Below are 92,135 nucleotides of genomic sequence, written 5' to 3'. Positions count from 1 at the left end.
ACAATGATGTCGAAGATTTCGGGTATGAAGGTTTCAACAAGGTTATTGAAACCTTTGAGAACCACAACGATACCATCATCAACTATTTTGAGGAAAGGCTTACCAATGCATCGGCAGAATCGTTCAATGCTAAAATCAAGGCTTTTAGAACACAGTTCAGAGGTGTAGGGGATATCAGGTTCTTCATGTACAGGCTGGCAACACTTTATTCCTAACATACGGTGTTACCAACCGGAAAAATCCGCTGACCCCCTATATTTGGGCTCATTTAAGAAAATAGACCATTAAATAAAAGTCCTGTAAATCTTTCGACTTACAGGACTTTGCGGAGAGAGAGGGATTCGAACCCCCGGTACCTCTCGGTACGGCGGTTTTCAAGACCGCTGTAATCGACCACTCTACCATCTCTCCAATGCTTTCATCATTGTTGGCAGGTCGATGTGCCTTAAAAGCGATTGCAAAGGTATTAAGTTTTTTTGGTTCCGCCAAACTTTTGTAGTTTTTTTTTCAAATTATTTCCGTTTTCCTTATCCTTATGCAGGAAAAGTGGTAACTTTGCAGTATGATTTACCCTGATAATTTCGAATTTAAGATAGGTTTTCATGAGATTCGCGACATGCTTCGTTCGCGTTGTCTCTCACCATTGGGCATCGTGCGCATCAACAACATGGCGTTTATGACCGATGCAGACGCCATCAATGCTTCTATGGAGCAGATTAGAGAGATGAAGCGTATACGTTCAGGCGAAGAGGATTTCCCTCTAAATGCATTTTTCGATATTCGCGAAAGCATGAAGCGGCTCCGCATGACGGGCACATTCCTCGAAGAGACAGAGCTCTTTGAGCTGATGCGCACCCTTGCCACGATGAATGACGTCGTGGCTTTTCTCAAGCGCTATACCGACGACGAGCACACCGCCTTCATCTTCCCTGCCCTTGCGGCACTCACCGAGGGCGTGATACCCATGCCCCAGATAGTGAAGGACATCGACCGCATATTAGACAAGTTCGGACATATCAAGGACAACGCCTCTCCCAAGTTAGCCGAAATCCGTCGTGAACTGGCCCGAACCAAGGGTTCCATCTCGCGCATACTGGGAGGAATACTCCGCTCGGCACAGAGCGAAGGACTTGTAGACAAGGACGTAGCCCCCACCCTACGCGACGGCCGACTGGTATTGCCCGTGGCGCCAGGACTGAAGCGCAAGATAGGTGGTATCGTACACGACGAGTCGGCAAGCGGACGCACCGTGTATGTGGAGCCTGCCGAGGTGGTAGAGGCCAACAACCATATACGAGAGCTCGAGAGCGACGAGCGACATGAGATTATCCGCATACTCAAGCAGATGGCCGACGACATACGCCCCCATACCGAGGAGATACTGTTCTCCCAGGACTTTCTGGCCGACATCGACTTCGTACACGCCAAGGCTTCTCTCTCCGAGAGTATGCAGTGCGCCGAACCTCAGGTGACTGCCACCCCTATCATCGACTGGACCCGAGCCCGCCACCCCTTGCTCGAGCAGCGCCTCAAGCAGAACTCTGCCACTCCCTCCGCGCTCGTACCTCTTAATATAGAGCTCACCACCGACAACCGCATACTCATCATCTCGGGCCCCAATGCCGGCGGAAAGTCCGTCTGCCTCAAGACCACCGGACTCTTGCAGTATATGGTGCAGTGTGGTCTGGGCATCCCCGTAGACGAACGCTCGCGCGTGGGTATGTTCAAGGACATCATGATAGACATCGGCGATGAGCAGAGTCTCGAGAACGACCTGTCCACCTACTCCTCCCACCTGCTCAATATGAAGAACATGCTGAAGCAGGCCAATCCATCCACACTGATACTCATCGACGAGTTTGGCACCGGAACCGAGCCCAACATCGGCGGAGCCATAGCCGAGAGTGTGCTGGGGCAATTTCTTGCCCACGGAGCCTGGGGCGTCATCACCACGCACTACCAGAACCTCAAGCACTTCGCCGACGAGCACGAGGGCGTGGCCAACGGTGCCATGCTCTACGACCGCCACGAGATGAAGCCTCTGTTCCAACTCTCCATAGGTCGCCCCGGCAGCTCGTTTGCCATCGAGATTGCGCGCAAGATAGGACTCCCCGAAGAGGTAATACGCCAAGCCAGCGACATCGTGGGCTCCGACTACATCCAGAGCGACAAATATCTGCAGGACATCGTTCGCGACAAGCGTTACTGGGAAAACAAGCGCACCAATATCCATCAGCGCGAGAAGGAGCTGGAGCGCCAGATAGAACGCTATGAACATGATATCGAGCAGATTGGCGTACAGCGCAAGGAGATACTGCGCCGAGCCAAGCAGGAGGCTGAAGAAATATTGAGCGAGAGCAACCGACGTATCGAAAACACCATACGCGAGATACGCGAGAGCCAGGCTGAACGCGAAAACACCAAGCGCATCCGCGAGGAACTGGAGCAGTTCAAGCAGGAGGTAAGCGACCTCGACACCCAAGCCAACGACGAGATGATAGCCCGCAAGATGGCACAGATTCAACAGCGCAAGGAGCGACGCCAGCAGCACAAGGAGCAGCGCGCCAACGAACAGCAGCAACAGCAGAAGCGCCAGGAGCAAGCCCGGCAGCAGGCCCAAGCCAGCCAGCAGCCACTGGCAGCCGGCGACAGCGTGTGCATCAAGGGTGCATCGTCGGTAGGCACCATCGAGCGCATCGACGGCAAGATGGCCAGCGTCATCTTTGGCGACATGCGCACTCGTATGCGCGTAGACAGACTGCAGCGTGCCAACGCCCCACAGAGCGCCGCCACCACCGAAGCCCCCAAGACCCATGCCGACGAACGTATGGAGAACCTGCGCAGCTACAACATATCCCACCTCACCCAGCAGACCATCGACAGTCACCGCCAGAACTTCCACCAGGACCTCGACGTGCGAGGCATGCGTGGCGACGAAGCGCTCAATGCCGTGCAGCACTTCATCGACGATGCCATCCTCATGGGTATGCAACGCGTGCGCATCCTCCATGGCAAGGGCAACGGCATCTTGCGCCAGCTCATCCGTCAGTACCTCGGAGCTATCCCCAATGTCACCCACTATGCCGACGAGCATGTGCAGTTTGGCGGAGCCGGCATCACCGTAGTCGATTTCTGACCGACATTTGGCTGCCAAGAGCGTACCTCCGAGCCCCATAAAGCATGGCTTTTTAGTTAAAATCGAAAAAAATGTACCATTTCATGCTTGATTTAGCACGAAAAGTAGTACCTTTGCATCCGCTAAATGGGCAAGTCTCTTACGGCCAGCTCCCTGTGAATCCCCCAGGATGGGAACATAGCAAGGGTAATAGGTTGTAGCGGCGCGATAAGAATCGCTTGCCCACCCGCCTCTTTAGCTCAGTTGGCCAGAGCACGTGATTTGTAATCTCGGGGTCGTTGGTTCGAATCCGACAAGAGGCTCAAGACAGGGAACACAAACCCACTTCGACCGAGAAGTCCACACCATGGGCTTCTCGGTTTTTTCGTTTATGGGCACGGAGCTTATCGCCGCGCCGCCGTTCGAGGCCTATATCGCCTGCGCCACTATCTTCCTATTCAGGCTCGCCATCTTCGGCCACCATGCCCGGTGCCTCTTCATCCAAGTCATACTTCCTTACGCTGTGGTCGTTGAGCCATATCCTGTTGAGAGTATACGCCAGCGACTCCAGTGTCTGTTCTCTCACCGCTGGCTTCAACTGACACTCCCACACGGTGATACAATGCCATCCCATCGAGGCGAGACGGCGCTGCTCTTCTATGTCGCGGGTGCGGTTGCGCGCTATCTTCGCCTTCCAGAATTCGGTATTGCTCTTGGGTACCACATAATAGCGGCAGCCCTCATGGCCATGCCAGAAGCAGCCGTTGACAAAGATGACCGAGCGATACTTGCGCAGCACGATGTCGGGGTGTCCGGGCAGCCACGGATGGTTGAGCCTGTAGCGGAAGCCACGGCCAAAGAGGAATTTCCTCACCACCATTTCTGGTTTGGTGCCCTTCCCCCGTATCTGTGCCATACAGTGATGGCGCTGCTCCTTTGTCAGTTTGTCTGCCATTGCCCCTGATTCACTTTCCCACTCTTTTACAAGCCCTTGCCGCCAAGTTCGCTTTCTGAGTATCTCATCTTGTCTCGCCCTCCACAGCCCTCGCTTTCAGCCGTTCTATCACCAGTTCGTCGGCGGGCAACCACCTCACCGAGTCGAGTTCACCCAGCCCGAGCCACTTTGACGCCTCGTGCTCCAGCAGCGTCAACTCACCACTCATCACTGTGCAGAGATAGCAGTGCATGGTCAGATGAAACTTCGGGTAATCATATTCGACCGTTGTGAGCCGTTCGCCGACGCTTATACTCGTTGCCAGTTCCTCCCTAATTTCTCTACACAGAGCCGCTTCAGGCGTCTCGCCCGGCTCCATCTTCCCGCCGGGAAACTCCCACCAGTCTTTCCATTCACCATAACCACGCTGCGTGGCAAAGACCCTGTCGCCATCACAGATAATGGCTGCCACCACCTCAACATGTTTCCTCTTATCCATACGCTGCATTATCCTATAGCTTTATATTGACTCGCAAAGGCGTAAGTCGATTCAGACATAGGCGTGGCGAGATGCCACACTATCTGCATGGGTTTAGAACCCTCGATGCTCTCCATTGTGACCTGACCAAGATAGGTAAATCCCATTCTGCAACCATAATCCGGATGTTCCACCTGTTGCCTTACAAACAGGAGCATGTTATTCTCGCCATTACGGTATGCCTCTGCCTCGCGACTACCCTCACGCACACGATTCTGGGTTTCCCAATGGAAAAACTCACGGTTTTGGGCATAATCTTTATATGCAGTCATAGAACCCTCTTCGCGCTTTTTGATAATATCCACATACATCGCCTCGAGTTTTATATCTTTCAGGCGCTCCATGCCTTCCCGCGAAGGCGACTTGCGGTCTATCGTTGACAGTCCGAGTGCCGCCTGTATCTGCGCTTTAGTGTATACCCCATGCAGATGCAGTGGATTCCATTCGTTATACACTGAATTGTCAACTTTTTCCGGTGCAGAGCATCTGTTACGCAGATAAGAGACGACCTCCTTGAATTCCTGAACAAACAGTTTATCGGAAGCCAGGTCGTCAAACATTGTGCCGATACCGTCATAATTACCCGCCTTGTCATACAAGTCATAGTAGAGCATCACTGCGCAACGCTTTTCCTGTTCAGAGAATTCCTCTGTATTACATTTGAATCCACAATCGGCAAAGCGCAACAGCTGAGTGAAGTATGAGAACGAATCTGTAGCAAGCCATTTCTTGGTCACTGCATACTTAATCTGCCCTGCGTGCACAGACACCGATTCCTGCACACCCGCCAATTGGCACAATTCGCCCCACGTCAGGGCACCATACACCTTATGAAATGGCACATGGCTGTAAGCCAGAAAGCCCTTGAGCGAGAAGTTACCCTTGCAGGTCTTGTGGTAGGCCAATATTTCCTTGACGACACGACTGCGGTTCAGACTGCGCAAGTAGCCATCAATATTAGCGATGATTTCCTCTTTGGCCTTTTCTTCCAGAATAATCTTGCAACCTATAGGAGCATTGGAGAATCCACCTTCAATCTCATCCTTTATATTCCGCGAGCGCCGGCCGATCAGGGCCTCAAAGCGCTCTTTATAACTGAACTCGGCACGCGAATGACCCACAAAGTCAAGGACCGTAAGATGGTCCTTGCCACTATGCAGACGAAGCCCGCGACCAAACTGTTGGATAAATACGGTAGCACTCTCGGTAGGACGCAGAAAGAGGATGGTGTCAATCTCAGGTATATCGACGCCCTCATTGAAGAGGTCAACCACAAAGAGGTAATTGATGCGACCTTGTTGAAGTTGCTTCCTCACAAGTTTGCGATGATAGTCATTGTCATCACTTGTAAGCACATTCGTTTTCAATCCTGCCAACGTAAACTTGGCATTCATGAACTTGGCATGGTTCTTATCCACACAGAAACATAGCGCCCGCACCTTGTTCAAGCGGCTGTTCCCGATATACTGCTGCATTTTCTTCAAGATAAGACCGGTGCGATAATCGTTCTGCGTATAAATGCGTGAAAGTTCGGCAACATCATAACCATGTCCACTCCATTTCACCTCCGAGAGGTCTATATTGTCAGGAATTCCATAATAATAGAAAGGTGCGAGCAGACCTGCATTGAGAGCGGCAGGCAGACGAATTTCCGCCGAGATGTGACCATCAAAGTATATGGTGATATCTTCCTGGTCGTTGGTTCGTTCGGGGGTCGCAGTCAAGCCAAGTAATATCTTGGGAGTGAAGTTGGTCATCAATTTGACGTATGTCGGAGCTATAATATGGTGCACCTCGTCGACTACCATATAGTCATAATAGTCTTTTGTGAGTTGCAGACTGTCCAAACGATTACGCAAGGTGTCCTTGCTCGCAAAGACATGCTGGTAGCTGGACGGTTCGTTGTTGCCATCCCACACACTGCCGAAGTTGGGATCTTCGAGCACAACGCGGAAAGTCTGCATAGCCTGTCGCAGTATCTCCTGCCGATGAGCGAGGAAAAGGAAATGACAATCGGGATGCTCCGCACGATAGCGTTTGAAGTCGAAGGCTGCTATCACCGTCTTTCCTGTACCCGTAGCAGCCACCACGAGATTGCGGTAATGCCCATGTACATGGCGTTCGACATCCAGTTTCTCCAGAATTTCCTGCTGATAGTCCTTCGCGCGCATCAGGTCAAGAGCCGAGAAGTCGAGCAAAGGAGCATCCCAGTCAGCCCCTAAGGCTCTTTTCAGTCTTTCGTCGCTTACACCAGGTACGAAATCTTCAAATGTATCATCACGCCAATAACTTTCAAATGAACTGCGCACCTCTTCTACTACCTGAGGCAACTCAAACTGGGTGGCTTTGAAGTTCCATTCTTTACCGTCTTTCAAGGCGTAATGAGAGAGATTGCTCGAACCTATATAGGCAGTATGAAAGCCAGAATTTCGGAGGAATATATAAGACTTGGCATGAAGGCGGTCCTGCGTTCCATCATACGAAATCTTTATCTCGGTGTTACACAAAGTGGCCAAACGGGCTATGGCATCGTAATCTGTAGCGCCCGTATATGTCGTCGTGATGATACGCAGCCGTTTCCCTGCACTGGTGAACTTCCTCAGACTGTTCCAAAGCAGGTTTAGACCACTTGTCTTGATAAAGGAAACCACCCAACATATCTCATCGGCACAGAGAATTTCGCGATTCAACTCACTCTCCATATCTACACGACCTCTGCCACCACCGAAGAAGAGGGCGCTACGGCTTATAGAAGTAATAGGCGTAATGGCCTTGAGATGCTTCTCGATATCAGGATATTCGCAGTTAGTCCGGTCTACGACGGCTGTAAGTATATTCTTCTGAGCATCAATCAGGTCAAGTTCGGAGTCATCTACATTGAACTCTCTACCCAAGGTTTTGATAACCGAATTGACGAAGTCGGTATATCTGTCCGTCCCAAGGTCTTCGGGGCATCCTATAAACGCGATTTCAATAAGGTGCTGCAAATACTTGCTGAGTATATTGACAGCATCATCTTTGCCTATCGGCTTCTTGCCAATATAGAAACGGTGGGAATCTACCTCGTTCAGTTTCTGCTGAAAGAGGCGATTGATAATCTGGTCATAGACTCCAGTTGGGATATTCGTGTGTGGCATAGTTGTATGATAAAGATGATAGTGGCGTGATATGTATCGTGCGTCATTAGCCTTCGTAGCTTGGTGGCGCACCTTGGGGTATTGTGCTTCAAAGTTATAGCCTTTTTTGATAAAAAACGAAGAAGTGGGATGAAAAATGTAGTTTGGTGCATTATACTTATGACTGCAAAATGTCATTTCGGCCATTAGGCGATCAACGTGAGCCGCTCGAGACTGAGGGACAAAGCGGAGGGAATGACGGGGAATATCGCGGAGATGGCGATAAAGGGGAAATCGGGGTTTGATTTAATCGTTTCGCGGCGTGATATGATTATTTCGCGGTTGTATTTTTCTGTTTCAGAGTTTGAAGTCTACTTGTAGAGGCACTCGGAGAAGATGGGTGAAATGACGGCTGACACCACTGCCACGCCCTCTTCAACAGCCGTTCAGCCGTCTACAACAGCCGCCCTGCCCACTACATCATCCGCCTTGCCCACTGCAACATTCGCCTTGCCCACTACAACACTCGTCCTACCCACTACATCATTCGCCTTGCCCACTACAACATTCGTCCCGCCCTCGTCTACATCAACACGTCCCACGTCTACATCAGTCCTGCCCTCGTCAGCATCCGCCCTACCCCAATCCGCATCCGTCCAGCACTCGCCAGCCATCACCCCGCCCCTGTACACGACGCCCATAAACGGGAGCGCCGCAAGGGTGGTCTGCCGATTGGTGTCGGTCAGAGCCTCCCTTGCGGCGCGCTGAAAGACGGGATGGATGGTGGCGGCAAGCCTACAACTTGATGCCATACTTGACGATACCCTCGCCGAGCATGCCAGGGGGCATAAACTGCTTGAGAGCATCGGTCACGGTGTTGAGCATGCGCTGCCTGATGTAGTCGGCCCTAATGTAGAGCGACACGCGGCGCTGCGAGAGATAGTCGCCATCGATGGGCCGCACGTTCTGGCGCTGCTTGTCGCTGAGCAGGGGCAAGTGCATCTCGGGCACGATGGTGAACCCGCCGTTCTCGTCGACGATGTGCACCAGCGTGTCTATACTGCCAGCCTCGTAGATGTGGTTGCCCTTGGTGCGGGCTTTACAGAACGAGAACGCACTGTCGCGGAGACACTGCGCATCGCGCATCACCCACATGTTCTCGTGCTCCAGATTGGACGGCTTGAAAATGGGCAGCTTGCGCCAGCAGCTCTCTGCCAGATAGACATAGAACCGCTCGGTGTAGAGGGGTATCTCGAGCACTCCATCGCGCACGTTGCCCGAGATGGCGATGCCGGCGTCGAGCTGACCACGCAGCAGGGCGTCGACCATGTGGTCGGCCTTGAGTTCCTGGATAGACAGCTGGACCGAGGGAAACATCTCGCGATAATGGCGGATAAACCGGGGCAGGATATAGGGCGCTATGGTGGGGCCCACGGCGAGGGCAAACTCTCCGCCTATGCGCCCCTTGTCCTCAGCCACTATCTCGGCAATGCGGTCTATCTCTGCCAGAGCGTTCTCTGCCTGGCGCACGATCTTCTCTCCTGCCGCCGTGGGCACCACGCTGCGATTGGTGCGCTCAAAGATGCGCGTGTCGAGTTCTTCCTCCAACTTCTGCAGCATGGCGCTGAGCGTGGGCTGAGAGACATGGCACGACTCAGCCGCCTTCGCAAAGTTGCGAAAGCGGTTGACGGCGATAATGTATCTTAACTGTTGCAAGTTCATAGGCTCAGATAAACAGATTGACATTGGCACGTTCGGCGCGCTCCATATAGGTGGCCACTCCGCCCACGGTGACATGGTCGAGCAGCTCTTCGCGCTTCACGCCCATCACATCCATCGACATCTGGCAGGCTATGAACTCCACGCCGTTGTCGATGGCCTGCTGCCGCAGCGACTCGAGCGAGTCTACGCCCTTGCGGGTCATGATGTGGCGCATCATTCTGGCGCCGATGCCCATCATGTTCATCTTGGAGAGGGCGAGACGGGTGGAGTCGGAAGGCAGCATCCAACTGAACATACGCCCGAAGAGGTCTTTGCTGACCTTGGGTTTGTGCGCCTTCTTGATGGCGTTGAGCCCCCAGAAGGTGAAGAAGATGCTCACCTTCTGGCCCGTGGCTGCGGCTCCGTTGGCAAGGACAAAGGTGGCCAGCGTCTTGTCGAGGTCGTCGCTGAAGAGGATGAGGGTCTTGCCCTGACCGGTGGGCAGAGAGCGGGCAGACTCTACGGCGCAGGCGGTAGACTTCTCTATCAGCGCGGTATAGACTCCGCCCTCGGCACGTCGGCCCAGGAAGCGGTGGCCCGTGGTGTGGCACCATGCCTCGGCATCGCGGGGGAACGCAGCATCGGTGGCCGTCACCTCGAGTCTGTCGCCGGGGGCGAGGGTGTCGATGGCCTGCTTGAGGCGGAGGATGGGGCCGGGGCACTGGATGCCGCAGGCGTCGATGCGCACCACCGCCTTCTCGGCAGAGGCTGTCTCGGTGGACGATGCGCTATCTCCGGCGGCAGCGAAGCCCACGGGAGGGGCTATACGGGCGGTGGCGGCACGATAGGTCTTGAGTCCGCCTATCAGATTGCGCACCTCGGTGTAGCCATTGTCCTTGAGTATGTTGGACGCGAGATACCCGCGCAGCCCTATGCCACAGAAGAGCCACACCGGACGGCCGGTTGGGATTTCGTCCATACGCTCTCTGAGGTCGTCGAGCGGTATATTGACGGCACCGTCGATGGTGCCCAGCGCATACTCGTCGGACGTACGCACATCGACGAGGGTCACGCCCGTGAGGGCGGCATCGCGCAACTCGCGCCAGTAGAGTGGCGACATCTTGCCACTGAGAATGTTGCCAGCCACATAGCCCGTGATGGCCACGGGGTCTTTGGCCGACGAGAAGGGCGGCGCATAGGCGTGCTCCAGACGGGTAAGGTCGGCGACGGTAGCTCCCTGCTTGATGGCGAGGGCATACTGGTCTATACGCTTGTCGACGCCGTCGTAGCCCACTATCTGCGCACCATAGAGTCTGCCGTCGGTGGGCGAGAAGGTAATCTTGATGTCCATCTGCAGACTGCCGGGATAGTAGCCGGCATGGGCACCACTGTGGATGGTGGCAGAGAGGTAAGGGATGTCCATCATCTTGAGCCGCTTGGCAGGCAGTCCGGTCGAGGCTACGGTCAGGTCAAACACCTTGGCTATCGAGGTGCCTATGGAGCCTTCATACTTCACCTTGTTGCCCATCACCATATTGTCGGCCACGATGCGCGCCTGTCGGTTGGCGGGTCCGGCGAGGAAGTTGAGCCAGGGCTTGCCCGTAAGGGGATGGGGAAACTCGATGGCGTCGCCCACGGCATAGACATCGGGGACCGAGGTCTGCAGATAGTCATCGACCCAGATGCCACGCATCTCGCCCAGACGTATGCCGGCAGCCTGGGCCAGTCGGGTCTCGGCTCTCACGCCGATGCTGATCAGCACCATGTCGGTCTGGAGGCTGACGCCCGACTTGAAGTGTACGGTGAGCGAGCCGTCGTGGCGCGAAAAGGCGTCTACAGCCTGCTCCAGATAGAGCTGCACGCCCTGCTGCTGCAGATGCTCGTGGACGAGCGACGCCATCGAATAGTCGATGGGCGCCATCACCTGGTTGGCCATCTCGACCACCGCCACCTGGGCTCCAGCGTGCATGAGGTTTTCGGCCATCTCGAGTCCTATGAACCCTCCGCCCACGATGACGGCACGCTTCACATCGTGGTCGGTCATATAGGACTTGATGCGGTCGGTGTCGGCCACATTGCGCAGCGTGAAGATGCCCTCGCTGTCGATGCCCGGCAGCGGCGGCACCACTGGCGAGGCACCGGGAGAAAGCAGGAGTTTGTCGTAAGACTCGACATACTGGCTGCCGTCGGCGGTGCGCACGGTCACCTGGCGGCTGGAGGGGTCGATGGCGATGACCTCGCTCAGTGTGCGCACATCTATATTGAACCTGCGGCCGAACGACTCGGGCGTCTGCACAAACAGACGGTCACGGTCGGCGATGACACCGCCTATGTAATAAGGCAGTCCACAGTTGGCATAAGAGATATGGGCTCCTTTCTCGATGAGGATAATCTCTGCTTTCTCGGTCAGGCGACGTATACGCGCGGCGGCGGTGGCTCCTCCGGCCACTCCACCTATTATAATATATCTCGGGGGTTGGGTCGTCATAGCGGTAAGGGTTGGCGGGTGAATAGTCTATTGATACTTGGCGATGGTGGCTTTGAGGTCGGCGAGCGACATGGCTCCGCTCTGTCTCCACTTCATCTCTCCGCTCTGGAAGAGCATCAGCGTGGGTACCGACTGGATGCGCATCTGCATGGCGGTAGACTCGTTCTTGTCGATGTCGACCTTGATGACGCGGATGCTGTCGCCGAGTTCCTTCTTGAGTTGTTCCAACACTGGGTGCATCATCTTGCATGGTCCGCACCAGGTAGCGTAGAAGTCAACCAGCGTGAGCTGGCTGCCTTTGATAATGTCTGTTAAGTTCTCCATATCTTTATTGTTATTCGTTATTGTCAGATGGTGCAAAGATAGTGCAAACCGAACGCCATAAGCTCGCTTAATGGCTGAGGTGTAGCCTATCTTCTGCAAAGATAGATATATAATTATAGACAAACAAATGAATTTATCTATATTGTCATAGACAATAACTATAATGCTAACAATAATGATTGTAGAATGGGTGGGGAAACGCGTGGGGCTGGACAAAAAAAATCCACACCCAGCTTGACGCGTCGTGACGGTACAAGCTGGGTGTGGAGCGGCCTACTTCTGCTTGAGCAGTGTACCCGTGGGACACATGAAGCGGCAATAGGGACGGGGCACAAAGACGGAGATGAGCAGGATGACTACTGCAAAGACTATCACCACGACTCCGGCCGAACTGAGGACAAAGGCGGAGAATGGCTCATAGTCCATCCACTCGAAGCCTACGCCCAGGAGCATGAGCAGCATGAGCACGCTCCACAGGACGACCTTGAAGAGGGTCAGGCGGTGGGCTGCCTTCTTGCTGAGGGTGAGCTTGCGGGCTGGGACCTTGAATGCCAGTTCCTGCGCAGCACCGAGAGGACACAGGTGGGTGCAGTAATAGGCTCGGCGGCCGAAGAGGGGATAGACAAAGGCTGCCACCACAAGGAGCATCGGAACGACGAGCGACCAGGAGGTGAGTCCGTTGGACATGAGGTTGACCAGCATCGTGTAGCTCACAAAGGTTCCGGTCCAGAGTCCCAACACTACGATGTCGAGCACCAACTGGACGAGTCTCATCTTCTTGTTGCGTACCACGAGGGGCACCGTCATTCCGAGGACGATAACCAGGAGCGCTACAATGGTCTTGAGCGACCACGACAGGGCACCGTCGGCTGCGGAAGCATTGTGGGCGGAGGCATAGGCCACACCTCTGCGCACATTGGAGATAAGCGACTGAGACGAGAAGGTGGCTCCGCTCACGCCATCGACTTTGGCTGACAGCGCCTCATTGACGGTCTTGCCCTTATAGGCATCGAGCAGACCGACTGCCTCGCCAAAGAAGTCGGGGCTCTCGACATTGGGCAAGGCGACAATCTTCACCACCACATTGTCCAGGACATAGATGTCGAGCGGCGTGGTTCCGGCATAGCCCTGCACATCCTGGGCGAGCATGGCGGTATGCACCACCAGCGTGTCGCCCGCCATAGTGAGCGTATCAGTAGGCGCTGTGGTTGCCTTGTTTTCTAACTCATACCCCAAGAGCCGATGGTCGCGTCGTACGGACACCACGGCTATCACCGCCATACAGGCGATGAAGGTCAAAATGCGACGTAGTATTTTCATTTTACTTGTTATTTTTACAACGATAATGCGCAGCCAGCCGGGGGGCATCTCGGGCAGCGTATGGGTTTACGGGGTGGCCACCAACTGATACGCCAGCCGCTCATCGCCCATCTCGGTATGGATGATACCACAGTAGATGAAGGCGTATTTGGCTATGAGATGGCGCATGATATGGTTATCGCGGTGGGTATCAATGCGGAGGTCGGTCTGCGCAGCCTGGCAGTGACGCATCACGGCATCAAAGATGCCATGGACATGAGGTCTGCCGGCGATACGATGAATGACGTGATAAGGGGCGTCATTGAGCCACGCGCCGTGATAGATGTGGCGATAGGTGGGGTCAGGGCCAGGACGGAAGACAAAGTAGCCCACGGCGTCGCCATCATCTCCAGTGACGAGCCAGGCATCGCCACGGGCAATGTCTTGACAGATAACGTCACGGGAGGGATAACCGTTGACCCACTGATGGGTATTGCCACTCTCCTGCATGATGGCACATGCCCCGTGGATGATGGGCATGATGTCATCGGTATCTGCAGGAGTGGCAGGTCTTATTTCCAACATATTTATTATGGTAAACGTATGAGCCGCGACCACACCATCAGGAGTCGCGACGATGGTTTCTACGCCCGTCGGCAGGTCTGTTCTTCCTGCTGCCGTTAGGACGCTGGCCGGAATGGTTGAAGTTGGGATTGAACGATGCTTTCTCGTTCGGTTTCTTCTTCCTGGACTTCTGGGGATAATCCGGGCGACTTCCGATGGCCTTGTCGTCATAGACGGCATGACGGTTGGCGAAACCCGTGCCGCTGTACAACTTGCCGATGAGGTCTGCACGCCCAATACGACGCAGTTCGCGCTCAATATTGGCACGTTCGTCTTTTTTATACCAAAAGAAGAACTGGCGCTGGGCCAGTTTCTCACGCTGGGTACGGGCGCAGAAGACTGGTTCAAGCGTATATGGGTCATAGCCAGTATACCATGCTTCGGTGCTGACTGTCATGGGAGTGGGCGTGAAGTCCTGAACCTGCTCCAAGTGGAAGTCGAGGTCTTTGGTGATGACGGCAAGCTCAGCCATATCTTCTTCCTGGCAACCTGGATGGCTGCTTATGAAGTAAGGGATTATCTGTTGCTTCAGATTTTCTTCCTTGTTGATGCGGTCAAAGATACGTTTGAACTCATAGAAGAGCTGGAACGACGGCTTGCGCATCTGATAGAGCACCTTGTCGGAAGTGTGCTCGGGCGCGACCTTGAGTCTACCGCTCACATGGCGACAGATGAGCTCACGGGTATAATCGCGGGCAGCCTTGTCAGACTTCTCGTCGCCCGAGCGGTGCAGCAGCAGGTCGTAGCGCACACCGCTGCCGATGAAGCTCTTCTTGATACCGGGCAGGGCATCGACCGCATGATAGATGTCGAGCAACTTGGAATGGTCGGTATTCAGGTTGGGGCAGATACGAGGATGGATGCACGACGGACGCTTGCACTTGGCACAGGCGTTTTGGTTTTTGCCATGCATGCCATACATGTTGGCCGACGGGCCGCCGAGGTCTGAGAGATAGCCCTTGAACCCTGGCATCTCCATGACCTGCTTTACCTCACGCAGAATGCTCTCCTTGCTACGACAGGTGATAAACTTGCCCTGATGGGCAGAGATGGTACAGAAGGCGCAACCACCGAAACAACCACGGTGGATGTTGACAGAAAACTTAATCATCTCGTAGGCAGGAATAACCTTATCCTTATACTTGGGATGAGGCATTCGGGTGTAGGGCAAGTCAAACGAAGCGTCGAGTTCTTCGGTCGTCATCGGCGGATAAGGTGGATTGACCACCGCACAGTACTTGCCTACCGCCTGTATAAGCCGCTGGGCGTGCATCTTGTTTGACTCTTCCTCGATATGGCGGAAGTTCTCAGCCTGAGCCTTCTTGTTCTGCAGACACTCTTCATGACTGTGGAGCACAATATCGTCGTCGCCTACCCCACCGGGGATATCGCCCTCACGACAGAGATAGACAGTCTGGGGGATGGAGCGCAACTGGTCAAACGGGGTACCACCTTCGAGCTGGCGGCATATCTCCACAATAGGACGCTCGCCCATGCCATAGACGATAAGGTCGGCGCCCGAGTCGCAGAGGATGCATCGGCGCAGACTGTCTTGCCAGTAGTCATAGTGGGTGAGGCGTCGCAGCGAAGCCTCAATGCCACCCAGCACCACGGGTACATCGGGATAGAGCTGTTTGAGTATCTTGGTATACACTATCGAGGGATAGTCGGGGCGCATACCATGACGCCCGCCGGGAGTATAGGCATCGTCGCTACGCAGGCGACGGTTTGCCGTATAGCGGTTGACCATAGAGTCCATGGCACCGGGCGAGATGGCGAAGAAGAGACGCGGACGACCCAGCTTCTTGAAATCACGGTAATCACCATGCCAGTCGGGCTGGGGAACGAGGGCCACGCGATAGCCCTGCGACTCGAGCACACGACCGATGACAGCAGCGCCAAACGAGGGGTGGTCGACGTAGGCATCACCCGAGAAAAGGATTACGTCCAACTCATCCCAACCACGCAGTTCACATTCCTTCTTGGTAGTTGGGAGAAAATCAGTAAGTCGGTATTCTTTCAATGCGGCTTGTTTTAGGATTCAGTTTCTGTTTGCTGGTCTTGCTTGCTGACCCAGTCGATATAGAGCAGAGTGAGCTGGTGCAGACCGAAAGCCTTCATATTGTTATGGTATATCACATCAAGACACAGGTCGAGCAGCGCCTTGTCCTTGCCGGCCTCAGATTCGAGCAGGGCACGCAAGGTGAACTTGAGTTTGTCGAGCACGGTTTCGTCGATGATACCCGTACTGTCGATGAGGTTCTTGAGCAGCGCATATTTACGGATGGTCTGCAGATGCTCTTCGCTCACTTCTATACTTCTTGTTCCCGTGGGGTTTGCTTGAATTTTATACATCATAATAAGGAGTCTTATAGGGTTGATTATTGTTTCTGTAGGAATTGCATTATCCCCTGCATCAGCAGGTTTCGCGTGGCTGACGACTGTATGCACTCGAAGGGGAAGCCCATGACAAACGACTTGTAGGCCGCCCCATCGTAAGCCACAGCAGCCGAGGTGCCGTCGGCATACTGCATAGCGCAGTAGGCCTGACCTTGGGGGTGGAGTATTTCGACATGGGTGGCAGCGTAGTGATGACGGTTGAGACGGCGACCGATGTCAAACGTCATACCCAGTCCGTTGATGGCAGGCTGGGCTGTGACGCTGTCGGCGGGATGATACTCCAACTGCAGTACCGATGACAGGAACTGCTGTTCAGCGTCGTTTTGCATATCCGAGCCTATGTACGAGCCGCTTACAAGCAGCCTTCCTCCCTGTTGGGTGTAGGCTCTGAACATCTCTTGCCATGCCGGGGTGAATGTCTTGTAGTACTGCACAGCATAGGGGGTATAGCGCTGCATGCCGAGGATAAGGTCTACACAGGAGTAGTCGGCGAGCGCCACCTTGCGGCCGTCGATGGAAGCACGGTCACAACTCACCACATTATATTTATGCCCCGAGGCTATCGCCGAGGTATGGGTAGCGACATAGGAGAAATCATTGCCTGCCACGAAGAGGCCAGCCATCTCTTCGCCGCCATATCCCAGTCCGGTGGGACTCTCGACACCCATACGGTTCACGTTGAAGCAGGTCTGCCGTCCGTTCCACGCCGTGAGTCCATAAGAGACACCAGGGTCGGCATCGAGATCAAAGCCCTGTCTGCGGCCGTCGTCGACGACCTGGGGTGCCGACAGGCGGTCAAAGCCGTTGACTACGAGCACTGTCTTGGCTTCTGCCGACTTGTAGAGGGCCGACACGATGGGCGAAGCAAAGCTCTCACCGCCGTCGTTGATAGCTGTCACCTTGAAGTCGTATTGGGTACCAGGTTGGGGCGTCATGGTGTAGGTGGTGCTGCTTACCACCGTGCCATTGTCAAACCCTCCCCCACCGCTGCGGGTATATACCACATAGGCAGAGGGCATCGCCGTGCTCTCCCGTGGGTCTGTCTGCGCCTCCCATGTCAGCGTGATTTTTCCCTGCCGGTCTATCGATGTGCGCAGGCTCCTTGGCGCCAGAGGCTGTACGGTATAGCGTGTGCCGTGCTGGGCGGCAGTATATTTCAGTATGGCCTTGTATATCGAGCGGGCAAGGGTAAACTTGAAATTGGGGTCCTGGGCGTAAGCCATATCAGGGAAGTTCTGGTGGGAGAGCGTCTCGAGTATGGCCGAGGGTATCTCGGGATTGCGGGTTTCAGAGTAGTTGCGGTCCCAGAGATAGCGCACCACCCAGCGTCCGTATTTGGCTTTGAGGTCGGCAGAGATACCGTCAAGCAGATTTTTGGCAAAGGTCTTCGACACACTGCGGGGTATACCGGCATTGAGCACACCCTCGTTGTTGCCTGTGGTGCAGATAGCCAGCGACCCCACGAGGTCTTTGCCGTTGTAGCTGTAGCCAGCATCACTGTGCACGGCGAGCGACAGTTCTATCGGCACATTCTTGCCCACCTTGTAGGGCATATACACCGAGCCTCCAGCCAGCCAGTTGGTGGTGAGCGGACGCACGTTGATGTCGTCGGCATAGTCGTCGGCACCGTCCTTGGTGCTATAGATGGCATAGGGCACTCCCGACCACTGGGCACAATAGCGGGCAGCCTCCATAGCGCGGGGCATGCCGCTCGTGGTGCCGTTGCGTTCGATATTGCCCATACCGCCGCCAAAGCGCACGGCATCGGCAGTGACCACACCCTTGCGCGAGGCATGGTTGGTCACGACCACACGGTTGTACTCGTTACAGCCTTTGTCAAAATCGAAGGTACCCAGATAGACCCATGTGCCGCCACCCATCTGCTGGTTGACGCGGAAACGTGTCTCCTGCCCCTTATGACAGACGATATACTCGGCATCGTCCACGCTCTTCTCTACCGTCTGGTAGCTCACATAGACTGCATATCTACCCGCCTCGGGGATGTCGGGCGTATAGGATATGATGCTTATCTTAGACTTGCTCTTCGTGGTTTTCACCTGTCGGGCTGTACCCTGGATGAAGGGATTTTCGTGGTCGGAGTAGAGGCCGTCATGGAAACTGAACCCCGGTTTCTCCGTGTCCTTCCACTGACGGCTGCCCGTGCCCACCTCTTCATATTTGGCTCCCAGCGACGAGCGGTTGTTGTCGACGATTACCTCATTGGGCTGCCAGTCGCGCTCTCGGGGAGTAAACACGTTGGCGCCCGCATTCTCAAGCATTGGTATGAGATAGGGCACCACGATGGTGGGAGTAAACAGGTCTTCGGTCGTAGCAAAGAGACTGGGTCTCTGCCAGCGCCACCGCCCCTTCTTCTGGTCGTAGAAACGGCCATGGCTGGCATAGACCGTGAGATGACGGTTGCCCAGACCGCGGCTGATGTCAAAGGGACGCGACACATTGCGCACCCAGGCATTGCCCTTATAATCGATATTGCCCCACGCTCTGACAATAGAGTTGGGGTCTGCCATATCACCATCCACCATCAGGTCGATGGTAACGCCATTGACGGCTATACGTATCTTATATGTATCGTAAGGTGAGGGAAGAATACGGCTCACCTTACGATAGATTTTGGAGACCATCTTGGCCGTAAAATCCTGTGCCGCAAAGGCATCGTTGGCGGTGATGGTCACTATGCGCTGGCGGTTGTCTATCCTGTAGCTCTTCATGCGCGCCTGGGCATATCCTGTGGCAGCATCGAACTTATAGTTGAGGAAATAGTCCTTCAACCGACGCTCGGTGGCAGCGTCCAGCGAGTTGTCCTGTGCATATACACTGACGGCGCAGCATAACGCCAGCGCCACCATGACCAACCATCTGTGAAAGTTAACTGTCAATCTATCTCTCCTATACTAAACTGTTCTGGTTTCTTGCCTTTTACGTCTTTGAAATATAGCTTTATCTCACGCATATCAGCGTCTATATCTCCCGAGGGCATGATGCTGCGCGTACAGCGTATCTCTTTATGCTCGAAATCGAGCGCATATAGCAGTATGGGAATACCTGCCTTGAGGGCAATATAGTAGAAGCCCTTCTTCCAGTCGGGGTTGAGCGAGCGCGTACCTTCGGGAGTGATGCAGAGGCAGAAGTCTTTGCGCCCCTTCGCAGCCTGCGCCAGCGTATCGGTCATGCTCGTATTGCGGTCGCGATATACGGGTATGCCGCCCAAGCGTCTGAACAGCGGACCCAGAGGCCAGAAGAACCACTCTTTCTTCATCAGAAAGTTGGTCGTACGACGCTCTGCCAGACCGAAGAGCTGACCGATGACAAAATCCCAGTTACTGGTGTGGGGAGCCAGACATATAATATATTTGGAGGGATGTTCGACAGTAATTATTGTCTTCCATCCCATCCTTTTATACAGTATCCAGCGTGCTAATTGCTGTAACATTGTCTCCTTATTGTAGCGCGTTGAGCTGGTCGACTATCTCAGCCACTTGCTTGTTGAACTCATCAATGATAAACTTATAGTACTTCTTCGGCTTGATGCCCGGTTCAGGGAAAGACACACGACGAGTGAAGTCAGAATGTATCTCCAGAATAGACGCGAAGATAGGGTCAATCACTTCCTTGTTTTTCTCAGGGCCGTAAAGAGAAGCTGCTACTCCTTCGGCGAAAAGAGCTGTGCATACATTGTGTATCGCACGCTTTAAGTCTCGTTTACTACTCATTGTTGTTGTAATATTTGAGCCAAAGATAATGCAAATCGCAGAGAAAACAAAATATTCGGTCACTTTTTTTCATTTTTCTGTCTTTATCGCCACCATTGCCGTCGTTGAGCCAGATTAAGAAAAAGACAGCCCGAGGTCATTTTCTTGCTCTTTTGCTTTAATATCTAATGGAAAATGAGTAACTTTGCAACGATTTTTGAGGACGCCATTCTTTTTGGCATTATCATAAGGACAACCGGGCGCCTCACAGAAATTGAATAAGGTAACTATTCTAACAAATAAACGTAAAATGAAAAAAAGTCTTTTGCAGAGAGAACGCGCTGCTTACCAGCCTAAACTGCCAAAAGGTCTTCAGGGTGCCGTTAAGGTACAGGAAGGCGAGCCTACCCAGAGCGTAGGCGATCAGGAAGAAATCAAGAAACTGTTCCCCAACACTTATGGCATGCCCCTCGTGGAGTTTGTTCCCGGCGATGAGGCAATGAGCCAGAAAATCAATGTAGGTGTAATCCTTTCTGGCGGCCAGGCTCCTGGCGGCCACAACGTCATCAGCGGTATCTTCGACGCTGTCAAGAAGCTCAACCCCGAGAACAAGCTCTACGGCTTCCTCATGGGTCCCGGCGGTCTCGTTGACCACAACTACAAGGAACTGACAGCCGAAATCATCGACGACTACCGCAATACCGGTGGCTTTGACATGATCGGTTCGGGCCGTACTAAGCTGGAGAAGGAAGACCAGTTTGAGAAGGGTCTCGAGATTATCCGCGAGCTCGGCATCAACGCCATCGTAATCATCGGTGGTGACGACTCCAACACCAACGCCTGCGTTCTGGCCGAATACTATGCCGCCAAGAACTACGGTGTACAGGTTATCGGTGCGCCCAAGACCATCGACGGCGACTTGAAGAACGACCAGATTGAGACTTCTTTCGGTTTCGATACCGCTACCAAGACTTACTCAGAGGTTATCGGCAACATTGAGCGTGATGCCAACTCTGCCCGTAAGTACTGGCACTTCATCAAGCTGATGGGACGCTCGGCTTCACACATCGCACTCGAGTGCGCACTGCAGACACAGCCCAATATCTGCCTCATCTCAGAGGAAATAGAGCAGAAGGACATGACCCTCAACCAGATTGTAGAAGGCATCGCCCAGTCTGTAGCCGACCGTGCTGCTGCTGGCAACAACTTCGGTGTTGTCCTCATCCCCGAGGGCCTCATCGAGTTCATCCCCTCTATCGGCCGTCTCATCGACGAGCTCAACGACCTGCTCGCTGCCCACGGTGAGGAGTACAAGAACCTCGAGGCCAATGAGCAGAAGAAGTATATCCTCGCCCATCTCTCTGCCGAGAATGCCGAGACCTTCAAGACACTGCCCGGCGACGTAGCCCGCCAGCTCTCACTCGACCGCGACCCCCACGGAAACGTACAGGTATCGCTCATCGAGACCGAGAAGCTCATCTCTGACATGGTAGCCGACAAGTTGGCTGAGTGGAAGAACGAGGGCAAGTTTGTTGGCAAGTTTGCAGCTATCCACCACTTCTTTGGTTATGAAGGACGCTGCGCTGCTCCATCAAACTTCGACGCAGACTATTGCTATGCACTCGGCGTAAGCGCCGTTCAGCTGATTGCCAACGGCAAGACTGGCTACATGGCCATCGTCAAGAACACTACCGCTCCCACCGATGAGTGGAAGGCAGGAGGTGTGCCAATCACCATGATGATGAACATGGAGCGCCGCAACGGCGAGATGAAGCCCGTAATCCGCAAGGCTCTCGTAGAGCTCGACGGTGCGCCCTTCAAGAAGTTCGCCGAGAAGCGCGACGAGTGGGCCAAGGAGACCTGCTATGTCTATCCCGGTCCTATCCAGTACTGGGGTCCCGCTTCAGTTTGCGACCGCACCACACGCACACTGTCGCTCGAACAGCTTGGTAAATAATTAGAATGATATTCATGCACCGGATTGTCCTGAAGCAGCCACTGCGCTGAACCAGGGATATCCGGTGCATTTTTTACATGGATAAGAGAAAGACTACCCGCAACATCACTCCCCCCAAGTCACACCACAGCAAGACCAAGCGTGGTGCCACTCGGTGTGGTGCCCATCGTTGGCATCACCGCATGCCGCGTTGGACATTCTGGGTTGGTGGTCTCGCGGTAACCGTTCTCTATTGTTGGGCTTTCTACTACTTCTTCGTCGGCCCTACTGGCTTCAGATGGCGTGCCCTCTATGGCGAGTCCAGATATCCTAAGGGTTTCGAGATACACGGCATCGACATATCCCACTACCAGGGCAACATAGACTGGGACAAGCTGCAAGGAGGCATGATTTCAGGCTGCCCGCTGAGATTTGTCATCATCAAGTCGACCGAGGGAGCCAGCCGCATGGACGAAAACTTCAAGAGTAACTTCCACAATGCACTCGAATATGGTTTTATTCGTGGTGCCTACCACTTCTGGAGCAACAAATCGTCGGCCCGCCAGCAGGCTTATTACTTTCTTGAGAAGGTTAAGCTCGAAGAGGGAGACCTTCCACCCGTGCTGGATATAGAGCACGCGCCCAAGGACAAGTCGATAGAGGAGTTCCAGCGCGACATACTCACGTGGCTGCATATCGTGGAAGACCGTTATCATGTCAAGCCCATCCTTTACACCTATTACAAGTTCAAGGAGAAGTATCTCAGCGCTCCTGTCTTTGACGACTATCCTTACTGGATAGCCCACTACTATGTGCCCAAGATAGAATACAAGGGTGCATGGAAATTCTGGCAACACACCGATGCAGGCCGTCTGCCTGGCATCAAGGGTCCAGTAGACTTCAATGTCTACAACGGTTCTTACTATGACCTCAAGAAACTCACAATAGGCAGTCACGAAGATACCTATTGATGAGCGCCATCCCCTATCCGCTTCCGGCGCATTACACCGCAGCGCCATCCCCACATCTTTATCATCTACATCCCTGCCGTCCGTGACCGTCATGGCCGCATGCCACTATGTCGGCGCCGTGACCATCACCAGCGGCGTCGAGGGTATCCCCATCAGCGTAGAGGGTATCCCCACCAGCGTAGAGGGCACCTTCAGCACATAGGAGGATAACGCCGACTCTGCCGCGACCATCTTCACGATGATTTCAAAGTTGGAATTTAGAAATTCCAAGTATGAAATGATGGTTGCAAGACTTGAATTACACGTTTCCCACCACGCATTGTGTTTAGAAAGCATCACGGCAGACTTTTGGCGATGCTGCTACGGGCTGACAGTGGTGGCACATATACCGACGACCGCCGCACAGAGACCAGTGGTCATCCGTGCGGCGGTCGTCTTATCGGTCGCTCTGCTGCCGGAACATCCGGTGCGGAGCATCTTAGTCTACTTGCAGAACATGAGGCACGCCCAGTCGCCATTGCTCTTCTGCGCGGTGAGCGTGAGACCCAAGGTGGCAGCCTTGTCGCAGAGCATGGCGGTATCGGAGGGATAAAATCCGCTCAATATGAGCGCCCCACCCTCCTTCATCACGCCGACAAAGGCGGGCATGTCTGCCAGGAGTATGTTGCGATTGATGTTGGCCAGAACCACATCGAACTTCTCGTTGAGCGTGGCTGTGACCGACGCGTCGCCCAGCAACACCCGCATATCCACACCATTGAGCTGCGCATTGTGGCGGCTGTTGTCCACACTCCATTCGTCGATGTCGTAGCCCACGCAGTGCGTGGCGCCACACTTGGCGGCGGCTATCGAGAGGATGCCGGTGCCACAGCCGCAGTCGAGCACACTCTTGCCCTCGAGCTGCATATCGAGCAGCGAGGCGATTATCATCTGCGTGGTCTCGTGGGTACCTGTGCCAAAAGCCTGACGTGCATCGATGCCTATCATCACGGCGCCGGCATCGTGCTGGGGCACCTCGCCCTTGGCATCGTAGACCACAACGCGGTGGTCGATGTCGATAGGCTCAAAGCCCTGCTCTTCCCACACAGCGTTCCAGTCCTGGTCTTCCACCTTATTAATATTATATACAATGCTTACTCCGTCGAGCGGAAAGGAAGCTATACCATCGTCAAGCAACTGGCGGTCGAAGAGCTGTTCCTGCACATAACCGTCAACGCCACGCTCGGTGTCTTCAAAGGATTCAAAACCCGCTTCGCCGGCCACGTCCATGAGCAGGTCGCGGGCAATCTGCATCATGTCGTCCATGCAAGCAATCTCGAAATGGGCTGCCAAATACTTCATATATATACTCCTATTGATTAAACTTTTATAATTGCGTTACAAATTTATAAATTAATAGGGAAAAACCTACCATCCTTTAGGGTTTTTCCTTAATTTTGCAGTGACAATGGTACTAATTTTGCAGTGTAAGATACTGAATAGCTATTAAAAGTAATAAGAGATATGAAACAATTGTATATTCTTGCAGTGCTTCTCTGTGCTCTACCGCTCTCGGCGATGGCACAGGATGACCTCTATTTCACCCCGAAGAAGAAGGCGCAGGCTTCGGCCGACACCGAGCCCGCATACTATGTGGGCAGCAACCGTGATGTGGATGAATATAACCGTCGTGGCAAATACTGGAGCCACTATCAGAAATTGGGCAATGACAGTCTGGGCAACGACATCATCCAGTTTCAGCAGGGCAATGGTGTCTATCCCGACTCGGCGTATGTAGACACTACCTTTGTGGCCAAATACCGCAACAACGCTGTCGACGACGACTTTGCCTACAGCCGCCGCATGAGCCGATGGGACGGCTACTACGACCCATGGCTCTACAGCTACCGCTATAGTTATGGATATTCGCCCTACTATTGGCGTTGGGCGTGGTATGACCCATGGTATGGCGACCCGTTCTACGACCCCTGGTATCCCAGATATTATGGCTACTATGGCTGGTACAATCCCTACTACTATGCAGGTTGGGGATGGCCAGGCTACTACCATGGCTGGGGATGGCCGGGCTACTGGGGCGGCGTCTATGTCACCCACAGTGGCAGCCGTGGCGGTTATGCCGGCTACCGCTCTTGGGGTGGGACGCAGCGTCAGGGTTCGGGCCGCAGCATGGCTTACGGACAGAACGGCACGCGCTCATTTGGCGGTCGCAACAGTCGTACCTACGACAACCGCACCTTCGGCAACCGCAACAACCCTACCCGCCAGGACAACTATAACTTCGGCGGGCGTCCCAGCACGCCCTCGATGCCCTCTGGCTCGTTTGGCGGCGGATTTGGAGGCTCGCGCGGTGGCGGCTTCGGCGGCGGACACACCGGTGGTGGTGGCGGCGGACGCTTTGGTGGCGGACACCGATAACACAAACCCCAACACACAGTTGAAAACTATAACAAACAGATAAGATTATGAACACCAAGAATTTGTTTTTTGCCCTGTTGGCTTCGATGACTGCCCTGACAGCCACCGCCCAGGAGACATATCAAGATACCAAGCTCATCGGCAACGACCTCAACGGTACCGCCCGCTACGTAGGTATGGGTGGCGCTATGGAGGCGCTGGGTGCCGACATCTCGACGATGACCAGCAACCCTGCCGGTACAGGCTTCTTCAGCCGTACCCAGGTGAGTGTCACCGGCGGACTGGTATGGCAGAACGGCGTGGAGAGCCACAGCGTGAGCGGCGGTCACAAGACCAATGCCAGCTTTGACCAGATAGGTATCGTGGCTCCGCTCAAGATTAACGGCAAGCCCTGCATCAACGTGGGCTTCAACTACCACAAAAGCCGCAACTTCGACCAGATACTTACTGCCAGCGGTGCGCTCTCTATGGCTTCACAGAACAAGCTCTCGGCCATCAAGTACGACAAGGTGGGCGAATGGGGTTGGAACGCCATTGATGCCAACTACAAGAAGATACTCGAGAAGACCGACGACCAGGGCAATAAATACATGGACTACTACAACGGCCAGGCTTTTGACTTCGGCCAGTACCAGCATGGTTACATCGGCGTCTACGACTTCAACATCAGTGGCGCTGTGAGCAACAGCTTCTACCTCGGAGTCACCGCGGGCTTACATGATGTGAACTATCGCTCCAGCAGTACCTACTTTGAGCAGTTGGAGCAGAACACCAACGGTGCCTCTGCCGAACGGCTGAAGATAGACGGTACTGGCGTCGATGTCAAGGTGGGTGCCATCTTCCTGCCCATTGACGGCTCGCCTTTCCGCGTGGGTCTGTACATCAACAGCCCTGTCTTCTATGACCTGAAACTGAGGGGCGACGCCGGCAGCGGCTTTGTACAGTACAGCGGAAACCTGTCGGATAACAACAGCAGCGCTTACATCCGCAACTACTGCACCTACGAGTACAAGATATATACTCCGTGGAAGTTTGGTGTGAGTCTGGGCCACACCGTGGGCAGCTACCTCGCCTTGGGTGCCACCTATGAGTATTCTGACTATGGCAGCATAGACAACCGCGTGATAGACGGCACATACTACGACCCATGGTACGGCGACGCCTATGACACCAGCAGCAGCGACGACGTGATGAACGCCCATACCGAGCGCACGCTCAAGGGTGTGCATACCCTCAAGTTGGGTGCCGAGTTCAAGCCACTGCCTACACTGGCTCTGCGCGCAGGCTACAACTGGGTTTCTGCCGTCTTCGACGAGAACGGCTTCCGCGACGGTTCGCTCGAGTCTCCCGGTTCGGGCTACGCTACCTCTACCGACTACACCAACTGGAAAGCCACCAACCGCTTCACCCTGGGTCTGGGTTTCCAAGCCAGCAAGAACATCAACCTCGACCTGGCTTACCAATACAGCCATACCAATGGCGACTTCTACCCCTTCATGAGCTACTACGGTGACACCAACCCCGAAAACAACTGCATCGTAAGAGCCACCAAGGTGAGCCACGACCGCAACCAGGTGATGGCAACGCTGAGCTACCGCTTCTAAGCTGTCGGTCACGAAAACCAGCCAATCCGCCACGACAAGGGCATCTGTCTCTGTCATGGCGGATTTGTCGTTTGTGCCCGACAGAGACGCAATCGACACGCCCATAGCGCCACAGTATGGTGCTGAAGAGGGAAAAGTGAAGGAAGATAAAGGCTTTTTTACAATTTGTTCCTTGATTATTTTGATATCCTCGACAATCATCGTATTTTTGTAGTAGAAAACAGAGGAACAAAACCAAATAATGAAAAAACTACTGATTGTAATGGTGGCAGCCCTATGGCTGCTCGCTCCTACCAGCATGTATGCCGACGGGGGCAAACGTGAGTTCAGAGGCGCTTGGATGCAGTTTGTCAACGGTATGTATCTGGGTAAATCGACAGCAGAAATACAGCAGATGCTCACCCATCAGCTCGATGAGCTGGAAAAGGATGGCGCCAACGCCATCATCTTCCAGGTGCGCGGCGAATGTGACGCCCTCTACGAGAGTAAGATTGAGCCGTGGAGCCGTTACCTCACCGGAGTGCAGGGCAAGGCACCATCTCCCTACTGGGACCCAATGGCATGGATGATACAGCAGTGTCACCGCCGCGGAATGGAGTTTCATGCGTGGATAAACCCCTATCGCGCCCGCATGAAGAGCCCTACCCGTCTGGCCGACAACCACATCCTCAAGACTCACCCTGAGCGTGCGTTCGAGTATGGCGGTCTCTATGTGCTCAACCCGGGACTCAAGGAGAACCGCGACTATATCCTCTCGGTGGTCGACGACATCGTGAGCCGCTATGACATCGACGGCATACACATCGACGACTATTTCTACCCCTACCCCGAAGGCGGTCGCCCCATCCCCGATGACCGTGAGTATGCCCTATATAATAATGGTATAGCTGACCGTGGCGACTGGCGCCGCTACAATGTCAATCTCTTTGTCAAGGAGATGGGCGAGCACGTGCACAAGCTCAAGCCTTGGGTCAAGTTTGGCGTGTCGCCCTTTGGTATCTACCGCAACAAGAAGAGTTCGCCCATAGGTAGCGACACCAACGGTCTGCAGAACTACGACCAACTCTATGCCGACGTGCTGCTGTGGGTCAACAACGGATGGATAGACTACTGCGTGCCACAGCTCTATTGGCACATCGGTCATCCATTGGCAGACTATGAAAAGCTCATCAAATGGTGGGCTAAACACATGGCCAACCGTCCGCTCTACATCGGCGAGAGCATCGAGAACACCGTGCAGAACAGCGACCCTGCCAACCCCAACACCCATCAGATGGCTGCCAAGTTCAGTCTGCACCGCCAGTTGCGCAACGTGAGCGGCACCGTGCTCTGGTATGCCAAGGTGGCTGCCGAAGACATGGGCAGCTACGGCACCATGCTGCGCAACGTATACTGGAAGTCAAAGGCTCTGCCTCCATATATGCCTTTCCTGGACAACAAGGCACCCAAGAAGCCAGCCAAGATGGGTGACGCGTGGACAGAAGACGGACTGATGCTCTACTGGTCGGCCCCCAAAGCGAAGAAATGGGGCGACGAGGCGCGCCGCTATGTCATTTACCGCTTCGCCAAGGGCGAGAAAGTAAACCTTGCAGACGCTTCCAAAATCGTAGAGATAACCTATGACACCTATTACCGGCTGCCCTACGACGGCGGTACAAAGAAATATAAATATGTGGTGACTGCCCTCGACCGCGTAGGCAATGAGAGCAAGGGCGCCAAGCGCAAGGTGAAGTTGTAAACAGCATCCCCAAGATAACAGAAAATCCGCATAGTGAGTCTATGCGGATTTTTTGTTATGCCGAAGGGGTCGCCATCGGTCGGATGACTGTCACGGGCTTAGCCTTTCAGCCAGTTGCTGACGATAGTGGCGCCTTGGGGCGTGAGCACACTCTCTGGATGGAACTGGATGCCATGGACGTCGTAGTCGCGATGGCGTAGTGCCATGACAAAGCCCTCATCGCTCTCGGCAGTGACCTCCAGACAGGCAGGCAGAGACGACCTCTCGACCACCCAAGAGTGGTAACGGCCCATGGTAATGCGCGGAGGAAGGTCGCGGAAGATGTAGTCGCGCTGCAGATTGGTACCCTCGGTCGCCACGCCGTGAAAGACCTCGGCAAGATTGGTAAGCCAGGCGCCAAAGACCTCGCCGATGGCCTGATGGCCAAGGCACACGCCGAGGATAGGTTTGGTGGCGGCGTAGGTGCGGATGACATCGAGCAGCAGCCCAGCCTCTGACGGGATGCCTGGACCGGGCGAAAGCAAGAGCTTGTCATGGTCGGCAAGGTCGGGCAAGTCAAACTGGTCGTTGCGGAAGACGGTGACCTGTGCGCCAAGACTACGCACGAGGTGAACGAGATTATAGGTGAAGGAGTCGTAATTGTCTATCACAGCCACCGACACCTGCGGGGTGTGGCTATTGTCTGTCTGTTTCATCATGATTCAGCCTCTTTGATGGCACGCGTGAGCGCACCGAGTTTGTTATTACATTCCTGGAGCTCGTATTCATCATTGCTCTTTGCCACGACGCCACTGCCAGCCTGGAACCAGAGCTCTCCATTGCGACTGACGAAGGTGCGGATGACGATGGCTTGATTGAGGTCGCCGTCGAGACCGATGAAGCCGATGCAGCCACCATAGGCACCACGATTGTGGGGCTCGAGCTCGCTGATAATCTGCATCGCTCTCACCTTTGGAGCCCCCGACAGCGTGCCGGCAGGGAAGGTGTCGAAGAAGGCACGTATCTTGGCGCCCGGGGAGTGGGGCTGCAGAAGTCTGCCGCTGACCCGGCTCACCAGGTGGATGACATGGCTGTAGAACTGCATATCCTTGAAGAAATCGACCTTGACATCCTGACAGTTGCGGCTGAGGTCGTTGCGCGCCAAGTCGACCAGCATCACGTGCTCGGAATTCTCCTTGGCATCGTTACGCAAGAACTCGGCATGCCGACGATCCTCTGCAGGGTCGCCGGTACGACGGGTGGTGCCGGCAATGGGGTCGATATAGGCGTGATCGCCATCAATGCGGCAGTGGGTCTCAGGACTGGAACCGAAAATGCGGTAACCGCCGAAGTCGAAATAGAAGAGATAGGGCGAGGGATTGATGCTGCGCAGTGCACGGTAAAGGCGGAAGTCGTCGCCGCTATAACGCTGGCAGAAACGACGAGAGACCACAATCTGGAAGACATCGCCACGCAGACAGTGGGCTACACAGCGACGGATATTGGCACGATGGGCTTCGTCGGAGAGAGTACTGAAGACGGGTCCTTCGGTGTGGAAATCGTAGCACTGGCCAGGGCGGCGCAACTGCTGCTCTATGTCGGTGAGCACCTTACCGCCAGCAGCCACAGAGTCGCCTTCGTGAACGAGGGTAACCAGTCGGATGCGGTTGGAATAATGGTCAAAGACTATCAGGTCGCGATACATGACATAGAGCATATCGGGGGCGTCGTTGGCGGGCTGTGTGTCGTCGACCACATCGATATTCTCAAAGTAGCGCACGGCATTGAAAGAGGTGAAGCCATAGACGCCGCAATACTCCCTACCCTCGCCTTCGACATGGAAGGCTGCGAGGAAATCACCCAGCGCCTGGGCCACCTGCTCTTTGGCTACGCCCTTGCGGTCGAGGTCGAGGGGCTGGCGGAGAACAGTACCGTCGGGCAAGGAGGTGATGGCGACGCCATGGGACACTGCAAACGATGCCATAGGATGGATAGCTATAAACGAGCGGGCTGTATCGTGGCTGTGGTAATCGCTGCTCTCCATGAGTGCAGACTGTGGATAGAGTCCGCGCAGACTCAGGTAAACACCCACGGGAGTATAGAGGTCGGCAAGAATGGTGCTCGACACGGTCTGGTAATTATAAGTATGACTCATAATGACTGTTCGGATAATGGGTTAGAAATCTCCGTACTCGCCTGCCATATCCTTATGGGCGAGATATGTTTCTACATCTTTGTCGCCACGACCCGAGACGGTGAGAACGACCACATCCTCGGGACGAAAGCGGAGATGACTGAGCGCAGCCACGGCATGGGCGCTCTCGATGGCAGGGATGATGCCCTCGGTACGGGTAAGTTCGTAGCCGGCGCGGATAGCTTCGTCGTCGTTGATGGCTATCACCTGCTCGCGGCCACGCTCGGCAAGGTCGGCGTGCATGGGTCCGATGCCAGGATAGTCGAGTCCGGCGCTGATGGTGAACGCCTCCTTAATCTGGCCGTCGTCGGTCTGCATCACGAGCGTACGGGCACCGTGGATAATACCCTCGGTACCAGCCTGGATGGTGGCGGCGGTGTAATCGGTGTCTACCCCATGACCACCGGCTTCGGCGAGGACAATGCTCACACGCTCGTCGTCGATGTAGTGATAGATGGTGCCGGCGGCGTTGCTGCCTCCACCCACACAGGCAATGAGGAAGTCGGGATAGTCACGCCCCGTCTTCTCCTGGAGCTGCCACTTGATTTCTTCGGAGATGACGCTCTGCATCTTGGCGACGATATCGGGATAAGGATGAGGTCCCATTGTCGACCCGACGAGGTAATAGGTGTCGCGCGGATGGCTGCACCAGTCGCGGATGGCCTCGCTGCAGGCGTCACTGAGGGTCATGTTGCCGGTGGTGACGGGATGCACCGTGGCACCGAGCATACGCATACGCTCCACGTTGGTATGCTGGCGCTCCACATCGGTCTTGCCCATGAAGATTTCACACTGCATACCCATCAGCGCACACACCGTGGCTGTGGCGACGCCATGCTGGCCGGCACCGGTTTCGGCGATGATGCGCGTCTTGCCCATGTGGCGGGCAAGGAGTATCTGACCGATGGTGTTGTTGATTTTGTGAGCTCCGGTATGGTTGAGGTCTTCGCGCTTGAGGTAAAGGCGGCAACCATAGCGGCGACTCATACGGTCGGCATAATAGAGGGGAGAAGGACGCCCCACATAGTCGCGCAGCAGTTGATGGTACTCGCGCTTGAATTCATCGCTGCCGAGGATGTCGAGATAAGCATCCTGCAGGTCGTGCACACACTTGTATAATATTTCGGGAACATAGGCTCCGCCGTAACGACCGAAAAATCCGTTTTTGTCTACTGTGTATTTCATTGGGCTAATGCTTCATTAAGTTTGTCTATGGCCTTGTCGGCATCGCGTGTCTCGTTGAGCAGAGTGACAAACTTGCTACCGATAATGGTTCCGGCGGCGTAGGCTTGGGCACTCTCCAGCGTCTGCCGGTTGGATATTCCAAATCCTATCATGCGCGGATTGTGCAGTTGCATGGCATCTATGCGGCGGAAGTAGTCGACCTTGGCGTCGCCAAAACTCTGTTGGGCGCCGGTGATGCCTGCGCTCGACACCATATAGATGAACCCGTCGGTGTGGCGGTCGATGAGGCGTATACGCTCGGCCGATGTCTCGGGCGTAATCATCATGATGACGCGCACATCGTAACGGTCGGCGATGGGTTTGACCACATTGAGATAATCATCAAACGGCAGGTCGGGAATTATGCACCCCGACACGCCCGTAGCCACGCAGCGCTGGAAGAAGGCTTCATATCCATAGTGCATCACCACGTTGAGATAGCCCATCAGTACCAAAGGGATGCGAACCTGGTCCTTGATGCTGTCTATCTGGCTGAATATCTTGTCGAGCGTAATGCCATTGCGCAGAGCCACGGTGCCTGCCGCCTGAATGACGGGACCGTCGGCAAGCGGGTCGCTGAAGGGGATGCCCACCTCGACCATATCGATGCCACGGCGCTGCAGCGTGAGCAGCACCTGGGGCACCATGTCGACCGTAGGGGCACCCGCGCAGAAGTAGAGCGAGTGGAGTTTACGGTCTGTGTTATCCTGAAACAATCTGTTTATCTTATTCATTTCGTATAGCGTTGATAAAGTTGCGGAGCAAGTGGATGTCCTTGATGCCGGGCTGGGTTTCAAACCTGCTGTTGAGGTCGATGCCGACAAACTGGGGATGGTGGAAGGCGCGTACCCTGTCTACATCGTCGGGCCCGATGCCGCCACCGAGCAGGAAGGGGATGTCGCCGTCGTAGCGGTCGAGCAGCGTCCAGTCGAAGCGGTTGCCGCTGCCTCCTACGCTGTCGCTGCGCGTGTCGAAGAGCAGCATGTCAACCGCGCCGTCATACTCGCGCCAGCGGTCTATGTCACGGGCGTCGGCCACGGGGATGGCCTTGATGATGCGCAGTCCCGGACGGATGTCGGGGTCGATGGTGCGCCGCAGGTTGTCACAGGTGATGCGCGACTCGTCGCCATGCAACTGCACATAGTCGAGGCCGTAGTTGTAGACACGGGTCACGATGTTCTGGGGCATATCGTCGACGAATACACCCACACGGGGCACGTGGGCAGGCTTCTGCATGGGAGCCGCGCCATCGTCGAGGTGGCGTTGCAGCTGGTCGAGCCGCTCACGGCTGTAGTCGGGCATGCTTCCGGCGCGAGAGCGCACCATCTGCACGTAGCGTGGAGACTGGGGATAGAACACCATGCCTATCATGTCGGCACCCAAGTGCTCGACGGCTGTGATATTCTCGGCATCGGTCATGCCGCATACTTTGATAATCATAGTCTGTATAGTTTTAATGGTTGTTGTTGCTGAGGTTGTTCAATTGGCCGACCATACGGGCGAGGGCGTCGCCAGGACTGGGCTCGCGCATAAAGGTCTCGCCGATGAGGAAGCCGCGGTAGCCCGACTCGCGCAGACGCGCAATGACATCGGGCGAAGAGATGCCGCTCTCACTCACCTTGCAGGCATCATGGGGCAGACGCTCTGCCAGATGGAAGCTGGTGTCGACATCGGTGGTGAAGGTGCCGAGGTGGCGGTTGTTGATGCCATACATGTCGGGCTCGAGGGCAGCATAGTCGAGTTCGCTCTCGGCGTGCATCTCGAGCAGCACCTCCAGACCCAGCTGGTGGGCAAGCGACATCAGGCGGCGGCACTCATCGATGGTCAGCACCGAGGCGATGAGCAGCACAGCCGACGCGCCACAATAGCGGGCCTGGAAGAGCTGGTACTCGTCGACCACGAAGTTCTTGTAGAGTATGGGGAGGCTGACGCCCATGAAGCGCGCCTGCTGGATATGCTCGTCGTAGCCGCCAAAGTAGCTGCGGTCGGTAAGGATGCTGACGGCCGAAGCACCACCCTGCTCATAGGCAGGCACCACCTCGCTCACGCGGGCGTCGCGGTGTATCCAGCCACGCGAGGGCGAACGGCGCTTGAACTCGGCGATGATGCCGGTAGTCGACTCCATGAGCGCCCGACGCATCGAGGGCACGGTGATGTGGAGCATCTTCTCGGTCAGCGTGGCCAGCGTGGTGATGGGCAGCAACTGGTGGAACTGCGCTATCTCCTCGCGCTTGTTGGCGACTATCTCTTCCAGTATATCTCTCATGTCGACTATGAATTGATGGTTACAAAACGACGGAAGGCATTGAGGGCAGCACCGCTGTCGATACTCTCACGGGCAATCTCGATACACTCGTCGATAGACTTCAGCCCGCGCTCCATGACCTGGATGCCAAAGGCGGCGTTGGCGACCACGATGTTCTTCTGGGCGGGCAGACAGGTATTGTTGAGCACGCTGTCGAAGATGGCGGCAGCCTCTTCCTCGGTGGCTCCGGCCTGAAGCTCTTCGGGCAGAGCCACCTGCATGCCCAGGTCGGCAGGCGAGAAGACACGCTCATACTGGTTGGTCGACACCTTGAAGTCGCCGGTGAGCGAGATTTCGTCGTAGCCGTCGATACTGTTGATGATGCCATAGTCGATGCCCAAGCGCTGATAGACCTGGGCGTAGAGGCGCATCTGGTCGAGGTTGGCTACGCCCAGCAGTTGGGCCTTGGGGTGAGAGGGGTTGACCAGCGGCCCCAACAGGTTGAAGACGGTAGGAAACTGGAGCGCCTTGCGGATGGGGGCCACGTGCTTCATGACCTTGGCGAAGAGCTGGGCATGGAGATAGACGATGCCTGCCTCGTGGAGCGAACGGTTGAGGGTGTCGAGGTCGCTGGTAAAGCGCACACCGTGAAGGGCTATCACGTTGGAGGCTCCGCTCACACTGGTGGCGGCATAATTGCCATGCTTGGCGACCTTGTAGCCGGCGCCGGCGATGACGAAGCATGCCGTGGTAGAGATGTTGAATGTATTCTTGCGGTCGCCGCCAGTGCCCACTACGTCGATATAGCGGTCGCAGTCCAACGGGGCCTGCACGCCGGTCTCCAATATGCCGTCGCGGAAGCCCAACAGCTCGTCAACGGTCACTCCGCGCATCTGAATGGCGGTAAGGAGGGCCGTAATCTGCTCGGCGGGATAGGCGTCGCGGGTGATGCCTGTCAGGATGTCCTTGGTCTCTTCGCGGCTGAGCCGTTCCTGGCGGAGCACACGCGTCAAATAATCTTTCATCTCCATAGTCTTGTCTTTTATAGTGTTGGTTCTAAATTTCGGGGTTACGAAAAAAGGCCTGTCGTAAGTTACGGCAGGCCTTTCTCTTATATCTACGGGATATCTATACGGCTGAGCGACTCACGACTTTATCAATCTTGAGTTACGCCACCACCATGCTATAGATACCATATTCTTCATTGTCTTTACTATTTACGCTGCAAATATAACGATAATCTACGAGCCTGCAAACTTTTTGAAAGAAAAATTTGTGATTTACCGCAATTTTATTACAGAGGCCCTCAGCCGACCTCTTATACCTATTATAATATACGCGCGCGTGGCTGTATCGGTGGCGGTCATCTCCAGACCGACCGTGGCCCTACAGGTGACAGTTTTGAGCAAAAGAAAATGTCACGCGGATGTAATAAAGACCGAAAAGATGCGTTATACAAATATAAAGACTATTAGAAATGCCTATGAACTATTTTACTCCTAACGAGGTGAAGCCCTCGGAAAAAACTTTGCAACTTATCAGACAGATAGCCCGGCTCTGCCAGCGCGCCCACATGAAAGATGGGAAATATAATGTGTGTATGAACTGATTAAACCTTGATGATAGAATAAGATGAACAAAGAGATACTGATATCACCCTCATTGCTGTCGGCCGACTTTACACAGCTGGGCGAAGATTCGGAGATGATAAACCGCAGCGCAGCCGACTGGCTGCACATGGATGTGATGGACGGCGTGTTTGTGCCCAACATCTCATTTGGACTGCCCGTTATCAAGGCAGTACACACGGTATGCCAGAAGCCGCTGGATGTACACATGATGACCGTGCATCCCGAGAACTATATACGCCAGGTCGCCGATGCCGGCGGAGCGCTGATGACCGTACACGCCGAGGCCTGCACCCATCTGCACCGCACCATCCAGGAGATACACAGCGCCGGCATGAAAGCCGGAGTGGCTCTCAACCCCGCCACGCCGCTGGCTATGGTCGAGGAGGTGCTCTCCGATGTAGACCTGGTGCTGATTATGAGCGTCAACCCGGGCTTCTCGGGCCAGTCGTTTATCACCAGCTCGACCGACAAGGTAAGGAGACTGAGACAGATGATAGACCGGCTGGAACACAGACCGCTGATAGAGGTAGACGGTGGCGTAAACGGAAAAACGGCACCGATGCTCGTCGCAGCCGGTGCCGATGTATTGGTAAGTGGCAGCTATGTCTTCGGTGCAGAAGACCCCGAGGCTACCATACGGAGTCTGAAGTCAAGAGACTGAACGCCCGCTGGACGGTCAGTCCAACTGTAGAGTGATGCCGTTGGACTTGGCCATGCGCCGCAGGTTGAGCACGGCGTAACGCATACGACCAAGAGCGGTATTGATGCTTACGCTGGTAGCCTCGGCGATTTCCTTGAACGACATTTCCTGAAAGAACCGCATGAAGATAACCTCTCGCTGCGACGGCGGCAGGAGGTTCATCATGCGCCGAACGTCGCTATACACCTGCTCGTTGACATAGCGGCTCTCCACATTGGGCACTATCACATGGCGCCCGTCAATCTGAGAAAGGTCCTCATTGTCGACCGTGCTCACCACACTCTCTATGCGCTGGTCGCGATAATAGTCCATGATGACATTGTGGGCTATGCGCATAATCCATGCGGAGAACTTGCCGCAGGAGGTATACTGGCCCGACTGGAGACGCATAATGACTTTGACAAACGTGTCTTGAAACACATCTTCTGCCATCTCGCTGTCGTGGACAACGAACAATATGTAGGAATAAAGCCTCTGCTGATTGCGTGAGAGCAATAAATCGAAGGCATTATTATCACCTTTTATGTATGCTATGGCCAACTCTTCATCGGTCATCTTGCTATATACATCCATTATTTCTTTCTTTACTATTGGAGTAAATGTAGGCGATAGGCTTGCGATTTATTGTGTAAATACTGTTAATAATTGCTGCAAAGATAGTATTTTTCTTTATAAATGACAAATTTTAAGTAAGAAAAGTGCTGATTTGCTTCCCTGATATTGCAAAAGAGGTTGGTGCAGGATGCGACCAACCTCGGGGTGATTTCAAAATAAATGGTTGAAATCAAAATAATAATGGCAAAAATAGGATATATATTTGACTTCCCCAAATGTTTTAACAGAAATCTTTCAAATTATTTGTTATTTAGTCGCAAACCATCTATACGACTTGCGCGACTATCTGTAGTACACCCGCCAGCAACTCTGCCGGCACGTATCAAAAGGCACGAACACTCGTATCAATTGTTACGAGCGCTCGTAACATAAGGTACGTACGCTCGTAACATACGATACGAACCAGCAGAGTGTATCAGGGCATGACTAAAGATGGTATAAATCAAGGACAAACGTAATTATCACAATCTCTGCCGATAACATGAAAATGGCAAGACTTGGCTTTTACTGGTTTGCTTTACATCAATATCATCCGCTTACTGGTTGGCTTCACAGTACTCCAACCCTTTACCATTCTGCTTTACATTGCCTCTACCCTATTGATGACTGTTCCTACCTTTTTACTGGCAAGTTTCACCACCAAGTCTCCCGCGGCATTAGCGAAGAAACAAGGCGTGGCAAGGGATATACAAAAAACGCACCCTGATGTGTCTGGCATAGAGGGAACGATGGTTCGCGCTCTGTGGCAGACGCACAAGGTGCGTCACACTTAACTTATGAGGGTACCCGTTGGTCCTCTATTGCCGCTATCTGCGGTCGAGGGTCTTGGCTTGGTTTACTTTTCTGCCTTAGGCTTCTCTTCCTTGGCCTTCACAGCCTTGGGCTTGGCGGCAGCCTTAGGTTTGGCAGCAGCTTTGGCCTTGGGAGCAGCCTTCTTGGCGGTCTTGGCCTCAACCTGCTCACGCAGCTTCTCGCTGGCAGCCTCAATCTTTTCAATCTTTGCCTGCAGACGTACTATCTCCTTATCCTTGAGCTCTATCTCGTCGCCCTGGTTGCGAATAGTGGTAAGCAGCGACTCGAGTTCCTCATTGTCGATGTCCTCAGGATAAAGGTTGTTGACACGGTTGATGAAGTCGCCGAGGATGTTCATATAGTTGGTGAACGCATCGAAGGCGCTGGCATAGATACCTCTATCCACTGCCACTCCCGAAGGTTTGGTGGAGATGAAGTAGAAGTTATTGGTAGCCTGCAGATAGTCCCAGTCCTGGTTGATACGTGGGTCGTTGGCGATGCGCACGCGGTCGGCTACGCTGTAGAGCTTGTTGAAAGCCTCGCGCTGCATGGGGTTACCCAGCCAGCAAGACACATCGCGCTCCTCGTCCATCCAAGAGAGAGTATCAGGAACATCGAGCTGGCCCACAGACTTCATCTTGGCGCACACCTCTGAAGGAGTGGAGAAGGTGATGCCCTGTGCCTTGGCGCAGGCGGGCAATGCCTTGAAGAACTCGAGGATGTTGCTCGACAGAGGCTGGGCCACGCCGATGGCAGAGAGGTTCATGAAGATGCCATAGAACTGCTCTTCCTCGGGACACTCGGCTATCTTGCGGATATAGTTGTCGGCGAAGAGTGGGTAGCCCTCCCAGTCGCTGTTGTTGAAACGCAGAGAGATGTCGTCGCTAAGGTTGACGTCGCGCAAGAGCAACTTGAGCTTGGGGTTGAGGGCACAGTGGTAGATGTAGTGGGGAGATTTCCATCCCAACACATGCTTGGCACCCTCGGTGAGCATGCCCTTGAAGCCCATGTTGGCTGCCTGCATACCGATGTCATCGCTATAGATGAGGCCGGAATTGCGCAGCACCTTGGGAGACTGGTTGAAGTACTCCTTGATTTTCTCCACCTGCTTCTTGACATCGGTGATGAAGCTCTCCTCATTGGCCAGTGATGAGAGGCCATGAGAATAAGGCTCGGCGAGGAACTCCACGCAGCCGGTGTCATTGAGCTCCTGCAGCTTGGCCAGCACCTGGGGCGCGTGCATCTCCAGCTGCTCGATACCTACGCCCGAGAGCGAGAAGGCTACCTTGAAGGCCTTGCCATGCTCCTTAATCATTTCGCCAAGGGCATTGAGGGCGGGCATGTAGCTACGCTCGGCGATATCGGTGATATCGCGCTCGTTCTCGTAGTCATCATAGTAATAATGGTCGGTACCGATATCAAAGAAGCGGTATCTCTTAAGATGCGTAATCTGATGTATTTCGAAATATAAACAAATTGTCTTCATAATCGTTGTTTGTTAGTTGTTAGTTATTGCCATTGAGCGTGCGCTCATATAGTTCTCGTATCCATGCGCCTACCTTCTCCCAAGTAATCTGGTCGACCTCGTTCTTGCCTTCGGTCTGCAGATAATGGAAGATGCTCTCGTTGTGGCAGATGGAGTAGATGGCGTCGGCCATGGCGTGGATGTCCCAGTAGTCTACCTTGATACAGTTGTTGAGTATCTCGGCACAACCGCTCTGCTTACTGATGATAGAAGGAGTGCCACACTGCATCGCCTCGAGCGGAGAGATACCGAAAGGCTCGCTCACTGAAGGCATCACGTAGACATCAGAGTCCTTGAGACACTCATAGACCTGCTTGCCGCGCATGAAGCCAGGGAAGTGGAAACGGTCGGCAATGCCGCGCTCGGCGGCGAGGTAAATCATCTGGTCCATCATATCGCCCGAACCGGCCATGCAGAAACGCACGTTGCGGGTGCGGTGGAGCACGAGGTTGGCGGCTTCAACAAAATACTCAGGTCCCTTCTGCATGGTGATGCGGCCAAGGAATGTCACTACCTTCTCCTTTCCGGTGTGGTCGGGACGAGGAATATCGGCCAGCTCCTGACGCAGGGGATACACAGCGTTGTGCACGGTGAAGCACTTGCGGGGGTCCTGATGATACTGGTTGATGACGGTCTGGCGGGTAAGCTCAGATACGCACATGATGCAGTCGGCGTTGTCCATACCGTCTTTCTCTATCGAGAAGACTGTAGGGTTGACCTTGCCACGGCTACGGTCAAAGTCGGTGGCATGGACATGGATGCACAGTGGCTTGCCCGAAACCTTCTTGGCATGGATGCCGGCGGGATAGGTAAGCCAGTCGTGGGCATGGATGATGTCGTAATCGAACGTGCGGGCAACGACTCCAGCGATAATCGAATAGTTATTGATTTCCTGATGGAGATTGGAGGGATATCCACCGGCAAACTCCATCGCACCGAGGTCATTGACGTGCATATAATTGAAATCAGAATAGATGTGGTCGCGCAGGCGGAAGTAGAGGTCGGGGTCCATAATGTTACCCACCTTGTTCTTCACATAGTCGTAATCGACATCGCGCCAGGCGATAGGCACACAGTTCATCGCCACGATATTGGCGGCGCTGCGGTCTTCATCGCCCCAGGGTTTGGGCAGACAGAGTATCGTCTCTATATCACCCTGGGCATGCAGACCTTGAGATATACCATAGTTGGCGGTAGCCAGTCCACCATATACATGAGGAGGATACTCCCAACCAAACATTAAAACTTTCATTTGCGGTCCTCCTATTATTTATATGAATACTTTTCCAGCAACTCCATTGCCCTGAGAATCTCTGCCACGTTCATGGCAAACGAGATAGCGCCTCTGCCCTGGAATGGCGGGTTGCCATCGAAGAGCTCGGGGATAGTACCGATGCAATGGTTGGACATTTCGTCTTCGTAGCCCACCATCTGGCGCTCGATGAAGCTCAGACGGGTGCGCCTGTAGAGGCGCAGACAAGCCTCCATATAGAAGCCGCCGAGCCAAGGCCATGCCGTACCCTGGTGGTAAGCATAGTCGCGCTGTGACTGAGGACCTACATACATGGGGTTGTAGCCACCACTCTTGGGCGAAAGCGTACGCAGACCCTTGGGCGTGAGCAGTTCACGGGTACAGATGTCAAGTACGCTCTTCTTCTGCTCCTGATTGAGGGGCGAATAGTCAAAAGCTACGGGGAAAATCATGTTAGGACGCACACTCCAATCGACCATATAGCCATCAACATAGTCGTAGAGATAGCCATACTCATTGAGGAATGTATCGAGGAATGCCTGCTTGGCATTGGCTGCAACAGCCTGGAGGTGTTCGCGCACGGCATTGCCCTCATCGAGAAGAGAGGCACCGAAGAGCAGCGCATTGTACCACAGGGCGTTGAACTCGACGATGTAGCCTGTACGGGGAACAACGAGACGGCCGTTGGCCACGGAGTTCATCCAGGTGATGGCCTCGCCATGCGAACTCTGCGCATAGAGCAAGCCGTTGTCGTGGAGCTTGAGGTTAGGATGGCCGTCGCTCTCGATATACTTGAGGATATCGATGACAAGGGCGCCATACTTCTTGGCACACTTCTCGCGGCCACACTCCTTGGCGTACTGCTGGATAGCCCAGATAGCCCAGAGGGGCACATCGGGCTGCTCAATCTCATAGATATGCTTGGTGATGGGCTTGCCTTCCATAAACTCGCGCAGCGCCACCTCGGCAGTCTTCATCACCAGGTCGAAGTACTCGTCTTCCTCGATGGAGAGAGTGAGACCGGGCAGTGCTATGAACGTATCGCGGGCGCGGCTCTTGAACCAAGGATAGCCGGCCAGGATATATCGGTCGTCGTTCTTCTCATGGATATGGAACTGGTGGGCGGCATTGACGAGACAGTGGAAGAAGTTGTCGCGTGGGGTGCGCTCTTCGACTTCGGCATCGAACAACCGCTTCAGACCGGAGGTCTTGCTCTGCGATGTGGAAGCGGCAAAGACGATGCTCTCGCCCTTCTTGATGTTCATCTCGAAATATCCGGGCACGTAGAGGTCCTCATTGGAAGCGTAGCCACGCTCCTGCTCCTTGGGATATTCGACTCCGCGGTACCAGTCGGGAACGAAGTGAAACTCGTTCTTCTTGGAGAACTGCATATAGAGGTCGGGGTAGCCGGCATACATACAGGTCTTGATGCCATTGTCTACCTGAAAATACTCGCGCGAAGCCACCGAATTCTCATGGGTAAACTGGCGCACACTGCGGAAAGCCAGGAACGGACGGAAACGCAGCGTGGTGGCAGAGTGGGCATCTACCAGCGTGTAGCGGATAAGGATGCGGTCCTCATAATGCTGGAACACCACTTCGCGCTTAAGGATTACGCCACCGACGCGATACAGCGTGGTGGGTACTTTGTCACAATCAAACTCACGAATATACTTATGACCCTTGGGACTGAAGTTGTTGCCCTGATACTTATGGAGGCCCAGGTTGAACTCGGCTCCATGCTGTATCACTGTCACGTCGAGCGACGAAAGCAGTACATGGTTCTCGTCGTCGAGCTCGGGAACGGGCACGACAAGCAGTCCATGATACTTGCGAGTGTTACACTCTACCACGGTGGAACACGAGTAGGCTCCCGAGCGGTTGGTGCGTAGCAACTCCTTTGGCAACGACTCTTCGAGGTTAGTCATAAGAGTTTTCTCAAACTTAAGATAACTCATAAACTTATGTCAAGATTTAATTAATAGTTGTTCGTTTTTAGAAGCAAGCGACGAGCGCTCGCTTATGCTCATTCAAAAATACTACATTCCATGCAGATAAGCAAATTTTTCATAAACTATTTGCAAAAAAACAATAAATTCGGCAGTATTATAGATAACCGCCCGAGAGTTGATGTCATTTCCGCCGATGAAATATACCAACAAAGGCATGCCACCTATTATATATAGGGCATGCCTTTGCGTTATTCTGAGTGTGGGAGTTATCGCCTACTCGGGGATGAGAAAGTTGATGACCTCCTGCTCTACCCTCACCTTGAGGGGAGCCATGGGACTGTTCATCAGACGGCCATCGACGCTAACCAGCGACTGGGATATCTCGTCGAAAGTTACCTCGCGCGTGCGGTAGGGATGAACGCTGCGCGAGTTGAGGAACTTGCCGCGCAGGAAGAGATACCATCCCTCAAAGAGTTGGGTAATCTCGGGATGATAGACCACCGACACATCGAGCAGGCCATTGTAGGGCACGGCGTTGGGAGTCTGTCCGTAGCCAAGGGCATTGCCCACACACACCGTCATCACCTTGCGTTCTATCTTGTCATCATTGATACGCAGACGCATCTTGTACTCCAGACGCTGGAATATCATGAGGATAAAGGAGAAGATGAATGACAGGGTGCGCGAACCCAAGAGTTGGCGCGTCTGACTGCGCATATTCATGATGGCGGCAATAAGTCCCACGTTGACGCAGTTGAGGAAGTAGCGGTGACAAGCCTCGCCATGCCGGTTGCGATAGTTGATGCGGCCAACGTCAATCCGGCGCACGCGGCGCTGACAGAGCCAGTCGACAGTCTGCTCAACCTCGCCCTCACGGAAACCCCAGTAATGGGCAAAGTCATTCATCGTACCATTGGGGATAACACCGAGAGAGACGCGCTGGCGCACCTCGGCGTCAAACTGCATCAGGCTGTTGACGGCATCGTTGAGGGCAGAGTCGCCACCGGCGATGATGATAGTGCGGTAACCGTTGTTGACCATCATCTTGACCAATCTGTCCACGCTACCAGCACTCTCGCTGTGCACATAGTCATAGTCTATGTGATGGGCACGCAACACTCGCTCGATGACATCCCATCGCGACTTGTTGCGGAAAGTGTGTTTGGGGCAATAGATGACTCCCCATTTGTTTTCGTTGACTGCCATTTCTCTACATTATTTATATTAGGGCTGTATATGTGCTATGTCCATAATCTGTGCCACCTTGCTGTCCATGGGGTCAAGGGCATCTATCCAGTGGATGGTAAAGCCGCGGCGCTCCATACCTCTGAACCATGTCATCTGCCGCTTGGCAAACTGGTGGATGGCTATCTCCAGCTGGCGGAACATCTCCTCGTAACTGGTTTTGCCGATGACATACTCGGTGACGAACTTGTATTCCAGACCATAGTAGATAAGATTCTCGGGGGCGATTCCACGGTCGAGCAACTGGCGTATCTCGTCGACCATACCCTCTTCGAGACGCTGCTTGAGGCGCTGCGTTATCTTGCGGCGACGCTCCTCGCGATTGATGTCCACTCCGATGATGACCGAGTCTATGGGTGGCAGCGTGCGGTTGTCTGTGGGGTGCTCGAGATTATAGGTCTCTATCTCTATGGCGCGTATGGCGCGCTGCGCGGTGTCCACATCAGTCCGGTTGTGCATCACCGAATGGTTGCGATGCTTCAGGTCTTCAAGCATTTCGGTGAGTTCGGCGAGCGACTTGTCTGCCAGCTCATCACGCAATGCCTGGTTTTGTGGCACGGGCGACAGGGCGTAACCCTTGAGCACACTCTCAATATAGAGACCCGTACCTCCGCAGAGAATAGGACGCACCCCGCGCGCCACTATATTATTATAAATAAGGTGGAAGTCCTGCTGATACTGGAAGAGGTTATACTTGGTACCGGGTTCACAAATATCTATCAGGTGGTAAGGTATCACGCGGTCGCCCTGACGGTAGTCGTCGAGGTCTTTGCCCGTGCCGATGGTCATGCCACGATACACCTGACGCGAGTCGGCACTGATAATCTCGGCATCGATACGCGCGGCAAGGGCGGCAGCCAGACTGGTTTTGCCCGACGCCGTAGGACCCAATATGGTAATCATCTTCTGCATTTGCTTCTTTCTGCGACAGCTTCGCCCTGCTTACACTACACCTCTCATCAAGGCCAAAGGGCTGTCTATCTGCTACAAAGGTAATGCAAACCAATAAAAATACAAAATAAATCGCCCTGATTTTTACCACCGAGATGCCCCTGGGCTCACACAAGGGTATAAAAAAAGCCGTCCAGCAATGCTGGACGGCCTGTACTTATGTCTACGATTATCAATTAACCGTTAACCTTCTTCATGTGAGCGATGAGCTCGAGCACCTTGTTAGAGTAACCGATCTCGTTGTCATACCAAGATACAACCTTTACGAATGTATCGGTAAGAGCGATACCAGCCTTGGCGTCGAAGATAGAAGTACGAGTATCACCGAGGAAGTCAGAAGATACTACAGCGTCCTCTGTGTAACCCAGAACACCCTTCAGTTCACCCTCAGAAGCCTCCTTCATTGCAGCGCAAATCTCTGCGTATGTAGCGGGCTTAGCGAGGTTTACAGTCAGGTCAACTACTGATACGTCGAGAGTAGGAACACGCATAGACATACCGGTCAGCTTGCCGTTGAGCTCAGGAATAACCTTACCTACAGCCTTAGCAGCACCTGTAGAAGAGGGGATGATGTTGCCAGAAGCAGCACGACCACCGCGCCAATCCTTCATAGAAGGACCGTCAACAGTCTTCTGTGTAGCAGTTGTAGAGTGTACAGTTGTCATCAGACCATCGGTGATGCCGAACTTGTCGTTCAGAACCTTAGCGATAGGAGCGAGACAGTTAGTTGTACAAGAAGCGTTAGATACGAACTGAGTACCCTTAACGTACTTGTCGAAGTTTACACCGCATACGAACATTGGAGTAGCGTCCTTTGAAGGAGCTGACATAACAACGTACTTAGCACCAGCCTGGATGTGAGCCTGAGCCTTCTCCTGAGTCAGGAAGAGACCAGTTGACTCAACTACGTACTCAGCCTCAACCTCGTTCCACTTCAGGTCAGCGGGGTTGCGCTCAGCGGTAACGCGAATCTTCTGACCGTTTACGATCAGAAGGCTGTTCTCAACATCAGCCTCGATTGTGCCCTTGAACGCACCGTGCATAGTGTCATACTTGAGCATGTAAGCCAAGTAGTCTACGGGGCAGAGGTCATTGATACCTACAACCTGGATGTCATCGCGAGTCTGAGCTGCGCGGAATACGAAACGACCGATACGGCCAAATCCGTTAATACCAATTTTAGTCATTTTACTTTTACTTAATTAAAAGGGTTATGTAAATATTTTATTGCTCTGATGCAAATTTTCTTTATTACAGGCGCAAAGGTACAAATTATTTCCTATATTTGCAGTCGAAACGAGTATTAAATAAATTAAAAAAAGCATCTTGCCCGAGATTTTCATAAGGCTGGGAACCGTGGAGGGCAATACTGACAACTCGACTTTGCAAAATTCAAGTGTTATCATACACATTATTAATAATAAGAGCAACATTATGAGTAAATTTATCAACGAATTCAAGGAGTTTGCCGTCAAGGGAAATGCCGTAGATATGGCTGTCGGTGTTATCATCGGCGGCGCATTCGGCAAAATCGTATCTTCGCTCGTCAATGATATCATTATGCCTCCAATAGGTTGGCTTATAGGCGGCGTAAACTTCTCCGACCTCAAGGTGACGCTGCCCACCATGGACTTGGGCATAGAGCAGCTCGAGCCAGCCACCATCAACTATGGCAACTTCATCCAAACCACCTTCGACTTTGTCATCATCGCACTGTGTATATTCATGATAGTCAAGGGCATCAACCACCTGGCACGCAAGAAGGCCGAAGAGCCTGCAAAGCCAGCCACTCCGCCAGCGCCATCTGCCGAAGAGAAACTGCTTACCGAAATCCGCGACTTGCTCAAGGACAAGAAATAGACACTAATCCACCAACAGGCATAGGCAGCTCATGTACTGATGGAGCCGCCATTTACCTATAATTCATTTAACCTTTTACATGTCATGAAAAAAATGATTTTGCTGGCTGCCGCGATGGCTGCCACACTGCCGGGCATAGCCCAGACAGACACTATCCAGTACCGCACGTTCCAGGGATACCTCAATCCGCACGAGCGAGGTACCATCCACATTCCCGACATACTCGGTTACCGTACCATCAAGGCCGACCTGCACCTGCACACGCATCAGAGCGACGGTGGAGTGGCTCCCTACTTCCGAGTTTGGGAAGCCTATCAGGAGGGATTGGACGCTATAGCGCTCACAGACCATCAGCCCATGCCGCGATACAATAAGAACCCAGACGGCAACATTTCCCATCTGCAGGCGGTGAAGGACGCCGAGGACAGAGGCATCACGCTGATACGCGGCGCCGAGCTCACGAGCATGGCGTGGAGGGCCAACTTCAAGGACGTGGGGCACATCAACCTCCTGTTTACCACCGACAACAACCGCTACTTCCCCCGCACCGACGACGTGACCGCACACCAGGCCGACAGTGTGCTGGCAGTGGCTCAGGCCGACAGCGTGTGGGTGACCGCCAACCACCCGGGATGGCCCGACAAGGACAGCGAGTTCTCGCAGTGGCTCATCGGACAAATCAAGAAGGGACGCGTACATGGCGTAGAAATCTTCAACGACTTCGAGTTCTACCCGCGCGCCATCGATTATGTCTACGACTACAACCTGACGCCCATCGGCGCCACCGACTGCCACTGGCCCATCGCCTGGCGTTTCGACCTGAAGCGCGCCCATCGCCCCATGACGCTCATCTTTGCCCGCGACAACAGCGTGGCTGCCATCCGCGAAGCGCTCTTCGCCCGCCGCTCGGTGGCCTACTCCGACAATACGCTCGCCGGCCGCAAGGAGTATGTCGAGCCACTGCTGCGCGCATCGGTGACCGCCGAGAAGACCGGACGCACGCGCAAGGGCAAGATAGAGGTGGCGCTGAAGAACGTAAGCGACATCCCCTACCGCTTTGCCGACCCCGCCACCAACCGGTTGATGGTAGCCGCCCCGCTCACCACCACCTACGTATGGATGGACGACGCCGAGATGAAGCATACATGGCTGGTGCGCAACATCTACATACGCCCCGACAAGCATCTGGAGATACAACCCCTGTCGCTACAAAGATAACCACGCGCCTCAAATGATGGGGCAGCCCACTCCCTCGCGCCATCCAGTTGAAGCTATCCACAAAAAACAAATGGCGAACAGTCAGCCTATTGACACTGACTGTTCGCCATCCACTTGTCGCTTATAATATCGAAGGGCGCCTTAATGTCGCTTACACTCCAGGCAGCGATAATGGTAATGGTCGGTAGCTCGGCTGCAGATATAGCAGGTAGTGCCGCCCGAATTGTGATAAGGGGCCATACTCGAACCAGCTGCGTACTGATGGGCAACAGGGTCGTAGCCCGTGCCACCACACTTGGGACAGGTACCACGGCGGTTGCTGCTGCGCCCGTTGTCGCGCGATGACGAACGACTGCCTCCGCTGCCCCCACCACGCCCGTCGGTCACGGTGACACGCCCGTTCTGGTCGTACCCTACCCCACTGCCATCTGGATAGACCGTACTGGTAAAGGTACTATACCCCTGACCATGACAATTCTGACACACCTTGCTTCCGGCACAACTCTTACAGGGATACCACATGCCACCATAGGCACGGCCGTAAGTTCCACCGAGCCCATGACAGATACCACATACCTTGGTGCCATGACACCACAAACAGGGAGTAGATGTAATAGAGATAATAGAGCCATCGGCCTGACGGGTGTTCTGCCTAAAGCCACCGCCAGGCAGTTCCTCGCGCCAGCTGTTGTTACCAGGCTGATAGGTGGTAGAGTAGCCATTGTTACTCTGGTTAGAAGCAACATTGTTAGACGGTTGGCTCTCCGGGTTGCCACCACCTATATAGTGTAGCTTCATGCCATTATCCCAGTTCTTGCTAAGCCAAGCCGTCACGCCGTTACAATCTATGTTATATGACTGCTGCGGAGTACGCCCTTTCAGTTTGCCATAAGCCAGGAGATACTGTCCACCGCCATATTCGACCAAATGCAAGCGATAACCCTTGTTCCAAATCTTTTTCACCTCGCTGCCCACATCGCCGTCGGTAGCCCAAGTATAGCCCTGAGTCTCTATATTGGTGCCACGGGTTACTACCCACCACCATTTGCCCGAGCTGTAAGTGGCCTGGGTAAGAAAGTAGCCCGCGCTACGCTTCTGGTCATACCAGGTCTTGAGTTCGCTCAGCGTGGCATGCTTATAGCTCTGATCGGTGTAACCCTGGTACTTAGACATTACCACAAACCACTTACTCTGATTACAAGTGATGGCAGTAATATAGTAGCCAGCGTCCCACTTTTCCTTGATCCAGTCACGGGGGAAATCACCCGAATACTTGTAAGACTGATTGCTGAATTTGGAGTCCTTGCTCATGGCCACCGACCATCCGTTCTCGGTATAGGCCACTGCGGTGATATAGCGGTCATTGTTCCAGTGCTGCTTAATCTTGTCACAGTCCAACTCATTGCCCACACCACTGGAGAACCAGTACTGCTGGCCATACTCAGGGTTCTGCTCCATGAGCATGAACGTACGGTTCTGCGCCCGCATCGCCATCAGGGGCAACAGGAGCAGTATCGCTGTAAGGATAATGGTCTTTTGCATTTGTCTGTCAACAGGTCTTTGAAGGTTTGTAGATAAAGGAAGCCCTGCCCATAAGCAGTAGGGCTTCCCTATAGCGATACGTGAGTGGTGAGCTTACTCCCACTCGATGGTCGAAGGTGGTTTGGACGAGATGTCGTAGCAGACGCGGTTGACACCTCTCACCTTGTTGATAATCTCGTTGCTCACGCGAGCCATGAAGTCGTAAGGCAGATGAGCCCAGTCGGCAGTCATGGCGTCGGTAGAGGTCACTGCGCGCAGAGCCACAGGGTGCTCATAGGTGCGCTCGTCGCCCATCACTCCCACGCTGCGCACGGTAGAGAGCAGCACGGTGCCTGCCTGCCAAATCTGGTCGTAGAGCGACACCTCGATTTCGCCGTCGGTCATCTGGGCGGGCACTCCGGCAGCCAGCACCTTGCGTGCCTCCTCGCCGGAGAGACGAACCTTGTACTCGCGCAGACCGCGGATGTAGATATCATCGGCGTCCTGCAGGATGCGCACCTTCTCGCGGGTGATATCGCCAAGGATGCGCACAGCCAGACCCGGTCCAGGGAAGGGATGACGGGTGATGAGATGCTCGGGCATACCCAACTGGCGGCCCACACGGCGCACCTCGTCCTTGAACAGCCACTGCAGAGGCTCGCAGAGCTGCAGATGCATCTCCTTGGGCAGTCCACCCACATTGTGGTGGCTCTTGATGACCTTGCCGGTAATATTGAGACTCTCGATACGGTCGGGATAGATGGTTCCCTGAGCCAGCCACTTGGCGCCTTCTATCTTCTTGGCCTCGGCATTGAAGACCTCGACGAAATCACGGCCTATAATCTTGCGCTTCTGCTCGGGGTCGGTCACGCCGGCAAGGTCGGCAAAGAACTTGTCGCTGGCGTCGACGCCCACCACGTTGAGACCGAGACACTTGTAGTCATTCATCACATCGATGAACTCGTTCTTGCGCAGCATGCCGTGGTCTACGAAGATACAGGTGAGGTTGTGACCGATGGCGCGGTGCAACAGCATGGCTGCCACCGACGAGTCGACACCGCCGGAGAGACCCAGGATGACGCGGTCTTCGCCCAGCTGGCGCTTGAGCTCAGCCACGGTGGTATCTACAAACGAGGCGGCGCTCCAGTCCTGACGTGAGCCGCAGATGTCTACCACGAAGTTGCGCAGCAACTGCGTTCCCTGTACCGAGTGGAACACCTCGGGATGGAACTGCACAGCCCAGACAGGCTGCTTGGTGCTGGCATAGGCAGCATACTTGACATCGGCGGTCGAGGCTATCACCTCAAAGCCTTCGGGGATGGCAGTGATGGTGTCGCCATGGCTCATCCATACCTGTGAGTTCTGCTCAAAGCCCTTGAAGAGGGCATTGTGGGTATCTACTGTCTGCAGATGGGCGCGGCCATACTCACGCGAGTCGGCCTTCTCTACCTTACCACCCAGAGTATGGGAGATGAACTGGGCTCCGTAGCAGATGCCAAGCACGGGCAGACGACCTATGAACTGGCTCAGGTCAACCTGGAAAGCCTCGGGGTCGTGCACCGAATAGGGCGAACCGCTCAGGATGACACCGATGACAGAGGGGTCGTCCTTAGGGAACTTGTTGTAAGGCAGTATCTCGCAGAAGGTGTCGAGCTCACGCACACGGCGGCCGATAAGCTGCGTGGTCTGTGAACCGAAATCGAGAATTACTATCTTCTGTTGCATTGTACTGAATATTATTGTGGTTTATAGTGTCTTAAGAAACTCTTCGGCCTGGGCTATGGTTTCCATCTTGCCCACATCCATCAGCCTGAGGTCGCGCTTCACGTATCCGTGTATGGAGCAACGCTCACAATAGCGCAGATAGAAATCGATGATGCCAAACCTGTCGGGCATCTCGTCGAAATGGGGGAAGAGGTGCGGACTGAAGACATGGATGCCCGAGAAAGCGTAGGGCTCGCAGGCATCGACCTGCAGGTGGGCATAGGGCGAGCGCACCTCGTGGGTGTCTATATTGGTCCACCCCATGAGCCGGCAATCGCGGGCAGCGTCGAAGAGCAGATAGCGCTTGGTCTGCCGGGGGCTTACCAGCAGCGTGGCATCGCCCTGGGCGCTGTCGTAGAAACGGCGCAAGTCGACATTGCTCAGTATGTCTACGTTGTGAATAAGAATGGGGGAAGTGGTGTCGAAGAGAGATGCGGCATGCTTGATGCCACCGCCGGTTTCGAGCAGCTGGCTGCGCTCGTCGCTGATGCGCACGTCGATACCGAAGCCCTGCTGGGCGGCGAGATAGTCTACAATCTGGTCGGCGAAATGGTGCACATTGACGACCACGCGGGTGAACCCGGCCTCCTTGAGCCTCAGGATGACACGCTTGATGAGCGGCTCGCCTCCCACCTCGACCAGCGCCTTGGGCATGGTGTCGGTCAATGGTTTGAGGCGCGTACCCAGTCCGGCGGCAAAAATCATTGCTTGCATCATGGTGCAAAGTTACGCCAAAATCTGGGAAAAGAAGAAGAAAGATAGAATTATTTGCCCCGCCACCACCATTTTTCCGACCGCCGGGCAGGAGCGGCGCAGCGCCGAAGGCTGCATGGTTATCAGCACCAAGCAGCGGCGGCTACAGGGTCACCTCGTCGATACGCAAGGTAATCTTGCCGGCAGGCACGCTCACATCGACCGTGTCGCCGGCCTGGTGGTTGAGCAGGGCTTGGGCGATAGGCGACTTGAGCGAAATTTTGCCTTCTCTCATGTTGGCTTCGTGGGGACTAACGATGGCGTAGGTCATGTGGGCACCGTTGGCCACATTGGTAAGCGTGACCACGCTGAGCAGTCCGATACCCGTGTGGCGGATGGCAGACCGGTCGATGACGCGGGCATTCTCGAGGACGCGACGCTTGAAACGGATGCGGCCGAGCAGACGACCCTGCTCGCGCTTGGCGGCATGATACTCAAAGTTTTCACTCAGGTCGCCCTTGTCGCGCGCCTCAGCGATGGCCTCGCGCACCTCTGGCAGTTTGACAAGTTCGAGTTCGCGCAGTTCGGCTACCAGTTTGTCGTAGCCCTCTTGTGACATATATTCCATTTCTACTACTTTTAGTCCTATTAAAATGGCGAAGAGGCACAAGCGTGTGCCTCCTGCCAACCGAATGCAAAGTTATACAAAATTGGGATATAAAGCAAAGGCGGGGCAGTTTTTTTTCTGCCATGGGGCCGTCACCACGACGCATGGCGCAGCAGGGCAGAGAGGGCTGCCGGCTATAGTCGGCACTGCCCCAGTCTACCCTATCCCGTCGGGCATCTGGCGAAAGTCTGCCGAGGTGGCGTCCATGTATATTGCGTGGTGTGATTTCAGTATTTCACGCCTTGCATTATGGGTTGCAAACCCCGAACTGGATAATTCACGCCCCGAACTCAAGTTGTAGATGAAGGCGGGCAGAAAGGGCATAATCAAAAAACGCCCCGCTGTGGCAGCGAGGCGTATGGGGATAATCGGCAAGGGAGGAGGGAGGGTCGCCTACTTGCGGGCGAGAATCTGGGTGATGCCCTGCTCACGGTGGCAGATGCGCACCTCGATGCCAAACTTGTCGTGCAGATGCTCTGCCAGATGCTGGGCGCTGTAGACGCTGCGGTGCTGGCCTCCGGTGCATCCGAAACTGAACATGAGGTCGGTAAAGCCGCGCTGCAGATAGCGCTCTACATGGGCATCGGCAAGCCGATACACGCTGTCGAGGAAGGTAAGTATCTCGCCGTCGTCCTCGAGAAAACGGATGACGGGCTCGTCGAGGCCTGTAAGTTTCTTGTAAGGCTCATAACGGCCGGGGTTGTGGGTGCTGCGACAGTCGAAGACATATCCGCCGCCATTGCCGCTATCGTCGGCGGGTATGCCCTTGCGATAAGAGAAGCTGAAGACACGCACCACGAGCGGGCCCTTGCCGTCGTACTTGGAGAAGGTGGCGGGGCCGTCCTGCGGGTGGGCTGCGTAGACATTGGTGTCGGCGGTGCGGAAGCCGTCGGCACGGTTGGCTGCCGCCTGCTCTATCCGCGTGAAGGCAGGAAGGAGGGTGAGCCGCTCGAGCATATCCATCATGTAGGGATAGGGGAAGAGGTGGCGCACACGCAGCAGCTCGCGCAGATTGTCGATGGCTGGGGGGATGCTGTCGATGAAGTGGCGCTTGCGCTCAAAATAGCCGCGGAAGCCATAGGCTCCCAGCACCTGGAGGGTGCGGAAGAGCACGAAGAGGGAGAGCCGCTCGGCAAAGTGGCGCACAGACGGCACCTCGGTATACTGGCTCAGCGACTGGTAATACTCATAGACCAGCTCGCGGCGGAGCTTGGCGGGATAGCGCGCCGATGCCTGCCAAAGGAAGGAGGCGAGGTCATAATAGTAGGGACCACGACGGCCACCCTGGTAGTCGATGAAATGAGGATTGCCATCGTCATCGAGCATCACGTTGCGTGCCTGAAAGTCTCGGTAGAGGAAACTCTCGGACGGCTCGGAGGTAAGGTCGCGGGCGAACATACGAAAGCAGGCTTCGAGTTTGAGCTCATGAAAGTCGAGCTCGGTGGCTTTGAGGAAGCAGTACTTGAAGTAATTGAGGTCGAAGAGCACACTCTCTTCATTGAACTCGGGCTGCGGATAGCACACCGACCAATCAAGGCCGCGCGCACCGCGCAACTGGATGTTGGGGAGTTGGCGGATGGTGCGCACAAGGAGCTGGCGCTCGGCCTGGGTGTAGCGTCCGCCAGCCTCGCGACCGCCCCTAAGGGCGTCAAAAAGGGAGGTGGAGCCCAGGTCGGTCTGCAAATAGCGCAGCTCGTCGTCGGCCACAGCCAGGATGGCAGGCACGGGCAGCTGGCGGTTGCAGAAATGGCGGGTAAGGCTGATGAAGGCATGGTTCTCGTCGCGGCTGGTGCCCACAACGCCTATCACCGTGAGCCCGTCGGCATCGGTAAAACGATAGTAGACACGATTGCTGCCGGCGCCAGCCAACTGCTCTACATGGGCGGGATCGGATCCGCGCCACTGGCGGTATAAGGAGATGAGTTGTTGCATACTATATATAATAAGGTGTGACCATACGGGGTGTGGCGATACCGTCGGGAGGCGTAAGGCGCGCTGCGAACCTCATGGCAACACTGGACGGCTCAACAAAATTAACAAAAAAATCAGACACAATGCCCCGGCCATCCGTATATTTTTACCTGGTGCAGGAAAAAAAGGCTAACGGGAAGGCCGGGGCATGCAAAGATGATGGGGAAAGAGGTCTCTCACACCTTATGCGGCATGAGAACTGAGGTTGATGCAAGTTGCTGCATCTCTGCGTTGACAACGGGGCATATCAACCAAAAGCGTGAGACGCTATCCACGGTGGTGGAAGGTCTCACGCTTTATTGTTTGCAGAATATCGGTGGTGGATGGTTAGTTGTTGACCGACCCACCTACGATATCAAGAAGTTCGCTGGTAATGGCAGCCTGTCGGCTCTTGTTGTACTGCAGGCGCAACTGGCGGAGCAGCTCGTCGGCATTGTCGGTAGCCGTCTGCATGGCCACCATGCGGGCGGCATGCTCGGAGGCGATACTGTCGAGCAAGGCGGTATAGACCATCAGATTGAGCAACTTGGGAACCAGCGCCTGGAGAACATACTCCAGATTGGGCTCGACCAGGAAGTTGTCGTTGAGGGGCTTTGCCTCGGTCACTACATGCTGACGCTGCTTGTCGCGCTTACGCAGATACTCCTGCGCCTTGGCTGTGGCCACATTGGAGGTAAGGTCGCGGTCGTTCATCACACCAATCTTCTCGGTAGAGAGGTCGATGGGCAGGAACGTACGGCGTGTAAGAATCTGCGAACCGGCGCTCTTGAAATGGTGATAGACCAATTCGACCTTGTCAATCTCGTGGGCAGCATACTTGCGGGTAAGCTCCTGCGAGATGAGGGCACAGTCGCGGGCGTTGGGCTTGTCGGCAAGAGCCACGAAGTCGCCTGCCGAGGTCCACCCTCTCTTCTGCACGCGCTCAGCCACCTTTCGGCCTATGGGATAGACCACGATATCGGTGATGCCCTGGTCGTGATACTCGGCAACTATCTGCTCCATCACCTTGAGCACGTTGGCATTGAAGCCACCGCAGAGAGAGCTGTTGCTCGAATAGACCACGAGGGCCACGCGCTTCACCTCGTTGTGTCGCTGCTCGAAGAGGCTTGTGGCCTCGGGGGTGGAAACGAGGAACGACTTGAGGATATGCTCCAGAAGGTTTTCGTAGGGAAGCATATTCTGGATGGCAACCTGAGCATGGTGAAGTTTGGACGACGCAACCATCTTCATGGCACTCGTAATCTTACGGGTGCTATTGACACTGGCTATGCGGGTCTTTATCTCTTTCAGTGAAGCCATACGCTATTATGCTTTATACAACGAGGCGACGCCTGCCATCACTTCTTCAATGGTGTGGGTGATGGTATCGTCAATCTTACCTTCGGCAAGGGTATCGATAATATCCTGATGCTGAGAGCGCAGCTGGTCGAGGAACTGGTCCTGACACTGGCGGACACTCTCTACGGGTACGTCGTGGAGCAGACCATGCACACCACAGTAGAGCATAGCCACCTGCTCGCCCACGGGCATCGGTGAATACTGGGGCTGGATGAGCAACTGGTTGTTCTTGCGTCCACGGTCGATGGTCATGGCGGTCACAGCGTCCATATCGCTCGAGAACTTGGAGAATGCCTCGAGCTCACGATACTGCGCCATATCTATCTTCAGCGTACCGGCTACCTTCTTCATACTCTTGATCTGTGCCGAACCACCCACACGGGATACAGAGATACCCACATTGATGGCAGGACGGAAACCCTGGTTGAAGAGGTCGGTCTCGAGATATATCTGTCCGTCGGTGATGGAAATCACGTTGGTAGGAATATATGCCGAAACGTCGCCGGCCTGGGTCTCGATGATAGGCAGGGCGGTAAGTGAACCTCCACCACGCACATGGCCCTTCATACACTCGGGCAGGTCGTTCATCTTCTCGGCAACCTCCTGCTGGTTGTTGATGCGGGCTGCACGCTCGAGCAGTCGAGAGTGCAGATAGAACACATCACCAGGGTAAGCCTCGCGGCCGGAAGGACGGCGGAGGATGAGTGATACCTCACGATAGGCAACGGCCTGCTTGGAGAGGTCGTCATAGACTACCAAAGCCGAATGGCCACGGTCGCGGAAGTACTCGCCGATGGCGGCTCCGGCAAAGGGAGCATAGTACTGCATGGCGGCAGGGTCGGCGGCGGTAGCGCTGACGATGATGGTATAAGGCAACGCGCCATGTTCCTTGAGGTTCTGCACCAATGCGGCTACTGTAGAGGCCTTCTGACCGATGGCTACATAGATGCAATAGACGGGTTTGCCAGCCTCGTAGAAGCTACGCTGGTTGATAATGGTATCGACAGCGATGGCGGTCTTTCCAGTCTGACGGTCGCCGATGATAAGCTCACGCTGGCCACGGCCGATAGGTATCATCGAGTCGACAGCCTTGAGTCCGGTCTGAAGCGGTTCCTTTACAGGCTGGCGGTAGATAACACCGGGAGCCTTGCGGTCAAGCGGCATCTCAAACGACTCGGTGAGATCGATCTCTCCAAGACCGTCAATAGGCTGGCCCAAAGGATTGACTACACGTCCAAGGAAGTTGTCGTTGACACGGATGGATGCAATACGGTGGGTACGCTTGACTGTCTGTCCCTCCTTGATACCGGCGGTAGGACCGAGAAGCACACAACCGACATTGTCTTCCTCGAGGTTCATCACGATAGCCATAGTACCGTTTTCAAACTCAAGCAACTCGTTGGCCTCAGCATTACGCAGACCGTAGATACGGGCCACACCATCACCGACGGTAAGCACGGTGCCTACCTCTTCGAACTGCTGGTTGCTGGTAACCTCGTTGAGTTGGCGGAGCAGAACCTCAGACACCTCACTTGGTTTTATTTTATCTGACATGTTGATTTGTTTTAATGAGCTGTCTGCCGGCATGGACGCCGGGACAGACAACCTGTTAATTTAGATAATTACTTTAACTCTGCGAGAATCTTCCTGAGTCCTGTCTTCACACTGGCATCCATGCGATAGGTGTCATATTCGAGTATGAACCCACCGATGATGTCGGGGTCGACCTCAGTATTGAATTCCACAGTTCCACGAGTCTTGCTTTCCACCATCTGCCGCATCTTGTCCTCGATAGCGGGAGTCACGGCAGTAGCGGTGATAAGCCTGCCACAGGTGATATTCTTCTGCTCACGATAAAGTGTAACATAAGAGGCAGCCATAAACTGCAGAGCGTTGTCGCGGCCCTCTCTCAGCACAAGTTTGAGGAAGCGGCGGGTAAGCTCGGTGGGCTCGGTGCCGGCTGCCGTGACGAGCAGCAGTTCCTTCTTCTCAGGCTGGAGCATGGGGGTGGCAATAGCCGTGCGAAGCTGGGGAACCTCGATATAGCTACGACCAAGGCACATCATGTCCTGGCACACGCTATCCTCGATTTTCAGCGCTGTGGCACTCTTGAGAAGCGCACGGGCATATCTCACAGATATCACTCCTAAATCCATAGCTTTATCAGTTTACTTTATTTTGAGGAATATCGTCCAACAGGCGGTCTATCAGTTCCATCTGTTTGGCATTGTCAGACAATTCTTCACGCAGCAGCTTCTCGGCTATCTTTACAGAGAGCTCGGCGACCTGTGTACGTATGCCGCGCATGGCTCCCTGGCGTTCGCTTTCTATCTGCAGACGAGCCTCAGAGAGTAGACGAGCACCCTCTTCGCGGGCCTGACCCTGAGCCTTCTCGACGATGGCGTCACGGGCAGCACCGGCTTCCTGAAGGATAGTGGCTTGCTTAGCGCGAGCTTCCTGCAGGAGGGCATCGCCTTCTTGTCTGACATTTTCCAGACGCTCGGTGGCCTCGTGGGCCTTGCGCAGGCTGTCGTCGATAAATTGCTTACGGCCTTCGACCGAACCAACTATCGCCGGCAGCGCATACTTGGCAAGGAATACGAGCACCACCAGAAACGCCAGTGCCATCCAGAACAGCAGTCCTAAATCAGGCGTCAGTATTGATGGCAAATTCATTATACTCTGTCCTTTCTATTAGTGGATAAGAAACGCACAGGCTGCAATGGCGAAAAGCGCACAACCCTCTACGAAAGCAGAAGTAAGAATCATGTTGGTCATAATCTTACCTGAAGCCTCGGGCTGACGTGCGATAGCGTCCATAGCCTGACCGCCAATCTTACCGATACCAATTCCTGCACCAATAACTGAAATACCAGCACCAATACCGCAGCCCAGCTGTGCCAGACCCTCGGCCAATAAAGTTGAAATAATCATAGTTGTAATGTTTATTAGTTGTTAATTGTTTTGTTAATATTCTCTTGTTCTATACATTATTATATATTCATGTTCTATTCGGCCTCTTCTTCCTTGTGGGCGAGCCCTATGAAGACAGCGCTCAGCAGAGTGAAGACGTAGGCCTGTACGAAGGCGACCAGAAGCTCCAGACAGTTCATGAAGAGGAGCATCAGGACGCTGAAGATGTTAAGTCCGATACCGAAGCCCACGCCCATTGTCCATCCCAGGAATATCACGCAGGTGAAGCTGAGTATCACGGCGTGACCTGCCATCATGTTGGCGAAGAGACGAATCATCAGGGCAAACGGCTTGGTAAAGACGCCGAAAATCTCGATGATAGGCATCAATGGAATGGCCTTCAGGAAGATTGGCACATTGGGCCACAATATGTCTTTCCAATACTCCTTGTTGCCAAAGAGGTTGATGGCCAGCATCGTGCATACCGCCAGGAAGAGGGTGATATTGATATTGCCTGTCACGTTGACACCGCCGGGGAAGAAGGGCACCAGTCCCACGAGGTTACAGGTCAGGATGAAGAAGAAGGCGCTGAGCAGATATGGCGCAAAGCGCTTGTACTCCTTTTCTCCTATCGACGACTTCACCACATCATCATGTATGGTCATCACGATGAGCTCCATCGCCCCTACAAATCCCTTCGGCGCCTCGCTGAGGGTATCATGACGACGATACCAACGAGCGCAACAGGTGAAAATCACTATCAGGACAACCACGGCTATCCATATCTGCAGCACCACCTTGGTAATGCTCAAATCCAGAGGGCGCTCGGTGGTCCCGTCGGGCATCTTCTCATAAATCTTGCCATGATGGGTGGCATCAAAGAAGAATGGCGCGGGCAGCGAGTGCTCGGTGCCAACAAACCACTCACCCGTGGCGCCGCTTCTGACGATGATGGGCAATGGAATACTGAGCGAACGCCCCTCGTAACTGGCTATGTGCCATTCATACGCATCAGAGAGGTGCTCCAATACGGTCTCGGGGATATCCAGCTTTTCTTCCTTGCACCCCTCATTGGCCATAGTTGCCAGGGGGAGCATGACAAGCGCCAGCAGGAGGATGATTGTTCTAATCTGTTTCATATTCATCATATAAAATGTAATCTACGGTTTCTTTTCCGCATCTGTGTTATGCTTATGCGTAAAGAACAGCGTGTGGTGTAGAACAGCGCTGAGATAGAATGCGGCAAAGATGAGGACAAAGGTGAGCATATCGCCCTTGCCGGTCTTGCCGACGAGGAGGAAGTAGACAAACATCACGACCAGCGCCAGCATGAAGCGGCCACCCGAAATGGCCAGAAACACGGAGGGCAGACTGTCGGGAGCCTCGGTAGCCACCTTGCGCCACGCCGTGACCGCCCCTATCTCGACAAAGAGTGCATAGACGGCACTCACGATGAGAGGCAGCGTCACCGAGGGATAGCTCATGGCGAGTACCAGGGTCAGGAAGAACAATACTGCCATGAGTGTCACTCCCTGGCGTATGTACTTCCAGTAGCGGATGTCTATCTCGTTCTTTTGAGTTTCCATTTGTATTCTATTTCAGTATTATACTTCTACGCACAGACTAATCTCATTCTTCTGAACTTCTACAAAACCGCCCATAATGTTCAGTTGTGCCTTCTCGCCGCCTTTGGGGAGATAGGTCACCACGCCAGACTCAAGCGAAGAGATTAGCGGAGCATGGTCCACCAGTATCTCAAACGCGCCGAGGGTTCCGGGCACGGTAACGCTCTCCACCTCGCCGGTGAAAACCACTTTTTCAGGAGAAATTACCTTAAGTGTCAGCATATAGATACTTGTTATTAATCACATCTTATACATTAGCCGCAGCCAGGAGTTTCTTGGCCTTCTCCTTGGCATCCTCGATAGTTCCCACATTGAGGAACGCCTGCTCGGGCAGGTCATCTACCTCGCCATTAAGGATGGCATTGAAACCCTTGATGGTCTCTTCGATGGGCACCATCACGCCTGGCAGACCGGTAAACTGCTCTGCCACAGCGAAGGGCTGTGAGAGGAAGCGCTGTACACGACGGGCTCGGTTAACGGTGAGCTTGTCTTCGTCGGAAAGCTCGTCCATACCGAGGATGGCGATGATATCCTGCAACTCGTTATAACGCTGAAGCAACTGCTTTACACGCTGTGCGCAGTCATAGTGTTCCTTGCCCACAATCAGCGGGTCGAGGATACGCGAGGTACTGCCCAGCGGGTCAACGGCGGGATAGATACCCAGCTCGGCTATCTTACGCGACAGCTCGGTTGTAGCATCGAGGTGAGAGAAAGTAGTGGCTGGAGCGGGGTCGGTCAAGTCATCGGCAGGCACATAGACGGCCTGTACAGAGGTGATAGAACCGTTCTTGGTCGATGTAATGCGTTCCTGCATCGCACCCATTTCGCTTGCCAGCGTAGGCTGATAGCCCACTGCCGAAGGCATACGGCCCAAGAGAGCCGAAACCTCAGAACCTGCCTGAGTAAAGCGGAAGATGTTGTCGATGAAGAACATGATGTCGGCAGCTTCGCCGTCCTTGCCACCATGGTCGCGGAACTCTTCGGCCACAGTAAGACCCGAGAGTGCCACAGAGGCACGTGCCCCAGGCGGCTCGTTCATCTGTCCATAGACAAGGGTAGCCTGACTCTTTGCCAGCTCTTCCTTGTCAACCAGCGAGAGGTCCCATTTGCCCTCTTCCATGGCCTTGTTGAAGGCTTCTCCATACTTGATTACACCACTTTCGAGCATATCGCGCAGCAGGTCATTACCCTCACGCGTACGCTCTCCCACTCCGGCAAACACAGAGTATCCGTTGTGTCCTTTGGCGATGTTGTTGATAAGCTCCATGATAAGCACTGTCTTACCTACACCGGCACCTCCGAAGAGTCCGATTTTACCACCCTTCATGTAGGGTTCGAGCAGGTCGATAACCTTGATACCGGTAGCCAGCATCTCTTTGTGGGTAGACAGTTCGTCAAACTTCGGAGCCTCGCGGTGTATAGGATAAGCGCCCTGCATATCGAGCTTCTCCATACCGTCGATAGGCTTACCGATAACATTCATCATACGGCCCTTGATCTGATCGCCGGCAGGCATGGTGATAGGACTTCCCGTAGCCACGACATCCAAGCCGCGCTGCAGTCCGTCGGTATTGTCCATAGCCACACAGCGTACAGTATCTTCACCGATATGTTGCTGGACCTCGATGATGAGGTCTTCACCATTGGGGCGTTTCACTGTGAGCGCCTCATAAATCTTTGGGAGCACCTTCTCCGGATCCTCGCCGTGGGTATCGAAGTATACGTCGATAACCGGGCCGATAATCTGCGAGATGCGTCCATTTATCTGTGACATAAGCTGATTGTGTTAATATGTTCTACATTATTATATTATATACTCAATTCGTCGAGCACCTTGATGAGCGACTTGTCGAAAGGCTTGTCAGAGCGGATGGCTTCCGACAGCGGCACATAGACAATCTCATTGTTGCGCACGCCAACCATCACGTTGCGCTGACCCTGCATGATAGCCTGGATGGCGCCCACACCGGTACGCGAAGCGAGGATACGGTCGTGGGCAGAGGGGCGACCGCCACGCTGTAGATGGCCGAGGATGGAAACGCGCACATCATACTGGGGGAACTCGTTGCGCACACGCTCGGCATAGTAGAGGGCGCCACACTTGGGACTCTCAGAGACGATGACGATGCACGAACGCTTTGACTTGCGGATACCACGCTCCATGAACTGTGCCAACTGGTCTACGTCGGTAGAGTCTTCAGGGATGATGGCAGCCTCGGCTCCCGAGGCGATGGCGCTGTTCTGTGCTAGGAAGCCGGCATCGCGTCCCATAACCTCGATGAAGAAGATGCGCTCATGGCTTTGCGCTGTGTCGCGGATGCGGTCCACGCACTCTACGATGGTGTTCATCGTGGTGTCGTAACCTATAGTCGAGTCGGTGCCGTAGAGGTCGTTGTCGATGGTACCGGGCAGACCCACACAGCACACATCGTATGCGCGTGCAAAATCCATAGCGCCGGTGAGCGAACCGTTACCGCCTATCACCACCAGGGCGTCGATGCCCTCTTTCTGCAGGGTCTCATAGGCCTTGGCTTTGCCTTCGGGAGTCATGAATTCCTTGGAGCGGGCAGTTTTGAGTATCGTACCGCCCGACATGATGATACCACTCACGTTCTCGGTAGTGAAGTCAACCACCTCGTCATTGATGAGTCCATCATAACCACGATAGATACCTTTGATATTAAAACCGTTACAGATACCCGAACGGGTTACCGCTCTGATGGCGGCGTTCATTCCGGGGGCGTCGCCTCCGGATGTAAGGATTCCGATTGTTTTAATTTTTGCCATAATCTATATTGTTGTTTCTATTTCGTTCTACATCACTATCATGACCGCCAGACCCAAGGCTGCGCCTACGAAGGCTTTCCAGCCTACATTGGAGATATACCACCCCACCCTGGCGTTCTCGGTCTTGAGGAATGCCACTCCGCTCAGCGACCCCACACAGAGGATGTTGCCCCCCACGGCGGTCGAATAGGCTATCATGCTCCAATAGTCTGAGTTGAGCCCGTTGCTCTTGCCGATGGTGAAGAAGGTAAGTGCCGAGGTGAAGCTGTCGAGCACCGTACTCAGCGCCGCAGCCAGCGTGCCAGCCACCCAGGTGGCTCCCACGTAGTTGTCGAGCTGTGCCACGAGCCAGCCCACGGCTCCCGTCTCCTGCACCACGCCCACTGCCAGCATGATACCCATGATGTAGAGCATCATCTGTATCACTCCATACTGCAGCACACGAGGCACACGACGCTGCATCATCTCGTCAGTGTCAATCAGACGCCTGTTGAAGATTTCATTGACTACCCACAGCACCGCCAGCACGCAGAAGGCGCCGAGAAAAGGGCTCAGTTTGGTGATACGGTGGAAGGTGGGGATAAACCACAGACCGCCGATACCCACAAAGAGCATCAGCAGCCGCTGCCATATATTCAGACGGGTGTCGTCGCCACGATAGGGCATCGTCACCCATTCGGTATCAGTCGTTTCGGGCAGGCTTCTGCCTATCCACCAGGTGGGCAGCAGCCAAGCCGTGAGGCAGGGCAACGCCATCGCCGACGAATAGGCGGTGGGGGTGACGTGGCCCATGTTCCAGAGGAAGAGGCCCGTGGGGTCGCCGATTACGGTGAGTGCTCCGCCACAGTTGGCTGCCAGCACTATGGCCGCGCCGAAATAGAGGCGCATGCGCAACTGGGGCACCACCCTGCGCATCACCGTCAGCATCATCACCGTGGTGGTGAGGTTGTCCAGGTTGGCCGATATGATGAAGGTGGTTATCGACAGTGCCCACAACAGTCGGCGGCTGCGACGGGTCTTCAGCAACTGGGAGACGAAGTCGAAGCAACCATTATTGTGGAGTATCTCTACAATGGTCATCGTGGCCAGCAGAAAGAGCACTATCTCTGCTCCGCGGCCAACGTATTTGAGAAAGACATCCTGGGCGATATACTCCTTGACAACACTGCTTGTGGGAACGGCGCCACTCAAGAAATCGAAATAATCATTAGGGTGCTGACTCATCACGAAGTCGGTGCCGTAGCAGATGTACAATATCCAACCCACCGTTCCTGCAAATACAGCAACAGCAGCCTTATTGACTTTTGTCAGGAGCTCCGTGGCAATTAGCACATAGGCGATTAGCAATATGACAACTATTACGAGTGTCATTTCTCAGATCATTTCCACTGCAAAGATAACCATTTATAATCAAGAAACGCCCTGAGTAGCGGCATTTTTTGGTAGAGGTTAACTTTTTTTTCATTAAGACACACACTTTTTGTGACAAATGGTAAGTTCGCCCCTGTCTCCATGCCCGGCAGAGCCGCTGTCAGAGCCGTCGCAGCCAGCGTTTGAGCGTGAAATAGAGTTCTTCCTGAAGACAGAAGAGACGCCACGAGGGGCGCAGGGGCATATAGCCCAGTTTCCACTTGTTGCGGGGCTCCAGTGTGGTGGTATCGATGGTCTTCCACACGCGCTTCATCTCTGCCCGAGCAGCCCTACGGTCATGGGGAGTCATATGCTGGCGGTGGATGAAATAGAAGCGCCAGCAGTCGACGAGCACCAACCAGCGCTGGTTCTCATAGCGGCGCAGCACGTCGTCGCCTACGGCCAGGTCTATCAGCTGTCGGCGCATGCTCTCGTTGGCGCGCAGATAGTCAAAGTGACGGAGGCCTGCCTTGTGGGTCACCGACGCCTCGTGCTGACGGTAGTAGTAGAGCCCGCCACAGGGTCTCACCTCGCGCGAGATGTAGTAGTGCAGCCGGGTGGTATTGTCGTCGCTATAGGCGCGGCAACTGTCGTCGTAGGGATAGCGGTCGTAGAGGGCGCGGCGCGCCATATAGACTCCGTGGATGGCCCACGACAGACTCTCACTGAAGGCTTCGTAGCCGCTCATCACCTCAAACTGCGGCAGGGGGATGCGCTGCTGATGGTGGTCGTCAAACCACTGCACCACATCAAAGAGTACGCAGTCGGTATGCGCATGGCGGCTGAACACATCGACAGCCTGTCTCAGGGCGTCACGGTCGTACCAGTCGTCGGCATCGAGGAAGCAGATATAGTCGCCCTGCGCCAACTTCAGCGCCTGGTTGCGGGCATAGGCCTGGCCGTGGTTTTCGTCGAGATGCAGGGTGCGGATAGTGTCATAGCGGGCGGCATAGTCAGCCAGCACCTCGGGCGTGGCGTCGGTCGAAGCGTCATCGGCCACTATCACCTCTACCCCATCGAGTGTCTGCGCCATGAGCGAGTCAAGGCACTGGGGCAGAAAGGCGGCGCCGTTGTACACAGCCACGATTACGGAGCATACAGGTCTGACCATCACTGCCGTCCTCCCTGATTGTGGTCCTGACGGTTGCGGCGGCGCAAGAGCCAGAGCGAGACGACAAGACTGGCGAGGGCCAGCGCTATGGCTGCCACCCAGTAGACCCAACCCGTGGCGAGAGTCACCACGGCATAGGCGGCAATGACTGCCGGCAGCTGCATAGCCACACATACAGCCACCCGACCATCGGGACGGTAGCCGTAGCGCCAACGGTTGTAGACCATCAGCAGCACGGTGTCGAGCACAGCACCGATGAACAGCGCCACACCGGTACCGGTGAGCCCCCAGCAGCCAAAGCAGACATACATCAAGGGTAGTATCATCACCACATAGACGCCCTCCATAAACATGAACGACCGCGAATCGCCTCGTCCCAAGGGGATATAGGCGACAGGCAGTTTGACTGCGCGCAGGAAGAGGGCCATCACCGAGAACTGCATCATGCCAATCACGGGCAGGAACTTGCCACTGAAGAGCAGGGGGAGCAGCACGGGCAGGGCGAACATCATCGCCACGAGCAGGGGCGCCATGATGAGCAGCGACACCTCTATCTGGCGGTTCACGCAGCTGTTGAGGGTAGCCCCCGTGCCACCGACGGCAGAGAGGCGGGGATAGTAGTCGGTCTCCATGGCCGAGAACACCATGCCGCCATAGGTCATCGTCATCATGTAGCCTGCATTGTAGAGGCCCACGGTGTTGAGCGAGCCCGCCACATTGAGGAATGAGCGGATGGCAAACTCCATGCCGCTGCCCATCATGCCGGTTACGACAAACGCAAGTCCCAGTTTAAGCATGCCGTTGCCACGACTGAGAAAGCGGCGGCTGAAGGAGAGACGCAGGGGGAAGAGACGGCATGAACGCCAGAGGGTCAGCACAGCCTGTATGAGGGCTGCAAGGAAGAGCGAGGGCACGATGGCGGTCTCGCCATAGAGGTAATAGAGGGGGATGGTGACCACCAGCACGGCAAAGACATTGTAGACCGAGATGCGAGCCAACGAGCCCAACTGTCTGACGGCCTTGAGCACTGCCATCTCGCCTCCGGTGAGTGCCATGAGTGCCACCGTGGGCGAGAGCAGCAGGTAGTGGAGGGTGTGGGCGCCCCAGTTGAAGGAGAAACTGTCGATAAACGGAGCTGCCATCACGCACACGAGCATACCCAGCAGCGCCACCATCACGCTCCAGGAGCGTATCAGGCACACGCTCTCTTCCAACCTGCATCGGTCGGTGCTCTCATAAGCCTCGGCGATGGTCTTCACACCGCTCGTGGGCACACCCATGTTGGTAGAGTCGCCCACCAGCTTGAGGGTGGAGTTGAAGAGGGCGATAAGGCCCATGCCCCCAGGGCCGAGGATTACCGCCACGAGCTTGTTGCGTATCATCGCCACCAGGATATTGAGTCCCTGGATGGTGCCAAACACGCTGGTGTATTTGAGGATATGCTTGTAGGATGTATGTTCCATATATCTGTCGGGAGCAGCCATGCCCGCCCCATTTCTCCACGGGCTCTTGGCCTGGCTGTGCGGGGCGCAAAGGGCGCAGGCTGAGCCTCGAGGCGGCTGACTTGTTTGTACTTGTATGACTATATCATATAAACGCAGAATATGCCGATTTATTATGAAGACGTCGTACTTAATGTGGGCACCAAGGCATCGCTGCGGCGAGAGTGAGCCACGACAGACGCCCATCGCGCCACTCTGCCCACCCCGTCAGGGGTTGCCCTCTGGCTGGTGCTCACCGTCACCATCATGCGGTCGATGACGGCATAAAACCAGGAGATGGCGAAAATCCTGATTTCGTGGTTTGATTTCAGTATTTCACACTCTGATTTGCACATTGCAAAGTTTGATTTTACCATTTCACGCTTCGCATCCAACTTTTATGCCATCTCGGCGCAGATGGGCACGGGCGCCATCGGGACGGCGCCAGACAGGAGGATATCAGGCATGAACGGGGAGACAGGGTTGATAACGAGGTCAGTCGTCGGCAGAGGCTGCGGCGATATTGCGGATGATGCCGGCATACTTGGCGCGCTTCACGGCGCTGCCCTTGAAGAGCCGGCGATAGTCGTCTTCGGTCAGCTGCTGCCAGTCTGCGGTGGTCATCGCCATCAACTCTTGTGAGGGCTGGAACTCGGGCACATCAGTGGGCTGCGCGAAACGGTTCCAGGGGCAGGCTTGCTGGCAGCGGTCGCAGCCATAGAAGCAGTTGCCGAGCGCACGGGATGCCTCGTCGGAGAGGGGACCACGGTTTTCGATGGTCTGATAACTGAGACAGCGACAAGCGTCCATCGTGGACTCGCCGTCGTCGTCGAGATGGATGGCGTGGGTAGGACAAGCCTGCAGACAACGGTCGCAGGTGCCACAACGTGAGGCCATGGGCTCGTCGTAGTCGAGGGGAATGTCGAGGAATATCTCTCCGAGGAAGAACTGGCTGCCGGCGTGGGGGATGATGAGCTGTTGGTTGCGGCCTATCCACCCTATCCCACTCTGCTGCGCCCAATACTGCTCGAGCACAGGGGCTGTGTCGACAAAGCACCGGTAGCCCCCGGTGATGCCAAGACGGGCTACGAGGAGCTGCATGCGCTGGCGCATCACGTCGTGATAGTCTTTGCCAAGCGCGTAGGCAGCCAGATGAAGCTCGTCGCGAGGCACCTCGACAGCGGGGGCATAGGGCAGCGCCAGACTCACAATGCTCTGCACGCCAGGGACAAGCAGCCGTGGGTCGAGGCGCAGGTCGACATGACGGTACATATACTCCATATCGGCGAAAGTGCGACTGCTCACGCGGCGAAGGAAGCGGCGGGCGTAGCCATCGTCGACGGGGCGCGCCTGGGCTATGCCACAAGCAAAAAAGCCGAGACTGCGGGCCTCGGCTTTTAACTTATTTGAAAACTCGGAATTCATATCCTTGTTCTTTTAGCCATCTCAGAGCTTCGGGCAAGGCATAATGCAACTTGTCGATGCTCTTGAGCGAATCGTGAAAGGTAATGATAGACCCGTTGCGGGTATATCGCTTGACATTGTTGAGCACGTCCTCGGCTGTTATCCACTTGGAATAGTCGCGGGTGACGACATCCCACATGATGATGCGATACTTGCGGTTTACCCACCAATAGACCGTGGGCCGCATCCAGCCGTGGGGCGGTCTGAAGAGATGGGCGTGGATGAGCTCGTTGGCCTTGATGACATTGAGGGCATAGGTAATGCTCATGTGCTTGAACGAACCCAGGTGGTTGAAGGTGTGGTTGCCCACCTGGTGGCCCTCCTCGACGATGCGGTTGTACAGGTCATGGTGTCGCAACACGTTCTCGCCCACCATAAAGAAGGTGGCGCGCACTCCGAACTCCCTCAGCGTGTCGAGAATAAAGGGTGTGGTCTCGGGGAGAGGGCCGTCGTCGAACGTGAGATAGACGGCCTTCTCGTGAGAGTTCATTCTCCACACGGCTTTAGGGTAAAGCCAGCGTAGAAACGTAGAGGGTTGCTCGATAAACATGACTATCCTTCGGCATTAGGGTCAACACCACCACGGTTGCGGTAGATGGTGTAGAGCACGTTGAGCTGACGGAGCTGCTCCTTGGCGAGCTTACTGTCCACGAGTTCGGTCACATCGACTATCTGCTGCATGATATAGAGCTGGGTGAGACACTCGTTGTAGTACTGGTGGAAATTGGCGTCGTTGAGGGTAACATACCACGACATGTACTGGGTGGCGTCGCGCCAGAGGTCGTTGATAATCTTCTTGGCCTTCGCCTTGGCACCGAGGAGGGCATACGCCCTGGCGATGTCGCCGCCTCCGCCGATATAGCGCAGGGGCAGGTTGTAGGTGGGAAGACACTTCTCGGCCTTGGCAAGCACCTTGGCTGCCTTGTCGGTCTTGCCCTCGGTGATAAGCTTGAGCGCAAGGGTTGCCATAAGCTGTCGATGGGTGTAGCACATGCGGCGAACTGTCTCGTCGAGATAGATGCCGGGCTTCTCGAGACCGCCAAACTTGTAGCGGTTCATTACATTATTATATGTAGTCTCGGTGTCGAAGTTGTTGCCGTCCTTGGTGGTGAATGGAGAGATACGGTAAGCCAAGCCCTCCTGGATGAAGTTGTCGCCAAGGTTCATGTAGTTGTCTTCGCCCACGGTCATGGCGACATAGATAGGACGTGTCCACTGGCTGTTGGCCACCATCTCGAGCATCATGAGGTCGTTCTTGTAGAGCGCGCGCTTGCCCTTGAGCGAGATGACCATCCGGTCGGGGATAGAGTCAGAGACCATCATCATGCCGCTACGGCGCACGGCGTCCTTGTCGATGGTGACATAGACGGTGTCGGTGGGGATGACGTGGGTGGTGGGGTCGTTGCTCAGAACCCAATGCTGCATGATGTTCTTCAGTTCGAAGGGGTTCTCGCCGAAGGTCTTGACTGCCTCTTCCTTGTCCTGCTCATAGAACTTAAGCACCTGCTCCTTGAGCTCGGGACGCACTTCGACATAGTCGTTGGTACCGATACAGTACTGGAGACGGTTCCAGGTGATGGGGAGTGAAGGAGAGGTGTAGGCGGGACGGCGCATCTGGTCGATATACCAGTCGGTAGCAAGATAACTGAGGTTGCAGACGCGCGCATCGGTACGCACGCCCTCTACATCCTGATTGTACCAGAGTGGGAAGGTATCGTTGTCACCATTGGTAAAGATGATGGGGTTGCCCTTGTCCTGCAGGGTGTTGAGGTAGTTCTGTCCGAAGTCGCGGCAGGTGTATCGGCCACTGCGGTCGTGGTCGTCCCAGGTCTGGCTGGCCATCTGCACGGGGATGAGCAGACACACGGCACCTACAACGCTGCTGATGATGACGCTCTCCTTCTTGAAGCGGCGCGCAATCATGTCGATGATGGCAGCGACGCCCATACCACACCAGATGGCGAAGGCATAGAACGAGCCGGCATAAGCATAGTCGCGCTCTCGGGGCTGTCCGGGAGTCTGGTTGAGATAGATGACGATGGCGAGACCGGTCATGAAGAACAGGAATGCCACTACCCAGAACTGGCGCTCGCCCCGGCGTCCGCGGAAGAGCTGCCAGAAGAGTCCGATGATACCGATAAGGAGGGGCAGACAGTAGAATACGTTGTGCCCCTTATTGTTCTTCAGGTCGTCGGGCAGGTTGTCCTGATTGCCGAGACGCCAGTTGTCAAACCATTTGAAACCAGTAATCCAGTTACCCTTCTCCAGAGCGCCGTGGCCCTGAATATCGTTCTGACGACCGGCAAAGTTCCACATGAAATAACGCCAATACATGAAGTTGCACTGGTAAGAAAAGAAGAACTTGAGGTTATCCCACTGCGAGGGGACCTTAACCTGCACGGGTTGGCCACAGCGGTCGTAGTTGACGATATCGCCCTGAACGCCACCCATCCAGTCTTCATACTCCTGGGCATGGGCACGGTCGTGCATACGTGGGAAAACCATATTCTGGGCATAGACATAGCGGTCTTTGGTATTGACAATGAAGTAAGAGTCCTTCTCGTCTTCACTGCTCTTCTCCTTACGGCTGTAGATGGGCGCGCCCGTCTTCATACGAGGCACACACATGCCGTCTTTCTCATCGAGGGCCACCTCAGAGGTGTAAGCCTGGCCGTAGAGCAGCGGGCTGTCGCCATACTGGTCGCGGCTGAGATAGCTGCCGAGGGTGAAGATGTCCTCGGGAGAGTTCTGGTCCATAGGAGGATTGGCTGCCGAGCGGATGACGATGAGCGCGTAGCTCGAGTAGCCTATCATGAGCATCAGCATGCAGAGCAGCGCGGTGTTCTTGATACGCGATGACACGAGATGCACGGCCTTGCCGGCACTGCCCTTACGCTTGTAGTTGAGCACAAACCACAGGATGGCGAGCACGATGGCTCCGGTCACGGCTGCCTTGATGCCGAAACCGTAGAAGGGGATGCCCAACAATGCCACAGAGAGCAGGAATGCCACATTCTGGAGCTTGGGGTGACGGTTGGTATAGGTCTCGTAGATGGCCCATATCACGGTGCCCACAAGGAGTATCAGATAGATAATCTCGCCGGTATTGAACGGACAGCCAAGCACGTTGACAAACAGCAACTCAAACCATCCGCCCACGGTGATGATGCCAGGCACGACACCGTAAAGCACTGCTGCCACCAGGACAAACGAGATGGCGAGGGCAATAAGCGAACCCTTGAGCTCGACATTGGGGAACTTGCGGTAGGTGAACACCAGCACGATGGCGGGAATACACAGCAGGTTGAGCAGGTGTACGCCGATGCTCAAGCCGGTCATATAGGTTATCAGTACAAGCCAACGGTCGGAGTGGGGCTCATCGGCGTGGTCTTCCCACTTGAGGATAAGCCAGAACACAATGGCGGTGAAGGCGGAAGAATAAGCGTAGACCTCGCCCTCGACTGCAGAGAACCAGAAGGTATCACTGAAGGTATAGATAAGCGCACCTACCAGACCAGATGCCTCGATGGCTATCATGCGGCTGGTGGTCATATTGCTCCAGTCCTTGATTATCAGCCTGCGCGTAAGGTGGGTGATACTCCAGAAAAGGAAGAGAATAGTGGTGGCGCTGAGCAGCGCACTCATGGTGTTGACCATGCGGGCCACCATAGACGGGTCGCTTACAAACTGGGTGAAGAGGTTGGCGGTGAGCATGAAGAATGGTGCCCCAGGTGGATGGCCTATCTCCATCTTGTAGCCGGTGGTGATAAACTCCGGACAGTCCCAGAACGAGGCAGTCGGCTCAATGGTAGAACAATAGACTACAGCTGCCACAAGGAATGTAAACCAGCCGAGAATGTTGTCCACAATTTTGTACTGTTTCATTGTTATTATGTAATTATTAATAATTTCGGGCCTATATATACTTGCAAAGTTACTGCTTTTCGTGCAAGAAAGTGCAGTAATGATAAAGAAAATGAAAAGGATGTGTTCTTTTTAATCAGTTTTTACATTTCCGCGTGACAGACATGGTCACAGATAGGTCAAATATTGAGGAAATGCTCTTCGATTCTCTCATGGGGCATCGAAACGGTATCGTGGTAGTGGAGAGTGTGGTTGACACACGCCACATGGCGGGCATTGTCAATCACGGTGGCAATGTCGTGGCTCACGATGACGATGGCGCAGGAGCTGTTGAGTTCGGCAAGGGTCTGGTACATCTGCTCCTGAAAGCGCTTGTCGATGTAGGTGTTGGGCTCGTCAAGGATAAGCACCTCGGGGTTGGAGACGACAGCACGCGCAAGCAACACGCGCTGAAGCTGGCCACCAGAGAGCTGGCCTACATGATGACTGGCCAAGTCGCCGAGTTCAAGGCGGGAGAGGGTGTCGTCAATCTGGCGACGCTGATGGGCATCGAGGCGTCGCTGCCACCAATGGTGGGTCTTCAGACCAGAGGCTACAATGTCGTAGACGGAAATGGGGAAATGACGGTCTATCTGACTGTACTGGGGGAGATAGCCTATGCCGAGGTGGTCGACAGCCTCGCCGTCGCGGAAGAAAGTCACGCGTCCGGCATCGGGTTTCTTGAGTCCGAGGATGACACGCATGAGCGTGGTCTTGCCGCCGCCGTTGGGACCGATGACAGCCAGATAGTCGTGAGGGTAAATCTGGAGAGAGACATGCTCCAATACAGACTTGCCGTCATAACTGGCGCTGATGTTGTCGAGGGTGATAATGGGACTCATGGTTGTGGATGTGATAGCTGTGGATGATTGGGGCGAGCGGCTACTTCAACCGCTTGGCGGTGAGGAGCATCTCGTCTTCCCAGTTATAACTGAGGGGATTGATGGTGATGACCGTAGCGCCGGTCTCACGGGCTACGATGCGCGTATTGCGGTTGGCAAACTCCTTCTGGAGAAAGAGGCACTTCACCTGGTTGTCCTTGGCTACCTTGATGGTGGCCATCAACTGCGACACAGAGGGTTCGCGTCCTTCCTCTTCAATGGGTATCTGGCGCAGACGGTAGTCTCGGGCGAAATAAGTGAGTGATGGGTGGTAGACAAGGAAGGCTGTGGACTTGTCGCGGGTAATCTGCTCGCGGATATGGGTATCGAGGATGTTGATACGGCTGACGAGGTTCTCAAGGTTGGCCTTGAAGTAGAGGCTGTCCTTGGTGTCTACCGCCGCGAGGGCACGGTAGATGTTGCGGGCGATGATCACAGCGTTCTGGGTGCTCATCCAGGTGTGAGGGTCGGGATGTCCGTGCATGGTCGTGGCCATCTCTATCCCCTGGGAAGAGTCGATGACGATGGTATGGGGCGCGTTCTTCTCAAGTTTCTTCATCCAGGCACGCTCAAAGCCTATCTGCCCTACCTTAATATACATGTCGCTCTTGGAGAGGTCTATCATCTGGCGCGCGGTGGGCTCGTAGGTCTCGGGGTTGCTGCCCTTGGGCACCATCGACTTGACGACAAACCTGTCGCCGGCTATCTGCTCGGTGAAATAGCGCAAAGGCTCGATACTGACAATGATGGAGCGCGTGTCTTCAGCACTTTTCATGCTGCAAGAACCCAATAGCACTACGCCCGCAAGGAATAAAAGAGATGTAGGGATTCGCATAATATGTCATATTACTAATGAAGCGCCTGCGGCAAGGGCTATGTAGCGTATCAACTTGCCCAGGGTGATGCTGGTAAATGTAATGCAGAGATTGGCCTTCATCAATCCCAATGCCACGCTGATGGCGCTGCCCAATACAGGCAGAAACGAGAAGACGCCAAGCCATGCGCCGTGGCCGGAAAGGAACCTCTGCGCCCGTTCCACCTTCTCCTTCTTGATGTGGAGGTACTTCTCTATCCACTCCATCTTACCCATACGGCCTACGCCGTAATTGAACATGGAGCCAGCTACATTGCCTATCGTGGCATAGATAATCAGATAGACCGGATTAAGGCCTGCCGCCAGCAAGCCCAACATGATGGCTTCACTGGAGAAGGGGAAGACACTTCCAGCAAGGAACGAGGACAGCAGCATGCCCCAATAGCCGAAATCTATCAACATAATACTAAGTTGCAAAGGATTAACGCCACACTGGCGGCGGCGATGACAAGGAAAGTGACATTACTGGTTTTGGTGTGGCTGAGCGCCAGGAAATGGGCAATCAGCGGCGAGGTGTTGACGATGAGCAACGGGAGCAGCGCAGCATAGCTCTGGGGCTGCAGGACGATAAACACACTCAGCACAATCTGCATGATAACCAGGAACTCATAAATCATACGGGTGCTGATGCGGTCATTGTAACTCGTATGGAGATAATGACACATTCCCAGCACACCCATCAGCAGCACAAAGATGATGGTCAGGGTGACCATGAGCGGGAGGGAGGCGAAGTCGGCCAACGCGTCGACGCTCGCAATCGTCAGCAGATAGTCTGTATGCTCTGTCAATCTGTGGGTATAGACCAGATAGCAACCCACAAGCCAATAAGGGAGCGTCAGACCCATGAGTGACGCCAACAGGGTGCGACTGCTGAAAGCCAGCATCTTGGTGGCGAGCAATATCCATAGCACCGGCAACAGCCAGAGCACACGCATCCATATCATGGAGACCACTCCCAGACAGACAAAGGCATAGAAGACAATGCCCGTGGCCTGCTTGTCCTGATAGGAATGGAAAAGGAGCGTATAGAAAATGGCGAACCCCAAAGCCGCGACGCCACTCTGGATGTGGGGGAACAGGAAGAGCGACGTCATGCTGAACACGAGAAACGCACAGGAAACCATACGGCTATAGATGCGTATGAGGGCGTGATGGTTGTTCATCAGCACCATGAGGTAGGTGGCGAGTATGAGCATGCCGAACTCCGCCCACAGATTGTGGGTAAAGAGCCCGGCAGCCAGGTATACCGCCACGGCTACCACTGCCACGAAGGGCAGCGCATATCTGCTTTCGGCTAATCTGTTCTGTATCCGTTTCATTCGTTACTCTTGTCTGCTCCCTGCCGCAGGTCACGGCAGAGAGCCTGGGGGTTATGCTTGTGTCACTTGAGGTCCTGACCGATGTCGCTTCTGAAGTACTTGTCCTTGAACTGTATCTTCTGGGCTTCACCGAAACTCTTGCGGAGGGCTTCTTCACGGTCTTTGCCGTACGACGAGACAGCTATCACGCGGCCACCGGCAGTGACCACTTCGCCGTCTTTGACTGCCGTACCGCTATGGAAGACGATGCTGCCCTCCACGCTGTCGATACCGCTAATGGGATAACCTTTCTCGTAGTGCTCGGGGTATCCGCCGCTGACGAGCATGATGCATACGGCTGCGCGAGGATCAAACTCTATCTTGCGATCAGCCAGATTGCCCTCGGCAACACCCTCAAAGAGGTCCACGATGTCGCTCTTCAGCCTCAGCATGACGCTCTCGGTCTCGGGGTCACCCATACGGCAGTTGTATTCTATCACCATAGGCTCGCCATCGACATTGATGAGTCCGAAGAAGATGAAGCCTTTGTAGTCGATACCTTCCTCGGCGAGGCCATCGACTGTAGGACGGATGATGCGGTCTTCCACCTTCTTCATCCATGCCTCGGTGGCAAAGGGAACGGGCGTAACACTGCCCATACCGCCAGTATTCAGACCGGTATCGCCCTCGCCGATACGCTTGTAGTCCTTGGCCTCGGGCAGGACCTTATAGTTCTTGCCGTCGGTAAGCACAAACACAGAGCACTCGATACCGCTGAGGAATTCTTCGATGACCACACGCGCAGAGGCATTACCGAACATACCGCCGAGCATCTCGCGCAGCTCTTTCTTGGCTTCGTCGAGCGTGGGGAGGATGAGCACACCCTTGCCGGCACAAAGTCCGTCGGCCTTGAGCACGTAGGGAGCCTTGAGGGTTTCGAGAAACTTCAAGCCTTCATCAAGGGTGGTACCGTCGAAGGTCTCGTAGCGTGCCGTGGGGATATTGTGGCGCTTCATAAACTGCTTGGCAAAGTCCTTGCTGCCCTCGAGCACGGCACCGGCCTTGGAGGGACCTATCACGGGCACACCGGCAGTACGCTCGTCGGCCTTGAAGTCGTCGTAGATGCCCTTGACCAGCGGGTCTTCGGGGCCTACCACAACCATATCCACACCGTTGTCGGCGACAAACTGCTTGAGCGACTCAAAATCATCGGCCTTGATAGCCACATTCTGCCCCACACCGGCCGTACCGGCGTTTCCGGGAGCGATAAAGAGGTTCTCCACTTTCTCGCTTTGAGCGATTTTCCAGGCCAAGGCGTGTTCGCGGCCGCCGCTTCCTAACAATAATATCTTCATGACTGTATATGAATTATAGGTTTATGTCTTTACTTGAGATAGTCAAAGAAGTACTGACTGATGCGCTCATGGAGATGGGTACTCTGATGACCGCGCATGTTGTGGGGTTCACCGGGATAGGCAAAGAAGTCGGGCTGGGTGCCGGCGGCGATACATGCCTTGAGAAAGGTGAGGCAGTGCTGAGGCACGACGGTAGGGTCGTTGTAGCCGGTGATAATCTGGAGCTTGCCCTTGAGGTCCTTGGCCTTGTAGAGCAGCGATGTCTTCTTGTAGCCTTCAGGGTTAGTCTGCGGGGTGTCCATGTAGCGCTCGCCATACATCACCTCGTACCAGTGCCAGTCGATGACGGGACCACCGGCCACGCCTACCTTGAACACGTCGGGGTAATTGGTCATCAGCGAGATGGTCATAAATCCGCCGAAGCTCCATCCGTGAACGCCGATTTTGTCTCCATCGACATAGGGAAGGCTCTTCAGATATTCCACACCTTTCATCTGGTCTTTCATCTCTTCCTGACCCAACTGGCGGAACGTAACCTGCTCAAAGGTTTTGCCACGATGCTCGCTGCCGCGATTGTCGAGGATGTAGAGCAGATAGCCCTTGTCGGCCATATAGGTCTCCCAACTGCGGCTGCCATAGTGCCAGCTTGCTTCGACATTGTGGGCGTGGGGACCGCCATAGACATAGACGATGGCGGGATACTTCTTGGCGGGGTCGAAGCCTGTGGGCTTGACCATACGCCAGTAGAGGTCGGTGGTACCATCAGCTGCCTTCACCGTACCACAACTGTACTCGGGCACGCGATAACCCTTCCAGGGGTCGGGGGCAGAGAAGTAGTCGAGCTTCTTGCCGTTGTCTACATTGATGATGGCGATATTGCGAGGGGTGTCAGGTGTAGTGTAAGAGTCATAGAGGTACTGACCGTCACTGCTTATCTGGGCACTGTGCCAGCCCTCGCCATTGGCGTCGATGAGGGTGCGCTTGCCGGTAACACAGTCTACCATGAACACGTTCTTCTGGATAGGACTGAGGGCATTGCCGGTGATGATGACACTCTTGCGACGGGCGTTGAAGCCTACCACCTCAAACACTTCCCACTCGCCCTGGGTGAGGGGCTTGATGTCTACCGACTCGGTATTGCCAGCCATACGACTGCCATGCTTGCCGATGGAGCAGAGGTAGAGGTGGTTGTAACCGTCGCAACGGCTCTGCATGATAAAGGTGGAGCTGTCCCAAGGCAGGAACATGATGGGGTTCTGCGGCTCTACGTATTTCTCGTCGGTCTCACGATAGAGCTCGCCACTCTTTTCGCCTGTCTGTGCGTCGTAACAGGTGAGACGGCTGTCGTTCTGGTCGCGGTTGAGTTCAAACATATAGACCTTGCTGCCGTCGGCGCTCCAGGCGATGTTGGTGAAGTAGCGGTCGGTGGGGTCGCCGGCTTTGAGATAGACGGTTTTGCCGGTGTTGAGGTCAAAGACACCCACGGTCACCTTGTGAGAAGTCTCGCCGGTCATGGGATACTTGTCGGGAGCGGCGGTAGCTATGCAGCTCTCGGTCTCGGGGTGGTTGAAGTTGATTTCAGGGATGTTGACCTGGGGATAGTCAGTCACCATCGACTGGTCCATGCGGTAGAAGGCCAGACGCGTACCGTCGGGACTCCAGAAGGTGCCCTTGTGTATGCCAAACTCATCGCGGTGTACGCTCTGTCCGTAGACGATGTTGCGCGAACCGTCGGCAGAGAGTTGCCACTCCTTCACGCCGCGCTGCACATAGAGGTTGTTGTCCTTGAGATATGCCACAGCCTCACTGGCAGCACAGGTCTCGAGGATATCGCCATCTATCTGGCGCTCGCTGAGCAGTGCCTTCTTCTTGAAGTCAAAGGTGTATATCGTGTGTCCTTCGCGGATGACCACGATGCTCTTGTCGGCATAGGGAAACTGCGCGTTGTAGAGCGAGTGTACCTTGCGGCTCTTGGTGGGACCAGCCCACTGGTTTACCTCATTGATGGCAAAGAGACGGCGCTCCTTGCCGCTCTTCTTGTCTACGATGAAGCAGGCCTCGGCATCCTGACGCACCAGCTGGTTGCCCCACCAGGTGCACCAGCGGTTCTGCACACGCATGTTGTGGAAGTTTCTGCCGCCAAAGTTGATGTCTTCAAGGGTGAGTCCCTTGTCGCCTGTCTGCTCCTTGACCATACCTACCTGCTGTGCGGTCTGTGCCTGCACGCCCATTGATAACATTGCTGCCATAGCGATGAATGATGTCTTGATATTCATGACCTCTACCTTATTATATATATATTATACTGACAGCCCCGGTGCCTCCCCCGTTGCGGTGCATAGGGATGGAAGCACCCTGACTGCTGTCCTGATGATTAATCTTCTGTCTCGGCGTCGTATGTCTTGAAGGGATTGCGCTTGCCACCCTTGCTGCCGCCCTTGCCGCCACGGCTGTCCTTGCCACGACGGTCGTTGTCGGTGAAGCGGGGACGGGGACGGTCCTGACGGTCGCCGAAGCGGTCGTCCTTGCCACGACGGGCAGGACGCTGCTTGTCGTCAAACGAGTGGAACTTGAATGAGCGGATGTCGCCTTCCTCGTTTTCCTCGTGCTCGTCCAGACGGCGCTTGAACTCACGCTCCTTGCGGAAGCGGTGCTTCTGTGCCATCTCGCGCTTCTCGTCTTCGGTCTTCACCACACCGCCCTCAGAGCGGAAGTCGCGCATCTTGCCGTCGAAGATGGCATACTTGCGGAACTCGCACTCCAGACTGCCGTTGTAGACGGGTATCTTGATAGAGGGCTTCAGACCTATCTGGTCGAAGCATTCCTCGCGGTAAGAGAGCACCCAAGCCTCGTTGCCCATGAACTGGTGCTTGAGACGCTCGCCTATCATCTTGTAGGTGGCGAGCAGGTTGGGGGTAGAGATGCGTTCGCCGTAAGGAGGATTGGTCACCATGATGCTCTTGTTGGCAGGCTTGGTGAAGTTCTTGAAGTCGGCATTCTCTATGGTGATGTCCTTGGTGAGTCCGGCGGCACGCACGTTCAGACGCGCGGTGTTTACCGCCTTCATATCCACATCATAACCATAGATGTGGTGTTCGAACTCGCGCTCGCGAGAGTCGTCATTGTAGATGTTGTCGAAGAGGTCGGCGTCGAAGTCGGGCCACTTCTCAAAGGCAAACTCCTTGCGGAAGACACCAGGGCTGATGTTGCGGGCTATCAGTGCAGCCTCGACCAGCAGCGTGCCCGACCCACACATGGGGTCTATGAAGTCACACTCGCCCTTCCAGCCTGTCATGAGTATCATGCCGGCTGCCAACACCTCGTTCAGAGGTGCCTCTACGCTCTCCTGACGGTAGCCACGGCGGTGCAGAGACTCGCCGCTCGAGTCGAGGCAGAGGGTTGCGTTGTCTTCGGCGATATGGATATGCAGACGGATATCAGGGTTGGTCACAGAGATGTTGGGGCGGTTGCCGGTCTGTTCTCTGAACTGGTCGACAATGGCATCCTTGACCTTATAGGTTACGAAGCGGGAGTTGCGGAATTCCTCTGAGTAGACCACCGAGTCAACGGCGAAAGTCTTGCCATCAAGGATATACTTCTGCCATTCTATCTGCTTTACGGCCTCATAGACGTCCTCGGCAGAGCGGGCCTTGAAGTGTTTGATGGTTTTGAGGATACGGATGGCGGTGTGCAGCTGGAAGTTGGCGCGATACATCAGCTCCTTGTCGCCGGTAAACGACACCATGCGGCGTCCTATCTGTACGTTGTTAGCACCCAATTGGGTCAGCTCTTGTGCCAAAATGGGCTCCAGGCCCATGAAGGTTTTGGCGATGAGTTCAAATTCCATTGTTATTATCGTCTTTGTTCTTTATGTATTTGCTTGTCTGAGGGGCCATGTCGTGCATCACCCAAGTATTGGCGCCCACCACACAGCCTTCGCCGATAGTGATGCGACCCAGGATGGTGGCATTGGCGTAGACCACCACGTTGTCTTCGAGGATGGGATGGCGGTCGATACCCTTGATGGGGTTGCCCTGGTCATCGAGGGGGAAACTGCGGGCGCCCAGCGTCACTCCCTGATAGAGCTTCACGTTGCGGCCTATGCGGCAGGTCTCGCCGATTACCACACCCGTGCCATGGTCTATGGCGAAGTGGTCGCCAATCGTGGCGCCAGGGTGAATGTCGATGCCGGTCTCCGAGTGGGCCATCTCTGTCATCATCCTGGGGATGAGGGGAACGCCAAGGAGGTATAGCTCATGCGCTATACGATAGTTGGACAGGGCCTTGATGGTGGGATAGCAGCTGATAATCTCGGCAAAGCTCTTGGCGGCAGGGTCACCCAGATAGGCGGCGTCGACATCGGTGGCAAGCCGGCGGCGCAACTCAGGCAGACGCGCTATCAGCTGCATAGCCTTGTCCTTGGCCTCACGCCGCAGAGCCGACACGGCATCATCGGGGCGCGCTGCGCAGAGCACGTCACGTGTCTGCTGTTCGAGCAGGTGGTGCAACTGTTCGACAGTGACACCGATATGGAAGCGTAAGGTATTGGGGTCGACCGATGATTTGCCGTAGTAGCCTGGAAATATAACCGCTCTTGCCAACTGGACGATCTCTTCGAGGACGGGCCACGAGGGAAATGAGCGCCCACAGATAAGCCCCTCTAACGAAGAGGGGTCGGCAAGGGCATCGATGGTTTGTGTCAATATGTGTTCGGTAGAGCTATTACTCATCTGTCGTATCAGCATGTTGCTATTAAGATGCAAAATTACAAATAATTATTGATTTTCCGACAACGCCGGAGGCAAAATCACACATATTTATATTTATTATGACAAAACTCGAGCCAGAAAGAGGCGATTTGGCCGACAGCCTCCATGCTTACGCCATCGCCCAGTGGCCATAGATGGGTACACAGACCACCGTCTGCGACCCACTGACCATCATGGGCAGACCACTGACCATCGTCGTCGGCTCGTATCAAATGATACGTGAGCACGTGCCAATTGTCACGTGACCGCGTGACATACGATACGGGCTCACGTGACTTATGATACGAGCCTACAAAAGTCATCAGCACGGCGACATCGCAGCCTCAACAATCGCTATATCAATGCTTTACAAGAACCGCGACAAGGGCTGTCGCGCTGGGCACAAACACAAAAGCAAAAGAGGAAGCCTACCCTATCTCGGTGACTTCCTCTTTCATCGTAGTGACTCCGTTGGGATTCAAACCCAAGACCTTCAGAACCGGAATCTGACGCTCTATTCAGCTAAGCTACGGAGCCATAACTGTGATGCAAAGTTACAGCTTTCTTTTGAAATGTGCAAAATTCCTATCATTTATTTGCAGCGGCGCACAGATTGTCAATACATTTCCCATAATTATCGACAAATTGACAAAATAAAACGACATTTAGTTTGCAGTTTATAAGAAATTATATACCTTTGCAAGCAATTTAACACGAAATCATGAGTAAACTTATCATCAATAAAGAATACAAGCGTGTACTTGACCGCCGTCAGACCGAACATGGCATCAAGCTGGTCAAGGACTTCTTCCAGCAGAACCTCTCGACCGAACTGCGGTTGCAACGGGTTACTGCTCCGCTCTTTGTGCTCAAAGGACTGGGCATCAACGACGACTTGAACGGCACCGAGCGCCCCGTGACGTTCCCCATCCTCGACCTGGGCGACGCCAAAGCCGAAGTGGTGCACTCGCTGGCCAAGTGGAAACGGCTCACGTTGGCTGAATACGAGATTGAACCGGGCTACGGCATCTATACCGACATGAACGCTATACGCGCCGATGAAGAACTGGACAATCTGCACTCGCTCTACGTGGACCAGTGGGACTGGGAAGCGGTGATAACCAATGAGGAGCGCACAGTGAGTCATCTCAAGAACGTGGTAGAGCGCATCTACGCCGCCATTCTGCGCACCGAGTATCTGGCGTGTGAGACTTATCCGCAACTGAAGGCATTTCTGCCACGACAGATACACTTCATACACAGCGAAGAACTGCTCCAGATGTACCCCGACCTCACCCCCAAGGAGCGCGAAGACGCCATCTGCCGCAAGTGGGGCGCCGTGTTCATCATCGGAATTGGTGGCCGGCTGAGCGACGGCAAGAAGCACGACGGCCGCGCTCCCGACTACGACGACTGGACGACCATGGGCGAGAACGGGAGGGCCGGACTCAATGGCGATATACTGATTTGGTACCCCATACTCAACCGTTCGTTTGAGCTGTCGTCCATGGGCATCCGCGTAGACAAGGAAGCCCTGCTGCGCCAGTTGGCCCTCGAGGGCAAGGAAGACCGCAAGGAGCTCTACTTCCACCGTCAGCTGCTCGACGGAAAGCTGCCGCTGAGCATCGGAGGCGGTATCGGGCAGAGCCGACTGTGCATGGTGCTGCTCCACAAGGCACATATCGGCGAAATCCAGGCGAGTATCTGGCCCGAAGACATGCGCCGCGAGTGTGCCGAGGCTGGTATGCCTCTGATATGAGACCATTTTTCACTTAATATTTATCAGAAAAGGGACGCAGGAAGACCACAGGCCTTCCGCGTCCCTTTTCGCATTTCTCTTGGTGGTGACTGCGCGCGCTCAGTCAAACCTGCACCGCGGGTTCATCTCCTGCGGACTCTGCCAGTCGATGCCCATCGCGGCGAGGACATCCCTCTTGATGCTCCAATACTTGAAGCAGAAGCCCATACCTCGCCACGACAGCCGTGTCTTGTTGTAACAACGGCGCTCTACCTCATAGATAACCTCTTCCCACTGCTCTGTGCGCTCGACAGGACAGAAGCGGAGCGTGGCGTGGTAACGCTCCATCCACTCGTCGTCGCTCACGGCGGGGTCGATATAGTCTGCCAGCTTCTGGCGGGCACGCTCCACATCGTCAAAGACATCCAGCTGGCGACGGTAGCCGGCTGCATCGCCAGCATAGTCGTCGAAGGAGGTATCGGTGGCAAGGTCCTGCGCGTCGTCGATAAGGGCGCGCATCGACAACTGGTACTCGCGCACCTTGAGCGCAAATCGGGGCACATCGAGTTCGTCGACACACTCCATCATCATGTCGAGCAGACGCACACGGGTGTAAGGCGACAGCTCGCCCTCGACCCGCAACGGCAGGCGGGTGGTCATAAACTCAAACGCCTCCTGTGCCAGGGCGATATTGCGCCACCGCTTGGGCGTAGAGGCAAACCCGTCTATCTTGGAGAACAGCTTGCCCAGTCTCTTGATGTCCTTTTCCATATCAGTCTTCTTCTATAATCTGTTCGGGAGGCCATATCATGTCCATGATGGTCTCTGCGTCATAGTTGCCATGCTCCAGGGCGGTCATGAGCAGGTCGTAATAGCGCTCCATGTCGTCCATAAACTCCTCGGGGTCGTTGTTTTCGGCAGCCAGAGTCATCCATGTCCATGCTTCATCGTGTTCTGGGGCCAGACATCCACGGTCGATGCCCTCGAGGAGTATCTGTCTGAAGAGCTCGGGACGAACGAGGCGGAACGTACTCCAGTCATCGGAAGCGGAGAGGAGCGCTTTCATGGGATAGGCTTGCACATAACCACCGTCGACAGCCTGGTCGAGCAGCCCCAACACCTCTTGCTGGCGTAGGAGGGTATCGTAGTGGGCGCAGTCGGGAGTGAGGGCGTGTATCTCACCGATGTCGTAGGCCATATCGGCGGCTTTAAGATAATTGTTCAGTGCTGGGTCCATAGCATAAGGGGTTATTAGTCTACAGATACATAAAGTTCAAAACGGCAGTAGTCATGGCCGTCGGTGTCGCAGTGATGACCGCCACCATAGCAGATATGGGTGACGCTGTCGCCATAACGGATGTCGATGCCGTCGTCATCGGCGCCGACAAAGACAAGCGGTTTCCACCGTCCGCCTTCACCACGCCACTTGAGGGCATCACCCGGGCTGAGCGCAGCAAGGTCATAGGTTTCCACTTCGTCATGGTCACAATTGGGGCCACCCATCATGGCTGGATAGAAAGAGTGGCATACTCTCACGCAGTGGGTCGCGGGCTGTCTGTCTGTTTGCATATCAGTGATTAGAATGGTTTCTCAAAATGCTGGTAGTCCTTGAGCGAGCGCCAGGCACCACCCCAGCTGAAGCCGTGCTGGAGGAAAAGGCGGTGGCAGAGGTCGCCGCGCTCTATCTTGTAGTCGAAGCGGCGCTCGCGATGGGTATAGGGTTCGGCGTTGGCTGGCTGGATGAACAGCCGGCCATTGGCACGCCGCTTGACATAGGGATTGTACAGCGGATTGATGTCAACAGCCATCCCCATGGCATGGGCAGAGACCTTGCGACTGCCAGCCACGGTGCGGTAGCAGAAGCAGGAGGTGTTGTTGGCCCGCATGGAGGTCTCGTCGTCAGCCCGATACTCGTCGACCAGCACCATGCGCGCGATGGGATAATGGGCATCGTAGAGCTGACGGAAGATAGCCACCAGGTCGGCAGCGATGCGGCGATGGCAGACCATCTCGCCGAGCACGATGCGGTCGTGGGCGTCGCGGTGGAGCAGCCGCAGATAGCGCAGGTCGGCTCGGGCTATGTGGGGATTGGGCATATAGGAGTAGCGCATACGGGCAAACACCGCATCGCTTATCTGCTCGATGGCAAAGCAGCGGTCTACGCCATAGCGTGTCACCTCCTGGGCACTCACCACAGTGCCGGCGCGCCACGAGTCCAGGTCGGCAGCGCTGGCAGCTGTCACCGCCAGCACCATCACCACCACCGCACAGAGCGCCTTCATCTGCCTGTCGGCCTTCTTCATCATCGTTGTCATATTCATACCTTCCTTTGCGTCCTCGACCCGTTGCCCCACTCCCCTATCGGTCGTGGCCATCGTCCGGCGGACATATATAATATACATAGGTGTACAAATTTAGCCAAAATATCGTTTGGAGTGGCATTACAAATGTTAAAATCATTAAAAACATCATCACTGCGGTAGGGATGGTAAGGGTAAGCGTTGTTATGGTAGTAGTAAGTTATAAAGTTATACTCTGTGAGAGAGTGCAATACTAAAAATAAAACCTTATGTAGATTATTGTACACTAACAGCCCACGTCTGCACAATGGCGTTTGTCAGCACGGGCTGTTTTTTTATGCCCTTCGGCCAAGCGATGGTCATCACGGCAACTTCCACGATACCGACAACCGTCCTGGCGGTTCAACCCATACTCGAGGAAGATAAAAAAAACACGCTAAAGATGAAAATAATAATCATTTCGTGAACGTATATGACTTTTTTGGAGTATTTTTGCAGATACAACGGGTTGCTGCATGGCAACACGCTAACTGCCATCAATGACAGAGAACCCATTTACGACACACCAACATAATAAACACGCACGATATAATGGCAAAGAAGAAAACAGAGAAAAAGCCAAAATCAATGGGCGAGGCCGTGGGCTTCGTCAACATACTGAGCAACGAGAAGGTCGACTTCATCCTGGGACTACTGGTGCTCTGCTTCGTGATATACATGGTCATCGCCATGGTATCCTACTTCAACACGGGTCAGGCAGACCAGAGCATACTCGACGACATGCGCCCGGGCGAATGGCTGAATTTCTCCCGCCAGTTTACCAATTACTGCGGGTCGCTGGGAGCTATGCTCAGCTACTGGCTCATTACCGTCAACTTCGGCTTTGCCGCATTCCTCATCCCCGTATTCCTGCTCATGGTGGCACTGTGGCTGATGCGCGCCTACAAGGTGAGCCTGCTCAAGTGGTTTGCCTGCATCACGGTGGTTATGGTATGGTGCTCGGTGACGCTGGCCAAGTTTCTCACGCCTTTCGCCGGAGATCTGGTGTTCAACCCTGGCGGCAGACACGGTCTGTACTGCGTGGACTTTCTGGAGAACCTCATAGGCCCGCCCGGACTGGTGGTGGTGCTGGCCATTACTGCCATCACCTTCCTTACCTATCTGAGCGCCGAGACCATCACCATCATCCGCAAGATGCTCAATCCCGTGGGCTATTTTACGTCCAAAATCCAGTTTACCATCAATACCCCCATCACCAATGTCAATGCCGACGATGATGAGGACACAAGCGATGACAGCAACGAGGACAACCCTGAAGACGAGGTGAGAGAAGAGTCTCGGGCTATGGTTGTGAACCTTTCGCCCGACGAGCCGACGGTCGCCACGCCCGTACCCGATATAGAAATTGAGCCTGCCGCCAACGACGAGCCCAAGGGCAGCACCCTGACCATCGAGGTGCCCAAGGGCGACGAGGCCACCCAGGCGAAGACGCTCACTGCCGACGAGATACGCAAGACTCCCATTGACCCCCGCGAGCCTTTCACGCGATACAAGTTCCCTACACTCAGTCTGCTCAAAGACCACAACGCCGGCAAGGGTAACGCCGTGGATATGGAGGAAATCAAGGTCAACAATGCCCACATCGTCGAGGTGCTGCGCTATTTCGACGTGAGCATCGACAAGATTAACGCCACCGTTGGCCCCACCGTAACCCTCTATGAGATTACGCCCACGCCAGGTACCCGAATTGCCAAGATACGCAACCTGGAAGACGACATAGCCATGAGCCTTGCCGCCGAGGGCATACGTATCATCGCGCCTATCCCCGGCAAGGGCACGATAGGCATCGAGGTGCCCAACAAGAAGAAATCGACCGTGTCGCTGGAGAGCGTGCTGGGCGTCAAGAAATTCAAGGAGACCAAGATGGAGCTGCCGATGGCTCTGGGCAAGACCATCACCAACGAGGTGTTCATGGTAGACCTTGCCAAGCTGCCCCACCTGCTTGTGGCTGGTGCCACGGGTATGGGTAAGTCGGTAGGACTCAACGTCATCATCAACTCACTGCTCTACAAGAAGCACCCCAATGAACTGAAGTTTGTGCTGGTAGACCCCAAGAAGGTGGAGTTTACCCCCTACAACAAGATAGCCCAGCACTTCATGGCCTGTCTGCCCGAGAACGACGACGAGCCCATCATCACCAACGTGCAGAAGGTGGTGCGCACGCTCAACTCGCTCTGCACACTGATGGACCATCGCTACGACCTGCTCAAGGCCGCAGGTGTGAACAAGATAAAGGACTATAACGCTCTTTACCTTAACCACAGGCTCAACCCGAACAACGGTCACGAGTATATGCCATACATTGTGGTAATCATCGACGAGTTCGGCGACCTCATTATGACTGCCGGCAAGGAGGTCGAGCTGCCTATCGCACGCATAGCCCAGCTTGCACGCGCCGTGGGCATACACATGATTATCGCCACGCAGCGTCCTACCACCTCTATCATCACCGGTAACATCAAGGCCAACTTCCCAGGCCGTATGGCGTTCCGCGTAGGAGCCCAGATAGACTCGCGCACCATCCTCGACCGCAAGGGCGCCGACCAGCTCATAGGTATGGGCGACATGCTGTTCCTCAACGGCTCTGAGCCAGTGCGCGTGCAGTGTGCCTTCATCGACACCGAGGAGATAAACGCCATCAACACCTATATCGAAGACCAGCCAGGTCCCGTAGAGCCTATGGAGCTGCCCGAGCCTGTCGACGTGTCGCAGGGCGAAGGCGCCAGCACACCCCGCGAGCCCATTGCCGACAAGGACCCAATGCTCAACGAGGTGGCACGATACGTGGTACTCAACCAGCAAGGCTCTACCAGCAGCATCCAGCGCAAGTTCAGCATCGGCTACAACCGCGCCGGACGCATCATGGACCTCCTCGAGCAATACGGCATCGTGGGTGCAGCCCAGGGCTCCAAGCCGAGACAGGTGCTGGTCAACGACGAGAACCAACTTAACAGTATTTTGTCAGATAAATGATGAAAAAGACTATCTTAATCACACTGATGGTGATGCTCACCCTCACCATCGGCGCACAGAACGCCGCCCAAGCCCGCAAGGTGCTTGACAAGACGGCTGCCGTGGTGAGCAACAAGAACGGCGCAACAGCCCAATTCACCCTTTCCAGCGCCAAGACAGGCACCGTGAGCGGACGGCTGTCGCTCAAGGGCAACAAGTTTCAGGTGACAACGCCCCACTCGATAATATGGTACAACGGCAAGACACAGTGGTCTTACCTCAAGTCGACCGAAGAGGTCAACGTGAGCACCCCCACCGCCGCCCAGCAGCTGCAGATGAACCCCTACAGATTTATCAATATGTATAAGACCGGCTACAACCTCGGTCTTACCGATAAAGGCAAGGCCTACTGGGTGCATCTCACTGCTCGGAACCCCAAAAACAGCGTGCCCGAAATCTATATCCTTATCGACAAGAAGACCTCGCACCCCGAGACCATCAAGATGCGCCGCGGCAAAGAGTGGACCACCGTCACCGTACGCAACTTCAAGGCTGGCCGTTTGGCCGACAGCGTCTTCACCTTCAACGCCAAGGAATTTCCCCACGCCGAGGTGGTCGACCTGAGATAGTCACTTATCCCCATCCTCAACCAGACCACGCTTGTTATGAACAGATACCAGATATTCAAGACGCTTCGCCATCACCGCAAACTGGCTGACCGTCGCGCCTTGAACTATGAGCAGAACCGCGCCGCCAAATACATCGTTTGGTTCTCCATGAGTTTCGGTTTCCTCTACATGTTGTTCCTTGCGGTGATGCTTTCGCTTATCGCCAACAACAGCCGAGGCACCACCCCGCTCGAATTCTGCTTCGGCCTTGCCCCGTTTCTGCTGTTGCTCGACTTCGCGTCACGCTTCATGGCCCAGCAGACACCAGCCCAGATAGTAAAGCCATACTATCTGCTGCCGCTGTCACGCTATGACTGCATCGACACGTTTGTCGCCACATCCATACTGACCCGCTACAATTTCACCTGGTTTGTCATCCTGGTGCCCTTCACGCTCATGTCGCTCGTCTTCAGCTACGGCGTGTGGATGTCGCTGGCGTTTCTGCTGGTGTGGTGGTTGCTCATAGCCGCCAACAGCCAGTGGTATCTCATCGTCAAGACCCTCACCACCGACACGCTGTGGTGGTGGCTCATGCCCGTGGGTGTCTATGGCACCATGGCGCTGCCCATCCTGCTCAAGTGGGGCAAGCTCAAGGGATGGGAAAACTTCTTTGACCTCTACGCCACCATCGGCACGCTGATGGAGCGTGGCAACATACTTATATATATAGGTGTGATAGCCCTGCTGGTGGTGCTCACGCTCATCAACCGCCGTCTGCAGTACACCCATGTACGCAGCGAACTGTTGAGGAAGGAAACGGTGAAGACCCACAACGTGTCGCAGATGAAGTATCTCGACAAGTATGGAGAGATAGGCATGTACGCCAAGATGGAACTGCGGCTGCTGATGCGCAACAAGAACCCCCGCAAGGGTCTGATAACGGCGTTCTTCATGGTGGCGGTATTCAGCATGGTCATCGTCTTTACCGACATCTACGACGGCGACTACTACTCATCGTTCTGGTGCATCTACTGCTATCTGCTCTTTGGCACCATGACGGTGATGCAGGTCATGAGCTACGAGGGCAACTACATCGACTGTCTGCTCACCCACAAGGAGAACATACTGATGCTCCTTCGCACCAAATACTACATCTACAGCACCCTGTTGCTATGGCCTTTCCTGCTGATGCTGCCACAGGTGATAGCTGGCAAATGGAGTCTGCTGATGCTGATAGCCTACGGCGTGTTCACCGCAGGCTTCCAGTACTTCACCATCTTCCAGCTGACGATATACAACAAGCAGACCATGCCTCTCAACACCAAGTTTACGGGCAAGGCGGGCATCAACGGCAACTATGTGCAGATGCTGGTAAGTTTTGGAGTATATCTGGGACCGATGCTCATCATCTGCCTGCTCAGACTGGTATGCAGCAACACGGTGTCGTATATCATCATGATGCTTATAGGACTGGTCTTCATCGCTCTGCACAAGATATGGCTGCGCAATATCTACAACCGGTGGATGAAGCGACGCTATGCCAACATGGCGGCACTGAGGGCGTCGCGATAGTCATCGACGAGGCAACTCGGCCATGAGTGTCTGGATGTAAGGGCGCTGCCAGTCGTCGGCGTGATAGCGGCAGCCGCCACAGCAGAGGATGTCGACATCGGCGACCACACGCCCTTCGCGCCGGTCTTCACGGGTGCTGCCCAGCTGCTGCTCTATCTCCTTGGTAGCGGCATGCAGCGTGGCGTAGTCCTGGTCTGTCTCCATCCACGCCAGGCAGTTGGCAAACGGCGCCGCCTCTATGCCTATAGCTGGAGTGACGAGCTGCCGCGTGAAGCGGATGGACGGAAAGCGGGCGGCAAGCGCAGCCTGGAGTCGGGGCATATTGACGGGCGCATCTACGTTGCACCCGAGCGCCAATATCACGATGGGTGAAGGGTCGGTGGTCATACTTATAGGGTTTGTTGCTGCAAAAGTAACTAAAATAATCGAAGATATCGGGGGCGTGAGCCCCTTTTTTTGTTGCACAGCCATCGGCATCGGCAGCGTGAGCGCCAACAAGCTCATGGAAGGGCTCGATAAGTACCTTGCAAAGCACGAAACGGAGAAATCGAAGCACGAAACAATAAAATCGAAGCCTGAAACCGTGATTTCACGCTTTGCAATATTGTTATGGATGCTCTTCGTGGGTTTGAGAGCGGCTGAAAAGATGGTTGGAACGACTGCATCGGTGGTGAAAACACCCTCATCGGCGGTTGGAACGACTGCTTCGGTGGTGAAAACATCCCCATCAGTGGTAAAAATACCCCCATCGGTGGTGAAAACGCTCCCGACGGTGGTGAAAACGCTCCCATCGGTGGCGACGAGA

General features: G+C 54.7%; 79 protein-coding genes, 3 tRNA genes and 1 other RNA gene. 17 read left to right on the top strand and 66 right to left on the bottom strand.

The window, feature by feature from the left end:
* Positions 1–215: transposase (locus CIK87_RS02550; RefSeq protein WP_254046492.1), on the top strand; the 215-nt coding region annotated here is incomplete at its 5' end.
* Between the two features lie 111 nt (positions 216–326).
* Here the strand turns inward: CIK87_RS02550 and CIK87_RS02545 are convergent.
* Positions 327–411: transfer RNA gene (locus CIK87_RS02545), tRNA-Ser, on the bottom strand.
* A 151-nt stretch (positions 412–562) separates the two neighbouring features.
* Between CIK87_RS02545 and CIK87_RS02540 the strand changes: the two genes are divergently transcribed.
* The 3 genes from CIK87_RS02540 (at position 563) to CIK87_RS02530 (ending at position 3,438) form a co-directional block, all read left to right on the top strand.
* A complete protein-coding gene (locus CIK87_RS02540; RefSeq protein WP_094385164.1) occupies positions 563–3,136 on the top strand; it encodes an endonuclease MutS2 in 2,574 nt (857 codons plus the stop codon).
* Between the two features lie 128 nt (positions 3,137–3,264).
* Positions 3,265–3,363: signal recognition particle sRNA small type (gene ffs / locus CIK87_RS02535), an RNA gene on the top strand.
* A gap of 1 nt (position 3,364) precedes the next feature.
* Positions 3,365–3,438 (top strand) — tRNA-Thr (locus CIK87_RS02530).
* Between the two features lie 131 nt (positions 3,439–3,569).
* Here CIK87_RS02530 and CIK87_RS02525 read toward each other — a convergent pair.
* The 14 genes from CIK87_RS02525 to CIK87_RS02460 all read right to left on the bottom strand — a co-directional run bounded on the left by CIK87_RS02525 (position 3,570) and on the right by CIK87_RS02460 (position 20,270).
* Entirely contained in the window at positions 3,570–4,070 is a 501-nt protein-coding gene (locus tag CIK87_RS02525; protein ID WP_094385162.1) for a very short patch repair endonuclease, read from the bottom strand.
* A gap of 64 nt (positions 4,071–4,134) precedes the next feature.
* Positions 4,135–4,548 (bottom strand): (deoxy)nucleoside triphosphate pyrophosphohydrolase, encoded by a 414-nt coding sequence (locus CIK87_RS02520; RefSeq protein WP_094385189.1) that lies wholly within the window; start codon positions 4,546–4,548, stop codon positions 4,135–4,137.
* An 8-nt stretch (positions 4,549–4,556) separates the two neighbouring features.
* Complete coding sequence (locus CIK87_RS02515; protein WP_158216180.1) at positions 4,557–7,724, bottom strand: DUF3427 domain-containing protein; 3,168 nt, start codon at positions 7,722–7,724, stop codon at positions 4,557–4,559.
* A gap of 425 nt (positions 7,725–8,149) precedes the next feature.
* Positions 8,150–8,515 carry a hypothetical protein gene (locus CIK87_RS02510; protein ID WP_094385158.1) on the bottom strand — a complete coding sequence of 122 codons (366 nt, stop codon included), beginning with the start codon at positions 8,513–8,515 and terminating at the stop codon, positions 8,150–8,152.
* Positions 8,499–9,425, bottom strand: coding sequence for a LysR substrate-binding domain-containing protein (locus CIK87_RS02505; RefSeq protein WP_094385156.1), 927 nt, complete (start codon positions 9,423–9,425; stop codon positions 8,499–8,501). Before CIK87_RS02505 ends, CIK87_RS02510 begins: the two co-directional genes overlap by 17 nt.
* Before the next feature lie 4 nt (positions 9,426–9,429).
* Complete coding sequence (locus CIK87_RS02500; protein ID WP_094385154.1) at positions 9,430–11,892, bottom strand: FAD-dependent oxidoreductase; 2,463 nt, start codon at positions 11,890–11,892, stop codon at positions 9,430–9,432.
* Positions 11,893–11,919: 27 nt separating this feature from the next.
* The gene (gene trxA, locus CIK87_RS02495; protein WP_022311533.1) at positions 11,920–12,216 is read right to left on the bottom strand and encodes a thioredoxin; all 297 of its coding nucleotides are present in this window, start codon (positions 12,214–12,216) and stop codon (positions 11,920–11,922) included.
* Between the two features lie 273 nt (positions 12,217–12,489).
* Positions 12,490–13,536 (bottom strand): 4Fe-4S binding protein, encoded by a 1,047-nt coding sequence (locus tag CIK87_RS02490; RefSeq protein ID WP_022311534.1) that lies wholly within the window; start codon positions 13,534–13,536, stop codon positions 12,490–12,492.
* A gap of 66 nt (positions 13,537–13,602) precedes the next feature.
* The gene (locus CIK87_RS02485) at positions 13,603–14,100 is read right to left on the bottom strand and encodes a hypothetical protein (protein WP_094385152.1); all 498 of its coding nucleotides are present in this window, start codon (positions 14,098–14,100) and stop codon (positions 13,603–13,605) included.
* Between the two features lie 37 nt (positions 14,101–14,137).
* A complete protein-coding gene (locus CIK87_RS02480; protein ID WP_094385150.1) occupies positions 14,138–16,162 on the bottom strand; it encodes a YgiQ family radical SAM protein in 2,025 nt (674 codons plus the stop codon).
* An 11-nt stretch (positions 16,163–16,173) separates the two neighbouring features.
* Positions 16,174–16,494, bottom strand: a complete 321-nt coding sequence (locus CIK87_RS02475; RefSeq protein WP_094385148.1) for a hypothetical protein — start codon at positions 16,492–16,494, stop codon at positions 16,174–16,176.
* Between the two features lie 26 nt (positions 16,495–16,520).
* Complete coding sequence (locus tag CIK87_RS02470; protein ID WP_094385146.1) at positions 16,521–19,406, bottom strand: fibronectin type III domain-containing protein; 2,886 nt, start codon at positions 19,404–19,406, stop codon at positions 16,521–16,523.
* A 26-nt stretch (positions 19,407–19,432) separates the two neighbouring features.
* Positions 19,433–19,990: a 1-acyl-sn-glycerol-3-phosphate acyltransferase gene (locus CIK87_RS02465; RefSeq protein WP_022311539.1), complete on the bottom strand. Its 558-nt coding sequence runs from the start codon at positions 19,988–19,990 to the stop codon at positions 19,433–19,435.
* 7 nt (positions 19,991–19,997) lie between these two features.
* Positions 19,998–20,270 carry a hypothetical protein gene (locus CIK87_RS02460; RefSeq protein WP_022311540.1) on the bottom strand — a complete coding sequence of 91 codons (273 nt, stop codon included), beginning with the start codon at positions 20,268–20,270 and terminating at the stop codon, positions 19,998–20,000.
* Between the two features lie 289 nt (positions 20,271–20,559).
* Between CIK87_RS02460 and CIK87_RS02455 the strand changes: the two genes are divergently transcribed.
* Positions 20,560–22,206 (top strand): diphosphate--fructose-6-phosphate 1-phosphotransferase, encoded by a 1,647-nt coding sequence (locus CIK87_RS02455; RefSeq protein ID WP_094385144.1) that lies wholly within the window; start codon positions 20,560–20,562, stop codon positions 22,204–22,206.
* Between the two features lie 77 nt (positions 22,207–22,283).
* Positions 22,284–23,156, top strand: coding sequence for a glycoside hydrolase family 25 protein (locus tag CIK87_RS02450; protein WP_094385142.1), 873 nt, complete (start codon positions 22,284–22,286; stop codon positions 23,154–23,156).
* 483 nt (positions 23,157–23,639) lie between these two features.
* Here the strand turns inward: CIK87_RS02450 and prmA are convergent, their stop codons facing one another.
* Positions 23,640–24,497, bottom strand: coding sequence for a 50S ribosomal protein L11 methyltransferase (gene prmA / locus CIK87_RS02445; protein WP_022311544.1), 858 nt, complete (start codon positions 24,495–24,497; stop codon positions 23,640–23,642).
* A gap of 162 nt (positions 24,498–24,659) precedes the next feature.
* Between prmA and CIK87_RS02440 the strand changes: the two genes are divergently transcribed.
* The 3 genes from CIK87_RS02440 to CIK87_RS02430 all read left to right on the top strand — a co-directional run bounded on the left by CIK87_RS02440 (position 24,660) and on the right by CIK87_RS02430 (position 28,913).
* Positions 24,660–25,571: a hypothetical protein gene (locus tag CIK87_RS02440; RefSeq protein ID WP_094385140.1), complete on the top strand. Its 912-nt coding sequence runs from the start codon at positions 24,660–24,662 to the stop codon at positions 25,569–25,571.
* Between the two features lie 47 nt (positions 25,572–25,618).
* Entirely contained in the window at positions 25,619–27,175 is a 1,557-nt protein-coding gene (locus tag CIK87_RS02435) for an OmpP1/FadL family transporter (RefSeq protein WP_094385138.1), read from the top strand.
* Positions 27,176–27,416: 241 nt separating this feature from the next.
* Positions 27,417–28,913, top strand: coding sequence for a glycoside hydrolase family 10 protein (locus CIK87_RS02430; protein WP_094385136.1), 1,497 nt, complete (start codon positions 27,417–27,419; stop codon positions 28,911–28,913).
* Positions 28,914–29,011: 98 nt separating this feature from the next.
* On the opposite strand, the gene CIK87_RS02425 is transcribed toward CIK87_RS02430, so the two are convergent.
* Genes CIK87_RS02425 through trpD form a run of 7 tightly spaced genes read right to left on the bottom strand, consistent with a single transcriptional unit; the run spans position 29,012 to position 35,586 of the window.
* Positions 29,012–29,611 (bottom strand): aminodeoxychorismate/anthranilate synthase component II, encoded by a 600-nt coding sequence (locus CIK87_RS02425; RefSeq protein ID WP_371327097.1) that lies wholly within the window; start codon positions 29,609–29,611, stop codon positions 29,012–29,014.
* Positions 29,608–31,047, bottom strand: a complete 1,440-nt coding sequence (locus tag CIK87_RS02420) for an anthranilate synthase component I family protein (RefSeq protein WP_022311549.1) — start codon at positions 31,045–31,047, stop codon at positions 29,608–29,610. The genes CIK87_RS02425 and CIK87_RS02420 overlap by 4 nt, the downstream gene beginning before the upstream one ends.
* Before the next feature lie 21 nt (positions 31,048–31,068).
* A complete protein-coding gene (gene trpB / locus CIK87_RS02415) occupies positions 31,069–32,271 on the bottom strand; it encodes a tryptophan synthase subunit beta (protein ID WP_094385134.1) in 1,203 nt (400 codons plus the stop codon).
* Positions 32,268–33,044: a tryptophan synthase subunit alpha gene (gene trpA, locus CIK87_RS02410; RefSeq protein WP_094385132.1), complete on the bottom strand. Its 777-nt coding sequence runs from the start codon at positions 33,042–33,044 to the stop codon at positions 32,268–32,270. The genes trpB and trpA overlap by 4 nt, the downstream gene beginning before the upstream one ends.
* On the bottom strand, positions 33,037–33,750 hold the full coding sequence (locus CIK87_RS02405) for a phosphoribosylanthranilate isomerase (RefSeq protein ID WP_094385130.1): 714 nt from the start codon (positions 33,748–33,750) through the stop codon (positions 33,037–33,039). The genes trpA and CIK87_RS02405 overlap by 8 nt, the downstream gene beginning before the upstream one ends.
* Before the next feature lie 13 nt (positions 33,751–33,763).
* Complete coding sequence (trpC, locus tag CIK87_RS02400) at positions 33,764–34,576, bottom strand: indole-3-glycerol phosphate synthase TrpC (RefSeq protein WP_094385128.1); 813 nt, start codon at positions 34,574–34,576, stop codon at positions 33,764–33,766.
* A gap of 5 nt (positions 34,577–34,581) precedes the next feature.
* Positions 34,582–35,586, bottom strand: coding sequence for an anthranilate phosphoribosyltransferase (gene trpD, locus CIK87_RS02395; protein WP_173823472.1), 1,005 nt, complete (start codon positions 35,584–35,586; stop codon positions 34,582–34,584).
* A gap of 452 nt (positions 35,587–36,038) precedes the next feature.
* Between trpD and CIK87_RS14710 the strand changes: the two genes are divergently transcribed.
* Both CIK87_RS14710 and rpe read left to right on the top strand, forming a co-directional pair.
* Positions 36,039–36,164 carry a hypothetical protein gene (locus CIK87_RS14710; protein ID WP_256387326.1) on the top strand — a complete coding sequence of 42 codons (126 nt, stop codon included), beginning with the start codon at positions 36,039–36,041 and terminating at the stop codon, positions 36,162–36,164.
* A gap of 23 nt (positions 36,165–36,187) precedes the next feature.
* A complete protein-coding gene (gene rpe, locus CIK87_RS02390; RefSeq protein ID WP_094385126.1) occupies positions 36,188–36,847 on the top strand; it encodes a ribulose-phosphate 3-epimerase in 660 nt (219 codons plus the stop codon).
* A 15-nt stretch (positions 36,848–36,862) separates the two neighbouring features.
* Here rpe and CIK87_RS02385 read toward each other — a convergent pair whose 3' ends face one another.
* The 7 genes from CIK87_RS02385 to gap form a co-directional block, all read right to left on the bottom strand.
* Entirely contained in the window at positions 36,863–37,459 is a 597-nt protein-coding gene (locus CIK87_RS02385) for an RNA polymerase sigma factor (protein WP_022311557.1), read from the bottom strand.
* 877 nt (positions 37,460–38,336) lie between these two features.
* Complete coding sequence (locus CIK87_RS02375; protein ID WP_022311558.1) at positions 38,337–39,779, bottom strand: glycoside hydrolase family 57 protein; 1,443 nt, start codon at positions 39,777–39,779, stop codon at positions 38,337–38,339.
* Positions 39,780–39,798: 19 nt separating this feature from the next.
* A complete protein-coding gene (locus tag CIK87_RS02370; protein WP_094385122.1) occupies positions 39,799–41,070 on the bottom strand; it encodes a glycosyltransferase family 4 protein in 1,272 nt (423 codons plus the stop codon).
* A 14-nt stretch (positions 41,071–41,084) separates the two neighbouring features.
* A complete protein-coding gene (locus tag CIK87_RS02365; protein ID WP_094385120.1) occupies positions 41,085–43,028 on the bottom strand; it encodes a glycogen debranching enzyme N-terminal domain-containing protein in 1,944 nt (647 codons plus the stop codon).
* Between the two features lie 267 nt (positions 43,029–43,295).
* Positions 43,296–44,228, bottom strand: coding sequence for a diacylglycerol kinase family protein (locus tag CIK87_RS02360; protein WP_094385118.1), 933 nt, complete (start codon positions 44,226–44,228; stop codon positions 43,296–43,298).
* Positions 44,229–44,246: 18 nt separating this feature from the next.
* Positions 44,247–45,170, bottom strand: a complete 924-nt coding sequence (gene miaA / locus CIK87_RS02355; protein ID WP_094385182.1) for a tRNA (adenosine(37)-N6)-dimethylallyltransferase MiaA — start codon at positions 45,168–45,170, stop codon at positions 44,247–44,249.
* Positions 45,171–45,394: 224 nt separating this feature from the next.
* On the bottom strand, positions 45,395–46,405 hold the full coding sequence (gap, locus tag CIK87_RS02350; protein ID WP_094385116.1) for a type I glyceraldehyde-3-phosphate dehydrogenase: 1,011 nt from the start codon (positions 46,403–46,405) through the stop codon (positions 45,395–45,397).
* Between the two features lie 247 nt (positions 46,406–46,652).
* Between gap and mscL the strand changes: the two genes are divergently transcribed.
* Both mscL and CIK87_RS02335 read left to right on the top strand, forming a co-directional pair.
* Positions 46,653–47,078, top strand: coding sequence for a large-conductance mechanosensitive channel protein MscL (gene mscL, locus CIK87_RS02340; RefSeq protein WP_022311565.1), 426 nt, complete (start codon positions 46,653–46,655; stop codon positions 47,076–47,078).
* A gap of 84 nt (positions 47,079–47,162) precedes the next feature.
* The gene (locus CIK87_RS02335) at positions 47,163–48,296 is read left to right on the top strand and encodes an Sb-PDE family phosphodiesterase (RefSeq protein WP_158216179.1); all 1,134 of its coding nucleotides are present in this window, start codon (positions 47,163–47,165) and stop codon (positions 48,294–48,296) included.
* Between the two features lie 141 nt (positions 48,297–48,437).
* On the opposite strand, the gene CIK87_RS02330 is transcribed toward CIK87_RS02335, so the two are convergent.
* From CIK87_RS02330 to CIK87_RS02180, 31 genes are all read right to left on the bottom strand, one after another.
* Complete coding sequence (locus CIK87_RS02330) at positions 48,438–49,838, bottom strand: hypothetical protein (RefSeq protein ID WP_094385110.1); 1,401 nt, start codon at positions 49,836–49,838, stop codon at positions 48,438–48,440.
* Positions 49,839–49,931: 93 nt separating this feature from the next.
* Entirely contained in the window at positions 49,932–51,542 is a 1,611-nt protein-coding gene (gene guaA, locus CIK87_RS02325) for a glutamine-hydrolyzing GMP synthase (RefSeq protein WP_094385108.1), read from the bottom strand.
* A gap of 21 nt (positions 51,543–51,563) precedes the next feature.
* Positions 51,564–52,298: a nucleotidyltransferase family protein gene (locus tag CIK87_RS02320; RefSeq protein ID WP_094385106.1), complete on the bottom strand. Its 735-nt coding sequence runs from the start codon at positions 52,296–52,298 to the stop codon at positions 51,564–51,566.
* A 139-nt stretch (positions 52,299–52,437) separates the two neighbouring features.
* Positions 52,438–52,902: a transcription elongation factor GreA gene (gene greA / locus CIK87_RS02315; RefSeq protein ID WP_094385104.1), complete on the bottom strand. Its 465-nt coding sequence runs from the start codon at positions 52,900–52,902 to the stop codon at positions 52,438–52,440.
* Positions 52,903–53,334: 432 nt separating this feature from the next.
* The gene (locus CIK87_RS02305; RefSeq protein ID WP_094385100.1) at positions 53,335–54,873 is read right to left on the bottom strand and encodes a phosphotransferase; all 1,539 of its coding nucleotides are present in this window, start codon (positions 54,871–54,873) and stop codon (positions 53,335–53,337) included.
* 366 nt (positions 54,874–55,239) lie between these two features.
* On the bottom strand, positions 55,240–56,211 hold the full coding sequence (locus CIK87_RS02300) for a F0F1 ATP synthase subunit gamma (RefSeq protein WP_022311573.1): 972 nt from the start codon (positions 56,209–56,211) through the stop codon (positions 55,240–55,242).
* Positions 56,212–56,217: 6 nt separating this feature from the next.
* Entirely contained in the window at positions 56,218–57,804 is a 1,587-nt protein-coding gene (atpA, locus tag CIK87_RS02295; RefSeq protein WP_094385098.1) for a F0F1 ATP synthase subunit alpha, read from the bottom strand.
* A 68-nt stretch (positions 57,805–57,872) separates the two neighbouring features.
* The gene (locus tag CIK87_RS02290) at positions 57,873–58,406 is read right to left on the bottom strand and encodes a F0F1 ATP synthase subunit delta (protein WP_022311575.1); all 534 of its coding nucleotides are present in this window, start codon (positions 58,404–58,406) and stop codon (positions 57,873–57,875) included.
* Between the two features lie 7 nt (positions 58,407–58,413).
* A complete protein-coding gene (atpF, locus tag CIK87_RS02285) occupies positions 58,414–58,929 on the bottom strand; it encodes a F0F1 ATP synthase subunit B (protein WP_094385096.1) in 516 nt (171 codons plus the stop codon).
* A 15-nt stretch (positions 58,930–58,944) separates the two neighbouring features.
* Positions 58,945–59,184: an ATP synthase F0 subunit C gene (locus tag CIK87_RS02280; RefSeq protein ID WP_022311577.1), complete on the bottom strand. Its 240-nt coding sequence runs from the start codon at positions 59,182–59,184 to the stop codon at positions 58,945–58,947.
* A gap of 74 nt (positions 59,185–59,258) precedes the next feature.
* Positions 59,259–60,302: a F0F1 ATP synthase subunit A gene (gene atpB / locus CIK87_RS02275; RefSeq protein WP_094385180.1), complete on the bottom strand. Its 1,044-nt coding sequence runs from the start codon at positions 60,300–60,302 to the stop codon at positions 59,259–59,261.
* 21 nt (positions 60,303–60,323) lie between these two features.
* Entirely contained in the window at positions 60,324–60,749 is a 426-nt protein-coding gene (locus CIK87_RS02270) for a hypothetical protein (protein WP_022311579.1), read from the bottom strand.
* A gap of 18 nt (positions 60,750–60,767) precedes the next feature.
* Positions 60,768–61,010: an ATP synthase F1 subunit epsilon gene (gene atpC / locus CIK87_RS02265; RefSeq protein ID WP_022311580.1), complete on the bottom strand. Its 243-nt coding sequence runs from the start codon at positions 61,008–61,010 to the stop codon at positions 60,768–60,770.
* Positions 61,011–61,035: 25 nt separating this feature from the next.
* Positions 61,036–62,562: a F0F1 ATP synthase subunit beta gene (gene atpD, locus CIK87_RS02260; protein WP_022311581.1), complete on the bottom strand. Its 1,527-nt coding sequence runs from the start codon at positions 62,560–62,562 to the stop codon at positions 61,036–61,038.
* 35 nt (positions 62,563–62,597) lie between these two features.
* Positions 62,598–63,575, bottom strand: a complete 978-nt coding sequence (pfkA, locus tag CIK87_RS02255; protein ID WP_022311582.1) for a 6-phosphofructokinase — start codon at positions 63,573–63,575, stop codon at positions 62,598–62,600.
* A 27-nt stretch (positions 63,576–63,602) separates the two neighbouring features.
* Positions 63,603–64,946, bottom strand: a complete 1,344-nt coding sequence (locus CIK87_RS02250; protein WP_094385094.1) for an SLC13 family permease — start codon at positions 64,944–64,946, stop codon at positions 63,603–63,605.
* Positions 64,947–65,106: 160 nt separating this feature from the next.
* Positions 65,107–66,096: a glycosyltransferase family 2 protein gene (locus tag CIK87_RS02245; RefSeq protein ID WP_094385092.1), complete on the bottom strand. Its 990-nt coding sequence runs from the start codon at positions 66,094–66,096 to the stop codon at positions 65,107–65,109.
* Entirely contained in the window at positions 66,096–67,559 is a 1,464-nt protein-coding gene (locus CIK87_RS02240) for an oligosaccharide flippase family protein (protein ID WP_094385090.1), read from the bottom strand. The genes CIK87_RS02245 and CIK87_RS02240 overlap by 1 nt, the downstream gene beginning before the upstream one ends.
* A 152-nt stretch (positions 67,560–67,711) precedes the next feature.
* Positions 67,712–67,933, bottom strand: a complete 222-nt coding sequence (locus CIK87_RS13875) for a hypothetical protein (protein ID WP_144008074.1) — start codon at positions 67,931–67,933, stop codon at positions 67,712–67,714.
* A gap of 139 nt (positions 67,934–68,072) precedes the next feature.
* Positions 68,073–69,002: a tRNA epoxyqueuosine(34) reductase QueG gene (gene queG, locus CIK87_RS02235; protein WP_094385088.1), complete on the bottom strand. Its 930-nt coding sequence runs from the start codon at positions 69,000–69,002 to the stop codon at positions 68,073–68,075.
* Entirely contained in the window at positions 68,980–69,591 is a 612-nt protein-coding gene (locus tag CIK87_RS02230) for a polysaccharide deacetylase family protein (protein ID WP_094385086.1), read from the bottom strand. The genes queG and CIK87_RS02230 overlap by 23 nt, the downstream gene beginning before the upstream one ends.
* A 2-nt stretch (positions 69,592–69,593) precedes the next feature.
* The gene (locus CIK87_RS02225; protein ID WP_094385083.1) at positions 69,594–72,926 is read right to left on the bottom strand and encodes a protein O-mannosyl-transferase family; all 3,333 of its coding nucleotides are present in this window, start codon (positions 72,924–72,926) and stop codon (positions 69,594–69,596) included.
* 158 nt (positions 72,927–73,084) lie between these two features.
* Positions 73,085–73,786, bottom strand: a complete 702-nt coding sequence (locus tag CIK87_RS02220; RefSeq protein WP_094385081.1) for a metal ABC transporter ATP-binding protein — start codon at positions 73,784–73,786, stop codon at positions 73,085–73,087.
* A 40-nt stretch (positions 73,787–73,826) separates the two neighbouring features.
* The gene (locus tag CIK87_RS02215) at positions 73,827–74,600 is read right to left on the bottom strand and encodes a metal ABC transporter solute-binding protein, Zn/Mn family (RefSeq protein WP_254046189.1); all 774 of its coding nucleotides are present in this window, start codon (positions 74,598–74,600) and stop codon (positions 73,827–73,829) included.
* A gap of 66 nt (positions 74,601–74,666) precedes the next feature.
* Entirely contained in the window at positions 74,667–75,101 is a 435-nt protein-coding gene (locus tag CIK87_RS02210) for a YqaA family protein (protein WP_094385079.1), read from the bottom strand.
* A complete protein-coding gene (locus tag CIK87_RS02205; protein ID WP_094385077.1) occupies positions 75,095–76,018 on the bottom strand; it encodes a hypothetical protein in 924 nt (307 codons plus the stop codon). Before CIK87_RS02205 ends, CIK87_RS02210 begins: the two co-directional genes overlap by 7 nt.
* A gap of 62 nt (positions 76,019–76,080) precedes the next feature.
* Positions 76,081–77,352 carry a phosphoribosylamine--glycine ligase gene (gene purD, locus CIK87_RS02200; protein WP_094385075.1) on the bottom strand — a complete coding sequence of 424 codons (1,272 nt, stop codon included), beginning with the start codon at positions 77,350–77,352 and terminating at the stop codon, positions 76,081–76,083.
* A 29-nt stretch (positions 77,353–77,381) separates the two neighbouring features.
* Positions 77,382–79,628, bottom strand: coding sequence for a DPP IV N-terminal domain-containing protein (locus tag CIK87_RS02195; protein WP_094385073.1), 2,247 nt, complete (start codon positions 79,626–79,628; stop codon positions 77,382–77,384).
* A 98-nt stretch (positions 79,629–79,726) separates the two neighbouring features.
* The gene (locus tag CIK87_RS02190; RefSeq protein WP_094385071.1) at positions 79,727–81,199 is read right to left on the bottom strand and encodes a class I SAM-dependent RNA methyltransferase; all 1,473 of its coding nucleotides are present in this window, start codon (positions 81,197–81,199) and stop codon (positions 79,727–79,729) included.
* Entirely contained in the window at positions 81,189–82,082 is an 894-nt protein-coding gene (gene epsC, locus CIK87_RS02185; protein WP_094385178.1) for a serine O-acetyltransferase EpsC, read from the bottom strand. The genes CIK87_RS02190 and epsC overlap by 11 nt, the downstream gene beginning before the upstream one ends.
* A 481-nt stretch (positions 82,083–82,563) precedes the next feature.
* Positions 82,564–82,637, bottom strand: a tRNA-Arg gene (locus tag CIK87_RS02180).
* Between the two features lie 184 nt (positions 82,638–82,821).
* Here CIK87_RS02180 and asnA point away from each other — a divergent pair.
* On the top strand, positions 82,822–83,859 hold the full coding sequence (gene asnA / locus CIK87_RS02175; protein WP_094385069.1) for an aspartate--ammonia ligase: 1,038 nt from the start codon (positions 82,822–82,824) through the stop codon (positions 83,857–83,859).
* Positions 83,860–83,958: 99 nt separating this feature from the next.
* Here the strand turns inward: asnA and CIK87_RS02170 are convergent, their stop codons facing one another.
* From CIK87_RS02170 to CIK87_RS02155, 4 genes are read right to left on the bottom strand one after another with little or no spacing between them, the layout of a single operon-like run.
* Complete coding sequence (locus CIK87_RS02170; protein ID WP_094385067.1) at positions 83,959–84,609, bottom strand: hypothetical protein; 651 nt, start codon at positions 84,607–84,609, stop codon at positions 83,959–83,961.
* Between the two features lies 1 nt (position 84,610).
* Positions 84,611–85,075, bottom strand: coding sequence for a hypothetical protein (locus CIK87_RS02165; RefSeq protein WP_094385065.1), 465 nt, complete (start codon positions 85,073–85,075; stop codon positions 84,611–84,613).
* A 14-nt stretch (positions 85,076–85,089) separates the two neighbouring features.
* The gene (locus CIK87_RS02160; RefSeq protein WP_144007775.1) at positions 85,090–85,407 is read right to left on the bottom strand and encodes a hypothetical protein; all 318 of its coding nucleotides are present in this window, start codon (positions 85,405–85,407) and stop codon (positions 85,090–85,092) included.
* An 8-nt stretch (positions 85,408–85,415) separates the two neighbouring features.
* Entirely contained in the window at positions 85,416–86,240 is an 825-nt protein-coding gene (locus tag CIK87_RS02155) for a M15 family metallopeptidase (RefSeq protein WP_254046494.1), read from the bottom strand.
* A 489-nt stretch (positions 86,241–86,729) separates the two neighbouring features.
* Here CIK87_RS02155 and CIK87_RS02150 point away from each other — a divergent pair, with 489 nt between their 5' ends.
* Genes CIK87_RS02150 through CIK87_RS02140 form a run of 3 tightly spaced genes read left to right on the top strand, consistent with a single transcriptional unit; the run spans position 86,730 to position 91,330 of the window.
* Positions 86,730–89,171, top strand: a complete 2,442-nt coding sequence (locus CIK87_RS02150) for a DNA translocase FtsK (protein WP_094385061.1) — start codon at positions 86,730–86,732, stop codon at positions 89,169–89,171.
* Positions 89,168–89,779 (top strand): LolA-like putative outer membrane lipoprotein chaperone, encoded by a 612-nt coding sequence (locus tag CIK87_RS02145; protein ID WP_022311604.1) that lies wholly within the window; start codon positions 89,168–89,170, stop codon positions 89,777–89,779. The genes CIK87_RS02150 and CIK87_RS02145 overlap by 4 nt, the downstream gene beginning before the upstream one ends.
* Before the next feature lie 36 nt (positions 89,780–89,815).
* Entirely contained in the window at positions 89,816–91,330 is a 1,515-nt protein-coding gene (locus CIK87_RS02140) for a DUF5687 family protein (RefSeq protein ID WP_094385059.1), read from the top strand.
* Here the strand turns inward: CIK87_RS02140 and CIK87_RS02135 are convergent, their stop codons facing one another.
* Positions 91,331–91,717: a 2-amino-4-hydroxy-6-hydroxymethyldihydropteridine diphosphokinase gene (locus CIK87_RS02135; RefSeq protein WP_158214718.1), complete on the bottom strand. Its 387-nt coding sequence runs from the start codon at positions 91,715–91,717 to the stop codon at positions 91,331–91,333.
* Positions 91,718–92,135: the final 418 nt, after the last annotated feature.

Source organism: Prevotella sp. P5-64 (assembly GCF_002251285.1).
GTDB lineage: Bacteria > Bacteroidota > Bacteroidia > Bacteroidales > Bacteroidaceae > Prevotella.
The sequence above is the reverse complement of the archived record's forward strand: the minus strand, read 5'-3'. Positions and strand labels throughout refer to the sequence as shown.

What these genes read in the sequence shown, in the direction of transcription:
- CIK87_RS02430 (WP_094385136.1), top strand. Translation starts at nt 27,417, where the DNA reads ATGAAAAAACTACTGATTGTAATGGTGGCAGCCCTATGGCTGCTCGCT.
- mscL (WP_022311565.1), top strand. Translation starts at nt 46,653, where the DNA reads ATGAGTAAATTTATCAACGAATTCAAGGAGTTTGCCGTCAAGGGAAAT.
- queG (WP_094385088.1), bottom strand. Translation starts at nt 69,002, where the DNA reads ATGAATTCCGAGTTTTCAAATAAGTTAAAAGCCGAGGCCCGCAGTCTC.
- trxA (WP_022311533.1), bottom strand. Translation starts at nt 12,216, where the DNA reads ATGGAGAACTTAACAGACATTATCAAAGGCAGCCAGCTCACGCTGGTT.
- greA (WP_094385104.1), bottom strand. Translation starts at nt 52,902, where the DNA reads ATGGAATATATGTCACAAGAGGGCTACGACAAACTGGTAGCCGAACTG.
- trpC (WP_094385128.1), bottom strand. Translation starts at nt 34,576, where the DNA reads ATGAGAGATATACTGGAAGAGATAGTCGCCAACAAGCGCGAGGAGATA.
- CIK87_RS02490 (WP_022311534.1), bottom strand. Translation starts at nt 13,536, where the DNA reads ATGAAAATACTACGTCGCATTTTGACCTTCATCGCCTGTATGGCGGTG.
- CIK87_RS02150 (WP_094385061.1), top strand. Translation starts at nt 86,730, where the DNA reads ATGGCAAAGAAGAAAACAGAGAAAAAGCCAAAATCAATGGGCGAGGCC.
- CIK87_RS02335 (WP_158216179.1), top strand. Translation starts at nt 47,163, where the DNA reads ATGAAAAAAATGATTTTGCTGGCTGCCGCGATGGCTGCCACACTGCCG.
- CIK87_RS02305 (WP_094385100.1), bottom strand. Translation starts at nt 54,873, where the DNA reads ATGCAACAACTCATCTCCTTATACCGCCAGTGGCGCGGATCCGATCCC.
- gap (WP_094385116.1), bottom strand. Translation starts at nt 46,405, where the DNA reads ATGACTAAAATTGGTATTAACGGATTTGGCCGTATCGGTCGTTTCGTA.
- CIK87_RS02145 (WP_022311604.1), top strand. Translation starts at nt 89,168, where the DNA reads ATGATGAAAAAGACTATCTTAATCACACTGATGGTGATGCTCACCCTC.
- CIK87_RS02220 (WP_094385081.1), bottom strand. Translation starts at nt 73,786, where the DNA reads ATGAGTCCCATTATCACCCTCGACAACATCAGCGCCAGTTATGACGGC.
- CIK87_RS02205 (WP_094385077.1), bottom strand. Translation starts at nt 76,018, where the DNA reads ATGAAACGGATACAGAACAGATTAGCCGAAAGCAGATATGCGCTGCCC.
- CIK87_RS02520 (WP_094385189.1), bottom strand. Translation starts at nt 4,548, where the DNA reads ATGGATAAGAGGAAACATGTTGAGGTGGTGGCAGCCATTATCTGTGAT.
- CIK87_RS02300 (WP_022311573.1), bottom strand. Translation starts at nt 56,211, where the DNA reads ATGGCTTCACTGAAAGAGATAAAGACCCGCATAGCCAGTGTCAATAGC.
- CIK87_RS02540 (WP_094385164.1), top strand. Translation starts at nt 563, where the DNA reads ATGATTTACCCTGATAATTTCGAATTTAAGATAGGTTTTCATGAGATT.
- CIK87_RS02470 (WP_094385146.1), bottom strand. Translation starts at nt 19,406, where the DNA reads ATGGTGGCGCTGGCGTTATGCTGCGCCGTCAGTGTATATGCACAGGAC.
- CIK87_RS02225 (WP_094385083.1), bottom strand. Translation starts at nt 72,926, where the DNA reads ATGAAACAGTACAAAATTGTGGACAACATTCTCGGCTGGTTTACATTC.
- CIK87_RS14710 (WP_256387326.1), top strand. Translation starts at nt 36,039, where the DNA reads ATGAACTATTTTACTCCTAACGAGGTGAAGCCCTCGGAAAAAACTTTG.
- prmA (WP_022311544.1), bottom strand. Translation starts at nt 24,497, where the DNA reads ATGAAGTATTTGGCAGCCCATTTCGAGATTGCTTGCATGGACGACATG.
- CIK87_RS02425 (WP_371327097.1), bottom strand. Translation starts at nt 29,611, where the DNA reads ATGATGAAACAGACAGACAATAGCCACACCCCGCAGGTGTCGGTGGCT.
- trpD (WP_173823472.1), bottom strand. Translation starts at nt 35,586, where the DNA reads ATGGAGATGAAAGATTATTTGACGCGTGTGCTCCGCCAGGAACGGCTC.
- CIK87_RS02320 (WP_094385106.1), bottom strand. Translation starts at nt 52,298, where the DNA reads ATGATGCAAGCAATGATTTTTGCCGCCGGACTGGGTACGCGCCTCAAA.
- CIK87_RS02245 (WP_094385092.1), bottom strand. Translation starts at nt 66,096, where the DNA reads ATGGTCAGACCTGTATGCTCCGTAATCGTGGCTGTGTACAACGGCGCC.
- CIK87_RS02440 (WP_094385140.1), top strand. Translation starts at nt 24,660, where the DNA reads ATGAAACAATTGTATATTCTTGCAGTGCTTCTCTGTGCTCTACCGCTC.
- CIK87_RS02370 (WP_094385122.1), bottom strand. Translation starts at nt 41,070, where the DNA reads ATGAAAGTTTTAATGTTTGGTTGGGAGTATCCTCCTCATGTATATGGT.
- CIK87_RS02420 (WP_022311549.1), bottom strand. Translation starts at nt 31,047, where the DNA reads ATGAGTCATACTTATAATTACCAGACCGTGTCGAGCACCATTCTTGCC.
- CIK87_RS02360 (WP_094385118.1), bottom strand. Translation starts at nt 44,228, where the DNA reads ATGGCAGTCAACGAAAACAAATGGGGAGTCATCTATTGCCCCAAACAC.
- CIK87_RS02455 (WP_094385144.1), top strand. Translation starts at nt 20,560, where the DNA reads ATGAAAAAAAGTCTTTTGCAGAGAGAACGCGCTGCTTACCAGCCTAAA.
- CIK87_RS02290 (WP_022311575.1), bottom strand. Translation starts at nt 58,406, where the DNA reads ATGGATTTAGGAGTGATATCTGTGAGATATGCCCGTGCGCTTCTCAAG.
- CIK87_RS02250 (WP_094385094.1), bottom strand. Translation starts at nt 64,946, where the DNA reads ATGACACTCGTAATAGTTGTCATATTGCTAATCGCCTATGTGCTAATT.
- CIK87_RS02140 (WP_094385059.1), top strand. Translation starts at nt 89,816, where the DNA reads ATGAACAGATACCAGATATTCAAGACGCTTCGCCATCACCGCAAACTG.
- purD (WP_094385075.1), bottom strand. Translation starts at nt 77,352, where the DNA reads ATGAAGATATTATTGTTAGGAAGCGGCGGCCGCGAACACGCCTTGGCC.
- asnA (WP_094385069.1), top strand. Translation starts at nt 82,822, where the DNA reads ATGAGTAAACTTATCATCAATAAAGAATACAAGCGTGTACTTGACCGC.
- CIK87_RS02465 (WP_022311539.1), bottom strand. Translation starts at nt 19,990, where the DNA reads ATGTTACAGCAATTAGCACGCTGGATACTGTATAAAAGGATGGGATGG.
- atpC (WP_022311580.1), bottom strand. Translation starts at nt 61,010, where the DNA reads ATGCTGACACTTAAGGTAATTTCTCCTGAAAAAGTGGTTTTCACCGGC.
- CIK87_RS02450 (WP_094385142.1), top strand. Translation starts at nt 22,284, where the DNA reads ATGGATAAGAGAAAGACTACCCGCAACATCACTCCCCCCAAGTCACAC.
- CIK87_RS02500 (WP_094385154.1), bottom strand. Translation starts at nt 11,892, where the DNA reads ATGACGACCCAACCCCCGAGATATATTATAATAGGTGGAGTGGCCGGA.
- CIK87_RS02165 (WP_094385065.1), bottom strand. Translation starts at nt 85,075, where the DNA reads ATGGACCCAGCACTGAACAATTATCTTAAAGCCGCCGATATGGCCTAC.
- CIK87_RS02135 (WP_158214718.1), bottom strand. Translation starts at nt 91,717, where the DNA reads ATGACCACCGACCCTTCACCCATCGTGATATTGGCGCTCGGGTGCAAC.
- CIK87_RS02505 (WP_094385156.1), bottom strand. Translation starts at nt 9,425, where the DNA reads ATGAACTTGCAACAGTTAAGATACATTATCGCCGTCAACCGCTTTCGC.
- epsC (WP_094385178.1), bottom strand. Translation starts at nt 82,082, where the DNA reads ATGAGTAATAGCTCTACCGAACACATATTGACACAAACCATCGATGCC.
- CIK87_RS02270 (WP_022311579.1), bottom strand. Translation starts at nt 60,749, where the DNA reads ATGGAAACTCAAAAGAACGAGATAGACATCCGCTACTGGAAGTACATA.
- CIK87_RS02190 (WP_094385071.1), bottom strand. Translation starts at nt 81,199, where the DNA reads ATGGAATTTGAACTCATCGCCAAAACCTTCATGGGCCTGGAGCCCATT.
- miaA (WP_094385182.1), bottom strand. Translation starts at nt 45,170, where the DNA reads ATGATTACCATATTGGGTCCTACGGCGTCGGGCAAAACCAGTCTGGCT.
- CIK87_RS02240 (WP_094385090.1), bottom strand. Translation starts at nt 67,559, where the DNA reads ATGGAACATACATCCTACAAGCATATCCTCAAATACACCAGCGTGTTT.
- CIK87_RS02170 (WP_094385067.1), bottom strand. Translation starts at nt 84,609, where the DNA reads ATGGAAAAGGACATCAAGAGACTGGGCAAGCTGTTCTCCAAGATAGAC.
- CIK87_RS02195 (WP_094385073.1), bottom strand. Translation starts at nt 79,628, where the DNA reads ATGAATATCAAGACATCATTCATCGCTATGGCAGCAATGTTATCAATG.
- CIK87_RS02280 (WP_022311577.1), bottom strand. Translation starts at nt 59,184, where the DNA reads ATGATTATTTCAACTTTATTGGCCGAGGGTCTGGCACAGCTGGGCTGC.
- CIK87_RS02210 (WP_094385079.1), bottom strand. Translation starts at nt 75,101, where the DNA reads ATGTTGATAGATTTCGGCTATTGGGGCATGCTGCTGTCCTCGTTCCTT.
- pfkA (WP_022311582.1), bottom strand. Translation starts at nt 63,575, where the DNA reads ATGGCAAAAATTAAAACAATCGGAATCCTTACATCCGGAGGCGACGCC.
- CIK87_RS02215 (WP_254046189.1), bottom strand. Translation starts at nt 74,600, where the DNA reads ATGAAAAGTGCTGAAGACACGCGCTCCATCATTGTCAGTATCGAGCCT.
- guaA (WP_094385108.1), bottom strand. Translation starts at nt 51,542, where the DNA reads ATGCAACAGAAGATAGTAATTCTCGATTTCGGTTCACAGACCACGCAG.
- CIK87_RS02460 (WP_022311540.1), bottom strand. Translation starts at nt 20,270, where the DNA reads ATGAGTAGTAAACGAGACTTAAAGCGTGCGATACACAATGTATGCACA.
- CIK87_RS02510 (WP_094385158.1), bottom strand. Translation starts at nt 8,515, where the DNA reads ATGGCATCAAGTTGTAGGCTTGCCGCCACCATCCATCCCGTCTTTCAG.
- atpD (WP_022311581.1), bottom strand. Translation starts at nt 62,562, where the DNA reads ATGTCACAGATAAATGGACGCATCTCGCAGATTATCGGCCCGGTTATC.
- CIK87_RS02515 (WP_158216180.1), bottom strand. Translation starts at nt 7,724, where the DNA reads ATGCCACACACGAATATCCCAACTGGAGTCTATGACCAGATTATCAAT.
- CIK87_RS02405 (WP_094385130.1), bottom strand. Translation starts at nt 33,750, where the DNA reads ATGATTATCAAAGTATGCGGCATGACCGATGCCGAGAATATCACAGCC.
- CIK87_RS02155 (WP_254046494.1), bottom strand. Translation starts at nt 86,240, where the DNA reads ATGTATATTATATATGTCCGCCGGACGATGGCCACGACCGATAGGGGA.
- CIK87_RS02525 (WP_094385162.1), bottom strand. Translation starts at nt 4,070, where the DNA reads ATGGCAGACAAACTGACAAAGGAGCAGCGCCATCACTGTATGGCACAG.
- CIK87_RS02230 (WP_094385086.1), bottom strand. Translation starts at nt 69,591, where the DNA reads ATGTTTATCGAGCAACCCTCTACGTTTCTACGCTGGCTTTACCCTAAA.
- CIK87_RS02160 (WP_144007775.1), bottom strand. Translation starts at nt 85,407, where the DNA reads ATGCAAACAGACAGACAGCCCGCGACCCACTGCGTGAGAGTATGCCAC.
- trpB (WP_094385134.1), bottom strand. Translation starts at nt 32,271, where the DNA reads ATGAAATACACAGTAGACAAAAACGGATTTTTCGGTCGTTACGGCGGA.
- CIK87_RS02435 (WP_094385138.1), top strand. Translation starts at nt 25,619, where the DNA reads ATGAACACCAAGAATTTGTTTTTTGCCCTGTTGGCTTCGATGACTGCC.
- CIK87_RS13875 (WP_144008074.1), bottom strand. Translation starts at nt 67,933, where the DNA reads ATGTGCAAATCAGAGTGTGAAATACTGAAATCAAACCACGAAATCAGG.
- atpB (WP_094385180.1), bottom strand. Translation starts at nt 60,302, where the DNA reads ATGAAACAGATTAGAACAATCATCCTCCTGCTGGCGCTTGTCATGCTC.
- CIK87_RS02475 (WP_094385148.1), bottom strand. Translation starts at nt 16,494, where the DNA reads ATGTATAAAATTCAAGCAAACCCCACGGGAACAAGAAGTATAGAAGTG.
- trpA (WP_094385132.1), bottom strand. Translation starts at nt 33,044, where the DNA reads ATGAATAAGATAAACAGATTGTTTCAGGATAACACAGACCGTAAACTC.
- CIK87_RS02330 (WP_094385110.1), bottom strand. Translation starts at nt 49,838, where the DNA reads ATGCAAAAGACCATTATCCTTACAGCGATACTGCTCCTGTTGCCCCTG.
- CIK87_RS02385 (WP_022311557.1), bottom strand. Translation starts at nt 37,459, where the DNA reads ATGGATGTATATAGCAAGATGACCGATGAAGAGTTGGCCATAGCATAC.
- CIK87_RS02485 (WP_094385152.1), bottom strand. Translation starts at nt 14,100, where the DNA reads ATGTTGGAAATAAGACCTGCCACTCCTGCAGATACCGATGACATCATG.
- rpe (WP_094385126.1), top strand. Translation starts at nt 36,188, where the DNA reads ATGAACAAAGAGATACTGATATCACCCTCATTGCTGTCGGCCGACTTT.
- CIK87_RS02375 (WP_022311558.1), bottom strand. Translation starts at nt 39,779, where the DNA reads ATGAAGACAATTTGTTTATATTTCGAAATACATCAGATTACGCATCTT.
- atpA (WP_094385098.1), bottom strand. Translation starts at nt 57,804, where the DNA reads ATGTCAGATAAAATAAAACCAAGTGAGGTGTCTGAGGTTCTGCTCCGC.
- CIK87_RS02365 (WP_094385120.1), bottom strand. Translation starts at nt 43,028, where the DNA reads ATGAGTTATCTTAAGTTTGAGAAAACTCTTATGACTAACCTCGAAGAG.